Source organism: Streptomyces beigongshangae (assembly GCF_019710745.1).
Lineage (GTDB): Bacteria > Actinomycetota > Actinomycetes > Streptomycetales > Streptomycetaceae > Streptomyces > Streptomyces beigongshangae.
Genome location: NZ_JAHKJW010000022.1, coordinates 1 through 115,343, shown reverse-complemented (window position 1 = coordinate 115,343; position 115,343 = coordinate 1). Strand labels below are relative to the sequence as shown.

Here is a 115,343-nt window from a genome sequence, read left to right as displayed (position 1 = left end):
GCCCGCTATCCCGCTGGTGAGGTTGGCGGAGAAGGACAGCTCGTCGCGGTCCTGCGGGCCCGGGTGGACGTAGTGGTCGTTGGAGACGAAGTCGATCTCGCCCGCCCAGTCCGGGTAGTTCATGCCCCTGGTGCCGCCCATCACCATGAAGTTGGTGGTGACCGGCACGTCGGGGGTGATCTCCCGCAGCACCTCCCGCTCCGCGACCAGGTACTCCTTCAGCGCGTCGGAGGAGAAGCGCTTGAAGTCCAACTGCTGTGTCGGGTTCGGGTGGGAGGCGGCCAGCCGGGGCGGCAGGATCTGGTCCCAGTCGCTGTAGCGCTGCGACCAGAAGGCCGTGCCCCAGGCGTGGTTGAGGGCGTCGAGGGTGGTGTAGCGGGCGCGCAGCCAGTCGCGGAAGGCACGGGCCGCGTCGTCCGAGTAGTCGTAGACGTTGTGGCAGCCCAGCTCGTTGGAGACGTGCCAGGCCACCAGCGCGGGATGGCCCGCGTACCGCTCGGCCATCGTGCGCACCAGGCGCAGCGCGTGCTCGCGGAAGACGGGCGAGGTGGGCCGCCAGTGCTGCCGCGCCCCCGGCCACACCGTCTCGCCCGAGGCGGTGACCGGAAGGATCTCCGGGTGCGCCGTGGTGAGCCAGGGCGGCGGGGACGCGGTGGCGGTGGCCAGGTCGACCCCGACGCCGTTCCTGTGCAGCAGGTCCATGACCTCGTCGAGCCAGGCGAAGTCCCACTCGTCCCGGGCCGGCTGGATGCGGGCCCAGGAGAAGATCCCCACGGAGACCAGGTTGACGCCGGCCTCGCGCATCAGCCGGACGTCCTCCTCCCACACCTCACGAGGCCACTGCTCGGGGTTGTAGTCGGCGCCGTAGGCGAGGCGCGGGGTGCGGTCACCGTCCGGCCCGTCCAGCGAGGACAGGAGGGTGGAGATCATCGTGGTCCTTCCGGGGTTGTGCACGGGGAGCGGCGTCGGGGAGGGCGTGCGTCGGCTATTCGACGGTGAAGCCCTGCTCCTTGCCGTACTTGACGGAGGCGTCCTGCCAGGACTTCAGACCGTCGATGAGCTTGGTGTTGCCGACGTACGCCTTGCCGACGGTGTCGTTGAAGATCGAGTTGGCGTACTGCTGGAAGGGCAGGTACGACCAGTCGTCGGAGACGTTGGCGGCGGACTCCGCGAAGATCTCGTTGGCCTTCTGGCCGCCGAAGTACTCGAACTCGGTGTTCAGGAACGTGTCGGTCTTCAGGTCGGCGGTGGTCGCCGGGAAGGCGCCCTCCTTCACGCGGCTCTGCACACCGGCACCGGAGTTGGCGTACTCGACGAAGGCGTAGGCCAGCTCCTTGTTCTTGCCCAGCGCGGGCACGGTCAGCGAGCTGCCGCCGTTCTCCGCGCTCGCCTTGTCGCCCTTGGTCCAGGCCGGCATGGGGGCCGCTCGCCAGTCACCGGAGGCGTTCGGGACACCGGTGACGAAGTTGGCGGGCATCCAGGCGCCGCTGGCGAGGGTGGCGATGGTGCCGTCGCCCAGGCCCTTGTACCAGTCGTCGGTCCAGCCGTTGATCGGCGCGAGGAGCTTCTCGTCGATCAGCTTCTGCCAGGTGTCGGTGTACTTCTTGGCCCCGGCGTCGGAGAAGTCGACCTTCACCTTCGTGCCGTCGACCTTGTAGGGGCGCGAGCCGGCCTGCCACAGCATGCTGGTGGTGAAGCCCGCGTCGCCGGCGTCGTTGGCGATGTAGACCTTCGGGTCGGCCTTGTGCAGCTTGCGGGCCGCCTCGACGTACTCGTCCCAGGTGGTCGGCACGGCGATCTTGTGCTTGTCGAAGATCTTCTTGTTGTAGTACAGCGCCATGGGGCCGGAGTCCATCGGCAGGCCGTAGACCTTGTCGCCCTCGCTCACGGCGTTCCACGGGCCGGGGGTGTACTTGTCCTTGAGCTTGTCCGCGCCGAAGGGGGCCAGGTCGCTCAGGCCCTCGGTGAGGGAGTACTGGCCCAGCGCGAAGTACTCGACCTGCGAGACGTCGGGGACGCCCTTCTCGGCCGAGATGGCGTTCGACAGGGCGGTGTAGTGCTTGTCGCCCGAACGCTCGCCGACGAGGTTGATCTTGACCTTGGGGTACTTCTTCTGGAAGTCGGCGGCGACCGTCTTCAGCGTGGGCTCCCAGGCCCAGACCGTGACCGAGCCGCCCTTCTCCAGGGCTGCCTGGACGTCGTCGGCGGAGACCGCCTTCTGGCCGGAGTCGTCGTCCGAGCCGCCGCAGGCGGTCGCGCCCAGGGTGAGGACGGAGAGGACGGCGAGGCCGCGCATCAGGCGGCCGGTCGTTCTGCGCATGGAGATGCTTCCACTTCTTCGTGGGCGGGACGGGGTGAGGGTGGAGGAGGTGGGACCGAGGGGGGCGGTGGCCCGGGGACGGGTCACTCCTTGACGCTTCCCGCGGCGAGGCCCGACTGCCAGTACTTCTGGAGCAGCAGGAACGCGGCGATCAGCGGCACGATGGTGAGCAGCGAACCCGTGATCACCAGATTGAAGATCACGTCACCGCCGATGGTCTCGGCCTGGGAGTTCCAGGCGCTCAGACCGAGGGTGAGGGGATACCAGTCGGGATCCTTGAGCATGATCAGCGGCAGGAAGTAGTTGTTCCAGGTCGCGACCGTGGTGAACAGCAGGACGGTCACGATGCCCGGGGCGAGCAGCGGCAGGGCGACCTGGAAGAAGGTGCGCGCCTCGCCCGCTCCGTCGATGCGGGCCGCCTCCAGCAGTTCGAAGGGGATGGCCTCGGTGGCGAACACCCACATCAGATACAGGCCGAAGGGCGAGATCAGCGAGGGGATGATCACCGCCCAGGGGGTGTCGGTCAGCCCCATCTTGCTGAACATCAGGAAGGTCGGCACCGCCAGGGCGGTGCCGGGGACGGCGACGGCACCGATGACCACGGCGAACACACCGCGCTTGCCGGGGAAGTCGAACTTGGCCAGCGCGTAGCCGCCCAGGATCGCCAGGAAGGTGGCACCGCCGGCGCCGAGCACGACGTACAGCAGGGTGTTCAGGAGCCAGCGCCCGAAGATGCCGTCGTTGTACGTGAACGTGTCGCCGATGTTGTCCCAGAGGGCGAAGTCGTCGGCGAACCACAGTCCGGACGAGTCGGCGAGCCCTTCCTGGGTCTTGGTGGCGCTGATCAGCAGCCACACCAGGGGCACCACGGTGTAGACCAGGACCAGGCCGGTCAGCACCGTCAGCAGGACGCTGCGCCTGGGGCGCCGGGTGTCCTGGTCACCGCGCTTGCGCAGCCGGGGCACCCGCGCGGCCGGGGCGGACGCGGCCGGGGCCGTGGTGGCGGGGCTGCTCGTGCTGCTCGTGCTGCTCGTGCTGCTCATGGGATGGTCACGCTCCCTTGCGCATGCCGCGCAGCTGTACGACATAGGCGATGACCATGGTGATCAGGCCCATGATGATGGCGACCGCCGCGGAGTAGTTGTGCTGCTGGCCGTTGAAGGACAGCGAGTACGTGTAGAAGTTCGGCGTGTAGTCCGTCGTGATCGCGTTGCGCGCCAGCGGCCGCAGGATGTTCGGCTCGTTGAAGAGCTGGAAGCTGCCGATGATCGAGAAGATCGTCGCGATGACGAGGGCGCCGCGGATCGCGGGGAGCTTGATGGCGGTGATGACCCGGACCTGCCCGGCGCCGTCGATCTCCGCGGCCTCGTAGAGCGAGTTCGGGATGACCTTCAGCGCGGAGTAGAAGATCAGCATGTTGTAGCCGACGAACTCCCAGGTGACGATGTTGCCGATCGACGCCAGCACCAGATCGCTGGAGAGCGGGTCGGGCAGGGTGACGCCGAACGCGTCGTTGATGTCACCCACCAGCCCGTACTTGGTGCCGTACATGAAGCCCCACATCAGGGTGGCGACCACGGCGGGCACGGCGTACGGCAGGAAGATCGCGATACGGAAGAAGTCCGTGCCGTAGAGACGGCCGCTGTCCAGCGCCAGGGCGATCAGCAGGCCGAGGAAGAGCATGATCGGCACCTGGACGGCCAGGAAGAGCGAGACCCGGCCGAGGGAAGCCCAGAACTGGTCGTCCTGCAGCGCCTGCTGGTAGTTGTCCAGGCCGACGAACTGGGTGCCGCCGATCAGCTGGTCCCGGAACAGGCTGAGATAGATCGAGTACACGATCGGAGCCAGGAACACAAGGGTGAAAACGGCCACGAAGGGGCCGATGAAGCCCCACCCCCTCCAGGAGCGGCGGTCCCCCCTCGCCGGAGGCCGGGCCGTGCGCGCCTTGGCGGCCGGCGGCGGTTGAAGCGTCGTCATGTCGTTCCTCGCTCGTCCCTCTCGCGAAAACCCGGCGTCGTGCGCCGATGATGTTTGCGTAAACACCAGGGCCCTCAGGAGTCCGTGGCCTGTTATGTTTACGTAAACATCTGATGGCGGCATGTCTACACTGCCCCGTTGACGGTGGTCAAGGGTCATTTGAGGAAACCGTGGTTCAAAACGACGAGGGAGACGGGTGGACACGACGGACAACGCCTCGGCGAGCAGACCGCAGGTGGCGGGGGGTGCCAGGAGGCGGGCGCCCCGCCGGACACAGAGCGCGTCCATGGCGGACGTCGCCCGGCTGGCCGGCGTCTCCTCGCAGACCGTCTCGCGTGTCTCCAACGGTTACGCGGGTGTGAACGAGGAGACACGGCAGCAGGTGCTCGCGGCCATGCGCGAGTTGGGCTATCGCCCCAACAGTGCCGCCCGGGCGCTCAAGCGTGGCGAGTTCCGCACCATAGGTGTGATCACTTTCGGACTTTCCACCACGGGCAACGTCCGCACCCTGGAGGCGATCGCGACCTCCGCGGCGCACGAGGGCTACGCCGTGACGCTCCTGCCCGTCGCCGTGCCCACCCAGGACGAGGTGCGGGGTGCGTTCTCCCGGCTGGGGGAGTTGGCCGTCGACGCCGTCATCGTCATCCTGGAGGTGCACCTGCTCGACGCGATGACCCTCTCGCTGCCGCCGCACATCAAGGTGGTGGTCGCCGACTCGGACGCGGGCGACCGCTACACCGTGGTCGACACCGACCAGGCGGGCGGCAGCCGCGACGCCGTGCGGTACCTGCTGGACCTCGGCCACGACACGGTCTGGCACCTGGCGGGCCCCGAGGAGTCCTTCGCGGCGCAGCGCCGCGCCGACGCCTGGCGCGCGGAACTCACCGGGGCGGGCCGCGCGGCGCCCCCGCCGGTACGCGGCGACTGGTCGGCGGAGTCCGGCTACCGGGCCGGCCTCGAACTGGCCGCACGGCCGGACTGCACGGCCGTGTTCGCGGCCAACGACCAGATGGCGCTCGGACTGCTGCGGGCCCTGCACGAGCGGGGCCGGCACGTGCCCGGCGACGTCAGCGTCATCGGCTTCGACGACATACCCGAGGCCGGTTCCTTCCTGCCGCCCCTGACCACCGTCCACCAGGACTTCGCCGAGGTGGGGCGGCGCTGCGTCGAGGGCGTGCTGCGCCAGATGGGCCAGGACGCACCGGAGCACGGGACCACGCTCGTGCCCACGCGCCTCGTGGTGCGCGACAGCACGGCGGGACCGCGACGGCCGTGACCCGTGCCGCCCGGGGACACGACGTGCCTCGTCCCGCATGACATGGGCGCACCGGCGAGGACCCGTGGACGATCGGGACTAGGTTGTGCTGCACAGCCGACGGTTGTGCAGCACAGCCGACGACGGTTCCCCTCACGGAGGTTGCCGGTGACACAGGACTCCTCAGCTCCCGGCGGAGCGGCGTCGACGAAGATCGACTCGACCGTGCCGCACTCGGCCCGGATCTGGAACTACTGGCTCGGCGGCAAGGACAACTACGCCGTCGACCACGAGGCGGGTGACGCCTTCCGCGAGGTCTTTCCCGGGATCACCGAGCTGGCCCGTGACTCGCGGGCGTTCCTCGGCCGGGCCGTGCGCCACCTGGCCGGTGAGGCCGGGATCCGGCAGTTCCTCGACATCGGCACCGGGCTGCCGACGGTCGACAACACCCATGAGATCGCCCAGGGCGTGGCACCCGGGGCCCGTGTCGTCTACGTGGACAACGACCCGCTGGTCCTGGCCCACGCACGGGTGCTGCTGACCAGTACCCCCGAGGGGGCGACGGCGTACGTCGACGCCGATCTGCACGACCCCGGCACCGTCCTGCGCGAAGCGGCGGGAACGCTGGACCTCACGCGTCCCGTCGCGCTCACACTGATGCAGGTCAGCGGACATGTGGCCGACTACGACGAGGCGCGGCGCATCGTCGGTGCGCTGATGGCGGCCCTGCCCTCCGGCAGCTACCTCGCCTTCAACGACAGTGTCGACACCAACGAGGCCAACGTGGCGGCCACCCGCTTCTACAACGAGAGCGGCGCGGCCCCGTACCGGCTGCGCAGTCCCGCGCAGCTGGCCGGTTTCTTCGACGGCCTGGAACTGCTCGACCCGGGGGTCGTCCCGCTGAACGACTGGCGGCCGGACCCCGGGGTGACCCCGCCCTCCGGCGACGTGATCGCCCTGTGCGGGGTGGCACGCAAACCGTGAACCGCGGACGGGGCCGGTGCGGTGCGCGGCTCCGTCCGCTCCGGCCGGGGTGCGGCCCCCGGACCCGACGGGCCCCGCCCACGGTGCCGTTCCCCGGCGCGCCCTTCGCGGGGGCGGTTCCCGGGCCCGTCGATTTCGTGCTCGCGCGCCCTGCCGACAGGATGGGGGCATGAACGACATCCGTACCCCCCGCCTGCTCCTGCGCCGCTGGCGGGACGACGACCTCGTACCGCTCTCCGAGATCCAGGCCGATCCGACCGTGATGCAGTGGATCGGCGACGGGCACCCGCGCTCCTCGGAGGAGACCGCCGAGGACATCGAGGCGTGGGAGGAGGAGTGGGACGAGGAGGGATTCGGGATCTTCGCCGTCGAACTGCTCGGCTCAGGGGAACTCGCCGGAGCGGTCGGCCTGTACGTCGCCGGTTCGCCGCCCGAGCTCGCCGACCGGATCGCGATCGGCTGGCGGCTCGGGCGGGTCCACTGGGGACAGGGGTACGCCTCGGAGGCCGCCCACGCCGCGCTCGAGTTCGCCCTCCAGGACCGCGGCATCGACCGGGTGGTGGCCGCCGCCCGGCCGGGCGACACCGCGTCCGCGAACGTGCTGGACAAGCTCGGCCTGCGGGCGGACGGCACCGCGCAGGACCCGGTGCACGGGCACGAGCTGCGGCTGTACGCCATCGACCTCACGGAGTTCGAGGGCTGACCGCCGCCGGGCGGGGAGGCCGGGCCAGGCCGCGGGCGGCCGGGCCCGCCCGGTGGCGCGAAGTGGTCTGCGAATGGCCGGAGTTCGACCTGGCCGGTCCGTCCCGGGATACGTACGATGCGATCGCTCCCGGCCTCCACAGCTCCTTCACAGCTCTTTCGCAGCGGCCGGGTTCCCGTGCGCGTGTGGTTGATTGATTGACATGTGCATGACTTTCTGTCGCTCCATGCGCACCTTCCACGCACCAGGTCCGCGACGGCTCTCCGCGCGCACCGCGCAGTTCGCGCAGGCCGCACGCGCGAAAGCCGCACCCCCCATTCCGCGGCGGGACACGGTCCCCGCCGGCGGAACACCGACGCAACGGATTGGAACTCCATGACTGGTGGGCTGCTTCTGAGCGGCGCGATCGCCGCTCTGTTCGCCACCGCGCTGCCCGCGCACGACCCGTCCACGGGGATCGTCGACCCGCCCCCGGACAAGATCGTCATCAAGGTCGCCACGGTCAACGGCTCCGGCTGCCCGCAAGGCACCGCCGCCGTCGCCGTCTCCCCGGACAACACCGCCTTCACGGTGACGTACAGCGACTACCTAGCCCAGGTCGGAGGCAACTCCGACCCCACCGCGTTCCGCAGGAACTGCCAGCTCAACCTGACCGTCGCCGTGCCGGGGGGCTTCACGTACGCCATCGCCAGCGCGGACTACCGCGGCTTCGCCTCGCTCCAGTCGGGAGCCAGCAGCACCGAGAAGGCCTCGTACTACTTCCAGGGCTCGTCGAACACGGCCGCCATCACGCACTCCTTCAAGGGCCCCTTCAACGACAACTGGCAGGCCACGGACACGACGGAGTGGGCGCAGCTGGTCTGGGCGCCCTGCGGTGTCCAGCGGAACTTCAACATCAACACCGAACTCCGTGTCAACGCCGGCACCTCGGCTCCCAGCAGCACCAGTTTCATGACCATGGACTCGACGGACGGTGACATCAGCACCATCTACCAGCTGGCCTGGAAGGAGTGCCCCAGCTCCTGACGGGAGCGGGCTCCCCGGCCGGCTCCTCCGCACCGGGAGCCGGCCGGGGACGGCCGCGGGCCCCCTCAGCCGCCCGGGCCGGCGCAGACGTCCTCGGGCGGCCGGAACGAGCGCGTGTCGTCCGACTCCTCGTCGACCTGGACCCGCACGGCCTCCAGCTGCTCCAGCAGCGACGTGAGGTGCCTCCGTGCGGGATCGCGGAAGAACTCCAGCACCGCCCGGTGGAAGGCGTCCCGCAGCTCGGGCGGCATCACGTCCGAGGCGTCGAAGCACAGCGTGCGGGCGGTCGAATGGAGCAGGGCGTCGATCTCCTGCTCGACGGCGCCCGCGGACTCCGTGGGCGGCGCTCCCGTGCTGTTCGGGAACAGCGGACGCACCGCCGGGTCCGCCTCGGCCCGCCAGCGCTCCCGCCCGGCCGGGCCCGACAGCCGTTCGACCAGCTCCTGCGCCGCCGGGTCGTCGCTGAAGACGGCGGCCATGTCACCGGAGACCTCGAACGCGTCCCGGTGCTCGGCCCGCCCGTCCAGGAACCGCGCCGACGGCTCCACCCGGATGTCGTCGCCCGCGTACACGTACCGGATGAAGGCGCTCTGGTGCTCGTGCGTGCAGTCGAAGCCGGGGGAGTTCAGCAGCCCGCGGGGCCCGGCCGGCCCGGACGCCCCCTCGTACGACGTGGTCAGGGACTGCTCGACGGATTTCTCGGAGCGGCCGGCGAGCAGCCGCGCCCAGGTGGTCCAGGCCCGTACGACGTCCGGATCGCGCCAGCTGAGCCGGCTGGTGGCCCACTCCTCGTAACGGGCGGGACCCGCCTGGTGGAGCAGGATGTCCTCGATCCAGTCCGTGCCGGGCCAGCCCGAGGTGGCCTGCGAGGCGAGCCCCACGCACCAGGACGGATCGTCGCTCGACGTGCCCTCCTTGCTCCACACCAGACTCTTCAGGTCGACCTTCAGCGGCACCCAGTAGGTGCGGCGCCTGCCGTCCACCAGCAGGGTCGGCGCCCACGGGAGGAAGGCGCGTTCGGTGGTCCGCTCGGCTATCGGCCTGAGTCTGCCGCGGCGGGCGTACTCGGTGAGTTCGCCGATGCTGTTGAGGACCGCCACGTCCGGCGGGGTGTCCGCCTCCAGCTGCGAGACGAGGGTCTCGCGCAGCGAGCGGGTGCCCTCGTAGGCGTACGTCCGCCCGGTCCCGTCGTCGAGCCGCTGGAGCGCGGCTTCGAACGCCTCGCCCTCCGGGCCGGTCCACGGACCCAGGACGACGAGCGGGTCGGGCTCGTCCGACGCGCAGCCGGGCACCAGGACGAGCAGGCACGCGGCCAGCAGGACCCGCAGGGGACGGGCCGTGCGAAGGGCCGCCCGCCGGACCGGGCGACGGCCCGCCGACGGGGTCATGCGACGGCTCCCGGGCGGGCGACCACGAGGTACTCACGGCGGTACGCGTGCAGCGCGCCCCCGACGAGACCGGCACCGGCCAGTCCCACGGGCAGGACGAAGGGGGCGACCCCGTCCAGGAACGCGAGCCGGCCGTCGGAGAGCGTCCCGTCGATGCGGGACTCCAGCACCCCGACGGCCCGCGGGTCGGGGCCGTCGAAGGGGCGCTCCTCGGCGATCGTCTCCGTCTCCGGCGAGGTCCGCTCGGCGAGCGCGTCGGCCAGCGGCGCGGACCGTGCCTGGGCGCGCTGCGCGAGCAGCGCGTCGGCCGTCAGGAGGGGCACGGCGAGCAGCGGCAGGGCGGCGACCGCCAGCGGAATGCTCAGCCGGATCCGGAAGCGGCGGCGCAGGAACACCACCGTGCGCCAGAGACCGGCGGCGAACAGCACGAGCGCCGGCCCGGCGACCGCCGCGGCGGTGAGCACGCCCCAGCCCCAGGCGGCCCGGGCCGCGAGCCGGTCGCCCAGCCGCCTTTCGAGACCCGCGACCCGGTCCACGATCGACGTCGCACCGGAACCGGTGGCAGCCCGGCACGCCGGGTACCGGTCCTCGTCGGCGATCGGCTCGGAACAGAGCATGCTGCGCGCGTAGGTGAGTTCGGCGTCCCGCAGGACGGCGTCGTCCGCGTGGCCCCGGGCCCGGGCGATCCACCCCGTGTAGTCCACGACCAGCGCGGACACCACGCGCAGCTCCTGCTCCTCGGCCACGGTCAGCGCGCCGCTGCGGGTGACCTGGTTCAGGCTCTGTGTCGCCCGCGCCACCCGTGTGCGGTACCGCTCGCTGAGGCCGCCGAGTCCGGCCGCCCCCGCCGCGTCGAGGTTCTCCTCGGCCTCGCCCTGCGCGATGAACAGCGACGTCCTGGCGTTCGCGAGTCCGACCAGCGCGGGTGCCAGCCGCTCCCGCAGGTGCGCCGAGTCGCCCCGTACGTCCGCGTACGCCCAGCCGAGCGCGCCGAAGGCCAGCACGGCGAGCAGCGGCAGCGCGACGAGCCGGTCCCGCAGGTACACCCGGTTGCGGCGCCCCTTCGCCGACGGCCACGCGTACCGCCGGAGCCGGCGGGCCAGTTCGGCGCCGACGGCCAGCGCTCCCCGCGTCGTCCGGCGCAGGCGCGCGGACGGGGCGAGCGGGGCGGACGGGACGGCGGCATCCGCCCCCCGGTCCGTACGTCCGCGCCCCGCCTCGGCGGTCACTCGCGGACCGTCCGGGCGCTCTTCTCGGGCGACGGCGAGGGTGACGGCGGTGGCGGTGGCGGTGGCGGTGGCGAGGACGGCGGCGACGGCGCATGGGCGATCGTCCGCAGCCAGGCCGTCACCCGCTTCCCCAGCCCCGGGCTGTCCCGGCGGTGCCGGAAGGCCGGCGGACGGACCGCGTAGGCGCGGTCCAGCAGGGTCTCGGCGACAGCCCCGTCGGCGGCGGAGGCGGAGCGGGCGGCCTGGTGCGCGAGGGTGAGGTAGAGCCGGGACAGCTCCTTGCGCAGCCCGGGCTCGGCGGAGGGGAGCCCCAGCCGCGCGTCGGCGCCCGCGGCCAGTGCGGTCAGGCCGCCCGCGCCGATCGCGCCCCGGTCCAGGGCACCCCTTACCGCCTCCCACACCTCCGCCGTCATCCGGACCCGGGCCTGCTCGTCCGTCAGGCCGTGCGCGTGGAACAGCCGGGCCAGGCGCGCCAGCACCTCACGGAGGCGGTCGGCCACCTCGTCCGGGTGCCCGGCGGTGCGCACGTGCTCGACGCCGACGCGTACGGCGGCCGTCCGCGCGGCGGTCCGGTGCCGTGAGTGCTGCGGCACCGCGTCCAGGGCCCGCACGGTGTCGTCCCAGGCCCGCTCCCCGCCCAGCGCGAGACGGGCCCGTGCGGCGCCGAACGCCGCGCTGCCGAGCGAGGGGTTGCGCAGCCGGACGGCCTCGTAGAACGTCAGCGCCTCCTGCCAGCGGCCGAGGCGCTCGGCGCAGTACCCGAGGGCGAGTTTCGGCGCGTACTCGCCCGGGATCGCCGCGAACACCCGGTCGAAGTGGAGCCGTGCCGCCCCGGCCCGGTCCTGGCCGAGCGCGAGCAGCCCACGGTGCCAGCCGAGCCGCCAGTCGTGGGGGGCCTGTCCGGCACCGATCAGGACCTCGGCGAAGCGCAGTTCGCGCTCGGCCGCCCCGGTCCCGCCCCCGGCGCCGCGCAGCCGCAGCCGGCAGCGCAGCAGATGGACCTCGGGCGAGTCGCGCCAGTCGCCGGTGCGCTGCAGCAGCGCCTCGGGAGCGGCATCGGCCAGCCTGCTCAGCTCGGCGTGGTGGAGGTCGTGCGGATCGGGCCGCGGTACGGGCAGCCGACTGGCGACCTCGGCGGGCGCCGGCGGTGCGTACGGGACGGGCGCGTCCGGCGCGGCCCACCGGGTGAGGGGCGGCGCGGAGCCGAGGGCGGCGTCGAGCGCGTACGGCGACTGGAAGAACAGCGGTGACGGCTCGAAGGTCTCGACCCCGGTCCGCAGCGACCGCAACTCCCGGAACACGCCCCGCAGCTGCTCCTCCATCTCCCGCGCGGTGGCGAACCGCTCGGCCCGCTCGGCGCGGGTGGCGCGGTGCAGCACCCGGGCGAGCGACACCAGGCCCAGGCCGCGGGGAGCGGGCGCCGTCATGGGGGGAGGTCCCTCGGTCCCCGCGGCCCGCGTGTTTCCCCCGGCCCGCGTGTTTCCCCCGGTCCGCGCGGTTCCTTCGGTCCGCGCGGTTCCTTCGGTCCGCGCGGTTCCTTCGGTCCGCGCGGTTCCTTCGGTCCGCGCGGTTCCTTCGGTCCGCGCGGTTCCTTCGGTCCGCGCGGTTCCTTCGGTCCGCGCGGTTCCTTCGGTCCGCGCGGTTCCTTCGGTCCGCGCGGTTCCTTCGGTCCGCGCGGTTCCTTCGGTCCGCGCGGTTCCTTCGGTCCGCGCGGTTCCTTCGGTCCGCGCGGTTCCTTCGGTCCGCGCGGTTCCTTCGGTCCGCGCGGTTCCTTCGGTCCGCGCGGTTCCTTCGGTCCGCGCGGTTCCTTCGGTCCGCGCGGTTCCTTCGGTCCGCGCGGTTCCTTCGGTCCGCGCGGTTCCTTCGGTCCGCGCGGTTCCTTCGGTCCGCGCGGTTCCTTCGGTCCGCGCGGTTCCTTCGGTCCGCGCGGTTCCTTCGGTCCGCGTGGTCCGTGTGGTCCCGGGAGCCCGCGGGGTCCCGGGACCACACGGTGGCCCTGGTGGTTCCGGCGGGCCCGGTGGTTCCGGTGGGCCGATCCCGTCCAGGCGGCCCAGCTCCGCCAGGTCGTCCGGCGAGCGCCCCAGCCCGCTCAGCCGCCGCAGGGTCTCGCCCAGGCTGAACAGGTCGTCCTGGCCGGTGGATTCACCGTCCGGGCCGACGGTCGGGGCCCGGAACCCCTCCGTGGTGTGCCCGGGCGCCCCGGCCGCGCGGACGCTGCCGACATCGATGATCTTCGTGGAGGTGCCGTCGTGCATCACGTTGTCCGGTTTGAGGTCGCCGTAGACCTTGGCGGGCCGGTCGGCGTGCAGATGCCCGAGCGCGGACAGGATCCGTATCCCGTAGGCCAGCACGAACTCGTGGAAGCGTCCGCCGCCGAACTCGTCCGGGTTCATCCGGGCCCGGGCCCGCACCTCTTCGAGGGTGAGGCCGTCCACGTACTCCAGGACGAGGAAGTCGCCGACCTCCGGGTGGTGCCCGTAGTTGAAGACACGGATGATGTCGCCGTGGCTGAGGTCGACCAGGGCCCGCCGCTCCTGGGCCAGCGCTCCCGCCGCCTGCTGCGGGTGCAGGATCTTGATGGCGACCTCGCGGTCGTCGACCTTGGTGTCGAGCGCGAGGTGAACCTCCCCCATGCCGCCGTAGCCCAGCGGCCGGATCAGCCGGTACTGCCCCGCGAGCAGTTGTCCCGAGGGCAGGGGCGGCTCCTGCGGGACGCCGCCGTGGGGCGCCGCCCGGTCCAGGAGGGTGATCGACGGCAGCAGCGCCGGGTCGGGGCTCTCCTCCGGCAGGTCGACGTGCGCCGCCCGCAGGATCGGCGCCGAGACGACGAGAGGACCGAACGACGCGCTGGATTCCCGCAGTTCACCGCTCGCCCTGCTGCCCGCTGCCCCCTCCATGCGACCCCAGAATAGACGCGGAGGCCCGGAACGACCCCGTGTCGGGAGAAAAGACCGCGGTGGAGTCGCCCGCCCCGTACACTCGACGGCCGACCAGGGGCGATCCGCCCCCGGATCGCCCCTGTAGCCCTCCATCGCCCCCGCCGCCCCCGCCGCCTCCGGCCGCCCCCGTCGCGCCCCGGCGCGCCGCCTCACGCCTCGTCACGACAGCGGGATGACCACCTCGTCCTCGACGGGCGGGTCGAGTTCCTGCGGCAGGTTCCCCGTCGCCGAGAAGCAGCGCAGCCGGACGGACTCCGGGGAGACGTCCAGGCGCAGGAAGGACTTGAAGAACGGCGGGCTGTACGTCGCCGAGCCGGGCGAGAAGAGCCGCGTGTGGGCCTTGCGCACCGGCAGGCGCAGGCGTGACGTGCGGTCGGGGCGCCCGCCGGCACCCAGCAGGCTCGCCACCACGCGGGTGCGCAGGGTGACGGGGGTGTCCCGCACCCGGGCGCGGGTCGCGGGAACGCCGAGCCGCTTCGAGACGACGGCGGTCGCCTGGTCCTCGGTGAGGGTGAAGAACCGCCGCATCCGCAGCCGGCGCCCGTAGAGCCCGCTGTAGAAGGCCAGTGAGTCGCCGCGCAGCGGGTAGCAGCGGAAGTCCTCCTCGGTGACACCGGCGACGGAGACGCGGGGCATGGTGTGGGTGGCGTGCATGAAGGCTCCGCCGCCGCCGGCCACCACGTACTGGATCGTGCGGCCGTCCACCGCCACCGGGTAGCGCTGGTAGTTGTGGATGTCGCCGCCTATCGCGGCCACGAAGTGGTGGTCCGGATCGCGGACGATCTCGTCCACCGTCCCGCCGCCCTCGATGGCGCAGGGGTGGTGCTCGGCGTCCACGTACAGCGGGGAGCCGGTGACGAGGATCTTGGGGGTGTCCCCCCGGGAGACCTCGCGGAGCCAGCGGCCCTGCTCGGCGTCCACGGTCCCCAGCAGGCCGGTGTCGATGCCTATGATCCGCACCGGGCCCGCGTCGATCGCCCAGTACGGGCCCGGCTGGACGGCCTGCTGGGCCGGGACGGAGCGCAACTTCCGCGCGGCGGCCAGGCGTCGCTCGTCGGTCGGGCCCGGCCGGTGCCACAGCAGCGACCGCCACCAGGCGCGGGACAGCCGCCGGGGCGGGGGCGGCGGGGTGAGGGGCGGGGCGTCGCAGAAGACGCGCATGAACCCGTCGAGGTCCTCGTACCAGTCGTGGTTGCCGGGTATGGCGTATATGGGTGCCTGATAGTCCTGGTACGGGCGGAAGAACTTCGTGTCGTAGTCGTCGGTGCTGCCGACCGGGTAGATCACGTCACTGGCCAGCACGGCGAACGCGGAACCCCGACCGGCCCTCAGGAAGCCGGGCACGACGGCGTACTGGGGGTCGTCGCCCTCGCCGGTGTCGCCGATGACCATGAAGGAGAAGCGGTCCGCGACGGGGTGCCGGACCACCTTGTCGGCCGGCGCGCCGGCCGCGGTCCGCTGCGCCACCCAGCGGCTGCGGGTCCGGCCCGTCGGGTCCCCGAACAGCGACGCCAGTACGCCGTTGCGGGCCGGCCACAGGGTCCTGGGGTCGAGCCACGAGATTTTCCCGGTCCGGTGCGGCATCAGGTGCCGGTAGGCGCCGCGTTCCGTGGTGCCCCAGCCGGCGCCCGCCGCGGTGTCGCGTGAAGAGTCAGACATCGGTGAACGGTAACAACGGCCCCGCGGAGGACGACGGGCGGCCACGGCCGGCGGGCCGCGGCCACGGGTCCGGCGAACGCCCCCCGGGCGTACGCCCGTTGTCCCGGCTGCCAGGTGGCCTCTACCGGCCCGGCCGGACCAGCCGCTCCTCGGGGACGACGGCCACGCCGAGGATCTCGATCATCGCCTCCGGCTGCCACAGGGCGGTGCAGCCGATGCCCGCCATCGCCGGGTAGACGGGTCCGGCGAGCTCGCGCCACACCGCGCCGATCTCCTTGCCGTGCGCCTGGTAGTCGGGGATGTCGGTGAGGTACAGCGTCACGCTGACCAGGTCCCGCGGCTCGCCGCCCACCTCGCGCAGGGTGGTCAGGACGTTGCCGAACGCCTGGCGGAACTGCTCGACGATGCCTCCCGGCACGATCCGCATGCCGGCGTCGAGGGCGGTCTGCCCGCCGAGGTGGAGCGTGTTGCCCACGAGCGTTCCGTGCGAGTAGCCACGGGGCGCCGGCAGGGCGCCCGGGTTCACGGCGAGGGGAGTCACGTGGCCTCCGGATGGTGGGAGCGTGATGTATTGACAATAAATAACGGCCGTGAAAAAAACGATACAAGGTGCACGGGGGCGCAGGCCGCGCGCGGCCGGGCGCGCCCTGCCTCCCGACCGCACGACCGGAACGGAGCCCGCCCCATGGAGCCCGACCTCGGCAAGTACCGCCTGGAGGGCGACGCCTCGGTGTACCGGCTGCCCAGCGGGATCGTCGCCCCGGTGGTGACGCGTGCCGGCTCGGAGAGCGCGGACACCGCGGACTCCGGCGGCGCCGTCCGCGTCTCGGGCGTCAGCATCCAGCACACACCCGCCACGAAGCTCTGGTTCGGCAAGGTCAGCAACGACCCCGGCTACCGCTCGGTCACCCACCACCACGGCGAGGCCGAGACCGGCGGCTACGTCCTGTCGGGGCGGGCGCGCATCTACTTCGGCGAGAGGTTCGAGGACTACGTCGACATGGCGGAGGGCGACTGGGTCTTCGTCCCGCCGTTCATGCCGCACATCGAGTGCAACCTGTCCCGCACCGAGCCGCTGACCTGGATGACCACCCGGACACCGGAGAACATCGTCGTCAACATGGCCGACGTCGCCGACGCCGACCTGCGCGACTGGCCGGACCGGTGACGGCGGGGTCCGGACCGGGGCAGGGGCCGGACCCCGGACCGGTGCCCGGACCCGGGCGCGGGCCGGAGCCCGGCGGAGCACCCCCGACCTCCGCCCTCTTCACCGAGGCGGTCACGCTGACCCCCGTCCCCGCCGAGCACTTCGACCTCGCGTTCACCGCCGTCACCCAGCCCTGCCCCTGGCCCAAGGCGTACGGCGGCGACCTGGTGGCCGCGGCCGCCGCCGCGGCCATGCGGTCGGTGACCGGCGCCAAGACGCTGCACTCGATGCACGGTTACTTCCTGCGCCCCGCCGACATCGGCGCACCGGTGCGCTACGAGGTGGAGGTGATACGCGACGGCCGCGGCTACAGCACCCGGCAGGTACGCGGTCACCAGAACGGCAAGCCGCTCTACGTCTGCCTGGCCAACTTCGCCGCGGGGGAGCCCGGCGGCACCTTCCACGCCGAGTTCACCGAGGTCGTCCCGGACCCCGAGGACCTCCCCGGCTCGCGGGAGTACCTGCGCGGGCGCTCCGGCGGTTCGATGACCGAGGAGTCCAGGGCCTACTGGTCGGCCGGCCGGAGCTTCGACATGCGGCACGTGCCGGGCCCGCTCTACCTCACCGTCGAGGGCAGGCGGCTGCCGCAGCAGGCGGTCTGGGTGCGGCCCTTCGACGCGCTGCGGACCGTCGAAGGGCTGACCGGCCCTCAGCGGGACCTGGCCGCGCTGGCGTACGTCTGCGACTACACGATCCTCGAACCGGTGCTGCGCGTACTGGGCCTGGCCTGGGCCGACCCCGGGCTCGTCACCGCCAGCCTCGACCACGCCATGTGGTTCCACCGCCCGGGACCGGTCGACGACTGGCTGCTCTACGCGCAGGAGGCGGTCGCCGCCGACGCGGGCCGCGGCCTGGGCACCGGCCGCTTCTTCACCCGCGACCACCGGCACCTCGCCACCGTCGTCCAGGAGGGAATGATCCGCCCCGCCTGATCCGCCGCCCGGCACCGGCGGCTCCCGGAAGGACACCTCCGTTGACTCCTCCGCCCCCACCTCCGTCCGCCGCCCCGCCCCCCTCCGCCCCACCCGCCGGCCCGCCCCCCCTGTCGCCCTCGGCGTACGAGGACACCTTCGCGCGCGACCACCTCCCGCCCGCCCGCCTGTGGCCGGTGATCGAGTTCACCACGCCGGACCTGCGCCACCCGGAGCGGCTCAACGCCGCCGGCGCGCTCATCGACGCCTCCGTGACGACGTACGGGGCCGACCGCCCCGCGCTGCGCACGCCGGACGGGGAGACCTGGACGTACGGGGAACTGCGCGGGCGGGCCGACCGGGTGGCCCGGGTGCTGACCGAGGACCTCGGCCTGGTCCCGGGGCAGCGGGTCCTGCTGCGTTCGCCCAACAACCCCTGGACGGTGGCGTGCTGGCTCGGCGTCCTCAAGGCCGGGGGAGTGGTCGTCACCGTCATGGCCGCGCTGCGCGCCCGCGAGATCGCCGCGGTCGCCGGACGGACCCTGCCCGCGCTCGCCCTGGTCGACCACCGGTGCGCCGAGGACGTCCGCGCCGTCCGGGACACCGTGCTGCCCTCGCTGCGGATCGTCGAGTTCGGCGGCGGGGGACCGCACGACCTGGTGGCCCGCGCGTCCGCCAAGTCCGGCGGGTTCACGGCCGTGGACACCGCCGCCGACGACGTGGCCCTGCTCGCCCCGACGTCCGGCAGCACCGGTGAGCCCAAGATCACGATGCACTTCCACCGGGACGTCCTGGCCATCGACGACACCTTCGGCCGCCATGTGCTGCGACTCCTCCCGGACGACCTGGTCGCCTGCAGCGCCCCCTTCGCCTTCACCTTCGGGCTGGGCATGCTGGTGGTCTTCCCGCTGCGGGCCGGCGCCTGCGCACTGCTGACCGAGGCGGCGACCCCGCTCGCCATGGCGGACCTGGTCGCCGGTCAGGGCGTCACCGTGCTGGCGACGGCGCCCACCGCGTACCGGGCCGTCCTGCGTGCGGGGCGCGAGGAGCGGCTCGCGGGGCTGCGCGTCGGCGTCTCGGCCGGCGAGCACCTGCCCCTCGGCACCTGGGAGCGGCTGCGCGACCGGATCGGGCTGGAGGTCGTCGACGGGATCGGCGCGACCGAACTGCTGCACATCTTCATCTCCGCGGCCGGCTCCGACATCCGCCCCGGCGCCACCGGGAGACCGGTGCCGGGCTTCCGCGCCGCGGTCCTCGGCCCGGACGGCACGGAACTGGGCCCCGGCGAGCCGGGCAGGCTGGGCGTCATCGGCCCGGTCGGCTGCCGCTACCTCGACGACGAGCGGCAGAAGGACTACGTCGTGGACGGCTGGAACGTCACCGGCGACGTCTTCCACCGTGACGAGGACGGCTACTTCCACTACCACGCCCGCGGCGACAACATGATCGTCTCCGCGGGCTACAACATAGGCGGACCCGAGGTCGAGGCCGCCCTGGACACCCACCCCGACGTGGTGGAGTGCGCGGTCGTGGGCCGGAGCGACGCCGAACGCGGCGAGGTGGTCTGCGCCTTCGTCGTCCTGCGGGACGGCGTCCCCGGTGACGCGGCCAAGGCCGGGGAACTCCAGGACCACGTCAAGCAGACCATCGCGCCCTACAAGTACCCGCGCGACGTGCGCTTTTGCGACACGCTGCCGCGCAACGCCAGCGGCAAGCTCCAGCGCTTCGCGCTCCGGACCGCCGCCGAGGACGGGCGGGCCGCCCCGCCCGCCGCCGAGCGCTGAGAGGACCCCCTTGAAGATCGCGATCGTGGGCGGCGGCCCCGGCGGCCTCTACTTCGCCGCTCTCATGAAACAGCTCGACCCGGCCCACGAGATCACCGTCTGGGAGCGCAACGCCCCCGACGACACCTTCGGGTTCGGGGTGGTGTTCTCCGACGAGACGCTCGGCGGCATCGAGAACGCGGACCGCGAGTTCGCGCGGGCCATGGCGCGCCGGTTCGCCCGCTGGAGCGACATCGACGTCCACTACCGCGGCCGGACCCACACGGTGGGCGGCCAGGGCTTCGCCGCGATGGGCCGCCGGGAGCTGCTCGGGCTGCTGCAGCGCCGCTGCCACGACCTCGGGGTGCCCGTCCGCTTCTCCACGCCCGCCCCCGGTGCCGGCGACCTGCGCGCCGCACACGACCTCGTGGTCGGCGCGGACGGCGTCCACTCGCAGGTCCGGGCCGCGTACCCGGAGGTCTTCCGGCCCACGGAGGACCGACGGCACAACAAGTACATGTGGCTGGGCACGGACCGGGTCTTCGAGGCGTTCCAGTTCTTCGTCAGGCAGACGCGGTGGGGGATCGTGCAGGTGCACGGCTACCCCTACTCCGACACCGGCTCCACCTTCATCGTCGAGATGCACGAGGACGTCTGGCGCCGGGCCGGCTTCGACGCCACCGAGCGGACCCGCTTCCCGCCGGGCGCCTCCGACGAGCGGGCCGTCGAGCGGATCCGCGCCCTGTTCGCCGAGGAGCTCGCGGGCCACCGGCTGTTCGCGAACAACTCGAAGTGGCTCGCCTTCACGACCGTGCGCAACGAGCGCTGGCACCACGGCAACCTCGTCCTCGTCGGCGACGCCGCGCACACCGCGCACTTCTCGATCGGCTCGGGCACCAAGCTGGCGATGGAGGACTCGCTCGCCCTCGCCGCCTGCCTGCACGAGCACCCGGACACCGGGAGCGCGCTGCGGGCGTACGAGGCGGAGCGGCGCCCCGTCGTCGAGTCCGCGCAGCGGGCCGCCCAGGCATCCCTGGAGTGGTTCGAGAACATCGGCATGTACACCCGCCAGGAGCCGGTCCAGTTCTGCTTCAACCTGCTCACCCGGTCCCGCCGCATCACGTACGACGGCCTCCGCACCCGCGACCGGGAGTTCGCCGACCGGGTCGACGCGGCCTTCGCGGCCTCCCAGGGGCTGCCCGGGACCGCGCCGGCGATGTTCCAGCCGTTCCGGCTGGGGGAGCTGGAGCTGAAGAACCGGGTGATCGTGTCCCCGATGGACATGTACTCGGCCGTCGACGGTGTGCCCGGCGACTTCCACCTCGTCCACCTCGGCTCGAAGGCGATGGGCGGCGCCGGACTGGTGATGACGGAGATGGTCTGCGTCTCGCCCGAGGGCCGCATCACGCCCGGCTGCACCGGCCTGTGGACCGACGGGCAGCGCGATTCCTGGGCGCGGATCGTGTCCTTCGTCCACGGGTGCAGCACCGCCCGCATCGGACTCCAGCTCGGCCACTCCGGCCGCAAGGGCTCCACCCGGCTCATGTGGGAGGGCATGGACGAGCCGCTGCCCGACGGCAACTGGGGGACCGTCGGCCCCTCGCCCCTGCCCTACGGTCCCGGGTCGGCCGTCCCCCGCGAGCTCGACCGCGCCGCCATGGACGGGCTGGTCGCCGACTTCACCGCCGCCGCCCGCCGTGGTGCCGAGGCGGGCTTCGACCTGCTCGAACTCCACTGCGCGCACGGCTACCTGCTGTCCTCGTTCCTCTCGCCGGTGGCGAACCGGCGCACCGACGAGTACGGCGGACCGCTGCGCGGCCGGCTCCGCTTCCCCCTGGAGGTCTTCGACGCCGTCCGTGCCGTCTGGCCCGCCGGACGGCCGGTGATCGTGCGGATCTCCGCGACCGACTGGGTCCCGGACGGCACCACCGGACACGACGCCGTGGAGATCGCCCGTGCCTTCATCGCCCACGGGGCGGACGCGATCGACGTCTCCTCGGGTCAGGTCACCCGGGACGAGCGGCCCGCGTACGGCCGTTCGTACCAGACACCGTTCGCGGACCGGATCCGTCACGAGGCCGCTGCGGCCACCGGCACGGCCGTCATCGCGGTCGGCGCCATCGCGTCGTACGACGACGTGAACTCGATCCTGCTGGCGGGCCGCGCCGACCTGTGCGCCCTCGGCCGCACCCACCTCTACGATCCGCACTGGACCCTGCACGCGGCGGCCGAGCAGGAGTACCGGGACGCCGCGGCCCAGTGGCCGCTCCCGTACCGGGCCGGTGCCCGCAGGCCGCCGGGCGCCCGGACCGACGCCGTCCGCCCGCGGCTCTCCCTGCTGCGGGCCGAGGATCCCGGGCGGACCGTCCACCTGCGCTGGATCCCGCCCCGGCGGCCGGCGGCCGTCCCCTGAGCGCGGCGCCGGTCCGGGCCGGGGCGCGTACGCGGACACCGCGCCCCGGACCGGCACCCGGCCGTACGTGTGCGCCCGGGACGGGGGGTCCCTGGGCGCCCGGTGTCAGCCGGGCTGGCTGTTGTCCTTGAGCGAGCCCCAGCCGTGCCACCGGTCGATGTCGATCCAGGCGCTGACCCGGGGCCGGACGCGGTCCGGGTAGGGCTCGCCGGTGTAGTGCCGGGAGATGCGGTCGATGTCGGCCAGGCCGTCGTCGTCCTTCATGTCGTCGACCCGGCCCATGAGGGTGACGTGGGTGTACCAGTCCTTCCCGTCGAGGACGGTGAGGGTCACCCGCGGGTCGCGGCGCAGGTGCTTCAGGCGCACCCGGCCCACGTCCATGCTGATGAGCACCCGGCCGTCCTCCCACAGGTACCAGGTGGGCGTGGACACGGGCGCTCCGTCGGAGCGCACGGTGGCGATGACGGCCGCGTTCGGGCGGCTCAGCAGTTCGACGGCCTCGGGCGGAAGCGGCGGCTTGGACATGGGGGCTCCTCGATGGCGTGCGGGACCGGCTCGGTGCCGGGGGCCCAGGCCCCCGGCACCGTCGGCGGGTGTCCGGAACACGACGACGTATGCGTCCGGCACGGACCGTGGTCGTCGGGTCTTCGCGCCTGCATCCTCGCCCCCTCCGGCGGCCCCCGCCACTCGGCGGCGCTTCCGGCGCCGGACGCGGGCGGCCCCGCGGGGCCGCTCCCGGCGGACCGGGCCGTCAGGGCTTCAGGGCCACCGCGCCGAACTGCGGGACCACGGCCTGGGAGACGGTGCCGGGATGCCACCGCGTGCAGGAGACGAGTCCCGGCTCCAGGAGCTCCAGACCGTCGAAGAAGGCGGCGACCTCCGCCCGGGTGCGGGCGGTGATCGGCGGCGTGGCGTTCTCGTTCCAGAACTTCATCGCCCCGACGTTGCCCTCGCCGCCGAGGTCGGTGTCGGTGGTGGGGTGCGTGAGGACCAGGTAGCTGCCGGACGGGACCGCCGACAGGACCTTGCGCACGATGTCCCGGGCCCGGTCGGTGTCGAGGACGAAGTTGAGGATGCCCAGCATCATCACCGCGACGGGCCGGTCGAGGTCCAGGGTCGCCGAAGCGCGCTCGACGATCGTCCCGGGGTGGTGCACGTCGGCGTCTATGTAGTCGGTGGCGCCCTCGGGCGTACTGGTCAGCAGGGTCCGCGCGTGGGCGAGCACGATCGGGTCGTTGTCGACGTACACGATGCGCGACTCGGGCGCGGACCGCTGGGCTATCTCGTGCGTGTTGTCCAGCGTCGGCAGACCGGTGCCGATGTCCAGGAACTGCCGCACCCCGCGGTCCTCGACCAGATGGCGCACCGCGCGTCCGAGGAACTCCCGGTCCGCGCGGGCCACGTCGCGGATCACGGGGAACATCCCGGCGACCTGGTCGCCGACGGCCTGGTCGACCTCGTAGTTGTCCTTCCCGCCGATCCAGTAGTTCCAGACCCGGGCGTTGTGCGCCACCCCGGTGTTGAGCCTCCCGGAACCGCTGGACGGGGCCTGGTTCTCACTCATGTCGTTCCTCTCCCGGACCCGGGCACGCCACACGTGTCCCCGGGCGCCTGCGGCCGCCGTGGCGGCATCAACCGTCGTCGCCGCCATTGTGCCGTCTGCCGATCACGCCGTCCCACGCACCCGGCCCGCTTTTCCCCGACCGGCCTTGGGCACCGGGCGCGGGCGGCACGCCGCCGCTCCGGCGCACCGACGTTCCTGATCATTTTGAACGTTTCAAATTTCCTCTCTGCGTGACCTCTTGACGCTTGTGATGTACACGCTTACCGTCTCGGGCGGACGATGTAAAACGATTCAAGTTCCCCCACTGCGCCACCTCTGGCCCGGAGTTACTCCCCCTTGCCCGGAAGGAGCACGGCGCCTTGCCAGCACCGCGCGACATCCCCCGCCCTCCCCGCCCGTCCCGCCGTCAGGTCCTGGCCACCGCGCCGACCGGGCCGCGGCCGTCCGGACCGCGGGCGGCCCTCACCGCCTTCCGGCTCGCCGACGTCCGGCTGCTGGAGAGCCCGTTCCTCGCCAACATGCGGCGCACCTGCGCGTATCCGCTCTTCGTCGACACCGACAGGCTGCTGCACACCTTCCGGCTGAACGCCGGGCTGCCCTCCTCCGCCGAACCCTGCGGCGGCTGGGAGGCACCGGACGTCCAGCTGCGCGGCCACACCACGGGACACCTGCTCAGCGCGCCGGCCCAGGCGTACGCCGGCACCGGCGACGAGGCGTACGCCGCCAAGTCCCGTTCCCCGGTGTCCGCGCTGGCCGAGTGCCAGCGGGCGGCCCCGGCGGCCGGCCACCGCCAGGGATACCTGTCCGCGTTCCCCGAGTCCGTCTTCGACCGGCCGGAGGCGGGCGGCAAGCCGTGGGCCCCGTACTACACCCTCCACAAGATCATGGCGGGGCTGCTCGACCAGTACGAACTCGCGGGCGACCGGCAGGCGCTGACCGTACTGCTGGACATGGCCGCCTGGGCCGACGCCCGCACCGCGCCGCTCTCCCGCGAACGGATGCAGACGGTGCTGAAGGGGGGGTTCGGCGGCATGAACGACGTGCTCGCCCGGCTGTACCTGGTGACGGGCGACGCGGCGCACCTGCGGACCGCCCGGCGCTTCGACCACGAGGAGCTGTACGCCCCGCTGGCCGCGGGCCGGGACGAACTCGCAACCACCTGGGCCGCTCGCAGAACAGCACCCACCCGTACCTGCACGGCGCGGTCCGTGACTTCCGCCTGCACAACCGGGCCCTGAGCGCGGCCGAGGCGGCACGCCTGGCCACCGGCTGACCCGCCCCGCCCCCGGCGCCCGCCGGGCCCCGTCCCCGTCCCGCACCACTTCGTACACCGTTCCGTCCACGCAGGAGTTCAGCCATGTCCCACGACGACCTGTCCAGACGCCGCCTCATCGCCGCGGCCGGTGCCACGGGCACCGTGCTCGCGGCCGGTCTGCCCGCCGCCCACGCCGCCCCAGACACGGCCGCGAGCGGCGAGGACACCTTCTCGGCACGCCACTTCACCGACCCCCGACGTGACAGCAGGCCGACCGTCTACTGGTACTGGAACGGGCCCGTCACCCCCGAACTCGTGGACCGGCAACTGGCCGACCTGCGGGACAAGGGCATGTACGAGGTCGTCCTCTTCCCGTTCGACAACGCCGAGATGCAGCCGGTGTTCTTCACCGAGGAGTGGTTCGGCATCGTCGGACACGTCCTGCGCACCGCGGAACGCACCGGCATGCGGGTGTGGCTGTTCAACGACGACCACTTCCCCAGCGGCCGTGCGGGCGAGTACATCGTCAAGGGCGGCACGGTCGGCTCCCGAACCTACGAGCCGCGGCCCGACCTGCGCCTGAAGGCGCTGTGGCGCTCGACCACCGTCGTCGAGGGCCCCGCCACCGCCGACCTGCGCCGCAGCAGCGCGGTGGGCGTGACGGCCGGACAGCTGGTCGCCGACGCGGCGGTGCTCGACGGCGCGGCCGTGCTGCGCGGCGGCGACGGCTGGACCGACTGCACGGTCACCGGCAGCGCCAAGGCCGAGCACACCGCGGCGGGTCTCGTCGTGCGGGCCTCCTCCGACGGCCTCGACGGGTACGCCGTCACCTTCGACCAGAGCGGGGTCGTCACCGTCCTGCGCCTGGCGCGCGGTGCGGACCCCGTCGAACTGCTGCGCAGCACCCGCACCGACGGATTCAACAAGACCAGGTTCCACACGGTGGCCGTCACCGTCCGCGGGGCCACGCTGTCCGTCACCCTCGACGGCAAGGACAAGGGCACCGTCACCGACGACCGGTACGCGACCGGCGGAGCGGGCGTACGGGCCGTGGCCGACCAGCGTTCGCTCTGGGACAGCCTCGCCGTCACGGCGGCCGACGGCACCCCGCTGTACACCACGGCGTTCGACGACCCGGCCGCCGCGGGCGACTTCCCCGGGCGCGACCGCCTCGCCGCGGGCGCCACCCCCGTCGCCGCCGCGGCCCGTCCGGCGGGCTCCGCCGACGCCACCGAGGTCGTCGATCTCACCGGCCGGCTGAGCGGCGGGCACACCTGGCAGGTCCCGGCGGGCCGCTGGCAGATCGACCTGTTCGGCGGATCCCCGCTCGTCGACGACAGCCAGGGCTACAGCCGCAGCTACGTCGACCTGCTCGACGACGAGCCTGTCGAGCTGTTCCTCGACATGGTCCCCGGCGAGTACCACCGCCGCTTCCGCCGCTGGTTCGGCACGGTGATCCCCGGCTTCTGGGACGACGAGCCCTTCTTCGCCTCCGCCGAGGCGCACTTCAAGCGCCTGCCCTGGTCGCCCGCGCTCGACGGGGCACTGCGCGCGGTGGGCGTCGAGCCCGGCGTCGCCTACGCCTCGGCCTTCGACGACCTGGGACGCGACGGCCGGATCGCCCGCGGTCGCTACTGGCAGGCCGTCTCCAACCGCTTCGCCCAGGCCTTCCGGAAGCAGGCCCGCTGGTACGAGCGGCGCGACGTCGCCCTGATCACCAACCCGCTCTACGACGAGACGTCCCCGGCCAAGCGCATCCCGTCCACCGGCGACCTGCACAAGGTCAACCAGTGGGCGCACGTGCCCGGCGGCGACATCATCACCGCCGAGTACGCGGCCGGCGAGCAGACCATGATCCCCCGCAACCCCGTGTCCGTGGCGCACCAGATGGGCCGCGAGCGGGCCCTGCTGGAGATGTTCGGAAACATGGGCTGGCAGGTCACGCCCGCCTTCGTGCACACCACCGTCGGCGCGCAGGCCGCCAGGGGCGTCAACCTGACGGTCCTGCACGCCCTGTGGACCGACGAGACCCGTGTCTACTTCCCGCCGCCGTTCGGGCCGCGCGCCCCCTGGTGGTGGGCCATGCGGCCGCTCGCCGAGTGGATCGGCCGGGTCATGGAGGCCGGGCGGGGCACGTCAGGGGCCCGTACCGCGGTCCTGCAGCCGCAGCGCGCCGCCGAGCAGTGGACCGGCACCGCCCGGCAGGGCGAGGTCGACGGCGCGCTCGCCGACGCCGCCTACGCGCTGGAGCGCGCCCAGGTCGATTTCGACCTCGTCCACGAGGGCGCCCTCGGCGGCGACCCCGAGCTGCTGGCCCGCGCCGCCGTCCGCGGCGGCCGGCTGGGGGTGGGCGCGGCCCGCTACGACCTGGTGGTCGTCCCCGTGACACCCGCCCTGGACGTGGCCGCCGTGCGCACCCTCGCGGAGTTCGCGCGTGCCGGCGGCACCGTCGTGGCCGTCGGCGCCCTCCCGGCGGAGGAGGCGGACCACCGGGACCGCTCCCTCGCGCGCGCCCTGACGGACCTGTTCGGCGAGCGGGTGCCGGGCCGCCGGCCCGTCGGCCGGGGGCACGCCGTGCGCGTCGCCGACCCGGCGGGGCTGCGCGGGGCGGCCCACGAGGCCGGGGTGGCCGCCGCCGTGCTGGAGCCGCCCCAGGACGCGGTACGGGTCCTGCGCGTCCACCGCGGCGAGGACACCGCCTTCCTCGTCAACAACGAGGGCGGCGAGCGCGTCGGGACCACGGTGACCCTCCCGGCCACCGGCGTCCCCGAGCTCTGGGACCCCGCCACGGGCGCCACCGGCACGGCTCCCGTGCACCGCGGCGACAGGAACGGCGTCCGGCTGCCCCTGGTCCTGGAGCCGTACCAGACCCGGATCGTCGTCGTGCGCCACGACGGCCGGGCCGTCCCGCACCTCACGTCCTCGCCGCTGCCCGTCGTGGGCGCGGTCGAGCGGCGCGGCCGGTACCTGCGGGCGACGGTGGAGGCCGCCGCGCCCGGCAGCCACCGGTTCACCGGCACCGACGGCACCCACACCTACCGCGGCACCGTCCGCACCGGCGACCCGCTCGAACCCCTCACCGTGACCGGCGACTGGACCCTCACCCTGGACCGCGACGGGGCCATCCCGGTCACCGGGCCCCTGGGCAGCTGGACCGACCACGACCGGCTCTTCTCCGGCAGCGGCACCTACACCACCGACATCGACGTCGAGCGCGCCCTGCTGGAGGGACGCCGTGTGTTCCTCGACCTGGAGGACGTCCGCGAGGTGGCCGCCGTGACCGTCAACGGCACCGAGCTGCCGCCGCTGCTGTGGGCGCCGTGGACCGTCGACATCACCCGACTGGTCGGGGCGGGCCGCAACTCCCTCGCCGTCCGCGTCGCCAACACGCTCTCCAACGAGCGCAACAAACCGCTGCCGTCCGGACTGCTCGGGCCGGTGACCCTGCGCTTCCGCCGGCATCTCACCGTCGACCTCGCACGCGACTGACCCCGGCCCCGTCGACCTCGCGCACGACCGGCCCCGGCCCCGTCGACCTCGCGCGTGACCGGCCCGGAACCCCTTCCGCTTCCGCCCGCCCGCACTCCCTGGAGCACCCATGACCGCATACCGTCCGCGTTCCCGCGGCGGACACCGGCGGCCCGTACCCGTCCTCCTCGCCGGACTGACCGCGCTCGCCACCGTGCTGGCCGGCGCGGTCACCGCCGGCGCCACCACCGCCACCATCACCCCCGACCGGCTGCGCACCCAGCACCTGACCGAGGCCCTCGGCATCGACGACACCACGCCCGACCTCAGCTGGGAGACCGCGGCCCGCACCGCGAACACCCGTCAGAGCGCCTACCGCGTCCAGGCCGCCAGTTCGCCGGACCTGCTGCGGCGCGGCCGGCCCGACCTGTGGGACTCGGGCAGGGTCCGCTCGACGGTGCCGCGGACCACGTACGCGGGAAAGGAGCGGGGCTCCCGCGACCGCGTGTACTGGCGGGTGATGCTCTGGTCCTCGCACGGCCCGCGCGACTCGGGCTGGAGCGACACCGCCGTCTTCGAGACCGGCCTGACCCGGCAGTCGGACTGGGACGCCGACTGGATCACCCACCCCGACTGGCGGCTGAGCGAGCGCGAGATCGAGCCCGTCGTGGTCGAGGTCCCGCGCACGACGGCCCGTCACGTACGGCTGGACGTCACGAAGCTCGGGCTGCCCCTGGAGGAGGACTTCCCCGGTCGCACCCGGCGCGTCCAGCTCGGCGAGATCGACGTCCGCGACTCCGCCACCTCCACCGGAGGACTCGCCCGCGGCGCCGCGGTGACGGCCTCCGAGACCAACACCCTGCGCAAGACCTGGGAACCGGCCCTGGCCGTCGACGGCCTGCCCAACAGCGCCCTGCAGACCGCCGCCGGGTACGCGAGCGCCGCCCACACCGGCGCCGACGTCTCGGACACCCCCGTCGTCCTCACCCTCGACCTGAAGACGGCGAAGACCTTCGACCAGGTGGCGCTGTACCCGCGCGCCGACGTCCTCACCGCGGACGGCCGCGTCCCGAACTTCCCGGTGGACTACGGCGTGTCGAGCGCCGACGACGCCACCGGCCCGTTCACCGCGCTCGCCCGCGTCGACGGGCAGCAGGCCCCCGAGCCGTACCTGCCGGCCGGACTGCCCCTGCTCGCGAACGACTTCAAGCTCCCCGGGAAGGTGCGCGGCGCCCGCCTCCACATCGCGGGACTGGGCATCTACGACGCCACCCTCAACGGCGAACCGGTGGGCGACGCCGTCCTGGAACCCGCCAACACCGACTACGCGGAACGCGTCCAGTACGCCACCTACGACGTCACCGACCGCCTGCGCGCCGGCGCCAACACCCTCGGTGTCGCCCTCGGCAACGGCATGTCCAACGTCGTCAGCACCGCCGACCGCTACCGCAAGCTGTACGGCAACCTGAGCGACCCCAAGCTGATCGCCCGGCTCGACGTGACCCTGGCCGACGGCGGCGTCCGTACCGTCACGAGCGGCGACGGCTGGCGCACCGCCCTCGGACCCACCACGTCCTCCAACTGGTACGGCGGCGAGGACTACGACGCCCGCCGCGAGATCGCCCGCTGGGACGAGCCGGGCGGCGACCGCCGCGCCTGGGACCGGGCCGTCGCGGTGGCCGGCCCCGGCACCGCGGAGAAGCCGGCCGAACTCAGCGCCCGCGAGACCGAACCCATCAGGGTCGTCGAGACGCTCCGGGGCGAGGAGGTCGAAGGGGCCGCGGACAGCCGGGTGTTCGACCTGGGCCGCAACATCGCCGGCTGGCCGGAGATCACCGTCAGCGCGCCCGCGGGCACACCCGTCCGCGTCTACCCCGCCGAGAGCCTCAAGGACGGCCGCGCCTTCCAGTCCATCAGCAACGTCGGCGCACCCCTGTGGGACAGCTACACCACCCGCGGCACCCGCACCGAGACCTGGCACCCCCGCTTCAGCTACCACGGCTTCCGCTACCTGGAACTCAGGGGCGTGCCCGAGGGCGCGAAGGTGACCGTACGCGGCAAGGTGCTGCGCACCGACAACACCTCGGCCGGTGACTTCAGGAGCTCCGACCCGCTCGTCAACGACATCCACGGGCTGATCAGGCGGGCCGTCGAGGGCAACATGATGAGCGTCCTCACCGACTGCCCCAGCCGGGAGAAGCTGGGCTGGCTGGAGCAGAACCAGCTCGTGTTCCCGGCGCTCGCGGGCAACTACGACATGCGGTCCTACCTGCGCAAGATCGTGCGCGACATGGCCGACGCGCAGACCGCGGACGGGCTGGTCCCCAGCACCGTGCCCGAGTACACCAGCCTGCCCGGCGCCTACCGCAACGACTCCAACTGGGGCGGCGCGTTCGTCCTCGTCCCCTGGCAGCTGTACACGACCTACGGGGACCGGGACACGATGGCCGCGTACTACCCGCGCATGCGGCAGTACGCGGACTTCCTCGAACGGCAGGTCTCCGGCGGCATCCTCGACTACGGGCTCGGCGACTGGTTCACCCCGGACCGCACCTTCCCGCGGGCCGTCGCGGGCACCTACGGCTACTGGCGCGTCCTCGACGCCCTGAGCAGGACCGCCGCCGTCCTCGGGGACCGGGACGCGGCAGACACCTACCGTGCGAAGGCCGACGCGAGCGCGAAGGCACTGGCCGCGAAGTACTACGACCCCACCGCCGGCACCTTCGGTGGTGGAGGCCAGGGCGCCGAGGCCCTCGCCCTCGACATGGGCGCGTACCCGGCGGGGGAGAAGGACCGGCTGCTGGGCCACTTCACCACCGCCGTCGAGAACGCCGGGTACCATCTGACGCTCGGTGAGATCTCGCTGCCGGCCGCCTTCCGCGTCCTGTCCGCCAACGGCCGCGACGACATCGTCCACGCGATCGCCACCCGGACGACCAGCCCCAGCTACGGCTACCAGGTGCGCGCCGGCAACACCACGCTCGGCGAGTCCTGGGACGGCGGTCCCGGCCAGTCGCAGAACCACTTCATGCTCGGCGCTATCGACTCCTGGTTCACCACCCGGGTCGCGGGCATCGGGCAGACCGCCGACTCGGTCGGCTACGCCGAACTGCTCGTCGACCCCGCCGTCGAGGGCGACATGACCTCGGCGTCCGGCTCGTACCGCACCCCGTACGGGGTCGCACGGACCGGGTGGAGGCGGGACGGCGGCCGGTTCCGCCTCACCGTGGACGTGCCCGCGGGCAGCACGGCCGAGGTGCACGTGCCCCTGTTCGGCGGGAGGGCCGCGGCGCCCGCCGGGGCGCGCCCGGTACGCACCGGCGGGGACGAGGCGGTGTACGAGGTCGGCTCGGGCCGGTGGAGCTTCCGCTCGACCGCCTCCTAGTCCTCCCTGGCCCGGGCACCGTCCCCGGGACCGCGGCGGACGCGCCCCCCGGCCACCGGGGCGCGCGTCCGCCGCGGCGCGCCTTCGCCACGGCGCCGCCCGGGTCAGGCGGCGGACACCGGGTACGTCGGATACTCGACGCCCGTCACGTGCCGGACGACCCGGACGACCTGGCAGGAGTAGCCGAACTCGTTGCCGTACCAGAGGTAGAGGATCGCGTTGTCACCGTCGACCTCGGCGGCCCCGGCGTCGACGATCGAGGCGTGGCGCGAACCGATGAAGTCGCTGGAGACCGCGTCGGGCGCGGTGGTGAAGTCGATCTGCCGCTTCAGCGGGGACGTCAGCGACACCTCGCGCAGGTGGTCCAGGACCTCCTCGCGGGTGGTCTCGCGCCCGAGCCGCAGGCTGAGGATCGCGATCGACACGTCCGGCACCGGCACCCGGATCGAGCTGCCGGTGACGGGCGCGCCGAGGCCGGGCAGCGCCTTGGCCACGGCGGAGGCCGCGCCCGTCTCGGTGATCACCATGTTGAGCGGCGCCGAGCGGCCGCGACGGTCGGCCCTGTGATAGTTGTCCAGCAGGTTCTGGTCGTTGGTGAACGAGTGGACGGTCTCCACGTGCCCGCGCAGGACGCCGTACTCGTCCGCCATCGCCTTCAGCGCCGGGACGATCGCGTTCGTGGTGCAGGACGCGCAGGAGAGGATCCGCTCGTCCGGCTCGACCGTGTCGTGGGTGACGCCGTGCACGATGTTGGGCACGTCGCCCTTGCCCGGAGCGGTGAGCACGACCTCAGGGAGCGCAGGAAGCGAGCCGGTGTCTCCCCGGGGTGCTCCGGTCCGCCGGGCGACCGGGCCCCGAGGTCGGCGTGGAGCTGACCGCCCGGGAACCGCGGACGCAGTGCGTGCAGCCACTTCAGCGCGACCGCGGTCTTGCCGACTCCGCCCAGGCCGCTCACCACGGCCAGGGCCGGTCGCCCCTCCCTGACGGCGCGGGCGCTGTGCCGCCGCAGCACTGTCGGTTCCGCGGACCGGCCGATCACCCGTACGGGCGGCGGGGGAAGCTGCCACGGCGTCCGTCCTGCGGACTCTCCCCCCGGACCGATGTGGACGCCTCCGTGGACCACTCCCACCTGGACGACGTCGCCCCGCACGACACCGTGCAACTCGTTCCGGGACGGACGACCCTCCGTCGGCGCAGGCCCCCTTTGCCCCCGGTCGTGAGTACGAGCGCCGATTCCCGAACGCATTTTTCCGCACGGTGCGTTTTTCCGTACAGATGATCGATATCCGCGAATCCGGCCGGTCCCGCCCACCGTCCTGGACACCGGGGCTCTCCGCAAGGGCACCCCCGGCACCGCGAACCGGGTACACCTGGGCGACGCCGGGCCCTGGCGCCGGAAACGGCCTATTCCCCGACGCGCCGCTGCTCCTGCTCGTTCCAGGCGCGGGTGTCCCGCGGCGGGACGTACGGCTCCTCGGTCTCCGGCAGACCGCCTGCGATGGCGCGCTGGCGGGCCAGCTCGGAGTCGAACTCCAGGCCCAGCAGGATCGCGATGTTGCTGATCCACAGCCAGATCAGGAAGATGATGACACCGGCGAGGGTGCCGTAGGTCTTGTTGTACGAGCCGAAGTTCGCCACGTAGAACGCGAACCCGGCCGAGGCGACCAGCCAGATCAGCAGGGCCAGCACACTGCCGGGCGTGACCCACTTGAAGCCGCGGCCCTTCACGTTCGGTGTCGCCCAGTAGAGCAGGGCGATCATGATCGTGACCAGGACGACCAGCACCGGCCACTTCGCGATCGACCACACCGTCAGCGCCGAGTCGCCGATCCCCAGCGCCCCGCCGACCTGCCGGGCCAGACCGCCGGTGAACACCACGATCAGCGAGCTGACGACCGCCAGGACGAGAAGGACGACGGTCACGCCGATGCGGATGGGCAGCACCTTCCAGACGGGGCGCCCCTCGGGTATGTCGTAGACGGCGTTGGCGGAGCGGATGAAGGCCGCCACGTAGCCGGACGCCGACCACAGGGCGAGGACGATACTGACCACGGCCATGATCGAGCCGATACCGCCCCGGCCCTGCAACTGCGTCACCGCGTCGCTGATGATGTCCCGGGCGGAACCGGGCGTCAGCTTCTTGAGGTTGTCCAGGACCTCCTGGGTCGCGGACTTCCCGGCGATGCCCAGGAGGGACACCAGGAGCAGCAGTGCCGGGAACAGCGAAAGGACCCCGTAGTACGTGAGAGCCGCGGCCCTGTCGGCGAGTTCGTCGTCCTTGAACTCCTTGACCGTGCCTTTCAGCACGGCCAGCCATGACCGCTTCGGCAGCTGGGCGGGCGTGTCCGGTGCCCGCTCCTCGATCTGCTCTGCCGGGCCCGGAGTCTGCTGCTGCCCGGACCCCGACGCCGCGGCGTCGCCCTGATCGGATTTCGATGTCCTTGCCATGGCGGTCGGGTATCCCGAGGTGTCCCGACCATGCCAGGCCGGTTTTCCCGGCCGGGGCGCCCGGGGAGTTGTAGGCGGGCGCCGATCGGGTACTCGCGGCGGGGACAAGATCCACGGGGTGGGAGCACATGCCCCGTGGCCACTCGGTAGAGAGGAGCAACTCCGATGAGCACGGTCAAGGAAGCGGTCGAGGTCGACGTCCCCGTCAGTGTCGCCTACAACCAGTGGACCCAGTTCGAGGAGTTCCCGAACTTCATGGAGGGGGTCGAGGAGATCAGGCAGGTCGACGACCGCCACAACCACTGGACCACCAAGATCGCCGGGGTGAAGCGGGAGTTCGACACCGAGATCGTCGACCAGCTCCCCGACGAGCGGATCACCTGGCGCACCACCGGCGGCGACACCCGGCAGAAGGGCACGGTCAGCTTCCAGCGCCTGGACGAGTCGCACACGCGCGTCCAGCTCGTGATGGACGTCGAGCCGACCGGTATGGCCGAGAAGGCGGCCGACCTGACCGGCACGATCGACCGCCGGGTCAAGGGCGACATGCGGCGCTTCAAGGAGTACATCGAGCAGCAGGGCGGCGCGTCCGGCGCGTGGCGCGGCCGCATCACGCCCGGCTGACCGGGCCGTACCCCGTCCGCGCGAGGCATGCCCTGGCCACCGGGCCGCCTCGGAGGCCGGCACCCTCGCGGAGCGCCACGCCGCCTTCGCGGAGGAGCCCGGCGGACGCGCCCGGCCGGGGAACCCGCACGGCCGTGGAGTCCCCCGGCCGAGGAACCCGTACGGCCGGGGAATCCGCACGGCCGGTGCGGCAGGGAGGTTCCGGGAGGATGAAGCGGTGTTCGAGGGTTTCGTGTCCGAGACGGTCCGGCTCCGGGAGTCGTCCGTATTCGTCCGCCACGGCGGTGAGGGCCCGCCGGTCGTGCTGCTGCACGGCCACCCCAGGACCTCCGCCACCTGGCACCGTGTCGCTCCCCGGCTCGTCGCGGAGGGCTTCACCGTGGTCTGCCCCGATCTGCGGGGATACGGCCGCTCCCGCGGTCCGGCGCCGGCCGCCGACCACACGGCCCACTCCAAGCGGGTGGTGGCGCGGGACGTGGTGGAGACGATGAGCGCCCTCGGCCACGACCGGTTCATGCTCGCCGGGCACGACCGCGGGGGCGCTGTCGCGCTGCGTCTGGTCCTCGACCACCCCGGGCGGGTGCCGCGCGTGGCGCTGATCGACTGCCTGCCGATCAGCGAGCACCTGTCCCGCATCACCGCGACGTTCGCCACCCAGTGGTGGCACTGGTTCTTCTTCGCCCAGCCGGACGTTCCGGAGCGGGTCATCAACGCCGATCCGGACAGCTGGTACCGGGGCGACCCGCACGTCATGGGGCAGGAGAACCACGACGAGTGGCGCGAGGCCGTGCGGAACCCCGACGTCGTGCGGGCGATGCTGGAGGACTACCGGGCGGGCCTGACCGTCGACAGGCGCCACGAGGAGGCCGACCGGGCCGCCGGGAGGCGGATCGAGTGCCCCGCGCTGGTGCTGTGGTCGCTCCGGGACGACCTGGAGGACCTCTACGGCGACCCGCTGAGGATCTGGGCCGACTGGGCGCCCGGCGTACGGGGCCATGGCGTGGACTCCGGCCACCATGTGGCGGAAGAGGCCCCGGAGGAGCTGGCGGCGTCCCTGTCCGACTTCTTCCACGGCTGACCGGCCGGTTCGACGGCCGGCCGGAACAGCCTGCGGCCCCATCGGGGCCGCGTCCCGGCCGGTCCGCTCAGACGTCCACGTAACAGCGGACGACCGTACCGTCGGGTCCCGTGTGGATGCGTACCAGATCGGTGAGGAAGTTCACCAGCAGCAGTCCCCGGCCGCCCAGTTGCGCGGGCGGGGAGGGCCGCCGCCCGGCGAGCGGATCCTTCAGGTATCCCCGGTCGCGGACCTCGCACACCACCTGGCCGCCTTCGCCCCACACCCGTACCGTGCCCGAACCGCCGCCGTGCACGACGCTGTTGGTGGTCAGCTCGGCCGCGACCAGGGCCAGGTCCTCCAGCCGCAGCCCGCTCAGACCGAGCCGCTCGGCCCGCTCGACCACGAAGTACCGGGCCGTGGGCAGCTCGTCCGCGCCGAAGACGTAACCCTCCGCCGCCTCCATGATCTCCAAGGGCTCGTTGTACCGCTCGACCACCAGCTCGGGCGCGTAGGACGGGCTGCGCTGCTGCCGGCCGCCGGAGATCACGACGGGATGTGTCGCGTACGCGTCGGTCAGCGTCTGCTCGTCGAGTCCCTCGGCGTCGTACGGACACAGGATCGTCACGTCCCGGCCCTCGAACGCCGAATTGATCAGAGCCTCGTGCTGGGCACAGGCCGGGTACTCCACACCGGTCCGGTCGGGCCAGATCGGCTCGCCGATGATCCGTACCCGCTTCTCCGGATGGGCGTCGGCGAACCCCCGCAGCACCCTGGGGATGATCCGCCCGGGGTTGCGTCCCGCCTGTGTCATGTCGATGAGGCGCACCTCCGCCGCGGCCGCGCCGAGGGCCTTCCGGAGGACGCCGAGCTTCGGGCCGGGCACGGCGACCGCCACCGGTTCACCGGCTTCCAGACCCTCGCGGACGAACGGCACCGTGCCGTCGACGTACTCCTCCTCGCCCCGGTAGAACAGCGCCGGGTGGACGAAGGACTCCGTGGCCGGGGCGGTCATCGGGACACCACCTCGACGCTCCGCAGGTCGGGCCAGAACATGTCCAGCACACGTCCCAGGGAGGCAGGAGGCTGTTCGAGCATGATGCGACGTCCTTCGGGAAGACCTTGGGCCGCCACCGCGAGGGCGGACGCGCCGGCGACGTCGACGAAGGTGACCGCTGAGAGTTCCAAGTGGCACACCTCCGCATCCTGCTGGGCCAGACAGCCCAGCGCCCGTTCCCAGGCGGGTCGTGTGCTCAGGCTGATCTCGCCCGCGGCCTGCCAGCCCGTACGGTCCGCCAAGGGGCGCACCTGAAGGGTGCCCGCAGACCGTGCCGACCACACGTCCGGAGGTTCGGCCTCCCCCGCACTGCCCACGCTGACCACCCCTGGAGTGTCGCCGGTTCGGGCCCATTATTGCCCCTCCGGGAACTTCGCGGGGACACGGGGGCGCGGAACACGGCCGGCGGCCGGGCCCGGGAGTTCGTGTCCGGCCGCCGTGCTCCCCGCGGCGCGGGTCGGATCAGCCCTGGTAGGGCTGCTGCTGGGGCTGTCCCTGCCCCTGTGCCGGGCCGTGCGCCGCCTGCACCTGCAGCTGCTCCGCCTGTTCCTTCGTGATCTTCTGCTGCGCGCCGCAGAACGTGCACTGCGTCGTGTGCTTCGTCGAGACCGGGAACAGCGGGACGAAGAAGAGGGTGAACTTCGTGACGCGCTTGCTGAGCGTGTGGGCTGCGGGGTTGCCGCACTGTCCGCACAGCAGGGTCAGTATCGCGAGTTGGTGGAGGTAGCCCTTGGTGCCGAAGATGATCATGCGCTCGGTTCCTTTCGGGGCGGACGGGGTCCGCCGACGGGTGCCGGTGGGCGGGGGAGTGCGCCCGCACGTCACAGTCTCGTGCACGGCGGTCCGCCGGGTGTGAGGTACCCGTGTACCCACTGCCGGTCGTTTCCGTCAGGCGGCCTCGCCGCTGCCCGAACGGCACCGGGAGGCCGGGTGATCCGGCCCGGGCGGGCCGGATCACCCGGTCGTCGAGCGGATCAGATGCCGATGGAGGCCATCTCGATCGCCGAGCGGTAGTTCGCCGCCGCGGTCACCACGCAGGCCCGGTACGTGCGGTTGTCCTTCACCGCGAGGAAGTAGTCCTTGAGGTTCTTCCAGTAGTTGAGCAGGTAACCGACGCCCGGGACGAAGCCGGCCGGCCGGGGCACCAGGGCGAATGCCTCGGAACAGCGGAGGATCTCCCCGGTCGCGGTGGAGAGGACGTCGGCGACCTCGGGGTTCATGTTCCAGCCGGCGGCCAGGTCGGCGTTCCAGATGGCGGCGGCCACCTCCCGCAGGTGTGCCTCCTCCTCGGGGGTGAAGCTGCTCGGGCCGAACGCCGGTGCGGCGGCGGCCGAGGACGCCGGAGCCGCGGCCGGTCCGGTGGCCGCCGTGGCCGCCGTGCCGCAGACGCCGAGGAAGAGCGCGGCTGCCGTGACTGCCGCCGCGTACGTGACCCGTCTGTCACCCATGGTGATCGATCCCCTCTGTGGACGTGAACGAGGACGTGGACGTGAACGTGGACGTGAGCATGGACGTGGACGTGAGCATGGACGTGCCCGGGGCCGCTGCCCCGGGGCGGATCGACGCTGTCATGTGCCGCACAAAGCGGTCAACGGCGGCAACCTGCCAGTCGCGGCCGGCGGGCGGTGCTTGACGCCGCCGCGCACGAGTGACCTTCAGCCGCGCCGGGACGTGGACGTGAGGGGCAGCAGGGGGCGGGCCGGGTGGCCGGGGAGGGTGTGCGGAACGCGTTCCAGGACGCCGCCCGCGAACACGTCGTACAGCGGCAGGGTCTCCAGGTGGACGTATCCGATGTGGCAGTCGCACAGTTCCCTGGGGCAGGTGCGGGGGCCGAGCGCGGCGCGGTAGGAGCCGTCGTAGAGGTTGCCCAGCGGGGCGGGGACGAAGTGGCAGCGGCGGACCGTGCCCTCCCCGTCGACCGACAGGACCGACTCGCCGGTGCGGCACGGCATCCCGGCCGAGCGGTGCGGATGCCGGCTGAACGGGAAGAGCGGGTCGAGCCCGGTCCACCCGGCCGCCTGTTCGTCCGTGTAGGTGTGTCCCTCGGCGGCGTTCACCCACAGGTAGACATGGTCCGGCAGTTCGGCGCGCAGCCGCCGCGCGTGCTCCAGGTGCTCCGGTACGCCGACGATCCCGACGCTGAAGCGGACGCCGAGACCCGACAGGGCGTGCGTCTTCGCCAGGAAGCGCTCGTACGGCGTCTGCCCGGGGTGGTAGGTGCACCACAGGGCGACGGTGTCGAGGTCCGCGTCCTCCAGCCAGTCGGTGCGGCAGCTCAGGTTGGTCTGGACGGCGACCCGCCGTATGTGCGGCCGGTGCGAGAGCTCCACCAGGGCGCGCCGGTACCAGGAGCGCACCAGCCCCTCTCCCCAGGGGGTGAAGAGCACCGAGAGGCGGTCGTCCCGCTGCTCGTGCGCCCAGGCGGTGAACCGCTCCAGAGCCGTGCGGTCGGCGCGCAGCTGCGCCGTGCTGTCCCGTCGCTTCGCGAACGGGCAGTAGGGGCAGTCGTAGTCGCAGGAGGCGAGCGGGCCGCGGTACAGCAGTGTCAGGTCCACCGGCCCTCACTTCGTCTCGTAGGCGGCCATGGCGTCGCGCACGGCCGGCGAGAAGAACTCGGGACCGATCGCGTCCGAGTGGGCGAGCCCTTCGGCGGAGAGGCGGAGCAGCCCGGGCCCGGTGTCGTCGAGCCAGCCGCGCGCGGTGAGGGTGCCGAGCTCCGCGGGGAAGTCCTCGTACGGGTCCGTGCCGAACCGAGCCCGGTAGTCGGCGGCGGGCAGGCCCTTCGCCTGGAGCACCGACTGCAGCAGGTGCCGGCGCCGTGCCTCGTCCTCGTCGACCCACCTCCCGTGCAGGGCGCGGGAGAAGTCCGCGGTGGCGGTGTAGTCGTCGATGATGCCGCGGATCTCCCGCATCGACACGGCGTAGTCGAAGGAGTAGTGCAGCCGGGAGGTGTACGAGCGCGCGCCGCAGCCCAGGCCGATCATGCCGTCGGTCTGGCACGCGTAGTCGTCCGGTCCCTGCGGCGGCGCGTCCGTCCGCCGGAACATGCGCATCGACACCTGCTCGTAGCCCTGGGCGAGGAGGTGGTCGCGGCCCTCCCGGTAGCGGCGCAGCCGCCGCTCGTCCCACTCCCGGTCGGCCGCGCGCGGATCGGCGTGGCGGCCGAGTCCGGTGAGGGGGCGTATGTAGAGGGGGTAGAGGTAGATCTCCTCGGGGCGCCAGGCCAGGGCCGCGTCGAGGGAGTACCGCCAACTGGCCGCCGTCTGCCCGTCGATGCCGTAGATCAGGTCGATGTTCAGGACCGGGATCGCGGCCTCGCGGACCCGCGCCAGTGCCGCCTCGACGTCGTCCCTGCGCTGCGGGCGTACGGCGGCACGGGACTCCTCCTCGACGAAGCTCTGCACGCCGAGGCTGAGGCGCGTGGTGCCCCGCCCGGCCAGCACGGCCAGCCGGTCGGCCGTGGCCGTGGACGGCGACGCCTCCACGGACAGCGGGACGGTCCGCAGGTCCACGCCCGTCTCCCGCTCGGCGATGTCGCACAGCCGCTCCAGCTCGGCGGCCTCCAGGAAGGTGGGGGTGCCGCCGCCGAACGCGGCATTGGCGAAACGCGGCGGCTCCCCGTCGCCGAGGGCCTCGCGGACGGCGGCGGCCTGGCGCCGTACGGCGTCCAGGTAGCGGCCCGTCAGGCCGTCCGGCGCGCCGATGCGGGTGAAGAGGTTGCAGAAGCCGCAGCGGATCTCGCAGAACGGGATGTGCAGGTACAGCGAGAGCGCCTGCCGGGACTCGCCGGCCCACAGGTCCGCGAGCCGGGGCGCGGGGACGAGTGGCCGGTAGGCGGTCTTGTGCGGGTACGCGTACGTGTAGCTCTGGTAGGGGCGCGGCGGTGCGGCGGAGGCGCCCGCGGCGGTGCCGGCCGAAGTGCCCGCGGTGGGCGCGGTGGGGGTGACGGTCATGCGGGCGGCTCCAGGAAGAAGTGGCCGTAGGGCACGGTCCACACGGAATCGTGGCCCAGGCGGTGGCCGGTGTAGCCGTCGTCCCCGTAGGCGGTGCCGTGGTCGGAGCAGACGATCGCGAAGCAGCGGCGGCGCGAACTCATCGCGGCGAACAGCCGCCCGACGTGCCGGTCGACGTACTCCAGTGCCGCGGCGTGGGTGCGGCGGTCGTCCCCCGCCCCACGGGTCGCGCCGGGCAGGTGGAACCAGTTCGGCTGGTGCAGGGCGGAGGCGTTCAGGAACAGGAAGAGCCGCTGCTCCGTGGGCAGTTCGGCGACGGTCTGCTCGGCCCGTGCCACCTGTGCCTCGAAGGAGGTCGGTGAGGCCACGGAGAACTCCGGCTCCCAGTGGCTCTCCTGGAAGTAGCCGGGCAGGACGCCGCCCAGCGCGCCCTGCTTGTTGAAGAAGCCGACGCCGCCGATGCACACCGTGCGGTAGCCGCGCGCGGCGAGGGCGGACACGAGGTCCGGCGTCTCGAAGACGAACGTGCCGTCGGCGGTCGTCTCGCTGCCCGCGAACCGGGCCGCGAACAGGCGGGGGTGCGGTCCGGGGGCGGCGGGCGTGGGCAGGAAGCCGGCGAACATCGCCTGGTGGGAGGCGTAGGTGAAGTTCCCGGGGGCGTGCCGCTTCTCCCAGGTGCCGCCCGGCAGGTGGGCGGTGAGGTGGGGCAGCCGGCCCGCCGCGGCGAGCTCGGCCGCCACGTCGTACCGGAGGGTGTCCAGGGTGAGGAGCAGGAGGTCGTCCCGGCCGACCACCTCGTTCATGTCCACCTCGTTCATGTCCATCTCGTTCATGTCCGGGGCGTGGGCGGCGCCGTGCGCCACGGGCGCGCCGGCCGCGCCGGGCGGGGGAGCGGCCCGGGGCGGTACGGGGCCGGGGTCAGGCTGTGGCATGGGCTGTCCTTGGCAGGTCGTGCGGTGACGCGGATGCGCCGGAGGTGCGGGGCGGGCCGGGTGCGGCGGGCGGCGGGGCGGCGGGCGTGTCCCGGTCCGGGCGCCGGCCGCGGCTGAAGGAGCCGGCCGCGGCGATCTGCGTCGCGTACGTGTCCCGGCCCTCCGCCCCGCCTCCCGGCAGGCCGGTCAGCCGGGGGAGCAGGTCGCCGAACGCGTTGACCTCGCCGACGGCGAAGCGGCGCCAGCCGAGGGCGGGCAGCAGGTCGACACCGACACACAGCGTGCCGGGGAAGCAGGCGGCGGCCCGCTCGGCGGTTTTGACGGCCGCGGCCCACCGGTCGCCCGCCAGCGCCCGTACGGCCGCCAGGTCACCGCGTGTGCCGCCGAGATGGAGGTTGGTCAGCGGGGAGCGGCTGGTGCGGACCACGGCGTGCGTGGCCCTGCCGGCCACGACGACGATCCGCAGGTCGGCGGAGCGGCCGCCGAGCGAGGCCTTCGGCAGCCACCGTTCGACATGCAGCCCGTCGGGGGCCAGGGTGTCGACGATCGCGGCGATCTCCGCCTCCCGTGTGTAGCGGCGCACCCGCAGCGAGTTGTGGAGACGGCCGTCCTCGGTGCGCTCCACCGACGTCGTCGCGCGGATCCGGTCCGCGCCGCCGGTCTCGACGGCCAGGACACCCGAGGCGGACGAACCGTGGGCGAGTTTGACGAAGACGCGCCGCATGCCGGCCGCCGCCATGACCTCCCGCACGTCCGCCCACCCCCGGACCGGTGTGCGGGTGCCGGACGTGGGGGACGGCGGCACCGGCACGTCCGCGCGCGCGAGCCGTGCGTGGCACAGCCGCTTGTCGAACATCACGGCCAGGTCGGCCGGGTCGTCGAGCCGCCGCCCGCCGCGCAGCGACGCCACGGCCTCCAGGAACCGCGCGTACCAGCGCGCGGAACCCTCCACCCGTGTCGGCTCGTCCACACCGCGCAGCAGGGCGTCCACGGCCGGGTCCTCACCGGGGGAGTCGAGACGGACCAGCTCGTCGTCGGCGAAGTCGTGTCCGCCGTCGCGCAGTACGTCGAGCCACTCGACGACCCGGGGCGTGCCGTGGCCGGCGGCCTCGGCGGCCGCCGTGAACAGGCTCACCCTGCGGTTGTCCCCGTTGGCGACGACCACCCACTTCGGCGGTGCGTCCGCCGGTCCGGTACGGCGCATGCCCCTGCCCTCCCTGGTCCGGTCCGCGCGGCGCGCTACTCGCCCACCGCGACGAACCGCCAGACCTCGCCGTCGCCGTCCTCGTCGTCCTCGGCGTCGTCCCGGTCCGTGTCGACCTCCACACCGGCGGGCTCCAGCGTCTCCAGCAGCCGGGTGCGCAGGGCCTCGCTGAGGTAGTTGTGGTGCAGGTCGAGCTTCCTGAGGTGGGTCAGCGGCTGACCGGTCAGCAGCGCCGTCGCACCGTCGTCGGTGAGCACCCCCATGGAGACGTCGAGCTCCTCCAGGCGCGCCACCACGGGGGCGGACGCGAGGGCCGCGCAGATCGCGTCCTGGATCTCGCTGTTGCGCAGGGCCAGCCGCTTGAGGGAGGGCAGCCTGGTGCCGGCGAAGAAGGGTTCGAGGTCGGCGATGCCGGCGTCGCCCCCGTACTCGGACGTGCCCAGCCACAGGTCGAGGTCGACGAGGGCGGGCAGGTCGCTGGCGGCGATGGAGCGCACCACCTCGGCGGGCATGCCGCCGGTCTCGACCCTGAGCCTGCGCAGCCGTTCGTGGCGGAACGCGGGAACGACGAGCTGGTTGCCGCCGCGGACGCCGAACTCCTCAAGGCCGGGGAAGGCGCCGAGGAGCGGAGCCATGTCGCCCTGGGTGATCCAGGAGATCTCGGCCTCCTCCATCACGATGTCGCCGACGAACAGCGCGCGCAGGGCGGGCAGCCGGTCGCGGGCCGCCACCAGCGCCCCGACCACCTCGTCCGGGGCGTTCTCGTACACATCGCTCCACGCCCCGACGATCAGGGCCCGCACCCGGGTGGTGTCGACGGCCGCCAGGAAACGGGCGAAGGCATCCTCCCACTGCTCCGGGGCGTCGTAGGAGTCCACCGCGACGCGCCAGGCCACCGACTCGGGTGACGGGAGCGAGGACGGGTCGGGCACCGGGTCGTCGACGCCCGGGAAGCCGAAGGCCGGCAGACCGTGGAATTCCTTGAGGTGGCCACCGATGGTCATGGGCGCCCGCTCCTTCGTACTGAGGCCGGTGAATCGGCGGTCGTGGGTCCTGAGCCCGGCGCGCGCCGATCGCGTCCGGACAACGGAGTTCTACCAAGCCGCACTGACAGCGCCGCGGACAGGGGGCCTCCCGCGCCCGCCGCCGGGGCGCCGGCACCGGACCGGAGCGGGCGGCCCGCACCCGTCACGGGCCGTGTGACCTGCGGACGAGCGGGATTGTCAGTGCCCGCCCCTACGGTCCTTCCCATGGCACACCGGGTGCCGCACCGGGAGGGGGCCCATGGACCGGCAAGGAGACGTCCTGATCGTGGGACCGGCCGAGGGCGCGGTGCCGGAGCACGCGGCCGGCGCCGCGTCCGAACCGGACGACGGCCGCGGCAGGCTCGCCCTGGCGCCAGGCGAAGTCACCGCCCACGCCCATGCGGTGGTCGGTCCGGGACGGCTGATCCGCGAGGATGTCAGCCGGGTGGCGGCCTGCGGACGCGGCGGTGTCACGTGTCGGCTGCGGCGTCCCGGAGGCTCAGGGCGAGGTCGTTCGTCACCGTGAAGAAGGGTTTGGTGCGGGTGAGACCGCGGGTGGGGTGGGGCAGCCGGCTCGCGGGGACGGTGTCGGTCGTCTTGCGGTCGACGATGTCGCCGCCGATGCGACCGATGGGGATGGCGACGCCGGTCGCGGTGAGGCGCAGGCGCAGATCCCACAGGTCGTGGTCGGTGGTGCGTTCGGCGAGGGCGGAATCGTAGGGGAGGGAGAAGGTGAAGTGCCCGGTTCCGGGGTCGAGCCGGGTGACGGGGAGGACGAGGTCGTGGGCTTCGCTGTGGCGTGAGACAGCGACGACGGCGGCGGTGTCGGACAGGGTGGCGGAGCCGGGTGCCAGGACCTGGGCGGTGACGACGGCGTGGTCGGGGCCGACCACGAGGGTGGTGACCTCGGCGTGGGCGGGGCGGCACCAGCTGCGCAGTGCGAGGTACCCGTCGCTGGTGGTGTAGGGCAGCCGGGAGATGACCATGTTTCCGACGACGGCGGGCAGCCGCCCGACGCTTCGGGCTTGTTCGGCCAGTCGGCAGGTCAGGCGTATTCGGTTGTTGTCCGGGGCGCCGCGGGGAACGACATAGCAGTCCCAGCGGCCTTCCGGCAGATCGTGGCCGGCGGCGTCGAGAGTGACCGTGACGTCGTTCAGGTCGGAGGCGGTGGTCCCCTCGGGAAGGGGGAGCCGGATCTTGCGTCCCTTGGGGTCGCGGCGCAGCCGGACCAGGAAGTCGAGGGGTCCCGGTGGCAGTGTCGCGGCGTCCAGGCGAACGCTGATGGACCCGTCGGCGCGGGTGCGGGCTGCGGCGACCGGGCGGAACACGGGCGTTTCCCGGGCCGCCGGAGTCTTCGCGGGCGGCTGGGTGCGCGGCGCGGGTATCGCGGAGCGCACCCGCGACCACAGCGAACCGAGATTGCCCCGGCCCCGGCCGGCGGGCAGTCGTGCGGCCTGGAGCTGGTCGATGAGCGTCTCGTAGCGGCGGGCGATCGCCGGTGGAGCGAAGACGGCGGCCCGCTCACGGGCCGCGGGCCCCAGGCGGCGGCGCAACTCGGTATCGCTCATGAGGCGTTCGAGTGCGCCGGCGTAGCCGCTGACACCGTCCTCCAGAGGTACGAGGATGCCGTTGGCGTCGTGCTGGATGATCTCGGCGGGACCGTGCGGGCAATCCGTGGCGATCACCGGGACGCCGCAGTGCATGGCCTCGACGATGGTCATGCCGAACGATTCCATGTCGGAGGAGACAGCGGCGATGGCGCCTTTGGCCCACTCGGTCTCGAGGGGGGAGACCGGGCCCATGAGGAACACGCGGTCGTACAGGCCCAGTTCGTCGATCCGGGCGCGCAGTGCCTTCTTCTCGGCGCCACGGCCGTAGATGCGTAGCGTCCACTCGGGGTGGGCGGCGGCGACCTCGGCGAAGGCGTTGATGAGACGGTCGTAACGCTTGACGGACACCAAACGGCCGGCGGCGACGATCACGTTCGAGTCGAGCGAGGAGACTTCCACGTCAGGGGTGGGCACCGCGTTGGGGATGCACAAGATGTGGGTTCCCACATCCGTCAGCGTGCTCCGGTACTGGGCCGCGTCGGCCTCGGAGACGGTCACGAAGGCGTCGAGTCCGGCGACGGCCCGGTTCTGGTGTCCACGCAGAGTGGGATTGTGGGCGTCCAGGCTCAGGTGTTCCTGGCCGATGCGCACATAGCGGGCCTGGCCGTCGCGGGCAAGGTAGCCGTTGAGGTCGGGGCGGGTGGCTATGACGACATCGGCGTCCGTCTCGCGCAGCCAGGCGCCGATGCGCTCGTCCTGGAGGGCCGAGTAGGGCAGACGGGCGGAGTTCGCGGCGGCGCCGGTGTCGGGGAACATCGTGCACGGCTGCTGGGTGAGCGGATGCCTGCCCTCGTAGGAGGGAGAGTCCTCCCGCATGTCGATCAGCGAGGTCAGCGTGACCCGCGGGTCCAGCGGGATCGCGACCTCGTCCTGCACCCGGTGCACACTGACGACTTCCACCTGGTGACGGGCGGTCAGCGCACGGGAGAGATTGGCGGTGGCCCGAATCGTGCCGCCGATGCCGTAGGCGTTGTTGATCAGTAGCGCGATCTTCACGACTCTCTCTTTCTGACCACGCCGAATCGGCAGGCAGGTACGCCGTCCGTAGCCGGGTGGGCTGCGCGGCGACACGGGAAACTGGCCTGGACCGGAAAAGATCTTACATCCGGTACATAGTATCCGCACAGGTCACCCATGTTCGAACAGGCCCGATCCCTGGCGGACATGTTGTGGTGGGGTACGGGCCGGGTGCGATCCGCGTCGGCGGCGTGGTGGCCGGTCGCCGTGGTGCCGGACTCCCGGCGGCAGGAACTTGGAGTGGGTGAGCCGGCGGCTGTTGGCCGGATCGAGGTGTGGGACTTCACGCCCCCGGTCGGGGGGATCCTGCGCGGTACGGACGACCCGGTGCGCCAGGGCGGGGTCCCGGACGTGGCGATCTCCAACGCCCCGTCCGGCAGGTGTCACGCATGCAGGCCATCGCCGCCCTGCGCGGCCGGCCGCCGCTGGTCGTGGTCCCGTCCCACCGCCGGCGGGGCCGCCCGCACACCGAAGGGCCCCCGGAGCGGGAGCTCCGGGGGCCCTTCGGCAGGTGCCTCGCGGCGTTCTGTCTCAGAGACGGCCGCCGCTGAGACGGGAGAGCGGCCCGCGCTGACGCAGACCGGCACGGCGGCCCACCGCGTAGGAGCAGAGGACCACGGTCGCGGTCCCCGCACCGGCGGCGGCTGCCAGAACCTTCCTGGCCTTGAAGAGGGTCCAGACCAGACCGGCCTTTCCGGCCGTCTGCTGGGCGGCCGTCGAAACGGTGCCCTGCACCGTCCTGGCCGTCTCCTTGGCCTTCTGCGACGCGGTTCCGCCGAGGTTCACCAGGGCTTCCCTGCTGCCGCGGCCGACGGCCCCGGCGGCGTCCCCGGCGTTCTTCACGGCCTCGGTGGCGGCCTTCTGTGACTCCTTGGCCGGCGTTGCGGCACCTTCGGTCACGGTGGTCTTCGCCGCCCGCGCATGCGCGGTGGGCGACTGTCCGTTCGTGGTTTTGTTGTTCGCTCCAGCCATGAACTCCGTATTACCGGCTCGGCGTTCGGCAAACAGGGGTTGTGTCCCACGACTTCGCACCGACCCCGTGTCGGGCTCCCGCCGACGTGTCATTCGCGGGTCCGAAAAGCTGATAAGCTCGATCTTGAGAGCGCGGCCGAAGGGCCGGTTCCTCCCGCGTCGGTGGTCCAAGGAAAGACGCCCCGCTTCCTGCGGGGAAATGCAGGTGCAAGGCCTGCCCGGCGCTCCATGAAGACCCCGTCCGCATCATGCGGACGGGGTCTTCGCGTTGCGCTGCGGAAGCGGGGCGTCATGTGTTCGCGGGAGGCCGGCGGAAACTGGAACCGCGAAAGGACGCCGCTCGGCCGGTTCAGCGCTTGCGCAGCTTGCCCAGCAGCCGTTGTGCCTGGGCCCGGCGGCGCGGATCGGCGGAAGCGCGGCGCGCCTGCTCGATGCTGCGCCGGCCCTGAGGGCTGGAGGCGAACTGCTTGATCTTGTTCATGATGCCTGCCATGACTCTTCTCCTGTGACGAGGACGGTCGTGCGGTCCGTGCACGACTTCGTGTACCCCGCTACGGCAGGACGACAACGGCATACCGGTCCCGTCGTGACCGGGCCGCGTGTCGTGCCCGCGTACGGGAAAGCCCCGACTGGACGGGGGAGACCAGCCGGGGCGGTACGGGGTGGGCTGCGGAGGGCGGTCGCCTCTCGGCGGAGGGCTCCATGGGGCTTCAGCCGAACGATCTTCCCCATGGGCTATGGGTGAGGCCCGGGGACACTGTCCCCTCCGCAGCCACGTAGGGATCAACGGCCGGCCACCGGGTCTTGTTCCGCAGCCGGCCCCGTACGGGGTGTGAACTGGAGCACTCTCCTCCGAGGGCCGGGCGCCGGTACTGCTCAGCCGGTACCGCTCAGCGGACTCAGCGGACGACGTCGAAGACGTTCTTCTGCAGACCGTTGGCGTACGCCTCGTGCTCGACGAGCCGCAGCTTCTGGGTGTCCTTGTCCGTGTCGCTGAAGAGGCGCTTGCCCGCGCCCAGCAGGAGCGGGAAGACCAGCAGGTGGTAGCGGTCGATCAGGCCGGCGTCCGACAGGCTCCGGTTGAGGGCGGCGCTGCCGTGGACGATGATCGGGCCGCCCTCGGTCCCCTTCAACGCGGCGACCTCGTCGAGCGACCGCAGGACCGTGGTCGGTCCCCAGTCCGACACCAGGGCGTCCTCGGTGAGGGTGGTGGAGACGACGTACTTCGGCATCACCTTGTAGCCGGAGAACTCCTCCATGCCGGGCCAGACCGCACTGAACGCCTGGTAGCTGGACCGGCCCAGCAGCATCGCGGCGGCTTCCCGCTGCTCCCGGTCCTTGATCTCGTAGGCATCCGGGAGGAACTCCACGTCCTTGAAGGTCCAGCCGGAGTTCCGGTAGCCGGGCTCACCCCCCGGTGCCTCCACGACACCGTCGAGCGAGACGAAGGCGGTGCTGATCAGAGTGCGCATCGAAGGTCTCCCCATTGTTCTGTGCGTCGTCCTGTGCGTCGACTCGGGCGGTACGCCCGTTCCCACTGTTCGACTGCCGGTCCCGGCGGAACTCATCGGCCGGAGGGATTCAGGAAACGGGCTGTCCGAGGTGATCGGCGACGAGGGCGGCGAACTCGTCCGGGGTGGCCAGACGGACGCCGAGGCTCTCGGCCCTGGCGCGCTTGGATCCGGCGCCTTCCCCCGCCACCACCAGGGCGGTCTTCTTGGAGACACTGGAGGAGGAGCGGCCTCCCGCGCGCTCGATCAGTTCGTTCATCTCGTTGCGGCCGAGTCTTTCCAGCGCACCGGTCATCGCCCCGGTCACGACCACGGTCATCCCGGCCAGCGGCCCGCCCGCCGGTTCCTGCCCCTCCGCGCTCCCCGCGCTCTGCGTGCCCTTCGCGCCCTGCATGTCCTGCGAGCCTTCCGAGGCGCCGGTGGGGCCGTCGGCGGCTGCCGGGTCCGGCGGAGTGGCGCCGGGTTCCGTCATGTTCACCCCGGCGGCGACGAGCCTGTCGATGAGCGGGGCCAGTTCGGCGAGTTCGGCGACGATGGACGGGGCCTTCTCGGTTCCGATGCCGTCCACCTGCTGCATCGCCGTGCTGTCGGCCGCACGGACGTGATCCATGGTGGCGAAGTGACGGGCGATGCGGCGGGACATCGACCGGCCCGTGCCCCGGACACCCAGTGCGCACAGGACCCGCGACAACGGCCGCCCCTTGGCCGTGCCGAGCGCCGCCAGGAGGTTGTCGGTGCTCGTCCCGCCCATCCGGTCCAGGGACAGGAGCTGGTCGCGGGTGAGCGTGAACAGGTCCGCGAGGTCGGTGACGAGGCCCGCCTCCACGAGCTGGACGACACGGGTGCGGCCGAGGCCCTCGACGTCGAGCTGGTCGCGGCCGGCGGCGTAGGAGAGGGAGGCGACCAGATGGCAGTTGCGGCCGTTCCCGCAGCGCCAGCGCTGCTCGCCGGTGTCGATGGCGCTCCCGCACCGCGGACACACCTCGGGGAAGACGATCCGCCGCTCGGCGCCGGTGCGCAGATGGGCGACGGGCGCTTCGACACGGGGGATGACGTCGCCGGCGCGGTGCACCATGACGTGGTCGCCCAGGCGCAGGTCGCGCCGGGTGATGTCGGCCGGGTTGTGGAGGGTGGCGTACGTGATGGTGGCCCCGTCGATGACGACCGGTTCCAGTACGGCGCGCGGGGCGATGACGCCGGTACGGCCCACGTTCCACTCCACCTCAAGGAGCCGGGTGATCTTCTCCACCGCGGGCAGTTTGTAGGCGACGGCCCAGCGCGGCGCGCGCGACCCGGACCCGGCGGCCCGCTGGTCGGCGGCCAGGTCGGCCTTGACCACGATCCCGTCGATGCCGAAGGGCAGTGCGGCGCGCAGCGCGGCGATCTCCCGCACCCGGGCCAGGACCTGTTCCGCCGTCCCGGCGGTGGTGCCGGGCACGGCGGTGCCGGCGGTGGTGTTCACCCCGAGCTCGGCGGTCCGGACCATCGACGCGCTGTGGGGCAGTTCGCGCAGCCGCCCGGCGAGCTCGGGGTCCGTGTCCGGCAGGGGCAGCAGTCCGTACCCGAAGAACGTCATCGGCACCGTGTAGGCGCGCTCCCTCGCCCGCAGGGTGCCCGCGGAGGCGCCGCGCGGATTCGCGAACGGCTGGCCGCCGTGCGCGGTGCGGACCTCGTTGGCGTGCTCGAACTGGGCGGTGGTCATCAGTACTTCACCGCGCACCTCCACCGTGACGGGCTCCGTCAGGACCTCCGGCAGACCCTCGACCGTGCCGATCGCGTGCGAGACGTCCTCCCCGGCCGTCCCGTCCCCGCGGGTGATCAGACGCTCCAGCCGGCCACGGGTGTAGCGGGCGGCGACCGCCAGTCCGTCGAGCTTCGGCTCGACGCTGAAACGCTCCACCTCGTGGCCGACGCGCCGGGCCAGCGACGCGGTCCAGGCGGTGAACCCGTCGGGGGAGAACACGTTGTCCAGGCTGAGCATGGCCACCGTGTGCGGCACGTCGCCCTCCACGGCACCGCCCGCCACCTTCCCGGTCGGCGAGTCGGGCAGCACCTGGTCGGGATGCCCGTCCTCCCACGCGGTGATGGCGCGCACCAGCCGGTCGTAGGTGTCGTCGTCCATCGGCGAGGTACCGCCCGTGTAGTAGGCGGCCGACGCCTTCACGGCGTCCTCGACCGCTTGCGCGTAGGCGGGAGCGTCCACGATCGCTGCAACTGGTGTGGTCATGCGGTCATCCTGCCTGCCACCACTGACAACGGCCCCTGGCCCGGCGGCCGGCCGCGCCCGGCGCGGGTGGTCAGGCGGTCGTCGCCGCGGCGGGCTCGGCGGCCGGCCCGGTGGCGGCCGTGTAGAAGACCGACGTGCCCTGCTTGTTGCGGTGGGCGCTGCTCCGGGCGACCAGGTTCTCGAGGCTGGTGCGCACGACCGTGGTCCTGATGGTGCGGTCGGGGTGGGCGGCGGTGAGCGCCGTGGCGATCTCGGCGGCGGAGCGCGGTTCCTTCTGCTCTTCGAGGTGGGTGCGGATCAGGTCCACGAGGCTGGGCCGGGCGGGGATCCCTGGTGTCTTCGCCGCGGGCTTCCCACCGGTGTCCTTCCCACCGGTGTCCTTGCCGCCGGCGGACTTCTTGCCGGCCGTCCCCTTGTCGGAGGTCCCCTTGCCGGCAGCCTCCTTGGCGGCGCTGGTCTTCCTGGCGGCGGTGGTCTTCCTGGAGGTGGTGGTCTTCTTGGCGGGGGTCTTCTTCGCGGTCGCGGCGGGTGCCTTCTTCTGCTTCGGGACCGACGGCACGGCCGTGGCCGTCTCCGCGGCTGCGGGCCGCCCGCCACCGAGCGCCTCCCGCATGGTCACCAGGACCTTCCGGTCGTGCTGCAGGGCGAGCAACCGCTCCTGCAGGGACGCGATGTCCGCGGCGATACGCTCCTGCTCCTTGACGTTGCGTTCGAGGTCGCCCGTCACCTGCGCGACGTACTGCGAGGTGAGTTCGGTGGTGGAGGTCTGGTTCTCAGGCATGACTGGAGCCTTTCTCGATCCGACGGCACAGGTGCGGGAAGGAGGGACACGTCCCTGCACGCGTGGTGAGCGGAGTGCTGTCTGTCGGGGCTGATCCGTCCGAAGGACACAACTGCGCGCTTTGCGCCAGTGTAGAGATAGTACGCACGAGAGGAGCGGGATGTTCCCGGTGCGCGCCCAGTCGACTGTGACCGCTGCGTCGTCGCGGTCCGGACCGGCCGTCGAACTCCTGTTGCCCCTGCAACCCTTCCTTTGCGCTCATGGACGACATGAGTCACCCGTCACGGGCCGGGCGCTCCAGGTGCACCCGGGTGGACGGACAGCGGAAGTGGGTGAGTGCGCTGACGTACAAGGGAGTTGCGGCCGACGGCTCACCGGGTCCGCCGGTCCCCGGGGCCCGGCGCGCCGAACTCGGCCCACAGGTCGGCGTGCCACTCCAGGTGCCGGACGAGTTCGCCGTCGCCGAGGCGGGCGGCCGGCGCGGCGGATCCCCGGGCAGGAGGGGACGGCGGCCGGTGCGTGCCGCGGGAGATGCCGCCGCTGACGGTGACGTTCTCCTCCACGCGCGGCCGGCGCAGTGACTCGTACAGGGAGAGCGCGCTGTCGGTGCCGGGCGCGTCGCGCAATGCCTTCGCGAGGACGACGGCGTCCTCCAGCGCCATCGACGCCCCCTGCCCGGTCGCGGGGGAGGCGGCGTGGGCGGCGTCACCGATGGTCAGGGTGCGGCCGGAGCGCCAGGGTGTGCCCGTCGGCACCTCGGTGGCGTTGGTGACCATGACACGGTCGGTGGTGGCCGTGACGATGTCCGCGGCGGGTGTGGTGTCCGCGCGCAGCAGCGGCAGGAGCAGCCCGCGCCAGTGGGCGGGCGTGCCGTGGCCGATCTCGTCGGCGGTCAGGGGCTCACCGGCGACCCGGGCGAACCAGTACGTCCCCCCGTCCGGCGACACCGCGTAGCCGAAGGCGGCCGCGCTGCCCCGCACCATGGTGATGCACTCGCTGTCGCCGGCGTCCGTCCCGGCCGGGACCGGGGCGTCGGTGAAGCCGTAGAAGACGCGCTGCCCCGCGTACCGGGGCTCCACGCCGGGGGCGGTCCCCCGCCGTACGACGGAGTTCAGGCCGTCGGCGCCGACGAGGAGGTCACCCGTCGCGGTACTGCCGTCGGTGAAGTGCACGGTGACCCCGTCGGGGGTGTCCCGGACGGACGCGAGGCGGGCTCCGTGCCGGATGCCGATGCCCCGGCGGGCGGCCTCCGCCTGGAGGGCGGCGGCCAGGTCGCCGCGGGGCAGGCAGCGGTAGCGCAGGAGCGGGTCGGCGGCCTCGCCGAGCGGTACGCGGGCCACCTCCGCACCCGAGCCGTCGAGGACGCGCATCGAACGCAGCGGGAAGCCGACCGCCGTGACCGCGGCGGACGCGTCGAGCTGGGCGAGGGCCCGCATGCCGTTGCTCGCGAGGGTGAGGAACGCGCCGATGTCCCCGGCCGACTCGGGGTGCGCCTCGTGCACGGTGACGTCCGACCCCGCCCGGTGCAGGGCCAGCGCGGCGGCCGTACCGGCGATGCCGCCGCCGATGACCAGGATGTGCGCCATGTCGTGTCCCCACTCGCAGACGTACGGCCCGTCGCTCGCACGGGCACCGGACACCGGAAGAACGCCGGACCGCACGTCCGGGTTCCGCGCGGGTCCGTAAAACGCCGCGGGTCCGTAAAACGCTTGGACTCCCCGGTCCGCGGCGCGGGACCATGGACGTTCCGGCCCGCTCGTACGCACCCGGGGCAGCGGTGTGCGCCGCGTGGAGGGCTCCGCCACCGTGCCCGCTCCGGCAGGCACATGAGGATGACGGCCGCCGTACGACGACACGGGGTGGGAATGGGATCACCGCAGACACGCAGGGTCCAGCCGCGCAAGGGCGCGGTACTGCTCGCCCTCCGCCACTACGTACGGCAGCTGGTCCGGTTCCGGCTGTTCTCCGTCCCCGCGATGCTGCTGCCCGCGCTGGGCAACATCGGCGTCAACTACGTCGCGCCGCTGATCGTCGCGAAACTCGTCGGCAGGATCGCCGGCGACGGCGGCATCACCGTCGCCGGGGCCCTGCCCTACGTCCTCGGCTTCGCCGGCGTCCTGCTGCTCGCGGAGACGCTGTGGCGCCTGGGCCTGCACTGCCTGAACCGTCTGGGTGCCCGTGGCATCGAGAGCCTGTACCTGATCGGCATGGACGAGCTGTTCGCCAAGGACGCCGCCTTCTTCCACGACAACTTCGCCGGGTCGCTGACCAAGCGCGTACTGAGCTTCGCCTCCCGGTTCGAGGCGTTCGTCGACACTCTGGCGTTCCAGATCGTGGGCAGTCTCGTACCGCTGGTCTTCGGATCGGTGGTGCTCTGGCGCTACGAACCGCTGCTCGTCGTCGGACTGCTGACGATGATCGCGCTGACCGCGCTGTGCGTGGTGCCCCTCATCCGCCGCCGTCAGGCACTGGTCGACAAGCGTGAGGAGGCGATCGCGCGGGTGTCGGGCCACGTCGCCGACAGCCTGACGAACATGGACACGGTGCGGGCGTTCGCGGCCGAGGAGCGGGAGGCCGCCGAGCACCGCACCCGGGTCGCGGAGTCACGGCGGCTGATGCTGCTGTCCTGGGACTACGGCAACCTGCGCATCGACACCCTCATCGCACCCATGTCCGTCCTCACCAACGTGCTCGGCCTGCTGCTGGCGGTCGCGCTGGCCGGTGGCGGGCACGGGGTGGAGGCGGTGGTGGTCGCCTTCACGTACTACACGAACGCCACGCGGATCATGTTCGAGTTCAACCAGATCTACCGCCGTCTGGAGAGCTCGATGACGGAGGCCGCGCAGTTCACCGAACTGCTGCTGACGTCCCCGACCGTGCTGGACCCGGTACCGCCGGAACCCCTGCGCCCCCGGGCCGCCGACGTCCGCTTCGAGGGCGTGACCTTCGCCCACCAGGGAGCCGGTCCCCTCTTCCGGGGACTCGACCTGGAGGTGCCCAGCGGGACGAGGATCGGTCTCGTCGGCCGGTCCGGCGGCGGCAAGACGACCCTCGGCCGGCTGCTGCTGCGGATGACGGACCTGGACGCCGGGCGGATCCTGATCGGGGGACAGGACATCAGCAGGCTGCGCCAGAGCGACCTGCGCGGCCTCATCGCGTACGTGCCGCAGGACCCGGCGATGTTCCACCGCACGCTGCGGGACAACATCGCCTTCGCCCGGCCGGGCGCCACCGACGCGGAGATCCGCCGCGCGGCCGGCGTCGCGCACGTCACGGAGTTCGCCGACGCGTTGCCGGACGGCTTCGACACCATGGTGGGCGAGCGCGGTGTGAAGCTGTCCGGCGGACAGCGCCAGCGGGTCGCGCTCGCCAGGGCGGTCCTGCGCGACGCGCCGATCCTGCTGCTCGACGAGGCCACCAGCGCCCTGGACTCCGAGAGCGAACTCCTCGTCCAGGAGGCGCTGTGGAAGCTCATGGAGGGGCGGACGGCGCTCGTGGTGGCGCACCGGCTGAGTACGGTGGCCACCATGGACCGGCTCGTCGTCCTCGACCGCGGACGGATCGTCGAGCAGGGCACCCACCAGGAGCTGCTCGCCTCGGACGGTGCCTACGCGAAACTGTGGCAGCACCAGTCCGGAGGCTTTCTGGACGAGGGCCCCGCACCGGCCGGAGCGCGCTGAACCCGGCGCCTCAGCTCTGGGTGCGCCGCACACACTCCGTGACCACGTCACCCAGGCTGCCGGTACGCTCCAGGATCTCGCGCTGGACACGGGCGCCGTTGCCGTGGCGCAGCAGTTCCGCGGCGGCCTTGTGCACGCGGTCGGTGTCCCCGCTGTCGTCCAGCGCCGGGCCGACGTGCTCCAGGAGGGCCTGTACCACGTCCCCGGCCGGCGCCGGGGTCATGGACAGGGGGTGCAGGAGGTCGTCCTCCAGTCCCGACCGGGCGGCCCGCCAGGAGGCCAGGCGCAGCAGGTCCACGGTGTGTCCCGCCGGGGCGACCCCCTCGCGCCACTCGCGCGCCGCCGTCTCGACGAGACCACGGGTGAGGGTGGCGAGCAGGGTGGCGGTGCTCGCCTCCAGGCAGACGTCCGAGACGCGGATCTCGACCGTGGGGTACCGCTCGGCGATCCGCGCGTCGAAGTACACCATGCCCCTGTCCCGCAGCACGCCGGTGGCCACCATGTCGTCGACCCGCCGGTGGTAGGCGTCGGCCGAACCGAAGAGCTCGGTGGGGCCGGCCATCGGCCAGCGCACCCACACCCGGCTGCGGTAACTGCTGTAGAGGCTGTCCTTGCCCTGCCAGAAGGGTGAGTTGGCGCTGAGGGCCGTCAGCACGGACAGCCAGGGGCGGATCCGGTCGAGCACCGCGGCGCCCTCGTCGTCGGACTCGACCGACACGTGGATGTGGCAGCCGCAGACGAGCTGCTCCAGGGTCGGCAGACCGAACTCCTGGGCCATCCACTGGTACCGGGAGTTCATGCTGACCGACGGCCTGACCGGCAGCGGTGACGTGGCGAGCGCCACGACGGTGGTCCCGATCTCCCCCGCGACGCGCGCGGCCTCCTTGCGGCAGCGGACGATCTCCGCGCCGAGCTCGGTCATGTCCGCCTGCGGATGGGTGGCGAACTCCAGCTGCTGGTTGTGCAGCTCCTTCTCGAACGTCTCCTCCGACGGGTCGTCCCTGGCGGCACGGGCGAGTACCGCGGCGGACAGGGCCTGGGGCTCTCCGGTCTCGGGATCGACCAGGAGGAGTTCTTCTTCCACACCCACGGTACGCACGTGACAAAGCCTCTCGTACAGGTCGTTGCGGGCAACGACAGGAAGATACCGGGGAGGCGGAGGCCGACCGCTCCTCCGGGGACCGCGTCCGTGCTGCGGCCGTCCGGCCCCGTCGGCCTTCGCGGCCTGCGGTCCGTCCTCCCGGAATGCACATGCCCTGGAACGGGGGGTGGACACCCGGTGGGTTTTTCACCACCGGCAGGTGTCCGCTCAGCCCCAGGTGAGAGGGTCGAGGTGCAGATAGAACCGCAGGCGCTCGTGGTCGAGGACGGTGCCGTACCGGCGGGCGAACGCCTCGTCCGCGGCACTCGCCCGCCGTTCGTCGGCCCAGGTCTCCCTGGCGTTGGCGAGCAGGAGGGAGATGTCGGCACAGGGATCGGCCCGTCCCAGGCGCCCGAGGTCGACGAAGCCCGCGACGGTCAGGGTGTCCGGATCGAGGACGATGTTGGGCAGGCACAGGTCCCCGTGGCAGACGACCGTCTCCGCGGCCTCCTGCGCCAGCCGGTGCCCGAGCTGCGGTACGAGACGCCCGAGCAGCTCGTCGGGAGGTGTCCGCCGCTGGTCGTCGGGGAGGAAGTCGGGGTTCACCGCACCGCGTGCGACGACCTCGCGGGCCGTGGCGAACATCGTGGTGAGGTCTCGGGTGAAGGGGCACCGCCGCGGTGGCAGGTCGTGCAGCCGGCGCACGGCGTCCGCGATCGGCTCCCAGGCCGCCGCGAGGTCCGGTGCCGGGACACGGTCGGCGGGGACCCCGCGGACCGCGTCGGTCACCAGTACGGCACCGTCGGCGCCGGCGTGCCAGTCGAGGACCCGTGGACCGGGTACGTCCTGTGCGGCGAGCCAGTCGACGCGGTCCCGCTCCGCCTCCAGCGCGGCGACGTGTCCGGCGGGGACGCACTTGGCGTACCGCGACCCGTCACCGGAACGCAGGACGACGGCACCGGACTCCCCGTCCGTGACGGGTTCCCAGACGCCGTCGTCCAGGTGTGCGTGCAGCAACATGCGGTGGACGGCCGATAATTCGCTCACGGCCGCCAACCTATCGAATCGGTGACCCACCGGATGGGTGACCCACCGGATCGGTGACCCACCAGGCCGGGAACCTGTCCGCTCGGGAACCTGTTCCGCCCGGGCGCGCGGGGATGTGCCGGTCGCCGGTCCCGTCGTCCGCGGCCTGCCGCCCCGTGGGAGCGGCGCCCGGGCGGCGTCCGCGCGCCGCCCGGGCAGAACCCTCACAGCACCCGTCGCCGGCGCCCCAGCCAGGTCTGCGCCACCACCACGACCGCCAGGAAGGCGCCGCTGACGACCTGCTGGTAGGCGGAGTCGAGCGAGCCGATCTGGTTGATGACGTTCTGGATCACCTTCAGCAGGAGCACGCCGACCAGAGCGCCGCTGACGAAGCCGAAGCCGCCGGAGAGCAGGGTGCCGCCGATGACGACCGCCGAGATGGCCTCCAGTTCCATGCCCGTCCCGAGGATCGTCACGCCCGACACCAGCCAGGCCGCGTTGAGCGCGCCCGCCAGACCGGCGCACAGGCCCGACAGGGCGTACACGGCGATCTTCGTACGGGCCACGGGGGCACCCATCAGGGCCGCCGCGTCCTCGTTGCCGCCGACCGCGTACACGTACTGCCCGAACCGGGTGCGCCGCAGCACGACGGCGCCCAGCACGAACAGCACCACCGTGATCCAGATCGGCACCCCGATGCCGAGCAGCGAGCCCTGCCCGAGCGTCGCGAAGAACGAGTCCTTGTCCACGAGGTACGTCCGCGACCCCTCGTCCGTGACCGCCAGCAGGATGCCGCGTGCCCCGAGCATGGCGGCGAGGGTGACGATGAAGGGGGCCAGCCCCGACCGGGCGATGAGCAGCCCGTTGACCACGCCGATCAGCCCGCACACCGCGAGCGGGAGCAGCAGGGCCACCACCGTGCCGTACTGGGAGCCCCAGGCCGCCAGCACTCCGCCGAGGGCGAAGAGCGAACCGACCGACAGGTCGATCCCGCCGGTGACGATGACGAACGTCATGCCGAGCGCCACCACGGCGAGGAACGCCGAGGACAGCGCCATGTTCTCCAGGTTGTCGCCGGTCAGGAAGGTGTCGAAGCTCAGCGACGCCGCCACCATCGCCACCACGAGGGTGACCAGGGCGCCGTGCTGCTGGGCCAGGGCACTGAAGCGCTCGCCGCGGCCCGGCCCGCCGTCCTGCTCGACGTCCTCGGGGACGACGGCCGGCTCCGTCCCGGCCTCCTTGGTTCCGGTGGTCATCGCTTCCCCCGTTCACGGGCCGCGTAGACGGCGGCGACGATCACCACGGCCTGGGCCATCTGCGTCCACGACGGCGGCAGGTCGTGTTTGATGAGCGTGGTGGTCAGCAGCTGGATCAGCACGGCCCCGGCGACGGTGCCGCCGATGCGGATGCGGCCCCCGGACAGGGGCGTGCCGCCGACGACCACGGCCGTGATCGCCGACAGTTCCATCAGGGTGCCCAGTGAGGTGGGGTCGCTGGCCGTCAGCCGGGCGGTGGCCAGGACGCCCGCGATCGCGGCCAGGGCGCCGGAGCACGCGTACACCACGACGAGGACCCGGCGGACCGGCAGGCCGGCCAGCCGGGCCGCGGGCCTGCTGTCGCCGATCGCGAGCAGCTGCCGCCCGAAGGTGGTGCGGCGCACCACGAAGGCCACGAGGAGCGCCAGGGCCGCGGCGATCAGGACGAGGTACGGCACGCCCAGCACGTCGCCGGAGCCGAGCGAGGCCATGCCCGGGTCGCGGACGTCCTCCAGTTGGGGGAGCAGCACGAGGGCCAGACCCCGTGCGGCGACCATGAGGGCGAGCGTGGCGACGATGGGCTGGACGCCCAGGAAGGCGATCAGCGACCCGTTCGCCAGCCCCACCGCGATGCCGCCCGCCACCGCCATGAGGGTGGCCGTCCACGGGCCGTAGCCGAGGTAGAGGGAGAGCAGCGAGGTGGACAGGGCCATCACCGAGCCCACCGCCAGGTCGACGCCCTCGGTGCCGATCGCCAGCGCCATGCCGAGCGCGACGACGAGCACCGGCGCGACCTGGACGGCCTGGGTGCGGAAGTTCTCCGTCGAGACGAAGTTCGAGGTGAAGACGAAGTTGAAGACGAGCAGGACGACCACGCCCGCGTAGACGCCGTACTCCTGGAGCAGGCGCAGCAGTCGTTCCCGGTCCACCTGGCCGCGGGTCAGCGTCAGGCTAGTCATGGGTGCTCCCGACGGATTCTGCGGATTGCGGGGATGCTGAAGGTGTCGAGGACGTCGAGGACGTCGAGGACGTCGAGGGCTCGGTGGCGATGGCCCGCATCAGCGCGTCCTCGGTGACGGCGTCGCCGGTCAGCTCGTCGACGACCGCGCCGTCCTTGAGGACGACGATCCGGTCGCTGCCCTCGATCAGTTCCTCGGTGTCGGAGGAGATCAGCAGCACGGCGAGTCCGTCGTCGGCGAGTTCGTCGATGAGTGCCTGCACCTCCGCCTTGGCGCCCACGTCGATGCCCCGGGTGGGCTCGTCGAGGAGCAGCACCTTCGGGTGCAGGGCGAGCCAGCGGGCCAGCAGCACCTTCTGCTGGTTGCCGCCGGAGAGTTCGCCGACCTTCTGGTGCGGGCCCGCGGACTTGATGCGCAGCCGCTTCACGAAGGTGTCGACGATCCGGTCGACGCGGGCGTTGTCCACCAGCCCGAACCGGGACAACCGGGGGAGCGCGGCGAGCGCGATGTTCTCCCGCACCGAGAGACCGGGCGAGATGCCCTCGGCCTTGCGGTCCTCCGGCAGCAGGCTGATGCCGGCGCGGATCGCGGCCGGGGTGGATCCGGCGCGCACGGGCACGCCGCCGACCGAGACCCGGCCCGCGTCCGTCGGCAGCGCTCCGGCGATCGCCTTGGCGGTCTCGCTGCGGCCCGAGCCGAGCAGCCCGCCGAGGCCCACGACCTCGCCCGGGCGGATGGTGAGAGACACGTCCCTCAGCTGATGGCGGATCGTCAGCCCCTCCGCCTGCAGTACCGGTTCGGCCGCCGCCCGGTGCGAGCCGCTGAACTTGGTCAGGCCCTCGCTGCGGACCTCGCCGATCTCGCGGCCCAGCATGAGCGAGACCAGCCGCAGGCGTTCGAGGTCGGCGAGCCGGCCGGTGTGCACCACACGGCCGTCGCGCAGCACCGTGACGGCGTCGCAGATCTCGTACAGCTCGTCCATGCGGTGGCTCACGTAGACCACGGCGATACCGCGCTCGCGCAGCATCCCGATCACGTCGAACAGGGTGCGCACCTCGCGCGGTTCGAGCGAGGAGGTGGGCTCATCCATGATCACGACACGCGCGTCGATGGCGACGGCACGCGCCAGGGCCACCATCTGCTGGGCGCCGACGCCGAGTTCGCGCAGCGGACGGCTCACGTCGACCCGGATGCCGAGCCCGTGCAGGGCCTCCTGCGCCTGCCGGTTCATGCGGCGGAAGTCGATCAGGCCCAGCCGGTTGCGGGGCTCGCGGCCGAGGAGGAGGTTGCGGGCCACGCTCATCAGCGGGACGAGGTTGACCTCCTGGTAGATGGTGGAGATACCCGCCTGCTGGGCCTGCAGGGGTGTGGTGAAGCGGACGGGCGTGCCGTCGTGGACGATCTCGCCCGCGTCCGGCTGGTAGACGCCGGTGAGCACCTTGATCAGGGTCGACTTGCCCGCGCCGTTCTCGCCGACGAGGGCGTGCACCTCCCCGGCGCGGGCGGTGAAGTCCACACCGGACAGCGCCTTCACGCCAGGGAAGAGCTTGGAGACGCCGGTGACGGAGAGCATCTCAGTAGGCCTTGCCGAGGTCCGACTCGGCGTTCGCCCCGGTGTACGCGCTGTCCTTGATGACGATGTCCTGCGCGACCTCCTCGCCCTTGGTGAAGGCGTCGAGCGTCTGGAAGGCGAGCGGCCCGAAGCGCGGGTTGGACTCGATGACACCGCTGATCCAGCCGTCCACGATGCCCTGGACGGCGTTGCGCGTGCCGTCGATGGTCACGATCTTCACGTCGCCCGGCTTCTTGCCCGCGCCCTTGAGGGCGTTGACGGCGCCGAGGCCCATCTCGTCGTTCTCGGCGTAGATGCCCTTGATGCCGGGCTTGGACTGGATGAGGTTCTCGGTGACCGACTGGCCCTTCTCGCGGGCGAACTCACCGGTCTGCTGGAACACCACCTCGAGCCCGGGTGCCTCCGCCTTGATCTGGTCCACGAAGCCCTTGGTGCGCTCGGTGGTGACGTTGTTGCCCGCCGCGCCGAGCAGGATGGCGATCTCGCCCTTGCCGCCCGTCGCCTCGATCATCTGGTCGGCGGCCCGCTTGCCCTGCTCCACGAAGTCGGAGCCGATGAAGCTCACGTAGTCCTTGCACGGCTCGGCGTTGATCTTGCGGTCCACCGTGACGATCGGGATGTGCTTGGCCGCCGCCGTCCGCAGGACCGGCTCCCAGCCGTCCGAGTTGAGCGGTGCGACGACCAGCACGTCGGCGCCCTTGGCGATGAGGTCCTGGACGTCGCTGATCTGCTTGGAGAACTGCGACTGGGCGTTGGCGGTGAGGAGCTTGATCCCGCGCTTCTTCGCCTCCGCCCTGATCGAGGCGGTCTCGGCGATCCGGAAGGGGTTGGCCTCCTTCTCGGACTGGGAGAACCCGACGGTGGCGTTCTTCAGGTCGAGCTTCTCGCCCCCGTACGTCTCCAGGGTGCAGGCGGGTCCGGCGTCGGCGCCCGGGGAGGAGACCTCCTGGCCGGCGTCGGCCTGCTGCCCGGTTGCCTTGTCGTCGGAGGAGTCCTCGGACTTGGTGCACCCGGTCAGCGCCAGGCCGGTGAGGAGGCCGGTGGCGAGGAGGGCGCGTACGGTGGTGCGGCGAGGAGATGCGATCGGCTTCATGGAAATCCCCAGACGGCGCGGCCCCGGAGCTGAGAACGCTCCCGGGTGGTTCGGCACTTTTTGTTCGGCACTTTGACGGTCTACGCGGCGTGCAACGTCTTTCAGGGCAGGTTTTTACATCGTTGGAGAGACGCTGTAAACCCCTCCGTCCGAAATCTCGACCGATTCCCCGGGTCCGTCTCGGGCCCGTCTCGGGTTCCTCCCGGGCCCGTCGTCAGCGGCGTCCCAGGGTGCTCTCCCGCTCCACCAGCCGGAACTCCGCCGTGAGCTCACGTCCGCCCGGGTCCTGCCGGCCCGACAGGCTGCGCAGCAGCGAGGCCACCGCGAGCCGGGCGATCGCCTGTTTGTCCGGCGCGATGGTGGTCAGCGAGACGGCTCCGAACCGGCTCTCGGCGATGTCGTCGAAGCCCACCACGGCGATGTCCCACGGCACCCTGAGCCCGCGCTCGTGCAGCACCCGCATGGCGCCGATGGCGATGAGGTCGTTGAAGGCGAAGACCGCGTCGGGACGCAGGCCGGCGTCCAGCAGCCGCGCCATGGCGCGGGCGCCGTCGTCCCTGTCCCAGCCGCCGACGGGCACGATCAGGTCCTCGTCCACCGGCAGGCCCGCGGCCGTCAGCTCCGCGCGCCAGCCGTCGAGACGCAGATGGGCGGGGCGGTTGGCGGAGTCGGTGCGGGTGCCGAGGTAGGCGATCCGGGTCCGGCCCCGGTCGAGCAGATGGCGCACCGCGGCCCGCGCGGCCGACACGTTGTCGATCGCGATGTGGTCGAACGGCAGACCGTACTCGCGCTCGCCGAGCAGCACCAGGGGCACGTCGCCGGCCCGGCCCTGCAGGTCCTCGGCCTCCAGCTCCAGCGGGCTGAGGATCAGTCCGTCGATCACCCGGGCCCGGAAGCCCTGGCTGACCAGCAGTTCCTGCTCGCGCTCCCCCCGCGTGTGATCGAGCAGGACCGTGAACTCGTGCTCGGCGGCGGCGTCGATCACCGCTCCCGCGAGCTCGGCGAAATAAGGATTGCCGAGCTCGGGGACGGCGAGCGCGATGATGCCCGTACGGCCCTTGCGCAGATGGCGCGCGGTGAGGTTCGGCCGGTAGCCGAGTTCGTCGATGGCCTCCTGGACCCGGGCCCGCATCGCCGGTGTGATGTGGGGGTAGTTGTTCACGACGTTGGAAACGGTCTTGATCGAGACGCCGGCCCGTTCGGCCACGTCCTTCAGGCTGACCCGCAAGGGATCTCCTCGGCATCGACGGGAACTCCGCGACCGGAGCTCGTTTTTCCCATGATTCCAGCACGGTGACGGGCGGCGCCCGCCCTGTCGCGGTGCGCAGCGTGTCCGCCCGGGGCCGCGGCTCCTTCCCGCTCCCGGCTCCGTCCCCGCTCCGTTCCTGCTCCGCCCCCGCTCCTCGCACGAGCCGGCGCCCGGACAGTCCGTGACCAGGGCTTTCGCCCGGCCTTCCGGCTCCGGCCGACGCTCCCGGCCCCCGGCGCGGGGGACTCCCGAAAGTCCGTACCGGACACCGCCGCCCGACGGGCGGGCCGGGTCCGGCACAGCACTGGACAGCCGGCGCGAGCCCGTGCTCTCATGCCAACTGCCTTTGCTTCCAACGTTGTACAGACTGAAGCTCCGAGCCGCCACCCTTCCTCACCCCAGGAGGATTCGTGTGCATCAGACCCCTCAGAGACCGGCTCGCGCTGTTCGTCGCAGCGGCACTGGGCGCCGCGGGACTGGCCGCCGCGCCGGTCGCGACAGCCGTGGAGGACACCCCCGGAATCCATGGCCTCAAGGGCGAGTACTACACCCAGTCCGCCCCCGGCGCCTTCGACTTCCACGAACTCAAGGCCACCGCCTTCGACCCACAGGTCGACTTCGACGACCTGGAGTCCCGCCTGCGCTCCGCGACCGGCCGGTCGGACGACGTCAGCGTCCGCTGGACCGGCCGGATCGTGCCGGAGAGGACCGGCCCCACCACCTTCTCGGTCGTCGGGGACAACGGCTTCCGTCTCCGGGCGGACGGGAAGCTCGTCATCGACCACTGGGTCGACGACTGGGACCGCGAACAGAGTGCCGAACCGGTCGAGCTGACCGCGGGCAAGGCGTACGGCATCAGGATCGAGTACTTCGAGCACTACGGGGGCTCCGACCTCCATGTGCGCTGGACGCCGCCCGGCGGCACCAGGACCGCCGTACCGCAGTCAACGTTCCTGCTCCCCGCCGGCTACGACTACGACGGTGCCGTCGCCACCACGGTGCTCAAGGACGGCCGTACGCTCCGGCTCGACTTCGCCCAGGAGCTCAAGGCGCCCCCGGCCGGACCCACCGACCACCTGCGGACCGTGATGGGCGGAGCCGCCTGGCCGCTCGGGAGGGCACGGCTGGACCCGGCCGGCCCCGCCTCGCTGCTGGTCGCGCTCAAGGAGCCCGTGGTCGACAACAAGGACGGCACCGCGCGCGGCTCCGCCGATGTGCGCTACGACGGGGCAGGGGGCCTCTCCGGCAGGGACGGCGACGTCGTCAGGTCCTTCTGGAGCAGCGGCGCCAACAAGTCCACCCACCGGCTGGGCACCCGCTGGGGCGAGGACGTCACACCGGCCGGCGCCCACCGCGAGTACCCGAGGCCCCAGCTCACCCGCGACGAGTGGAAGAACGGTCCTCAACGGCGAGCCGGTCTTCATGATGGCCACCCTCGACCAGGGCTTCTGGCCCGACGGCCTGCACACCGCCCCGAGTGACGAGGCCCTCGCGCACGACCTCAGGATGCACAAGGCGATGGGCTTCAACTCGGTGCGCGAGCACATCAAGGTCGAACCCGACCGGTGGTTCCACCGGGCCGACAGGCTCGGCCTGCTGGTGTGGCAGGACATGCCGGCCATGACCGCGGGCGTGAACCCGTCCGCCACCGCCCGCGCCGCCTACGAGCGCGACCAAGCTGGACGAGGTGCGCGCGCTGGCCTGCCGGGGCGGCAACGGCGCGGTGTACACCCGGATCGCGGACGTCGAGGGCGAGCTGAACGGGCTGCTCACGTACGACCGCGCGGTCGTCAAGCCCGATGTGCGGCGGCTCGCGGCGGCCCACGAGTCCCTGATCGAGGACGTGTCCCGGCCGACGCCCGCGGGCTGCGTCTGACACCCGGGTGACATCCGGGCCGCCCGGCGGGACGCCTCCCCGCCGCCCGCCGGGCGGCCCCGGCCTGTCTGCCGTCCGCCGTGTCCGCGGCCCGGGCGGTCAGATGCGCCAGGCGCGGATCCGGTCGGCCGCCTGGTAGACGGTGGCCTTGCGGGCCTGGATGTCGCGCACCAGCTCGACCAGCGCCCCGTAGGGCGGATCGATGCCCTCGCCGGAGGTGTGCATGTAGGCGACGGCGACCTGACAGGCGTACAGGGAGTTACGGTACGGCAGGGGCTCCAGCCGGACGATCGTGTGGAGGAGGGCCGCCGCCCGCCAGGCCGCGTCCGGCGCGGCTATGCCGGGACGCGGGATACGGGTCTTGTGGCGGGCGACCGCCGCCACCAGGGCGGAGTAGTCCCCGACCGTCACGTCCTCGGGGACGGCCTGCTCCTGGATGTCGAGCAGCCATGCGATGTCGACGTGCAGCATCAGGCGGCTTCGGCTCCCTGTCGGCGGCCGGCCGGCGGGACCTCGTCCGGGAATGCCTCGTCGAACTCGTCGCGGTGCAGCTCTCCCCAGGAGATGGCGTAGCGCAGGAACTGCAGGCGCTGGCGCTCGCGCAGTGACAGGTCGTGCACGTACTGCTTGAGGGAGGTGCCCGCGGCGGCCGCGGCGGCTCGCAGCTCCTCCATCTCCTCGTCACTGTAGGTGATGTTCAAGGACGGCATGCGGGGATGGTACCTAGTAGGTACCGGGTGGGCAAGTCGCCTCCGCCCTTCCGGGGAGGAGGGCCGCGCCCCTGCTTGAGGGCTGTGCGGGTTTCGCTGCGCCCCGGGTGCCCGAACGGGGCGAAAGGGGCACGCTGGAGGTCCTGGAGGTCCTGGAGGTCCCGGAGGTCCCGGAGGTGTCGGGGCCTGTTTCCCGCGCCGCTCCCGGCCGCCGGACCGCCGTCGCGCTGAGCGGGCCGTGACGGGCAGACCGTGAGGAGGGATCGTGGACCATGCCGCGTCCGACCGGTTCGTGCATGTCAGAGGCGCCAGTGAGCACAATCTGAAGAACGTCGACGTGGACGTGCCCCGCGACGCCCTCGTCGCCTTCACCGGGATCTCCGGCTCGGGCAAGTCCTCGCTGGCCTTCGGCACGCTCTACGCCGAGGCCCAGCGCCGGTACTTCGAGTCCGTCGCGCCGTACGCCCGCCGGCTGCTCCAGCAGGTCGGCGCGCCGCACGTCCAGGAGATCTCCGGACTGCCGCCCGCCGTGGCCCTGCAGCAGCGCCACGGCGCCCCCGGCTCACGATCGACGGTCGGTACCCTCACCACCCTGTCCAACCTGCTGCGCATCCTGTACTCGCGTGCCGGTACCCACCCGCCCGGGGCGGCCCGGCTCGCCGCGGAGGCGTTCTCGCCCAACACCGCGGCCGGAGCCTGCCCGCGCTGCCACGGGCTGGGCGTCACCGTCGACGTGGCCGAGGACCTGCTCGTACCGGACCCCTCGCTCTCCGTCCGCGACGGCGCCATCGCGGCCTGGCCGGGGGCCTGGCAGGGCGCCAACCTGCGCAGTGTCGTCAGCGGCCTGGGCATCGACATCGACAGGCCGTGGCACAGGCTCCGCAAGAGGGACCGCGACTGGTTGCTCCACACGGACGAACAGCCGTCCGTCCTGATCGAGCCGGAGCCCGGCCGCGTCGACCACGGCTACCACGGGAAGTTCTGGAGTGCCCGCGCCCATGTGATGCACGTCCTCGCCGAATCGAGGAGCGAGCGGATGCGCGCCCGGGCGCTGCGCTTCGTCCGGAGCGTGTCCTGCCCGGTGTGCGGAGGCAGCGGCCTGCGCCCGGAGGCGCTCGCGGTGACCTTCGGCGGTCTTTCCCTCGCCGAGGTCAACGCGCTCCCCCTCACCGAGGTCGCCGCGTTCCTGCGGCCGGTCGCGGAGATGCCCGGGGCCGGAGCGGCCACCACGACGGACCGGGCGGGGGAGGCGGACGAGGCCGCGGTACGGATCTGCGCGGACCTGGTCGCCCGTATCGAGGTGCTGCTCGGCCTGGGACTCGGCTACCTCGGGCTGGGCCGCCGCTCGACGACCCTGTCGCCCGGCGAGGCGCAGCGGTTGCGCATCGCCACCCAGCTCCGCTCGGGCCTGTTCGGGGTCGTCTACGTCCTCGACGAACCCTCCGCCGGACTGCACCCCGCCGACGCGGAGCCCCTGCTGGACGTGCTGGACCGGCTCAAGGCGGCGGGCAACTCGCTCTTCGTCGTGGAGCACGACATGGAGGTCGTGCGGCGGGCGGACTGGGTGGTGGACATCGGCCCCGGGGCGGGGGAGGGCGGTGGCCGCGTCCTGTACAGCGGTCCGGTGTCCGGACTCGGCCGGGTCGGGGAGTCGGCCACCGGGCGCCGGCTGTCCGGGCGCGCCGGGCCGGTCGGGCACCGGCTCCGCGAGCCGCGGGGCTGGCTGCGCCTGAGCGGCGTCTCCCGCCACAACCTGCGGGACGTCTCGGTCGCCGTGCCGCTGCGGGTGCTGACCGTGGTGACCGGCGTGTCCGGCTCCGGGAAGTCGACACTGGTGACGCAGGTGCTCGCCGAGGCCGTACGCGGCCACCTCGGGCAGGAGGCGGACGGTACGGAGAACGCCGGTGCCGCCGGGGACGCCCCGGGGGCGGAGCCGGTGATCGACTTCCAGGACGTGTCGGGGTCCGGGTCCTTCGACCGCCTGGTACGGGTCGACCAGCGGCCGATCGGCCGGACACCCCGGTCCAACCTGGCCACCTACACGGGCATGTTCGACGCGGTCCGCAAGCTGTACGCGGCGACGGACGAGGCACGCTCCCGCGGGTACACGCCGGGGCGGTTCTCCTTCAACGTCGCGGAGGGACGGTGCGGAACATGCCAGGGTGAGGGGTTCGTCGAGGTCGAGCTGCTGTTCCTGCCCGGGACGTACGCCCCGTGCCCGGTCTGCCACGGGGCGCGGTACAACGCGGAGACGCTCGAAGTGACGTACCGCGGGAAGAGCGTCGCGGACGTGCTGGCCATGCCCGTGGACGAGGCCGCCGGGTTCCTCGCCGACGTCCCGGCCGCCGCCGGGAGCCTGCAGACGCTGCGGGAGGTGGGACTCGGCTACCTGGGACTGGGGCAGCCGGCGACGGAGCTCAGCGGCGGCGAGGCCCAGCGCATCAAGCTGGCCGCGGAGTTGCAGCGGGCCCGCCGCGGACACGCGCTCTACCTCCTCGACGAGCCGACGACCGGGCTCCATCCCGCCGATGTCGACCTGCTGCTGCGGCAGTTGCACCGGCTCGTCGACGCGGGCAGCACCGTCGTCCTGGTCGAGCACGACCTCGACACGATCGCCACCGCCGACTGGATCATCGACCTGGGGCCGGGCGGCGGGGACGCCGGCGGCCGGGTGATGGCCGAGGGTCCTCCCGCCGAGGTGGCGAGATCCCGGCGCAGCGCCACGGCGCCCTACCTGGCGCGCCACCTGGCGGGTTCCTGACGGGACCGGATGACGGGACCGGGCGGCGGGACCGGGTGACGGGGCCGGGCGGCAGGGCGGTGCGCCCTCGACGAGACAGCGCGTCCGCGACGGGGACGGCCGCGGAAGGGCCGTCCCCACCGCCCTCCCCGTCAGCCCGCCGCCCACCCCGCGTAGAACAGACCGACCCCGACGATCACGCAGATCCCCTGGATCGTCCAGAAGCGGACCACCACCAGGACCTCGGACCAGCCCTTGAGCTCGAAGTGGTGCTGCAGCGGGGCCATCTTGAAGACCCGCTTGCCGGTCAGCCTGAACGAGCCGACCTGGATGACCACGGACAGGGTGATCAGGACGAAGAGCCCGCCCAGCAGGACGAGCAGCAGCTGGGTGCGCGAGCAGATGGCCAGGCCCGCCAGCGCACCGCCGAGGGCGAGCGATCCGGTGTCACCCATGAAGATCTTGGCGGGCGAGGTGTTCCACCAGAGGAACCCGATGCAGGACCCCATCAGCGCGGAGGCGACGACGGCGAGGTCGAGCGGATCGCGTACCTCGATGCAGGAACCGGGGTCGGTGAGGTTCATCGCGTTGGCGCACGAGTTCTGGAACTGCCACAGGCCGATGAAGGTGTACCCGCCGAGCACCATGGCCGACGCGCCGGTCGCCAGGCCGTCCAGACCGTCCGTCAGGTTCACGCCGTTGGACATCGCCAGGATCATGAACAGGGCCCATACGACGAAGAGCACCGGCCCGATGGTCCAGCCGAAGTCGCTGAGGAAGGACAGTTTGAGGGAGGCCGGTGTCTGACCGCGGTCGTCCGCGAACCGGATGGCCAGGACGGCGAACAGACTGCCCACGACCAGCTGGCCGGCCATCTTCGCCCCGGCCCGCAGCCCCAGTGAACGCCGCTTGACGATCTTGATGTAGTCGTCGAGGAACCCGACCACCCCCATGCCCGCCATCAGGAACAGCACCAGCACACCGGGGAACGTCGGACCCTCACCGGTGATCACCTTGGTCAGGACGTACGCGGCGAGCGTGGCCAGGATGAAGGCGATGCCACCCATGGTGGGGGTACCGCGCTTGCCGTGGTGGCCGCGGGGGCCGTCGTCGCGGATGAACTGACCGTAGCCCTTGCGGGCCAGCAGCTTGATCAGCAGTGGTGTCCCGCCGAGTGTCAGGAACAGGCCTATGGCCCCGGCAAACAGGATCTGGTTCATCGGACGGCGGTTTTCCCCTCGGCTGCGTTCCCGTGCGGGACCGCCTCCCGACCGGGCGGCCGTCCCGACCCACACCCTATGCACAAGCGCGATCACCGTGCTCCGGTGGGTAGTTGACGCCGTACCAGGTGGGGGACGGGGCGACCCGCCGCGTCGAGCCCAGGGGGCGGCCCCCGGGGTGTCAGTCGCGCAGGACCGTCACCTCCAGGTCCGGGTCGCCCGCGATCTCCGCCGCGGTGAAGCGTTCGGTGACCCACCGCCCGCGGGAGAAGAGACGGGTCTGGTCCGTGCGGTGGGGCGAGGACGGGTCGGTCGACTGACCGTACGTGAGGAGTGTGCTGGCGCGCGGCCCCCCGGGAGTCAGCTCGACGGCCATCAGGAAACTGCTGCCGAACGCCCCCGCGGCCGGTGTGCCGGTGCCCGAGTCCGGGCCCGCCTCCAGGACGTTGAAACAGCCCTTCTCACCACCGCAGCCGGGCAGCGGGACACCGGCCCACTTCTGTACGGCACCGAGCTCGGTGTCGACCGGGAGGTCCTCGGCGTCGAAGTGCTGCACGGCGTCGGCCAGGGCCCGCCGGACGCGCACGTCGTCGCCGTCGACACCGCGTGGTGTGGTGAGGGGGTGCGCCGGGTCGTAGGGGACGCGGTGCCAGGTGTCCGGCGGCCCGGCTTCGAGGAGAGTGCCGAGGAAGGCGTTCCAGAGCGCGGCGCCCCGGCTGCCGGTGCCGGCGCGGGTGTCCCAGCGGGCGAGGGTCGCGCAGGCATCCCGTACGTCGACCTCCTCGCCGTCCGTGGCCGTCGGGCGCGGGTGGGCACGGCACATGCCGACCACGTCGTCGCGGCCCGTCTCGGCCGACAGGACGCGGTTGCCGGACATCGAGGCGCGCAGGGTGCGCAGGGTGAAGCCCGGGCCGCCGAGCCCGTCCGTACCCGCCAGGCGTTCCGCGATCATGCGGAGGCCGAGCTGGGCACGCTGGTCGAGGCGCGGTTCGGCGTCGTAGGTGCCCGGGACATCGGTGAGGGGGGCTTCGGGGTTGGTGTACCGGGGCCCGTTGTTGGAGTTGGCGACGTAGTCCGTGCGGGTCAGCTCCGGCCGGTCCGACGGGCCGTGGACGCCCGGCACGAGCGCGTCGGGGGCACTGCTCCAGGCGCAGGCCGACGTCGAACCGTCCAGCGCGGACGGTCCCTCCTTGCCGCCCGGGCGGACACAGCGCGCGAGCTGCTCGTCGGTCAGGCGCGGGACCAGGGAGGAGTCGGTGAAGTACGTGGTGCCACCGGTGTCGGCCGCCAGGGTGTACGTCCAGGGGATGCCCTGGTACGTGTCCTGGGCGGCACGTACCTGAGCGAGGTTCTCGGCCTTGCCCATGGCCAGCCACGTGTTCATGGAACGCAGGTTGTCGGCGTTGGCGTCCCGTACGGCGTAGGCGGTCCCCGCGCTCCAGCCGAAGGACAGGACGGGTCCGAAGCGTGAGGAGTACAGGGTCCGCTCGACGGTCGACAGGCCGCCGTCGCCGTCGCGCACGGTGACCGGGACCGTGCGGCGTTCCATCCGCTCGGTCCTGCCGTCGACCACATAGCCGGTCGGGTCACCGGGCACGAGCTTCAGCGCGTAGAACGTGGCGTGCTGCGCGTCGCTCGCGGTGTGCGTCCAGGCGACGTCCCGGTTGTGGCCGATCAGGACCAGGGGGGTGCCGTACAGGCCGGCGCCGGCCACGTCCAGGGTGCCGGGGATCGTCAGGTGCACCTGGTAGAAGTGGAAGGTGCCGCCGGTCCAGGGGAGGTGCGGGTTGGCGAGGACCATCGTGTTGCCGCTGCGGGTGGCGTCCCGCCCGAGCGCCCAGCCGTTGCTCGCGGGAGCGGCCGCGGCGGGACCCTGCCCGCCCCGGGAGCCGCGGGAGCCCTGGACGACGGCCGCCACGGCCGCCGAGGCGGGGCTTCCGGCGGTCGTGGTCGCTGTCGCCGTGCCGCTGCCGTCCGCCGCCGGGGGCTTCGCGTCGCCGATCGCCGGCACCAGGGGCAGCGTTCCGCTCGCCGCGTTCAGGTCGTACACGAGGCCCCACAGGTCGAGCGGGGTGATCGGCCGTACCCATGCCCCGCCCTTGCAGCGCGGGTCCGGCAGCCGGTCGGCGCCCGTCTCCCGCAGATGGCGGTTGTACCCGGCCGCGTACCCCTCGACCATGCGGCGCAGTTCCGCCGTCGGCCCGAGCGGCGCCTTGCGGGCGAGCAGCCGCCGGACGGTGCCCTCATGCAGCCGCCCCCGGTAGTAGGTGTCGCTCGCCAGGTTGGAGCCCTCGCCGTCCTCCCCGTCGGCACCGAAGAACCGGGACCTCTCGCCCCGCACCGTGACGACCTGGTCGGCGAGCTCGCACACGTTGTCCTGCGCGAACGCGTAGCCGTAGCCGTAGCCGAGCCCGTCGAAGTCCTGCGCCCTGATGTGCGGGACGCCGTACCCGGTCCGGCTGATGTGGGCCGCGCGCCCGCCCCCGGCCACCCGTTCGCCCCCGGCCACCCGCTCGCCGTCGGCTCCGGCCGCGGCGGAGGGGGCGGCGGGCTGCAGGGCCACGGTGGCCGAGGCGAGGCAGAGAGAGACCACGACCGCGGTCAACCGGCCCTTCACGGAGCGTCTTCGGCGTAACGCCGGAATTCTGGATCCACTCATGCCCCCACTCTTGAGGGGCACCCGGCGGTCGTCATCGGACCCGTGGTGGAAATCCGGGCGGCACGTAGTCCCCGGGACGTACCTCCGAGGTCCACGGGCCACCGGTCCGCCGCGCCCCGTCCGCGGCACCCGGGGGCGCCGCGGACGGGGTTCACCGCACGGAGCCGGTCAGCTGCCCGGGACGGTGTCCTGGAACGTGGTGCCCGCGCTGCGGAACGCGTTGAGCCTGGTGGTGACCTGTGCCGGGGTCAGCACCTGGTCCTTGACGTGCAGGACGTAGTCGACCTGCTGGTCGTACGCCCGCGGGGTGGTGCTGGTCTGGCCCGCGAGGTCGATCATCCACTGGTTGAAGTTGATCGACATCGGCCGCTCCGGGAGGTACGCGGCGCCGTGCGTGCCGAAGAGCTGCCCGTCGACGTAGTACTTGATGCTGCTGTCGTCGATGGTCAGCACCAGGTCGTGCCAGCCGCTGTAGCTCTGGCGGACCTCGCTGTGCTGGTTGACCGCCACCCACGGGTCGGCCTGGTAGGTCTCCCAGGACGTCGTGTAGAGGATGTTGGCCGGCTCGCCCCAGCCGCCGTTGGGCAGGTACTCGAAGTCGTACTCGGCGTAGTCGTCCGCCATCGGCGCCTTGAGGTCGTTGATGGTGAAGAACGTCTGGACGAGGCGGTCGCCGTCCGGGCCGTACTTGGGCGCGTCGCTGAACCTGACCCGGGCGGCGTAGGTGCCGTTCTTGAACTTCGTCGCCCTGGTGAGGATCTCGGTCTGCTCGGTGCTCGCCGCGGTGCCGGCGGTGGAGGTCTCCAGGGTCATGAGGGAGTTGCCGCCCGTGGTGGCGAAGGTGACGTTCTCGGGCGCCCAGGTGGCGCCGGGCACGCCGGGGCCGCCGGGGTTGGAGCGCACGCTCCAGCCGTTCGCCGGGATCCTCGGGTCGGTGTGACCGCTGTAGTTGAAGTCGTCGAACAGCGTGGCGGCGTCGGCCGGCGGGTCGGTGGGCGGGTCCGTCGGCCCGTTGCCCCCGGGGGCCTGACCCCACAGGGTGGCGCCGGACAGGTGCGCCGTGACCTTGGACCAGTCGCCGTAGGACGTCTGGGAGCCGCCGAAGGAGTAGTCGTCGCCCTGGTTCAGCGACGCCCAGTTCGACTGGTGGAAGCGCAGCTGGAGGTCGCCGGTGTCGGCGCCCGGGGCGAGCGAGCCGGCGCCGGGGGTGAAGCCGATCTCCAGGTAGCGGTCGGCCGTGGCGGTGGGGTTGGCCGGTGTGCCGAAGGTGCCCGTGACGTTGGCGCAGCCCTTGACGGCCCAGGAGCAGGCGAAGCGGTAGTCCGCGCCCGCCGAGTCGGCCTTGAAGTAGTAGCGCACCTTGACGCCGCTGAGCTGCACGCTCGCCGTGCCGGTGTTCTTCACCCTGAACCAGGGCTCGGCCTGGTCGGCGCGGGCTCCGGTGGCGCTCGTACGGTACTGGACGCTCAGTCCGTCGGCGGCGGCGCTCGCGGTGACGGGGAGTGCCGTGAGCGCGGCGGCGCCCATGGCCAGCGCGACGGCGGTGCGGGCGGTGGCGCGCAGCCGGTTCCTGGTGAGTCTCATGGTGTTCCTTCCAGAAAGGTGGGGTGGTTCCCGGAATCGGACGGGTGGGGGGAGAAAGAGAGGAGGGAGCAGGGGAGGAGGGGGTCAGGGGCGGCGGGGGACGCCGAGCGCGTCGAGCCGGACCGTGTGCCCGTCGAGCCGGGTCCGGAAGTCGGCCCAGTCGCCCGCGCCGCTCCAGCCGCGGTCGGCGAGGGCGCAGAGCCGCGGATAGGTGAGGTACTCGATGTGGGCGGGCGTGGTGACGAACTCGGTCCACAGCTGGGCCTGGGTGCCCAGCACCCGCCCGGCCGCCTCGTCGTCCGCCCCCTCGGGCACGGGGTCGTGGGCGTGGACGGCGCGCAGACCGACGACGGCCCCGGGCTGGGCGGGCGGCTCGTGCGGGGCTTCGCTCCGGGCGTAGTCGAGGTAGGTGGCCCGGTGGTGGGCGTTGACCACGGGGTGCCCGCGGCGGGCCGCCGTCAGGGTGTGGGCCGGATCGCGCCACGTCATCACCGTGAAGTCGCGGGGCAGTTCGGTCCCGGTCTCGGCCCAGCCGACCGGTCGCCGGCCGTGCCGCACGAGGTGCTCGCCGATCCTCCCCAGGAACCAGCCGTGCAGCGCCCCGGGGTCCGGCAGGCCCTCCGCCGCCGCCCGCTCCCGGGCGAGGGCGCTGTGCGTCCACTCGGTGGTGGGGCACTCCTCGCCGCCGATGTGGACGTACGGCGAGGGGAAGACGTCCATGACCTCGTCGAGGACGGTGCGGCAGAAGTCGAGCGCCTCGTCGTGGACGCCGAGCACGGTGTCGCACACGCCCCAGCGTGTCCAGACGTCGAGGGTGCGCTCCGGGTGGTTGCCCAGGTGCGGGTAGGCGGCGAGGGCGGCGCGTACGTGCCCGGGCATCTCGATCTCCGGCACGACGGTGACACCGCGGGCGGCGGCGTACTCGACCAGCCCGGTCAGTTCGGCCCGCGTGTACGCCCCGCCGTGCGGGACGCCGTCGTACGCGCCGCTGCCGTCCGGGCCCTTCTGGGACTCGGCGCGCCGGCCGCCGACCTCGGTGAGCCGGGGGAGGGCGGCCACCGGCATGCGCCAGCCCTGGTCGTCCGTTAGGTGCAGGTGGAACACGCTGATCTTGTGCAGGGCGAGCAGGTCTACGTACCGGCGCAGGTAGGAGACGGGCTGGAAGTGGCGGGCCACGTCCAGCATCGCGCCGCGCCAGGGGTGCCGGGGCACGTCGGTGATGTCGGCGCACGGCAGCGACCATCGGGTGCCGCGCCGGGGAGCCGCCGACAGGGCGTGCGGCGGCAGGAGCTGGCGGACCGTCTGGACGCCGCGCAGGAGGCCGGTGGGGTGCGCGGCGCGCAGCAGCACGCCGTGCGGGTCGACGGTGAGCGCGTACCCCTCCTCGCCCAGGCTGCCGGATCCGGTGTCGAGCGCGAGGGCGAACCGCCCGTCCGGGGACGGTGGCAGGGGCAGCCCGGTGGCGGGCGCCAGCAGGGTGCGCAGCAGGTCCGCGGCCGGTCCGGCGCCTTCGCCGATACGCAGTGCGGTGCCGGCGTCGAGCGTGAAGTGCCCCGGCCGGAACACGGCCTCGGCGGGACGGGGGACGAGGGTCGGTACGGATGCCTGTGCGGGCACGGATCGCCTCCGGAACTGCGGTCGCGGGGGAAGTGCACGGGGGAGGTGCGGACGGTGCGCGAAGGGTTCAGCCCTTGACCGCGCCGGCGGCGAAGCCCGCGCTGACATGGCGCTGGAGCAGCAGGAACACCACGAGCGCCGGGGCGGCGAAGAGGGCGGAGGCGGCCATGGTGGCGCCCCAGTCGGTGCCGAAGACGTTCTGGAAGGAGGACAGCCACACGGGCAGCGTGCGGCTGTCCTGCTGTTTGATGATGAGGAAGTTGGCGTAGGCGAACTCGTTCCAGGCGGTGATGTAGCCGAACAGCGAGGTGGCCATGAGCCCCGGCGCCAGCAGCGGGAACGCGATGTGCCGGAACGCGCCGAGCCGGGTGCAGCCGTCGACCTGGGCGGACTCCTCCAGCTCCGGGGGGATCGTGCCGATGAAGCCGCGCAGGACGATGACGGTGAAGGGCAGCGTCATCATGAAGTAGACGAGGGTCAGGGTCGGCAGCCGGTCGAGCATGCCGGTGTCCCGGGAGATGATGTAGACCGGGATGATCAGTGATTCCCAGGGCGCCATCTGGGCGATGAAGACCATCAGCATGAACTGCCGGCGGCCCCTCCACCGCATCCGGGCCACCGCGTAGGCGGCGCCGAGCGCGATGAGCAGGGAGAGCAGGACGGCGCCCAGGGTGACGAGGACGCTGTTGCGCCAGAACAGGCCGAAGCCGTCGGCGCCCACGGCGGTGCGGAAGTGGTCGAGCGTCCAGGCGCGCGGGAACAGGCCGGGATCGGCGGACTGGATGTCGCGGTTCGGTGTGAACGCGGTGGCGACCATCCAGTAGACCGGGAACAGGCACAGCACGACCGTGACGGCGGCGGCGGCGTTCAGCGGCAGGCGGCGGATGCGGGGCCGTACGGTGCTCATGCGCGCTCGTCCTCCTGGCGGAACATCTGGCGGAAGTAGAGGACGAGCACGCCCGACATCAGGACGACGGTGACCATGGAGGCCGCCGACCCGAGGTCGTAGCGCTGGCTCGACAGGGCGGTCTGCACCGCGTACACGGGCAGGATCGTGGTCGCGTCACCGGGCCCGCCGTTGGTCATCACCCAGATCTGGACGAACGCCTTGAACGTCCAGATCACTTCGAGGGAGAACACCAGCAGGAACATCGGCCGCACGACCGGGAAGGTGACGGACCGGAAGATCCGCGGCCCCGAGGCCCCGTCGAGCCGCGCCGACTCGTACAGCTCGACCGGGACGGTGGTGAGGGCCGAGTAGAGGGTGATCGCCGCGAACGGCACGGACTGCCACACGACGAGGGCGATCAGGATGGCGAAGGCGGCCGGTCCGTGCGCGAACCAGGCGTAGCGCTCGAACGACGTGAACCCCAGGTCGGTCAGGACCGCGTTGACGATGCCGAACTCCGAGTGGAACAGCCACCGGAAGACCGTGGTCGCCGCGATCACGGGCATCGCCCAGGTCAGTACGAGTGCGCTGAGGACCGCGGTCCGGCCGAACCGGCCCAGGCGCTCGATCATCAGCGCGACCAGGGTGGACAGCACCATGATCAGGACGACGTCGACCGCCATGAAGAGGAAGGTGCGGCGCACCACCTCCCAGAAGCGGCTGTCGCCCAGCAGCGTCCGGTAGTTGTCGAACCCGACGAACCGCGCGTCGCCCAGGACGAGCTGGCGCAGGCCGAAGTCCTGCAGTGAGATCACCACGGCCCGGCCCAGGGGGTAGACCAGCAGGTAGAGCGTGCCGAGGACGGCGGGCGCGATCAGGACGTACGGCCAGATCCCGTGGCCGCGGTCCTGCGGCGCGGGCCGCGGTCCCGGGCCGGCCGGGCGCCGGGTCCGCCGGATCCGCCGGGTGTTCGGTACGGGCTGGGACACGGTCTGCTCTCGGACGGCCGTCACGGCACTCCTCCTGGCGGTGTGCGGACGGTTCAGGAACCGGAGTTCATCGCCGTGGTGATGGCCTCGGACGCCGCCGCGGCCTCCTTGCGCACATCGCCTCCGGTGAGTACGGCGGTCAGGTAGTCCTTGATCGGGTTCTTGGCCTCGACGGCGGCCCAGCCCGGGGTGTTGGGCGTCGCGTGCCCTTCCGCGGCGCCGGCCGCCATGGCCGAGGCGCCCGGGTCCGAGGCGACCGCGCCGGCCAGGGTGGTCTTGTTCGGCACGTAGCTCATGGCGACGGCCAGCTTCTTCTGCCAGGCGTCGCCGGTGAGTTCCTTGACGAAGGTGTAGGCCGCGTCCTGTTCGGCGGAGGCCGTGGGGATGACGAGGTCGGAGCCGCCGGTGAAGACCGCGCCGGGTGCGTCGGCGGTCTTGCCGGGGATCGGGAAGAAGCCGAGCTTGCCCTTCAACGCGGGGTTGTTCCCGACGACCGTGGTGGCGCCGCCCGGCGCCGAGACGATCTGCGCGACCTTTCCCCTGGCCATGACGTCCGCCTGCGGGGGGTTGGCCTCGTCGGAGTCCTTCGGGCCCCGGCCGAGGGCCTGGAGCTTCCGGTAGAACTCCATGCCGCGGATGGCCTCGGGGGTGTCCAGGGCGCCCTTCCACCTCCCCCCGGACTCGACGGCGAGGTCGCCGCCCTCGTCCCAGACGAAGCCCGCGAGGGTGTACCAGTTCTGGCCGGGCAGGTAGATGCCCTGCGTGCCGTCGGTGTCGAGCTTCCTCGTCGCGGCGATCCACTGGTCGCGGGTCCTGATGCCGGCCGCGTCCACGCCGGCCTTCTCGAAGAGGTCGGTGCGGTAGACGACGACGCGGTTCGCCGCGTAGAAAGGGATGCCGTACTGCTTGCCCTCGTAGGCGCCCGGCTCGGCGAGTCCCTCGAGCCAGTCCTCGCCCCCGAGTTCGCCGACCTTGTCGCTGAGGTCGAGCAGGCCCCCGCTCTGCGCGTACTGGGCGACCTGGGTGTTGCCGGTCTCGATGACGTCCGGTGCGTCGCTGCCGGCGAGGGCCGCGGTCACCTTCTCGCCGATGCCGTCCCACTCCTGGATCTGCACCTTGACGTCGATGTCGGGGTGCGCGGCCTCGAACCCCTCGACGAAGTCCTTCCGGAAGCGGTCCGAGACGCTGTCGCGCATCAGCCAGACGTCGATCGTGGTGTTCCCGTCGGAGGCGCCGGAAGAACCGCCGCAGGCACTCAGCCCAGCGGTCATGACGAGCGCGGACACACCGGCAAACAAGCGGAACTTCACGGTTCACCTCTGGAGGACATGAGCCAACCACCTGACCAGTGAAGTCCACTGGACAGCTCACCTCTCGATGCGGGGATGAAACTGGCATAGACCAATCAGGGGCGTCAACCCCCCTTGCAGCACCGTTTTTTGGCGTCCAATCCGGTCGGGACCCGGACGATCACCGCGGGACAGCGGTTACACTTCGCGCGACCAGGAACGCGCCCGGGGGCGGCCACTGGTCAACTGGTAAAGGGGATGTCGTGTACGAGGGGGCGCACCATGCGCGTACGAGGGGGCACAGGGTGAAGGGCGACGCGCCGGGGGCGGTGCTCAAGCGGGAGCGGGTGCGCGACTTCATCCTCGATCTCGTCGAGTCGCGGCGTCCGGGGGACGCGATCCCCTCCGAACGCTCCCTGTGCGCCCGCCTGGAGGTGTCCCGCCCGACCCTGCGGGCGGCGGTCGACGAACTCGTCGCCGCGGGCCTCCTGGTGCGGGAGCACGGCCGCGGCATGTTCGTGGCGCCCGAGAAGATCACCCAGGAGCTCGTCTCCGGACGGCAGGCCATGACGGCGCCCCGGGCCTCCGGAACCTGGTCGAGCCGCCTGCTGGAGTTCACCACCTTCCCGGCCGGCGCGCGCGTGGGCCGCAAGCTGCGCATGTCGCCCGCCGCCGAGATCGTGTACGTGGCGCGGCTGCGCCTGGTCGACGGCGTCCCGATGGCCATCGAGCACCTGCACATCAGGGCCGACCTGGTCCCGGCCCTGTCCGCGCGGGAGCTGGAGGCCGGCGATCTGTACGAGCACCTGCGCGAACAGCACGGCGTGCACGTCCAGGAGGCCGTGCAGGCGATCGAGCCGACCGTCGTCACCCGCGCGGAGGCCGACCTCCTCGACGTCCCCGAGCTGTCCCCGGCGCTGCTCTTCGAGCGGCTCACCTCGGACACCGGGGGGCGGCCCGTCGAGTACGTCCACTCGGTCTACCGGGGCGACCGCTACCGCATCGTCTCCCGGCTCACCCTCGACCCCTCGGCCACCGCCCCGCCGGCCGGTCCCGGGCACCACCCCGGCATCCCCCCGGGCGACTTCGCCCACCGCGAGACCATCGCGTCCTCCACGCGGGGGGACATCCAGGCGGCGCCGTGAGCGCTCCCGCGTCGGCAGATGGGACGAGTGTGCCCGGAGTGAGGCGGGGTTCTGGTGATTCGTACGGGTCCCGGGCTGTGTGGTGGGGCATGGGCCAGGCACACTGCATACAGGCAATTCCACGATCAAGAGGAAAAAGCATGATCACGCTTACGAAGGAAGACGGCCCGGCGGATCTCGACGGAGTGACCCACCTGTCGATCGGGGTGTCCTGGGACCCGACCGTCGGTGCCAGCGGGGGACTGATCGGCAAGCTGCGCCAGAAGACGGGCACGGACCTCGACCTGATCGCCATCGCGATGCAGGGTGCCGACCCGGTGCGCCTGGCGGGCCTGGACTCGCTGGACCCGCTGGGCAACGGCTCGCTGGTGCACAGCGGCGACAACCAGACCGGCAAGGGCGCCGGTGACGACGAGACGGTGACCGTCGAGTTCGCCCGCGTCCCGCAGAACATCACCTCGATCGTCTTCGTCGCCGCGGCCTACAAGAAGGGCAGCTCCTTCCAGAAGGCGCGCAACATCAGCTTCAAGGTGTACGACGCGAGCGGCGGCTCCACGCAGCAGGTCGCGGACGTCTGGCCGAGCCTGCTCAGCAACGACAACGGCTGTGCCGTGGCCAAGGCGATCCGGGTCGGCGGCGTCTGGAAGCTCCAGGTGATCAATGAGACCGGCAAGGTCAAGCAGGGCGACGAGCAGGCCCTGATGCGCTTCGCCGCGAGCAAGTAGGGCACGCGGCGGGGAGCCGGGACGGGCCGGGCGGTGCCGACACGTGTCAGCGCCGTCCGCTTCCCGTTCCGGAAGCGCGGCACCCGCGCGTCCCGCGCGGGTCCCGGTGTGCGGAGGACGCCGGTGACCAGGAGTGTACGTTCGTACGCTCTATCTGTAGGGTCGGGCGCATGAGTGTCGATGTACTGCGCCGACCCGCGCCCGCCGAGCGGCGGGCCCGTGCGGCCGTGGCCGTGCTGTTCTTCACCAACGGGGCCCTGTTCGCGAACCTCCTGCCCAGGTATCCGCAGATCAAGGCGGACCTCGGCATCGGCAACGCGGCCTACGGCCTGGCCGTCGCGGCCTTCCCGGCGGGCGCCATCGCGGCCGGTCTCGCGGCGGGCGTGGCCATCCGCCGGCTCGGTTCGGCGCGGGCGGCGGTGGCCGGCACCCTGCTGACCGGCGGGGGGATCCTGGTCGCGGGCCTCGCCGACTCGGTGCTGCTCTTCGCGGCGGCCCTGTTCGTGGCCGGGGCGATGGACGCGATCACCGATGTCGCGCAGAACGCCCACGGACTGCGCGTGCAGCGCCGCTACGGGCGCTCGATCATCAACTCCTTCCACGCCGTCTGGTCCATCGGCGCCGTCGTCGGCGGGTCCATGGCCGCCGCGGCCATAGCGCTCGGCCTCTCCCGGGGGCAGCACCTGGCGATCTCGGGGATCGTCTTCGCGGTCGCGGCCTGCGTCGCCCTGCGGTTCTGCCTGACCGGCCCCGAGGTCGAGCCGACGGCGGAGAGCGACTCCGCGCGGACCGGGCCGGGTGCGGAGCCCGGGTCCGACCGCGACGGCGCGGGGCGGAACGGACTCCCGGCGGCGGGCCGGCGCACCGCGTACGTGCTGGCCGCGCTCGTGCTCATCGCCACGGCCGGCACGCTCGTCGAGGACGCGGGCAGTTCCTGGGCCGCCCTCTACCTCTCCGACGTGCTGTCCGCGTCGGTGACCCTCGCCGCCTCCGGCTACATCGCCCTGGTGGGCGCCCAGTTCGTCGGCCGCACCATCGGTGACCGGCTCGTCGACCGGTTCGGCCAGCGCACGGTGGCCAGAGCCGGCGGTCTCGTCGTCGTGGCCGGAATGGGCCTGGCGCTGGCCGTGCCCACGGTGCCCGGGACGATCCTCGGCTTCGCCGCCGCCGGGTTCGGGGTGGCGACGCTGGTCCCCGCGGCGATGCACGAGGCCGACGAACTGCCCGGTCTCAAGCCCGGTTCGGGGCTGGCCATCGTCTCCTGGCTGATGCGCCTGGGCTTCCTGCTCTCCCCGCCGGTCGTCGGACTGGTCGCGGACGCGGCGAGCCTGCGGGCCGGCCTCCTGGTCGTCCCCCTCGCCGGACTGCTCGTGCTCCTGCTGGCCGGGGTGCTGCAACCCAAGCGCCGGTAGGCGAAAGGCCCTTGGCGGACATCCCGCTCCACCGGCCGCGGACCGACGTCGAGTGTACGATCGTACGCATGCCGACCGACCACTTCGCGCAGGATCCCCGTACGAACCTCGAACGCATGGCGGCGGGCGACCTCTACATCGCCGACGACCCCGAGATCGCCCGCCGGCAGCAGCACGCCGTGCGCCTGGCCGCCCGCTACCAGGCCGCCTACGCGCAGGACGCGGAAGCGGCCCGGCCGCTCCTCGCCGAACTGCTGGGCGCCCTGGGCGAGGAGGCACAGGTGCGGCCGCCGCTGTACGTCGACTACGGCAGCAACATCACGATCGGCGCGCGCACCTTCGTCAACTACAACCTGACCGCGCTGGACGTGGCCCCGATCGTCATCGGCGAGGACTGCCAGATCGGGCCGAACGTCCAGCTGCTCACCCCCACGCACCCCCTGGAACCCGGGCCCCGGCGCGACAAACTGGAGGCCGCCCGCCCGATCACCGTCGGCGACAACGTGTGGCTCGGGGGAGGCGCCGTCATCCTGCCCGGTGTGACCGTCGGGGACGACTCCGTCATCGGCGCGGGTGCGGTGGTGACGAAGGACGTGCCCGCCGGTGTCGTGGCCGTCGGCAACCCCGCCCGTCCGGTCCGCACCCTCTGAGGGCGCACGCCATGGCCACCGGACACACCGACCCGCAGCGCCGCGAACGCATCCTCGCCGCGACCCTCGACCTCATCGCCGAGGAGGGGACCGCCCAGGTGTCCCACCGGAAGATCGCCGCGCGTGCCGGCGTTCCGCTGGGATCGATGACCTACCACTTCGACGGCATCGACCAGCTGCTCCGCGAGGCGTTCACCCGCTTCGCCGACCACATCGTCGCCGTGTTCGACGCCCACCTCGCCGCCCCGGCCGACCGCGACCAGGCCCGTGAGGCGGTGACGGACCTGGTGCACACCCTGTCCGAGGGGAGCCCGCGCGACCTCGTCCTCACCCAGGAGCTCTACACCCTCGCCGCGCGCCGGCCCGCCTACCGGGAACTCACCCACGAGTGGATGGCCCGCAGCCGCGTCCACCTGGAGAAGCACTTCGACCCGGACACCGCCCGCCAGCTCGACGCCCTGATCGAAGGGCTGACCCTCCACCGGGCCCTGGACAACGAACCCCACGACCGCGCCCTGACCCGCGAGGCCGTCAGGCGCATCACCACGACGAGCGGGTAGCCGAGCCCGCACGGGGACCGATCGGGGACCGGTCAGGAATCGAGAAGCGCACGGCCCCGTGGCCCCCCTAGCGTGGTCGCCATGGACGCCACCCCTCACGCGAGCCGCCTCCCGCACGACGATCCCGGCGCGGCGGACCCGACAGGCGTGACAGACCCGACAGGCGCAACAGAGCCGACGCGCACAGCAGTTCGCACAAAAGAGGCATCAGCACCGGACGGACCGCCCGGAACTGGTTGGATCGGGCCGGAGATGCCGACGGGGGCGCGACGGCAACCCCGCGCGACGGATGGAGACTCGATGAGCATGACCCCGGGGACGGACGCACGGCCGTCCGCGCCGCACGCCGCCGACAGCCACGATCTGATCCGCGTGCACGGGGCGCGCGAGAACAACCTCAAGGACGTGAGCATCGAGATCCCGAAACGGCGGCTGACGGTGTTCACCGGTGTCTCCGGCTCGGGCAAGAGCTCACTGGTGTTCAACACGATCGCCGCGGAGTCCCAGCGGATGATCAACGAGACCTACAGCGCCTTCGTGCAGGGCTTCATGCCGACGCAGGCGCGGCCCGACGTCGACGTGCTCGACGGGCTGACGACCGCGATCATCGTCGACCAGCAGCGCCTGGGTGCCGACCCCCGCTCCACGGTCGGCACCGTCACGGACGCCAACGCGATGCTGCGCATCCTCTTCAGCCGGCTCGCGCAGCCGCACGTCGGCCCGCCCGGCGCGTACTCCTTCAACGTGGCCTCGGTGTCGGCGAGCGGCGGGTTCAGGGTCGAGCGCGGTGCCGAGAGGACCAGGACCGAGAAGGTGGCCTTCAGCCGCACCGGCGGTATGTGCACGCGCTGCGAGGGGCGGGGCACGGTCTCCGACATCGACCTCACCCAGCTCTACGACGACACCAAGTCGATCGCCGAGGGCGCGTTCACGATCCCCGGCTGGAAGTCGGACAACGTCTGGACCGTGGGCATCTACGCCGAGTCCGGCCACTTCGACCCCCACAAGCCGATCCGCGACTTCACCGAGCAGGAACTGCGGGACTTCCTCCACGGCGAGCCGGTCAAGGTGAAGGTCAACGGCGTCAACCTCACCTACGAAGGACTGATCCCCAAGATCCAGAAGTCGTTCCTGTCCAAGGACAAGGAGGCGCTGCAGCCGCACATCCGGGCCTTCGTGGAGCGGGCGGTCACCTTCACCGCCTGCCCGGAGTGCGACGGCACCCGGCTCAGCGCCGCGGTCCGCGAGTCGCGGATCGGGAAGCTCAGCATCGCCGACGCCTGCGCGACGGAGATCCGGGATCTCGCCGCCTGGGTGCGCGGACTCGACGAACCGTCGGTGGCGCCGCTGCTCACCGCGTTGCGGGAGACCCTCGACTCCTTCGTGGAGATAGGTCTCGGCTACCTCTCGCTGGAGCGGCCCTCGGGCACCCTGTCGGGCGGTGAGGCACAGCGCGTCAAGATGATCCGCCACCTCGGTTCCTCGCTCACCGACGTCACCTACGTCTTCGACGAGCCCACCGTCGGTCTGCACCCGCACGACATCCAGCGCATGAACGACCTGCTGCTCCGCCTGCGGGACAAGGGCAACACGGTGCTCGTCGTCGAGCACAAGCCGGAGGCCGTCGCGATCGCCGACCACGTCGTCGACCTCGGTCCCGGCGCCGGCACGGCGGGCGGCACCGTCTGCTTCGAGGGCACGGTCGAGGGGCTGCGGGCCAGCGGTACGCTCACCGGCCGCCACCTGGACGACCGGGCCGCCGTGAAGGAGACGGTGCGCAGCTCCACCGGCGCGCTGGAGATCCGCGGCGCGAACACCCACAACCTGCGGGACGTCGACGTCGACGTCCCGCTCGGCGTGCTCTGCGTGGTCACCGGGGTCGCCGGCTCGGGCAAGAGCTCGCTGCTGCACGGCTCGCTCCGGCGCGAGGAGGGGGTGGTCTCCATCGACCAGGGAGCGATCCGGGGCTCGCGCCGCAGCAACCCGGCGACGTACACCGGCCTGCTCGACCCGATCCGCAAGGCCTTCGCGAAGGCCAACGGCGTCAAGCCGGCGCTGTTCAGCGCCAACTCCGAGGGGGCCTGCCCGAACTGCAACGGCGCCGGGGTCGTCTACACCGACCTGGGGATGATGGCCGGTACCTCCACCACCTGTGAGGAGTGCGAGGGGAAGCGGTACGACGCGTCGGTCCTCGGACACCACCTCGGGGGCCGCGACATCAGCGAGGTGCTCGCGATGCCGGTGGCCGAGGCGCGGGAGTTCTTCGGCGAGGGCGACGCGCGGACGCCGGCCGCCCACCGGATCCTGACCCGGCTCGCCGACGTCGGGCTCGGCTACCTCACCCTCGGCCAGCCCCTCACCACACTGTCCGGCGGAGAACGGCAGCGCCTCAAGCTGGCCACCCACATGGCGGAGCAGGGCGGTGTCTACCTCCTCGACGAGCCGACCACCGGCCTCCACCTCGCCGACGTCGAGCAGCTGCTCGGTCTGCTCGACCGGCTGGTCGACTCGGGCAAGTCGGTCGTCGTCATCGAGCACCACCAGGCGGTCATGGCGCACGCAGACTGGATCATCGACCTCGGTCCGGGCGCCGGCCACGACGGCGGCCGGATCGTCTTCGAGGGCACACCGGCCGACCTGGTCGCCGCACGGTCCACCGTCACGGGGGAGCATCTGGCGGCCTACGTCGGCGCGTGAGCGACGGTGCCGGGGGCCGGGCGGCCCCCGGCACCCGGCTCTAGACCACGGCTCCCTTCCGCCCCGCCGTCCGCCGCGCCGCGGGCGGCGGGGCGCTGCGGGCGTGCAGCTCGACGGCCAGGGGCGCGGCGGTGAACACCGAGGAGCAGGTGCCGACGACGATGCCGACGAGCAGGGCGAGGGCGAAGTCGGCCAGGGAGTCGCCGCCGAGGAGGGCGAGGGCGCTGAGGATGAACACGGCTCCCATGCCGGTGTTGACGGTGCGGGGCAGGGTCTGCAGGACCGCCGCGTCGGTGAGATCCGCGAAAGGGGTCTTCCGGTCGCCGGCGGACAGTTCCCTGATCCGGTCGAAGACCACCACGGAGTCGTTGACGGAGTAGCCGATCACGGTCAGCAGCGCCGCGAGGAAGACCCCGTCGACCGGCTTGCCGAGCCAGGCGAAGACCCCGACGAGGATCAGGGTGTCGTGGGCCATCGCCACGACCGCGGACACGCCGAAGGTCCAGCGGAAGCGCACCGCGAGGTACAGCAGCTGCGCGGCCAGCGCCGTGGCGAGGGCGATGAGGGCCCCCCGGCGCAGTTCGTCGCCGAGGCTGGGGCCGATGAACTCGTCACGGACCTTCTCGGCACGGCCCGTGAGGTCGCCGACCGCCCTGTCCACCTCCGCCGCCTCGGCGTCGGACAGCCGGCCGGTGCGTACGGTGAGGCCGCTGTCGCCGGAGGTCTGGACGACCGCCCGGGGCATGCCCGCGTCGGCCAGGGTGTCCCGGGCCCGGTCGGCGTCGACCGGGGCGGAGGTGGAGTACTCCATGAGCCGTCCGCCGGTGAACTCGACGCCGAGGTCCAGCCCCCGGACCGCGATCCCGGAGGTGGCCAGGACGAGGCCGGCGGCGGACACCGCCAGCCAGGTGCGCCCGCGCCGCATCAGGCCGGGGTCGCGGCGGCCGAGCCAGTCGCGGACCCTGCCGGTGTCCGCGATGCCGGTGAGCCGCGGGCGGCGCCGCACGGCCCGCCGGGCGACCGCGTGCTCGGCGAGGACACGGGTGACGACCAGGGCGCTCACCATGGAGGCGAGGACGCCGATGCCCAGGGTGACGCCGAAGCCGCGGACGGGTCCGGAGGCGAGGAGGAAGAGCAGGCCCGCGGCGATCAGGGTGGTGATGTTGGAGTCGGCGATGGCACTGAAGGCGTTGCGGAAGCCGGCGGCGAGGGCCGGGCGCAGGCCCTTCCGGCGCGCCGCGTACTCCTCGCGGGCCCGTTCGAAGACGAGCACGTTGGCGTCGACGGCCATGCCGACGGCCAGGACGAGGCCCGCCAGCCCGGGGAGGGTGAGGGTGGCGCCGAGCGCGGCCAGGGCCGCGTAGGAGATGACTCCGTGACAGACCAGGGCCACGGTGGCCAAGGCGCCGAGCAGCCGGTAGACGCCGATGATGAACAGGGAGGTCAGCACGGTGCCGATGACGGCGGCCCGGGCGCTTGCCTCGACGGCCGCGGCGCCCAGGGTCGCCCCGACGGTGCGCTGTTCCACGGTCTCGACCGGCACCGGCAGGGCTCCGCCGTTGATGAGCAGGCCCAGTTCGCGTGCTTCCTCCCGGCTGAAGGAGCCGGTGATCCGGGTGGCGCCGCCGGTGATGCCCGTACGGCAGGCGACGGACGGGTCGACCGCGGGGGAGGAGACGACCTGGTCGTCCAGGACGATGGCGACACGGCGGGCCGGATCACCGGCCGGACGGCACGCGGCCTCACCGGTCAGCCGGGCCCAGGCGTCGCCGGCCCCCTCGAACTCGACGCCGACGTACCAGCCGGCACCGCTCTGCCGGTCGACGCGTGCCTCGGCACCGTCGACGTCCGCGCCGGTGAGCGCCGGCGGGCCCAGGCGCACGGGGCGCCCGGATTCGTCGGGCAGGACGCGTCCGCCCGGCCGGGCCGCGGCCTCACCGGTGTCGGCGGTGTCGGAGGTGTCAGATGTGTCGGCGGTGCCGAGGACGGGGTGGAAGGTGAGCTGGGCGGTGCGGCCGAGGACGTCCGCCGCTTCGCGCGGGTCCTGGACGCCGGGCAGTTCGACGATGATCCGGTGGTCCCCGGAACGGGTGATGCCGGGCTCGGTGACGCCGAGCGCGTCGATGCGGTGGCGCAGCACCTCCACCGTGCGCCCGGTGGCCTCGGGACCGGCCTCGATGGTGGGGGAGTCGCGGGTCTCCAGGACGATCCGGGTACCGCCGCGCAGGTCGAGCCCGAGGCGGACCGGCACGGTCAGGGTGATGTAGAGGGACAGGGCGAGTACGGACAGGGCGAAGAACGCCCGCACGCGGACGGCGCGTGTCAAGGATGCCTCCAGCAGGCATGCCGCGCCCGCGGACCGGGGCGCGGCAGGGATGGACCGGTTGACGTCAGCTACCGGTCGGAGGCGGCGGGCCGCGCCCGCTGTGGTGCGCGCAGTGCTGGGGAGGGGTGAAGGCGCCGGGTGCGGCGGGCAGCGGCGGCCCGGGCTCCGGCAGCGGAAGGAGGAGGCCGGGCGGGACGCACACGCCGCCCGGGGGCGGGACGTGCCACTCGGCGGGAGCGGCCCGCCCCGCGCGGGGCGGCCGGCCGCAGGGGGCGGTGCAGGTGTCGTCGGCGCTGCGGGTACTGCCGGTGGCGGTGGGCGCGGTGGGCGCGGTGGCTGTGTGAGCGGCCGGGGAGCCGTACGCGGCCGGGGCGGGGCCCTGGTGCGCGGCGACGGCGACCGGCGCCGGTGCGCCGGGGAGGGCCCCGGCGGGACCGCCCTGCAGACCGAGCACGCCGAGGACGGTGAACAGCGTCGCCAGCAGCATGCGGGTGACGGGCCCCCGGTCGGCGGGGGCCCGGTTCCGGGCGGGGGAGACCGGGACCGCACGGGCCGGCTGTGCCATGTGCTGCTCCCCCCTTGCCCGCACTCGACCGCGTTCCTCGGTGCACTGGTCACCGGTCGGTGTGCCGGTCCGTGAGGACAACGCACGGGCGCCGCCGAAGGTTCACCGGAACCGGTCCGCGCCCGTCCCGCCGACGGCCGGCGCACGGGCCGACACGCCGGGTGCCGGGTGCGCCTCTTGTGGCGGAAGAGGTGAACGATCACGATGCAGGGGCAACCGGCTCCATGAGCGGGGCCGCACGCACAGCTCGGCCGGCTGCTCCGGCAGGCACTTCACAGGAGTTCTCTTGACGTACGACATCGACGCCCTCCGTGCCCGGTTCCCGGCGCTGTCCACAGGAGTCGCGCACTTCGACGGTCCCGGCGGCACCCAGACCCCGCAGCCCGTCATCCAGGCCATCGCCGACGCCCTGGCACGGCCCCTGTCCATCCGGGGGCCGCTGACGCCGGGGGAGAGGAACGCCGAGGCCATCGTCACCGGGGCGCGCCGGGCCATGGCCGACCTCCTGGCGGCGGACCCGGCGGGGATCGTCTTCGGCCGCAGCGCCACCCAGCTCACCTACGATTTCTCCCGCACCCTCTCCCGGGACTGGGCACCGGGTGACGAGGTGGTCGTCACCCGGCTCGACCACGACGCCAACATCCGCCCCTGGGTCCAGGCCGCCGCCCGGGCCGGTGCCACCGTGCGCTGGGCCGACTTCGACCCCGCCACCGGAGAACTGACCGCCGACGACATCCGCGCCGTGCTGTCCCCGCGCACCCGGCTCGTGGCCGTGACCGCCGCCTCCAACCTGATCGGCACGATCCCCCCGGTCGCCGAGATCTCCCGCCTGGCGCACGAGGCCGGCGCGCTCGTCCATGTCGACGGCGTCCACTACGCCGCCCACGGGCCGGTCGACCTGGAGCACCTCGGCGCGGACTTCTTCGTCTGCTCCCCGTACAAGTTCTTCGGCCCGCACCACGGGGTGCTCGCCGCCCGGCCGGAACTGCTGGAGACACTGCGGCCGGACAAACTCCTCCCTTCCACCGACGTGGTCCCGGAACGCTTCGAACTGGGCACCCTGCCCTACGAGTTCCTCGCCGGCACGGAAGCGGCGGTCGACTTCCTCGCCGGTCTCGACACGGACGCGGCGGGGACGCGCCGGGAGCGCCTGGCCTCGTCGTTCACCGCACTCGAAGCACATGAGAGGACCCTGCGCGAACCGATCGACGCGGGCCTGTCCGCCCTCCAGGGGGTCCAGGTCCACTCCAGGGCGGCCCACCGCACCCCCACCCTGCTGGTCACGTTCGAGGACCGCCCGGCGGCGGACGCGTACCGCTTCCTCGCGGAGCGCGGTGTCCACGCACCGGCGGGGTCCTTCTACGCGATCGAGGCATCCCGCCGGATCGGTCTCGGCGACACCGGCGGCCTGCGCATCGGCCTCGCCCCCTACAACGACATCGAGGACGTCGAACGGCTCCTGGCGGGCCTGGGCGAGTTCCTGACCCTCTGAGGTCCGGGGGAGGGCCGTCCTTCCGTCAGGCGGCCGCGCAGGTGGCCGCGGTCGTCCCCAGTTGCTCGCGGTAGGCCCGGGCCGTGGCCACCAGTCCGTCGAGGGCTTCGCGCGTCCGGACGAGTTCCGCGATGTGCGCGTCGAGCCGGTCGCGCTCCTTGGCCATGCGTTCGAGGGCGGCGTCGGAGTTCTCCTCGCTGGGCGAGTCGACGCAGGGGAGCAGTCCGAGCACGGTCCGGCTCGACAGGCCCGCCGCGTAGAGCCGCTGGACGAACCTGACGCGCTCGATCTTGTCCTCGGTGTAGTGCCGCTGTCCGCTGGCACTGCGGGTGCTGTGCAGCAGACCCTGCTCCTCGTAGTAGCGCAGTGATCTGACGCTGACTCCGGCCCGTTCGGCGAGCTCTCCGATACGCATGCCGTTCTCCCCGCTGTCGTTCGTGCTGTTATCCGCGTCACAGGACTTGCCTCTGACATCAGTGTCAGGTTTTAGCGTAACCGCCGTACCCGGAACCCGGGTGACGGATCGCGAAGGAGTCCGAAGTGACCAGCCTGTTCCAGTCCTACCAGCTCGGCGGCCTCACCCTGCCCAACCGGGTCGTGATGGCCCCCATGACCCGCGTACGGGCCGCCGCCGGCGGTCTGGCGACGCCGTCGATGGCGACCTACTACGCCCAGCGCGCGACCGCCGGGCTGATCGTGTCGGAGGGCGTGCAGCCGAGCCTGGCCGGGCAGTCCAACCCGGGCACCCCGGGCCTGCACACCGAGGAACAGCAGGCATCCTGGCGGCCGGTGACGGACGCCGTGCACACCAACGGCGGGCGGATCTTCGCCCAGCTCATGCACGGAGGACGCGTCTCGCACCCCGACACCACGGGCATGCGGCCGGTCGGCCCGTCGGCCGTCGCCGCGGCCGGTGAGGTGTTCACGCCGACCGGGCCCCGGCCCGCCCCGGTGCCGCGCGCCCTGGAGACGGCGGAGGTGCCCGAGCACGCCCGCTCGTACGCCGAGGCCGCGCGCCGGGCAGTGGACGCCGGCTTCGACGGGGTGGAACTCCACGGCGCCAACGGATATCTGATCTCGCAGTTCCTCTCGTCCAACGCCAACCTGCGCACGGACCGCTACGGAGGTTCCGTGGCCCACCGGATCAGGTTCGCCGTCGAGGCGGTGTCCGCGACCGTCGACGCGGTCGGCGCGGCGCGCACCGGCATCCGGCTCTCCCCGGGCGGCACCTTCTGGGGGGTGCGGGAGACGGAGGTCACGGAGCTCTACACCGCCCTGCTGGGCGAGTTGGCGCGGCTGGAGGTGGCGTACGTGCACCTTGAGGCGACCGCCGACGAGGAGGTGCTGGTGGCGCTCCGCCGCGCCTGGCCGGGCACCCTCGTCATGAACCCGGCCCTCCCGATGGGACCCAAGCAGACCGGCAGGTCGGACGCCGACCACTGGCTCGGCCTGGGCGCCGACCTGATCGGCTTCGGCCGCGCCTTCATCGCCAACCCCGACCTGGTGGAACGTCTGCGCACGGGCGTCCCCCTCGCCCCCGTCGACGAGACGACCTACTACCAGGGCGGCGACGAGGGCTACCTGACCTACTCGGCTTACCGGTACGGCGCCTGACACAGTGGCAGGCGTGCCGCGGGTCGCGCGGGGTATCCGGCTCTTCGTTGTTTACCACGCATCTTCCTGGAGGACATCATGGCAGTGACGGACCCATCCGCCCCCGCGGTGGCCTCCCGAAGCGGAAAGACACCGGCGGAGGACTCCGGCCCGCAGGGCGGTTCCGGTGCCGCCCGTCCCCGCGACGAGGACTTCCAGGACGGGTCGGAGACCCCCCAGGAGCGGGTCAACCGGCGCTGGAACGAGATCCTCCAGGAGACCCGGGTCGCGCAGACCGGCGTGCAGATCCTCTTCGGCTTCCTGCTCAGCGTGGCGTTCACCGCCGGCTTCGAGGAACTGGGCACCGTCGACCGGGCGATCTACGTCACCACCGTCGTCCTCGGCGGGGCGGCCACGGGCTCCCTCATCGCCCCGGTCTCCATCCACCGCTTCCTCTCCGGACAGCAGATGAAGGGGGAGCTGGTGGAGATCGCCCACCGGCTGATGATGTTCGGCATGGTCCTGCTCGCCCTGACCATCGGGTCGACCCTGCTGCTGATACTGCGCGTCGTCCTGCCGGGCATCGTCGCGGAGCTCCTGGCGGCCGGGGTGATGCTGCACTTCGCCGTGTGCTGGTACGCGCTGCCGCTCTGGCTGCGGCACCGCTCGGCGCGCGCCGAGGCCGCCTGAGCGCGGGCCGGGGTCAGGGCCGGGCGGGTGTCTCCAGTTCCCGCTTGAGGTTGCGCAGGGTCCTGTCGATGTTGCCGGCCTGGAAGACGGCGAACGTCCTGCCGCCCGTGACCACGCGGTCGAAGGCGTTCGCCACGGGCGCGGGCCAGGAGCGCCGGTCGTCCGTCCAGGTCTCCGTCACCCGTGTGCCGGTGCCCTCGGCCTCGAACCGGTACTCCCAGGTGGCGATCGGGCCCTTCAGGCGCGGCCGCCTGAATCCGATGGCGTGGACGCGGAAGGCGAAGCGCCGGCCGGGATCCGCCGCGGTGACCGTGCAGCGGGTGGTCCAGCGGAAGCGGCCGCGCCTGTTGTGTCCCTCGAAGACCAGGCCCACGCGGGCCGGCCCGTCGTCCCCGCCGGGGAGGGTCGCGCCGAGGTTCTCCGGGCTCCAGCGGCCCATCCGGGCGGGCCGGGCGACCTGCTCGTACACCGACGACGGTGACGCCTCGACCAGGATGCTGCGGGTGACGGTGAACGTACGGGGCATGGCCGCTCCCTCCCCGGTCACCGGACCCGCCGACGACCTACTGGAAAGTAACAAGCCTACTCCGTGCCGATCGGGACCCGCACGCCGGCGGGGATGCGGAACTCCAGCTCGGGCCGGTCCCACACCACCGCGGGCGGGGTGGCGGGCGCGGTCCCGGTCGGCACCGCGCCCACGCTGCGGTAGAACCCCTCGGCGGGCGGGTGCGACACCACCCGGACCCGGTCGAGCCCGGCGGCACGCGCCTGGGATCGCATGTGGGCGACGAGCAGCCGTCCGATCCCCCGTCCCTGCGCCCGGTCGGCGACGAACATCAGGTCGAGCTCCGGCGGGGTGAGGACGAGCGAGTAGAAGCCGATGACGGGTCCGTCGTGCCCTTCGGTGGCCGCGAAGACCCGGTGGGCCTCGATGTAGTCGGGGCCCACCCGGTACCCCCCGACCATGGCCGCGTACTGCCCCTCGTAGGCGCGCGAGCCGCGCACGAGCCGCGTGAGCCGCTTGGCGTCCCGCGCGACGGCCCGCCGGACCGGGACCGCTCCGCTCCCGCCCGTAATGCTCCTGTTCATTACGCGAGTATCACGCACGCCGTTCCCGGTGGCCCCGCCGGCCCCGGTGGCGTACGTGTCGCAGCCGGCCACGGGCCGGGTCGCCGCCGTCGGCCCGGAGCGGTTCGCCGTCGTGGGCGGCTTCGCCACCGGGCCGGAACCGCACGCGTCGGTGCTGCCGCCCGGCGGCGGCCCGTAGGACGCGGAGGTCCTCCCGGGCCCGGCGCATGCGGACGCGCTCAGACGGACGCGCTCAGACGGACGCGCTCTGCCCGGTGACCGCCTTGCCGACGATGAGCGTGTTCATCTCCCGCGTTCCCTCGAAGGAGTAGATGGCCTCCGCGTCCGCGAAGAAGCGGGCCACGTCGTAGTCCAGCACGATCCCGTTGCCGCCGAAGATCTCCCGGGCCCAGCCGACCACCTCGCGCATGCGTGCCGTGACGTACGCCTTGGCCAGCGACGAGTGCTCGTCCTTGAACACCCCCGAGTCCTGCAGCCGGGCGAGCTGCAGCAGCATGCCCCAGCAGGCGGTGATGTTGCCGAGGCTCCTGACCAGGAGGTCCTGGACGAGCTGGAAGCCCGCGAGCGGCCGGCCGAACTGCTCGCGCTCGGTGGCGTACCCGAGCGCGAGTTCGTACGCGCCGATCATCACGCCCAGCGCCTGCCAGGCGACCCCGCTGCGGGTGGCGCGCAGGATCTCCGCGACATCGCGGAACGACGCGATGTTCTGCAGCCGGTCGGCCTCCGGCACCCTGACACCGGTCAGTGTGATGTCCGCGTTCTCGACGATGCGCAGGGAGATCTTGTTCTCGATCTTCTCGGCGACGAAACCCGGTGTGCCCTTGTCGACGACGAAGCCCTTGACCTGGTCGTCCGCAAGGTCCCGGGCCCAGACCACCACGAGGTCGGCGAAGGTGGCGTTGCCGATCCAGCGCTTGGCGCCGTCGAGGACCCAGGTGTCGCCGCGGCGCTCGGCGGTGGTGCGCATACCGGCCGCCACGTCGGACCCGTCGAGCGGCTCCGTCAGGGCGAAGGCCCCGATCCTCGCCATGGAGGCCATGTCCGGCAGCCAGCGGTCCCGCTGCTCCTGGCTGCCGCCGGCCTGGACGGAGTACATGGCCAGTCCGTTGTGCACACCGAAGAACGTGGCGACCGAGGCGTCCACCCGGCTCATCTCCATCGCCATCATCCCCGTCAGCAGGTGGCTCACGGCGGGGCGGTGCTCGCCGTACCCCTCGTACGACAGCCCGACCAGGCCGCTCTCGCGGAACCGCTCGATCAGCTCCCTGGGAAAGGTGCCCCCGGCCCAGTTCTCGTTCACCAGCGGCTTCACCGCGTCGTGCATGAACGAACGCGTCCTGAGCAGGATCTTGCGTTCGTCGTCCGGCAGCGCGGCCTCGAAGTCGTAGAAGTCGGCCACGAGCCCGTCATCCATGGAAGATCTCATAGCCGCCTTCTTCCACGATCTGCTTGCAGGATGCACGGAAACGTCGATGGCGGGCCGGTGGGCCGACAACCCGAAGCGGGCTCCGGACATGTCCGGAGCCCGCTTCGGGTTCTTCTGAACGCGTGACCGCTCAGATCGTTCGAGCGGTTCGGGCCGTTCGGGCCGCTCAGCCCTGTCCGGCCTGCCGCCGGGTCTCGTCGGCCACCTGCCTGCCCGAGTCGCGGGCCTGCTCGGTGACGTGACCCGCCTGGGTCCGCGCCTCGTCCTGGGTGGTCCGGGCCGCGTCCGCCGCGGTGCCCTTCACTTCCTGGACCGCGCTCTGCGCCGCCTCCATGGCACCTTCCTTGAGGTGCTGCGTGGATTCGAGCGCCGCCTGCTTCACCGGCTCCAGGGCCTCACCACCGCGCTCCATGAGGTCGGCGGCCTTCCGCTGCTCGGTCTGGGAGGCGGGCAGCAGCGAGGACGCCAGCACACCGACGCCGAACGCGATCAGACCCGCGGCCAGAGGATTTCCCTGCGTCTTCTGCATGGTCCGGTCCGGCACCTCCCTGATCGCCTGCCCTGCCTGGCCGACCGCCTCCTGCGCGGTGCCGGCCGCCTGTCCGGTGCCGTCCTGCAGCGAACCCGCCACGGACTGCGCGGTCTGCCTGGTCCCATGGACGCCCTGCTGGGCGGATCCCATGATCCGCTCCCGGACGCCGGTGACGGCACCACGCATCCGGTCGGTGCGGCGGCGCACGATGCGTCGGGGGCTGGCCTGGTCGGCGAGCTCGTCGACGTCCGCGGACAACCGCTCCCGAGTGGCGTCGATCTCGGCCCTCATTTGGTCGGGTGACGTGCCCATTCCGCGTTCTCCTTCATGCTTTCGACGGTGTGCTCGGGCTTCGGCGACACGGTGCGCATCTGCGTGCGGCCCCGCTGGTACAGCACGGCCGCGACGACGGCCCATACGACGGTGACGATCAGGGCCGACCAGCCCGCGTCCATGACGTTCGCGAGTCCCAGCACGGCGGCCAGGGACAGGAACAGCAGCGTCATGTAGCCGGCGAATCCCGCGCCGCCGTACATGCCCGCGGCCTTGCCCGCCTTGGTCGCCTCCTCGCGGATCTCGGTCTTGGCCAGTTCCACTTCCTGGCGGAAGAGGGTCTGCACGTCGGAGGTCACGGCGGACAGCAGTTCGCCGACGGACCTGTCCTGGCCCTGCGACCCCACGGGTCCGGGGGACACCGAGGACATCTCACACCTCCGGGTACGGGCGGCCGGGCACCGTGCCCGGAGGCGTGCCGACGGCCGGCGGGGCGGCCGGCGGCGCGGGCGGCACAGGGGGTATCACCGGAGCGGGATCCTGGCCGGTCACCGGCACGGGTTCCTGCGGGGCGGTCACCGGCGGCGCCGGCGGGAGCGTCCCGGGCGTCGGCTCGGGAAGTCCCGGCTGCCGTTCCACGGCCACGTCGGACCCGTGCTGTCCGCTGCCGGACGTCTGGCTCGCCTTGCTCGCCACCTTGGCCAGCCGGCCCACGGCCAGCCCGGCCAGGAGCGCGCCGCCGAGGAAGGCCCCGGGACGCCTGCGGGCGAAACTCTGCAGGTCGGAGACCACGCCTTCGGCTCCCTGCTTCTGCAGGTAGTCGGCCGCGCGGTGTCCGCTGTCGGCGGCATGGGCCGCCAGGCCGCGGGCGGGGGAGTCGTTCTGGGCGTTCTCCGCCAGCCCCGCCAGGTCGTCCGCCCACTGGTGCAGGACGTCGGCGGCCCGCGCGGTCTGTCCCTCGACCTCGTTCAGGGCGCGCTCCCGCAGGTCGCGTACGACCGTTCCCGCCTGCTGCCGTGCCTCGCCCGCCACGGCCCTGGCCTGGTCCGCGGCGGTGCCGGCCACCTCGCCCGCCGCCTGCTTGGCCTTCTCGGCCGTCGCCGAGGCCTCTGCCTTGGCCGTCTCACCGGTTTGCTGCACCTTTCCGGTGCCGCCCTGCACGGACTCGCTCATCAGCCCCTCCTCCACTCGCGCTCGTCGGTCCCTTCGCCCACGTGGCACGGAAGCCGCCCGCCGATGTCTCCGGCGTCCCGCACCGTGCCCCGTGAGGACGGGGGTCTCCGCACGAGTGGCTGCTCAGCGGACTTTCACACGTGTACGGGGCGGATGAATTCGGTCATCCGCAGCCGGAGGAGGAGATCCGGGCACGGAGGGGCCGCGGGAAGACCGCCGGTCCCCCGGCGCGGCCGGGCCGGTTCAGCTCGCGGTGGACCGCCACGCCGCTTCGGCGGCCCGGGCCGTCGGGTGGGCCGGGAAGACCTGGTCCAGGCCGACGACGCGGAAGATCCGGCTGACGTGCTCGGGGACCGCCGCCAGGGCGATGCCGGCGCCGGCCGCCAGGGCGTGGTTGCGGGCGGCGATCAGCACGGTGATGCCGCTGGAGTCGCAGAACTCGACGCCTCCGAGGTCCAGGACGAGCTGCTGCCCGGGGAGCAGCTCCAGCCCGGGCAGCGCGGCGCGGACCCCGGGGGCGGTCTGATGGTCCAGCTCCCCGGCGAGTTCGACGACCGCGCCGGCGGGAGCGGTGCGGATACGGAGGGTCAGGGGCGGCTGGGTCACTGCTGCTCTCCACTCGGAGGTCGGGGCACATGGATGGCGAGGACGGCGGTGTCGTCGTCCACGCCGCTGCCGAGGGTGTCGAGCAGGTCGCGGATCGCGCCGACGGTGTCCGACGCGGTGGTCGGCGCGAGAGCACGGGCGAAGTCCAGGAGGGCGTCGTCACCGTAGCGGGCGTCGCCACCGCCGGTGACACCGCCGTGACCGTCGCTTCCGGTGCCGGCGGTGGAGTTGACGTGGGCCTCGGTGAGCCCGTCGGTGTGCAGCAGCAGGGTGTCGCCGGGGGCCAGCCGGACGGTGGTGGCGGCTATGTGGGCGTCCGGCAGCACGCCGATGAGCTGCCCGCCGGGGGTGGGGAGGAGGTCGGTGGTGCCGTCGGCGCGCATCAGCAGGGCGGGTGGATGCCCGCCGCTGGCCAGGGTGATGTGGAAGCCGCCCCGGTCGTGGTCGGGGGTGAGCAGGCCGAAGACGACGGTGCAGAACCTGGGGTCGTCGCCGTTGTACTCGTGGTTCAGGACCGTGTTGAGGTTGCGCAGGACGGCGACGGGACCGGGGTCGTACACGGCGGCGGCCCGCAGGGTGTAGCGGGTCAGGGAGGTGACGGCCGCGGCGGCGGCGCCCTTGCCGCACACGTCGCCGAGGAACAGTCCCCAGGCGCCGTCGGCCAGCGGGAACAGGTCGTAGAAGTCGCCGCCGACCTCGTCGACGGAGGCGATGTGGTAGTACGCGGAGACGTCCAGGCCGGGCACGTTGGCCAGGGCCGGCGGCAGCAGTGTCCGCTGCAGGGTGGTGGCCAGGCGCTGCAGGCGCTCGCGCTCCCGGTCCGCCTCCTTGCGGGCGCGCAGCAACTCGGTCTCGTAGGCGCGGCGGTCCCGGGCGTCGAAGACGGTGGTGCGGATCAGCAGCGGCTGTCCGTCGCCGCCGGTCCGCACCTCCGAGGTGACCAGGACCGGCAGCCGGGTGCCGTCGGCGGCCCTGAGCTCCAGCGCGATACCGCGCACCTCGCCCTGCATCCTCAGCAGGGGGACGTAGTGGGTCTCGTGGTACAGCCGGCCGCCGGCGGTCAGCAGGTCGGAGAAGGAGATGCGGCCCAGGACGTCGTCGCGCTCGTAGCCGAGCCAGTTCAGCAGGGTGGTGTTGATCTTCGCTATCCGGCCGTCGAGCAGGCTGGAGAGGTAACCGCAGGGCGCGTGCTCGTACAGGTCCTCGGCACTGTCCTCCAGCAGCGCGGAGAACTGGGCCTGCTCGTCGGCCGGCCCGCCGTCCCCGGGGTGCTCCCCGCCGTCCCCGGGGTGCTCGGAGGGTCCGCCCTCCTCGTCCCCGCTCGTCCGGCCCGTCATGCGGGTGCTTCCGCGAACGGGGCGATCGCGGCCGCGGCCCCCTCCGGCGCCGGTACCGCCACGCGCCCCCCGTGCTGGTCGCACCCGGACCCGTGCACCGGCGGCACGGGCGGCCCGCCGGGCCGCCCGGTGACCGTCACCTGGTCCCTGTGTCGTACGTCCATACGAAACATCCTCGCAGACGGCGGACTGTCCCCGCAGACCGGACGACGGTGCGGTGAGCTGCCCGGCGAGGACGGGGACGGCACCCCGAAGCCCCCGGAAAACCCCTGCGCCGGGCGTCACCGTCCGTCATACGCTGACGCCCGTTGTCCGACGAGGGAGGACGTGAGGACGTATGGGGATCCGGAGCCTGACCCGCACCGAGGCCGAGCGCCGGGGCGCGCTGCTGACCGTCGAGCGGTACGACGTGGACATCGACCTGACCGCCCTGCCCGACGGACCGGAGGTGCGGTGCGTCTCCACCGTGACCTTCACCTGTCACGAGCCGGGCGCGGAGAGCTTCGTCGACTGCGCGGCACGGGTGCTGGGCGCGACGCTGAACGGCGACCCGCTCCCGCCCGGCCGGGACGGCCGGATACCCCTGCCCGCGCTCGCCGCGCACAACGTGCTGCGCGTGGAGAGCGTCCAGGCGGACACCGACACGGGCGAGGGCGTGCACCGGGCGACCGATCCCGCGGACGGCGAGGTCTATGTCTGGATGAGCTTCGAACCGGACGAGGCCCGGTTCGTCTGGGCGTGCTTCGACCAGCCCGATCTCAAGGCCCCGCACGCCTTCACGGTCACGGCCCCGCCCGGCTGGACCGTCACCGGCAACTCCGGCGGCCCGGTCGTCGAGGAACTGGACTCGGCCCGCCGGTGGACCTTCCCGGACACCCCGCCCCTGTCCGTGTACAACACCGTCGTCAACGCGGGCCCCTTCCACGAGATCCGCCGCGAGGCCGACGGCCACGACCTGGGCCTCTACAGCCGCCGCTCCCTCGCCGCGGTCCTCGAACGCGACGCCGACGAACTGTTCACCCTCACCCGCCAGGGCCTCGCGTTCTTCGGGGAAACCTTCGCGATGCCGTTCCCGCAGCGCACGTACGACCAGGTGTTCGTGCCGGAGTTCGGCGGGGCGATGGAGAACTACGGCTGTGTGACCTGGTCGGACACCTTCCTGCGGCGGGCCGTGCCGACGCCCGCCGAGCGCGAGCTGCTCGCGAAGGTGCTGCTGCACGAGATGGCGCACATGTGGTTCGGCAACATCGTCACCATGCGCTGGTGGGACGACCTCTGGCTGAACGAGGCGTTCGCGGAGTTCGCCTGCCACTGGGCGGCCGAGCGCGCCACCCGCTACACCGACGCCTGGGCGGGGCACCTGGCGAGCGACAAACTGGAGGCGTACCTGTCCGACCAGGGTCCCGCCTCGCACCCCATCCACCAGCCCATCCACGATGTCGCGCAGGCCGCGTCGATCTTCGACAACATCACCTACCCCAAGGGCGCGTCCGTCCTCCAGCAGCTCATGACGTACGTCGGGGAAGAGCGTTTCCGGGCCGGCATGACCGCCTACTTCGCCCGCCACGCGTGGGGCAGCGCCACGCTCCAGGACCTGATCGACACCCTCTCCGAGGCCGCCGGGCGGGACCTGGACGCCTGGCGCGAGGCATGGCTCGCGACGGCGGGCACCGACCGGTTCTCCCTGGAACGGGACGGAGACACCGTCACGCTGGTGGCCGCGGGGCCTCCGCGTCCGCAGGTGCTGGCGGTGGGCGCGTACGGCAGGAAGGGCGAGGCGCTGGAGCGCACGGCGCTGGTACGCGTCGAGGTGACGGGGACCCGCACACCGGTCACCGGCCTGCCGTCCGCGGCGGACACCGACGTCCTGCTGATCAACGACGAGGACCTGACCTTCGCCACGGCCCGGCCCGACCCCGCGGCCAGGGACGCGTTCCTGCGCTCGGCGGCACGGCTGCCCACGCCCATCTCCCGGGGTGTGGCCACGGCGACCGCGTGGGACATGCTGGTCACCGGCGAGGCCACGGCCGCGGAGGCCGGCCGGTGCGTCACCGCCGTCCTGACGGCCGAGACGTCCGACGCGGTGATCGAACCCTGGCTGACGCTCGCCGCGGACATCGCCGACCTGTGGGCGCCGGACGGCGACCGCGCCGCCCTCACCGCCGCGGTCGCGGCGGCCTGCCGGCAGCTGGCCGCGGACCCGGGCCGCCGCCAGGTCGCCCTGCGCGGCCTGGCCCGCACGGCCACGGACCCGGACGACCTGGCCTGGCTGCGCGCGCAGGCGGCCGGCGACGTGGACCTGCTCTGGCGCACCCTGGTCCGCGAGGCCGAACTGGGCGGGGACGTCTCGTCGGAGGCCGGCCGCCTGCTGCGCCGCGACCCGGACCCCGACGCCTGGGTGCGGGCCCTCGCCGTACGGGCCGCGCTGCCGGACCCCGCCGCGAAGGCGGAGACGTACCGGAAGCTGGCGGTGGACCGGGCGGTCCCCGTCAGTTCGGTCCGCCAGGTGGCGACGGCGTTCTGGCGGCCCGCCCAGGAGACCCTCCTGGCGCCGTACGCCGAGCGCTACCTGGAGCTGGTACCCGGGCTGCACCGGGGCGGAATGATCCCGGCGATGGCCTTCGCGGGCCACCTCTTCCCGCCGTACGCCGTCGACGCCGCGTACCTCGACGAGGCCCGGCGGGCGGTCCGCGGGGCACCCCCGGTGGTCCGCAACACGGTCCTGGAACGCTCGGACGAGGTACGCCGGATGCTCCGCTCCCGCGCCGGGACCCCCTGACCCGCCGGCCTCCCGGAGACCGCCCCGCCACGGCGTCCTCGACGCACCGCCGTGCTTCGGCGACCCCGCCCTAGCGGCCGGTGCCCGCGCCGGGGAGGGCACCGTCCTCGTGGCCGCCGGGGCGGCCGGGCCACCAGACGGCCGGGCCGATGTCCCGCACCAGGGCCGGGACCAGGAGCGAGCGCACGACGACGGTGTCGAGCAGGACGCCGAAGGCGACGATGAAGGCGATCTGCGCGAGGAACGCGAGGGGGATGACGATCAGGGCCGCGAAGGTGGCGGCCAGCACCACTCCCGCGGAGGTGATCACACCGCCGGTGGCGACCAGGCCGCGCAGCACGCCCTGCCGGGTGCCCAGGCGCGCCGTCTCCTCGCGTACGCGTGACATGAGGAAGATGTTGTAGTCGACACCGAGGGCCACGAGGAACACGAACCCGTACAGCGGCACCGAGGCGTCGGTCCCGGAGAAGCCGAAGCCGTGCTGGAACACCAGGCCCGCGACACCGAGCGTCGCCAGGTAGTTCAGCGCCACGGTGGCGACCAGGAGCACGGGCAGCAGGAGGCTGCGCAGCAGGGCGACCAGGATGAGCAGGATGATCGCGAGGACGACGGGGATGATCAGCGTCCGGTCGTGCGCCGCGGTGCGCTGGGTGTCGTACTGCTGGGCGGAGTAGCCGCCGACCAGCGCGTCCGCGTCGGTGGCGTGCAGCCGGTCGCGCAGCCGCTGCACCGTGTCCTTGGCCGCGTCGCTGTCCGGCGCGGCGGCGAGGACGGCGTCGACGCGCACCCGGCCGTCCACCACCAGCGGCTCTCCGTCCGGCCGGCCCGAGGCGGTCGCGGCCCGCGCCCCGGCGACGCCCCGCGTCGCGGCGGCGGTGCGGGTGACCTCCGTACGCCGGTCCGCGTCGGCGATGACGACGACCGGCTGGCCCGAGCCGCCCGGGAAGTGCCTGCCGAGGGTCTCCTGTGCCGCGACGGACGGCGCGTCGTCGACGAAGAGCTCGTCCAGCGGCACCCCCTTCGACTGCAGGGCGGGGAAGAACGCCGCTCCCGCCACGAGCAGGACGGCCGTGGCGATCCAGAGCTGCCGGGGGCGCGTGTCCACCCGGTGGGCGACGCGCCGCCAGATGCCGTGCCCGCCCGTCTCCGCGTCGGCGGAACGGGGCTTGGCGGGCCAGAAGGCCGCCCTGCCCGTCAGGGCGAGCACGGCGGGCAGGAACGTCAGTGTCGTCAGGACCGCGCACACGATGCCGATCGCCCCGACGGGTCCCAGGGCCCGGTTGTTGGTCAGGTCGCTGAGCAGCAGCGCGAGAAGTCCCAGGGCGACGGTCGCGGCGCTGGCGGTGATCGCGCCGAAGGACTCGCGCAGCGCCGTCCGGGCGGCCAGGACACGGTCGCCGCTGTGGGCGAGTTCCTCGCGGAAGCGCGCGGTCAGCAGCAGCGCGTAGTCGGTGGCGGCGCCGATCACGAGGATGGACAGGATGCCCTGCACCTGGCCGTCCACGCGCACGATGTCGTGGTCGGCCAGTACGTAGACGACGGCGCAGGCGACACCGAGGGCGAACACGGCGCTGATGATGATCGTGAAGGGCAGCAGGACACTGCGGTAGACCAGCAGCAGGATGAGCAGGACGGCCGCCAGCGCCACCCCGAGCAGGATGCCGTCGATGCCCGCGAACGCCTCGCCGAGGTCGCCCTGGGTGGCGGCGGGGCCCGCGATCCGGGCGCGGGTGCCGGGTACCGTGCCGGCGGACCTCTCCAGCTCGTCGAGCACCTCGCCGAGCCGGTCGCCCAGCTCCGGGCTCAGGGGGACCACGCCCTGCAGCGCCTTCGCGTCCTCCGACCGCAGGGCGGGGGAGGGCCTGCCCTCCACCCCCTCGACGGCGGCGAGCGAGTCCAGGACCCGGGTGGCGGACTCCTGCTGGGCGGCGGAGACCTCGCCGCCGCCGTCGGCGGTCCAGACGACGATCGCCGGCAGGGTCTCCTGCCGGTCGAAGGCCTTCTGCTGCTCGATGACCTTGGTGGACTCGGCGTTCCGCGGCAGGAAGGCCGCCTGGTCGTTGGTGGAGACCTCCCCGAGCTTGCCTGCGTAGGAGCCGAACGCGCCGCCGAGGCCGAGCCACACGACGACGAGAACCAGGGGGACCAGCCAGCGGGCCGGTCGGCGCACGGTGTTCATGGAGTACCTAACGGACGTAGGGGGACACCGCAAAGGTATCTCAAAGAGAAAGTATCTCAACCATCGAGAGATATTATTCTTGTCCCATGCAGCCCAACCGTTCGGAGAGCCGTGAAGGCCCCGCAAGCGACCTTCAGGCATACGCCGTCCTGCTGCGTACGCTGAACAGCGAGTTCAACCGGATCGCCCACTCGTTCGCCCAGGCGCACGAACTGCACACCACCGACGTCAACGCGCTGGCCGCGATCCTGGACGCGTCGGCGACCGACGGCGAACCCATGACACCCTCGCGCCTGCGGGAACGCCTGAACCTCACCTCCGGGGCCGTCACCGCCTGCCTGGACAGGCTGGAGCGCGCCGGCCACATCAGCCGCACGCGCGAGAGCGCCGACCGCAGGGTGGTGCACCTCTCCTACAACGAGGGCGCCCGCGCCCTGGCCCGCCAGTACTTCAGCCCGCTGGCGCGCAGCACGGAGGCCGCCCGGCAGCAGTTCACCCCGGAGCAGCGCGAGACGATCGCGGACTTCCTGCGTGCCCTGAACCGCGAACTGGCCGGCGAACACTGAGGGGACCGGGGTCACAGGACCGTCGGTGCCGTGCCCGGCACGGCGCTGATCCGCGCGCGCCGGCCGTGACCGCAGTGCACGAGACGATCGCCCAGCCCGAGGGCCTCGGCCTCGGCGAGGAAGGCCGACACGGGCGAGCGCATCACGGTGTAGTCGCCGTAGTGGACGGGCAGGATCAGGCGCGGGTCGAGGCGCCGGGACAGTTCCGCGCCCTGCGCGCCGTCCATGGTCACCACGAAGCCGCCGGGAAGGCGCGTCCCGCCCAGGTGCAGGACGGCCAGGTCCGCACGCGGGAAGCGCCGGGTGATCTCGTCGAGGCCGTCGTACAGAAGAGTGTCGCCCGAGACGTACAGCCGCAGCCGGACCGGTCCGCCCGCCGGACCGAACTCCAGCATGCTGCCCATCACCGGCGGCAGCATCCCGCGCAGCAGGCGGTGACCGGCGTGCCGGCCCGGCAGGGCCGTGACCCGGACCCCGGCGCCGCCGTGCCGGAGCGTGGATCCGCGCCAGGTGCGCAGTCCCTCCGCGCGCCGGAAACCGTGCACCGCTCGCAGCCGGCGGGCCGCGTGCGGTGTGGTCAGCACCGGCACCCCGCGGTCGAGGTGCCGGCGGGCCCGGCGGTCCCAGTGGTCGCCGTGCAGGTGGGACAGGACGATCGCGTCCGGACGGGGGAGGTCGCGGACGTCGACGGCCGGTTCCGTCAGCCGGCGGCTCAGCAGTCCGTATCCCAGGTAGGCGTACTGGCCGCGGTGGAGGAAGTTGGGATCGGTGAGCAGGGTCAGGCCGCCGTAGCGCAGCAGTACGGTCGCGTTCCCGATGAAGTGGAGTTCGACCTCGCCGTCGGTGGCGTCGTCCCTCGTCCGCGGCATGACCGTCCCGTCCGGCGGGGCCGGAGGGCGCCCCGCCTGCCACTGGCGTGCCCGATGTCCTCCGGCTGCCCTGAGTACCCCCGGCCCGCATGATCACTACAGTCGTGCGGGCCGGGGGCCCGCGGTGTCAGCCCACCGGATCCGTGACCGTCGTGAGCAGGCCGTTCCCGACCGCCGAGGCCAGGGACAGAGTGCGGTACCCCATGGAGTCGAACAGGACGGTGATCCGGTCGCCGTCCTCGCTCATCACCGTGCCATCGCCCCAGGAACTGTGGCGCACCGGGGTGCCCGGCGGGTAGGAGGCGGCCGCCGGATGGGCCGGCCGCTCCTCACCCGTGTCCCCCGCTCCTCCGACGACCGTCTCGCCGCCCCCGGGCGGCGAGCACACGTCGCAGGTGCCGCACGGGCCGTCGTACGGCTCACCGAAGTAGCCGAGCAGGAAACGGCGGCGGCACCCCGTGGTCTCGGCGTACCCCTGCATCATCTCCAGCCTGGACCGCTCCAGCCGCCGCCGGGACTCCGCCTCCCGCGCGGCCCGCTCGGTGGCCTCCTCCGCCGTGACACCCGGTTCGGGACGCACCCGGCCGTCGGGTTCGGTCCGTACGGCGCCCGCCTGTTCCAGGAGGTTGCTCGCCGCCGTGACGCGACGGCGCGTCAGGTCCGCCCGCTCGCTCACGTCGTCCAGGGCGACGGGGCCGCCGTGCTCGTGGATCAGCTCCGCGACCTCGCCGAGGGTCTCCTCGTCGGGCGCGCGGGCGGCGAAGAAGTTCTGCAGGCCGCTGTCCTCGGACCGGTAGTGCAGGACGGCGACCGCCGGGGCGCCGTCGCGGCCCGCCCGGCCGATCTCCTGGTAGTAGGCGTCGAGGGAGCCGGGCACGGAGGCGTGCAGCACGAACCGTACGTCCTCCTTGTCGATGCCCATGCCGAAGGCGGAGGTGGCGACCACCACGTCGGTCTCGCCCGCCAGGAAGGCGTCGTGCGTCCGGGAGCGCTCGTCGGCGGTCAGCCCGGCGTGGTACGCGGCGGCGTGCAGGCCCAGTTCGCTGAGCTCGGCCGCGTACTCCTCGGCGTTCCTGCGGGTCGCGGCGTAGACGATGCCCGGCTTGGCCTCCGCCGCCGCGCGCTCCACCACCGCCCGGCGCTTGTCCGCGTCGTCCAGGAAGCGCCGGACCTCCAGGGTGATGTTCGGCCGGTCGAAACCGGCCACGACCAGCGCGGGGTCCGCCATGGCCAGCCGCTGCACGATCTCCTCGCGCACGGGCGGAGCGGCCGTCGCCGTCAGGGCGAGGACCGTGGGCCCGCCGACCCTCCGCACCACCTGGGGCAGGCGCAGATAGTCGGGGCGGAAGTCGTGGCCCCAGCCCGTCACGCACTGCGCCTCGTCGACGACGAACAACGAGGGCGCCGCCTCGGCCAGGCGCTCGACCACCTCGTCCTTGGCCAGCTGCTCGGGGGAGAGGAACAGGAAGCCGGCGTCGCCCTGCCGCACCGCGGTCCAGGCGGCCTCCGTCTCCGCGGCCGACTGGGCGGAGTTGACCGCGACGGCCTCCGCCGCCCCGCGGCGCAGCAGACCCGCTATCTGGTCCCGCTGCAGGGCGATGAGCGGGGACACCACGACGGTGGGACCGGGCAGCAGGGAACCGGTCACCTGGTACACCGCCGACTTCCCCGCGCCGGTCGGCATGACCGCCAGGGTGTCGCGCCCCGCCATGACCGACTCCATCGCCTCCAGCTGCCCGGTACGCAGCTCCTGCCAGCCGAACACGTCGGCGGCGGCGCGCTTCAGCCGGTCCGCGGTGCCGAGTTCGCTTTCATCCGGCATGTACACATCTCTTTCTCGAGGGCTCTGCCCGTTCACGGGGCGCGCGGAACGTCCCGGCCCATTTGCCGGGGTCGGTCGTGGGTCGCTCACGGCCGGGGGTCGGTGCGGTGCCACCGGGGGCGCGCGTCACCGCCGCGGCGACCGGCGACGGAGGCGCAGCGCGGACACCGGCGCCGCACCCGGTCGGCCGCGCCGCCGGACTCCGGAAAGGTGTCCAGCCAGGTGACGTGCGGGAAGCGGGCCAGCTGGGAGCGGGAGAGGGACAGACCGCAGACGGTCTGGTTCATGCCCGGTTCCCAGGCGTGGACCTCGCCCGCGGGCAGCCGCCGACGGCCTTCGTCGTCGTCGGACGTCCACTGTCCGGAAGCGGCGACTGCGTACCGTCTGACGCGTGCCACGGCGTGCTCAGACCGCGGGCGGGACGACCGCGGCACGGTGCGGCCCGTGCCAGGCCCCGGTCCCGGTTCCGGCCCCGGACCGCGCCGACCCGGGGTGCGAACGTTCGTGCTCGGTCATCGCGGTGCCGTCCTTGGGTTCGAGGGCCGGGGGCCGGGGGCGTACAGGCCACCGAGTGCCCGGCCCGCTCGAACGTAAGCGCGTCGCCGGGTGCTCCACCCGGCCGTGTGCGGACCTCCCGCCGGACGCGGCGTACCCGGCGGGGCGTGGGGGACGGAGCGTCCGACCCGGGCCGGGGCCCGCACCGAAAGGGATGGCCCGGCCGGACGTCCTGCCGCCGCAGCGACTCCGGCCGGGCCTCCTGACCGTGCGTCGGGCCGGCGCGCTCCCCAGGGCGTGCCGGTACCCACGGCCAGGCTTCACTTCACACCGGGGCGCTAGCCGATGTCGAAGTCGAGGTTCGTCACGTACCAGAGGTCCTCGATCCTGCTGGACTCCACCTTGATGTCCAGCAGGCCCTCCTCCACCCCGGTGGAGTGGGACAGGACGATCTTGTCGAGCGGCTGGCCGTCGACGGTGATCCTGTCGGCGGGGATCTTCACCTCGTCGCCGGTGGCAGGGGTCTTCGCGACCTCCACCTTCGGGTCGTCCGTGGGCGGTTCGGGCGTGAACGACTCCCGGAACTGCCCGATGCTCTTCTCCATCTGCTTCCGCTCGGGCGCGCCGTCACCGCACGTCTCGGCACTGCCGACCCGGGCGGGCCCGGAGCCGGCGGCCGGCTCCGCCATCACGAGACAGGCATCCTCGGCCTCGCCCTTGACGACCGCGGTGACCCATGCGGCGACAGCGGCCTCGGCAGTGGAGCGGTCCACCTGCGAGGCCCCCGCCGGCGCCGGGGACTCCTCCGCCGGCCTCTCCGCCCCGGCCGCCGACGAGCCGCTCACGGACGGGTTCTTGTCCGCGGCGGGCTCCGCGTCGTCCGAACAGCCCGCGAGGGCCACGACGGCCGCCATCGCGATTCCCGCGACCGGGCCGATCCGTCCCGCCCTCTGCTCCACTGACACCACTCCGACAGCCTTCCTGTGAACGTTCATGCGCCTCGGCGGCACCACGAGTCGTCTCTCGTCGCAGTTCCGCCTCAACCATCAAGACGGAGCGGAGAACGCAAAGGTTCATCACTGAACCGGTCATTGCCGGAAGACCCGCCGCGGCGCCCGCCGCGCACGGGGAGAGCGGGCCGGGGGTGTTCCCGTACCGGCCGATGTGCACCATCCTCGTCATGCGGCTGTCGGGAACGGGGTGGCGGGGCGTGAGGGCGATCGTCATGGGGGCGGGGATCGGCGGCCTGGCGGCGGCACTGAGTCTGCGCCGGGCGGGCCACGAGGTGACGCTGGTCGAGCGGGCACCGCGGTTCACCGAGGTCGGCGCCGGTGTCCAGCTAGCGCCCAACGCCACGCGGGTGCTGCGCGGACTGGGCCTGCTGGACGAGGTCGCGGCCCGGGCCGTACGCCCCTCCCACATGTCCTTCCGCACCTGGTCCGACGGGTCCGAGGTCTGCCGCTACCTGCTGGGGCGTGCGGCGGAGGAGGAGTTCGGGGCGCCCTACCTGCTCCTCCACCGGGCCGACCTGCACGGGGTGCTGGCGGCCTCGGTACCGGCCGGCTCGGTCCGCCTGGACACCACCGTCGTGGGCATGGGCCAGGACGACAGGACCGCCTGGGTGACCACGGCGGGCGGGGAACGGCTGACCGCGGACCTGGTGGTGGTGGCCGACGGGATACGGTCCGCGGCCCGCCGGTGGCTCTTCGGCGCGGACGAGGCGCTCTTCTCGGGGACGGCCGCCTACCGGGCGCTGCTGCCCGCCGGCGAGGTGGCCGATCTGGAACTGCCGGAGCTCGCCGTCTGGATGGGACCCGGCCGGCACTTCGTCCATTACCGGGTGCGCCGCGGGGAACTGCTCAACACGGTGGCCGTGTTCACGGCCGGGGCGGCACCGGAGTCGTGGACCGCCCGGGCCGAACCGGGGGCGCAGCTGCGGGAGTTCGCGGGGTGGGACCCCCGGGTGCTCCGCGTCCTGGAACGCGCGGGACAGGTGTTCCGCCACGGCATCCACGCGCGTGCCCCGCTCGCGCGGTGGAACGTCGGACGCGTGACCCTGCTGGGCGACAGCGCCCATGCGATGGTGCCGTTCCTGGCACAGGGCGCGGCACAGGCTCTCATGGACGCGGCCGTGCTCGGCGACGTCCTCGGGGACGCGACGCCGGCCGAGGTTCCGGGAGCCCTCGACCGGTACGTGCGCCGGCGGCTGGCGACCGCCACGGACGTGCAGGCCGGCGCCGCGCGGGCGGGCGAGGACTTCCACCTCCCGGACGGCCCCGGGGCCCGGGCCCGCAACGCCCGCATGGCGGCGTACGCGGCCGAGCACGGGTTCATGCCGCAGGCCGCCGCGTGGGCGCCCGACACCGGCGACCGCGCCGCCGGTCCCGGCCCGCCTTCCGGCGGGTCGCACCCGCGGCCGCCCGCGCCCGACTAGCCGCGGGCGCGGACGGAGCCCCGCGGCGCGGTTTGTCGGTACGGAGGTTCTCCGAGGCCGACCGCGTCGCGAGGAGTCCGCGCCGCGAGGAGTCCGCGCCGCGAGGAGTCCGCGCCGCGGTCACCGCACAGGGGTGCCGGTGCACGGCCGGGAGCAGTCGATTTCCGGAAGCGACCGCGGCGGGGAGAAGGGGAAGGGCAGGTCCGGCTCGGTACGGCCAGGTGTTCAACTTCGGCCAGGACTAAGCTGTTTGCGCCATCGAAAGATCATTAACCTGGCTTCCGACGGCACGCATCTACCAGAGGAGTTCCGTGTCAACTGCCCAGCAGGCGCCCGACATCCTCTCGCCCGAATTCGCCGCGGATCCCTATCCCGCGTACGCGGCGATGCGCGAGAAAAACCCCCTGATCTGGCACGAGGCCACTCAGAGCTACATCATCTCCCGCTACGACGACGTCGAACGCGTCTTCAAGGACAAGAAGTCCGAATTCACCACCGAGAACTACGACTGGCAGCTGGAACCGGTCCACGGCAAGACGATCCTCCAGCTCAGCGGCCGCGAGCACGCGGTGCGGCGCGCACTCGTCGCCCCCGCCTTCCGCGGCAGCGACCTGCAGGACAAGTTCCTCCCGGTCATCGAGCGCAACTCGCGCGAACTCATCGACGGCTTCCGGCACTCCGGCTCCGCCGACATAGTCGGTGACTACGCGACCCGCTTCCCGGTCAACGTCATCGCGGACATGCTGGGCCTGGACAAGGCCGACCACGCCCGCTTCCACGGCTGGTACACGGCCGTCATCGCCTTTCTCGGCAACCTCTCCGGTGACCCCGGAGTGACCGCCGACGGCGAGCGCACCCGCAGGGAGTTCGCCGAGTACATGATCCCGGTCATCCGCGACCGGCGTGACAACCTGGGCGACGACCTGCTGTCCACGCTCTGCGCCGCCGAGGTCGACGGCGTCCGGATGACCGACGAGGACATCAAGGCGTTCTGCAGCCTGCTGCTCGCCGCCGGCGGGGAGACCACCGACAAGGCGATCGCCGGCATCCTCGCCAACCTGCTGCTGCACCCCGAGCAGCTGGCCGCGGTCCGCGAGGACCGGAGCCTGATCGCCGCGGCCTTCGCCGAGACCCTGCGGTACACCCCGCCGGTCCACATGATCATGCGGCAGGCGGCCACCGAGGTCGAGGTCTCCGGCGGCACCATCCCGCGGGGCGCCACCGTGACGTGCCTCATCGGGGCCGCCAACCGGGACGAGCGCCGCTACCGCGAGCCCGACCGCTTCGACATCTTCCGGGACGACCTCAGCACGGCCTCCGCGTTCTCGGCCGCCGCCGACCACCTGGCCTTCGCGCTGGGACGGCACTTCTGCGTCGGCGCGCTGCTCGCCAAGGCGGAGGTGGAGACCGGTCTGAACCAGCTGCTCGACGCCATGCCCGACCTGCGTCTCGCCGACGGCTACGACCCCGTCGAGCAGGGCGTCTTCACCCGCGGCCCGCAGTCGCTGCCGGTGCGCTTCACCCCGGTCACCGCCTGAGCGCGGCCCGGCGCCGACCTCCGTCCCGCGCGTACCGGGAAGCCCCTCCTCGGCACGCGCGGAACGAGGTCGGGGCTCCCCGGCCCCGCCGGAAAGCCCCGGCCCACCGGCCGCCGACCGTCAGTGCACCGCCGGGGTGAACTGCACCGGCAGGGACTCCAGTCCGCGCATCCAGATGGACGGGCGCCAGGTCAGCTCCGCCGGGTCGACGCCCAGCACCAGGTCGGGCAGGCGCTCCATGAGGGTCTCCACCGCCGTACGCGCCATCACGTCGGCCAGGAGCGGCGCCGGATAGGGGCAGCGGTGCTCGCCGTTGCTGAAGGACAGGTGGGCGGAGTTCTCGGCGCCGACGTGCGACTCGGGCCAGATCTGCGGGTCCGTGTTGGCCGCCGCGAGGCCGAGGACCAGGCAGTCGCCCTCCCGGATGAGCCGTCCGCCGAGCTGTGTGTCGCGCACCGCCCAGCGGCCGATGAAGTTCTGCGTCGGCGTGTCCAGCCAGAGCACCTCGTTCAGCGCGTCGCCGACGCTGACCCGGCCGCCGGAGACGTTGACCGCGAACCGCTCGTCGGTCAGCAGCAGCCGCAGCGTGTTGCAGATCCAGTTGGCGGTCGGCTGCTGCGCCGCGGCGATGACGGAGATCAGGTCCTGCACGATCTCCTCGTCGCCGAGACCCGCCGGGTCCTGCAGCATCCGGGAGGTGACGTCGGGGCCGGGACGGTCCCGCTTCTCCTTCACCAGCTGCATGATGCGCTCCCCGACGCGCGTGTACGCCGCCACCGGGTCGTCGCCCTCACCGGCGTCGAGCGAGATCCGCAGGTCGTCGACGAGCCGGTCGGTGTCCGCGCTGTCCTGCGGCATACCGCACATCCACAGCACCGAACGGGCCGGCAGGGCGTGCGCGTACGCACTCATCAGCTCGGCCTGACCGCTGCCGGCGAACGAGTCGATCAGCTGCTCGGCGATCGACTGGCACTCGCGGGCCAGCTCGAACTGGTCCACCCCCTCCAGCGCCTGGGTGATGACACCGGCCCGGCGCTGGTGCTCCTGGCCCTCGGTGAACAGCACGGAGGGCTGGTAGCCGACGAACGGCAGCAGCGGCCAGTCCGCCGGGATGTCCGGCCACCGGTTCCACCGCCGGGAGTCCCGTGCGAACAGCTCGTCGTGACCGGTCACGTAGCTGACCTCGGGGTAGCCGAGCACGAGCCAGGCCGGGATGCCGCCGTCCAGCAGCACCGGCGCCACCGCCCCGTGCTCCCGGCGCATGGCGCGGTACAGCTGCGAGGGTGTCTGCTGGTACTCCAGACCGCCCAGGTGCACGGCGTTCGCGTGCGCGGGGCAGCCCGGTGGGGGCGTGCCCGGGGACGGCGAACCGGTGGTGTCACTCACGATGTCCCCTCCTGGGACAGTGCCATGGCGTAGAGATGGTCCACGAGAGTGATCAGGACGTCCTTGCCCGACGACCTGACCCGGGCGTCGCAGTCGACCATGGGCACGTGGTCGCCCAGGGCGAGGGCCTGGCGTATCTCGTCCAGCGAGTGCGGGCGCTCGTCGTCGTCGAAGCGGTTGACGGCCACGACGAACGGCGTCCTGTGGTGTTCGAGCCGGTCGATCGCGTACCAGGAGTCCTCCATGCGACGGGTGTCGACGAGGACGATCGCGCCCAGGGTGCCGGAGAACAGCCGGTCCCACAGGAACCAGAAGCGTTCCTGTCCCGGTGCGCCGAACAGGTAGAGCACCATCCGCTGGTTGAGGCTGATGCGCCCGAAGTCGAACGCGACGGTCGTGGTGGTCTTGCGCTCCACGCCCACCGTCTCGTCGACGCCCTGTCCGGCCTGCGTCATCACCTCTTCGGTGTTCAGCGGCCGGATCTCGCTGACCGAGCGGACCAGGGTGGTCTTGCCGACGCCGAAGCCGCCCACGACGACGATCTTCAGGCCGGTCTCGGCGGCATCGCCCAGCGGCGTGCGCTGGACGGGGAGCTCAGAGGTTGCGGAGCCCATGGAGGACCTCCTGGAGCAGGGCGGTTTCGGGGAGGGACGCGACGGACTCCGCCGCGCGGGGGTGGCGGGCGCTCACCTTGCCCATGGCATGGAGGTCGCCCAGGAGGATCCGCACGACGGTGATGGGCAGTCCCAGCTCGGCCGAGATCTCCACGAGCGCCGTCGGGTGCCGGCACATCGTGAGGATCCGGGTGTGCTCGGACTGCATCCCGGCGGTGGGCTCGCACTCACTGACGATGAGCGTGACCAGGTCGAACGCGTCGTCGGCCGTACTGCGTCCCCCCGTGACCGTGTAGAGCCGGTCGGGGTCGCCGATGTCCACGGGTTTGCGGCTCACGCCGAGGCACCCCTGGCGACCGGGGTGCGGGGCTCGGCCCGCAGGTGTTCACCGATCTGCTCCACCAGCTCGGTCATCTGGTGCCCGACGACACCCGGGTCGGCGCTCTCCTCGGCGACGACCGCCAGATGCGCGCCCTGGCCGGCCTCCACGATGAAGAGGAGACCTCCGTGGAACTCGGTCATGGAGTGCCGGACACCGCCGGTTCCGTCACCGAACTCCACGGACGCGCCCTGCGCCAGGGCCTGGATGCCGGAGCAGATCGCCGCCAGCTGGTCGGCCTGGTCGAGGGTCAGGTGCTCCGTCCAGCACAGCTTCAGGCCGTCCCGTGACAGGACGAGTGCGTGGCGGGTGCCCGGCGTGCGCTCCAAGAGGTTCATCAAGAGCCAGGTGAGGCTGTTGTCAGTGGTCTCCATGACGGGCGGGACGGGTCACGACCAGTGGTGGTCACCCGGCCCGTTCCTCCAATCCAACGGGGTGCGGCGAATCAGTGCGGGTGGGCTTGCAGCGCCCTGGGCTGTACGGGGCCGGTCTCTAGTCGTCCGCCCGGTGGCCGGCCCCCGGCCCGGCGTCGCCGCCGGGCGCGGTGGGGGGGTCGGCGGGGCCCGCGGCGTGGCGGCCCCGGTGGAAGGCGCCGAACCGGCTGCCGGCGTCACGCGCCGGACCCGTCCCGCCGGGC

Annotated in this window: 92 protein-coding genes and 4 pseudogenes (1 of these 96 running past the window's edge); 31 read left to right on the top strand and 65 right to left on the bottom strand. The window is 72.6% G+C overall.

Features of this window, described 5'->3' with window-relative positions:
• From KM933_RS19110 to KM933_RS19095, 4 genes are all read right to left on the bottom strand, one after another.
• Positions 1-930, bottom strand: partial view of a beta-galactosidase gene (locus KM933_RS19110; protein WP_221353768.1) — the 5' end (the start) only. 1,131 nt of this gene lie to the left of the window's left edge; 930 of the gene's 2,061 nt are visible here — the first part of the coding sequence; it begins with the start codon at positions 928-930; the stop codon falls past the left edge of the window.
• Between the two features lie 55 nt (positions 931-985).
• Positions 986-2,320, bottom strand: a complete 1,335-nt coding sequence (locus tag KM933_RS19105) for an ABC transporter substrate-binding protein (protein WP_221353766.1) — start codon at positions 2,318-2,320, stop codon at positions 986-988.
• 83 nt (positions 2,321-2,403) lie between these two features.
• Positions 2,404-3,363, bottom strand: a complete 960-nt coding sequence (locus tag KM933_RS19100; protein ID WP_221353764.1) for a carbohydrate ABC transporter permease — start codon at positions 3,361-3,363, stop codon at positions 2,404-2,406.
• 7 nt (positions 3,364-3,370) lie between these two features.
• Complete coding sequence (locus tag KM933_RS19095) at positions 3,371-4,297, bottom strand: carbohydrate ABC transporter permease (RefSeq protein WP_221353762.1); 927 nt, start codon at positions 4,295-4,297, stop codon at positions 3,371-3,373.
• A gap of 286 nt (positions 4,298-4,583) precedes the next feature.
• On the opposite strand from KM933_RS19095, the gene KM933_RS19090 reads away from it, so the two are divergent.
• From KM933_RS19090 to KM933_RS19075, 4 genes are all read left to right on the top strand, one after another.
• Complete coding sequence (locus KM933_RS19090) at positions 4,584-5,573, top strand: LacI family DNA-binding transcriptional regulator (RefSeq protein ID WP_221353830.1); 990 nt, start codon at positions 4,584-4,586, stop codon at positions 5,571-5,573.
• A gap of 147 nt (positions 5,574-5,720) precedes the next feature.
• On the top strand, positions 5,721-6,536 hold the full coding sequence (locus KM933_RS19085) for an SAM-dependent methyltransferase (protein WP_308013454.1): 816 nt from the start codon (positions 5,721-5,723) through the stop codon (positions 6,534-6,536).
• A gap of 169 nt (positions 6,537-6,705) precedes the next feature.
• Positions 6,706-7,239 (top strand): GNAT family N-acetyltransferase, encoded by a 534-nt coding sequence (locus KM933_RS19080; RefSeq protein WP_221353758.1) that lies wholly within the window; start codon positions 6,706-6,708, stop codon positions 7,237-7,239.
• 375 nt (positions 7,240-7,614) lie between these two features.
• On the top strand, positions 7,615-8,265 hold the full coding sequence (locus KM933_RS19075; RefSeq protein ID WP_221353756.1) for a DUF4360 domain-containing protein: 651 nt from the start codon (positions 7,615-7,617) through the stop codon (positions 8,263-8,265).
• A gap of 65 nt (positions 8,266-8,330) precedes the next feature.
• Here the strand turns inward: KM933_RS19075 and KM933_RS19070 are convergent, their stop codons facing one another.
• From KM933_RS19070 to KM933_RS19050, 5 genes are all read right to left on the bottom strand, one after another.
• On the bottom strand, positions 8,331-9,653 hold the full coding sequence (locus KM933_RS19070; RefSeq protein WP_260333775.1) for an alpha-glucoside ABC transporter substrate-binding protein: 1,323 nt from the start codon (positions 9,651-9,653) through the stop codon (positions 8,331-8,333).
• On the bottom strand, positions 9,650-10,882 hold the full coding sequence (locus KM933_RS19065; protein WP_308013453.1) for a hypothetical protein: 1,233 nt from the start codon (positions 10,880-10,882) through the stop codon (positions 9,650-9,652). Before KM933_RS19065 ends, KM933_RS19070 begins: the two co-directional genes overlap by 4 nt.
• A complete protein-coding gene (locus KM933_RS40295; protein ID WP_221353754.1) occupies positions 10,879-13,779 on the bottom strand; it encodes a tetratricopeptide repeat protein in 2,901 nt (966 codons plus the stop codon). The genes KM933_RS19065 and KM933_RS40295 overlap by 4 nt, the downstream gene beginning before the upstream one ends.
• 201 nt (positions 13,780-13,980) lie before the next feature.
• On the bottom strand, positions 13,981-15,480 hold the full coding sequence (locus KM933_RS19055) for a metallophosphoesterase family protein (RefSeq protein WP_221353752.1): 1,500 nt from the start codon (positions 15,478-15,480) through the stop codon (positions 13,981-13,983).
• A gap of 121 nt (positions 15,481-15,601) precedes the next feature.
• Positions 15,602-16,021, bottom strand: coding sequence for a RidA family protein (locus KM933_RS19050; protein WP_221353750.1), 420 nt, complete (start codon positions 16,019-16,021; stop codon positions 15,602-15,604).
• Positions 16,022-16,165: 144 nt separating this feature from the next.
• On the opposite strand from KM933_RS19050, the gene KM933_RS19045 reads away from it, so the two are divergent.
• The 4 genes from KM933_RS19045 to KM933_RS19030 all read left to right on the top strand — a co-directional run bounded on the left by KM933_RS19045 (position 16,166) and on the right by KM933_RS19030 (position 21,774).
• A complete protein-coding gene (locus KM933_RS19045) occupies positions 16,166-16,648 on the top strand; it encodes a cupin domain-containing protein (protein ID WP_221353748.1) in 483 nt (160 codons plus the stop codon).
• A gap of 41 nt (positions 16,649-16,689) precedes the next feature.
• On the top strand, positions 16,690-17,619 hold the full coding sequence (locus KM933_RS19040; protein ID WP_221353746.1) for an acyl-CoA thioesterase: 930 nt from the start codon (positions 16,690-16,692) through the stop codon (positions 17,617-17,619).
• A gap of 110 nt (positions 17,620-17,729) precedes the next feature.
• Positions 17,730-19,382: an AMP-binding protein gene (locus KM933_RS19035; protein ID WP_260333787.1), complete on the top strand. Its 1,653-nt coding sequence runs from the start codon at positions 17,730-17,732 to the stop codon at positions 19,380-19,382.
• 10 nt (positions 19,383-19,392) lie between these two features.
• Complete coding sequence (locus KM933_RS19030; RefSeq protein WP_221353744.1) at positions 19,393-21,774, top strand: bifunctional salicylyl-CoA 5-hydroxylase/oxidoreductase; 2,382 nt, start codon at positions 19,393-19,395, stop codon at positions 21,772-21,774.
• Between the two features lie 105 nt (positions 21,775-21,879).
• On the opposite strand, the gene KM933_RS19025 is transcribed toward KM933_RS19030, so the two are convergent.
• Together KM933_RS19025 and KM933_RS19020 are read right to left on the bottom strand one after the other, a co-directional pair.
• The gene (locus tag KM933_RS19025) at positions 21,880-22,299 is read right to left on the bottom strand and encodes a PPOX class F420-dependent oxidoreductase (protein WP_221353742.1); all 420 of its coding nucleotides are present in this window, start codon (positions 22,297-22,299) and stop codon (positions 21,880-21,882) included.
• A gap of 226 nt (positions 22,300-22,525) precedes the next feature.
• Positions 22,526-23,338 (bottom strand): SAM-dependent methyltransferase, encoded by an 813-nt coding sequence (locus tag KM933_RS19020; protein WP_221353740.1) that lies wholly within the window; start codon positions 23,336-23,338, stop codon positions 22,526-22,528.
• A 359-nt stretch (positions 23,339-23,697) separates the two neighbouring features.
• Here KM933_RS19020 and KM933_RS19015 point away from each other — a divergent pair.
• The 3 genes and pseudogenes from KM933_RS19015 to KM933_RS19005 form a co-directional block, all read left to right on the top strand.
• Positions 23,698-24,492 (top strand): annotated as a pseudogene (locus KM933_RS19015) (beta-L-arabinofuranosidase domain-containing protein); the annotation flags it as partial.
• Positions 24,493-24,695: 203 nt separating this feature from the next.
• A complete protein-coding gene (locus KM933_RS19010) occupies positions 24,696-28,082 on the top strand; it encodes a glycosylhydrolase-like jelly roll fold domain-containing protein (RefSeq protein ID WP_221353738.1) in 3,387 nt (1,128 codons plus the stop codon).
• 109 nt (positions 28,083-28,191) lie between these two features.
• Complete coding sequence (locus KM933_RS19005; RefSeq protein WP_221353736.1) at positions 28,192-31,446, top strand: family 78 glycoside hydrolase catalytic domain; 3,255 nt, start codon at positions 28,192-28,194, stop codon at positions 31,444-31,446.
• Between the two features lie 104 nt (positions 31,447-31,550).
• Here the strand turns inward: KM933_RS19005 and KM933_RS19000 are convergent.
• Both KM933_RS19000 and KM933_RS18995 read right to left on the bottom strand, forming a co-directional pair.
• Positions 31,551-32,249 (bottom strand): annotated as a pseudogene (locus KM933_RS19000) (glyceraldehyde-3-phosphate dehydrogenase); the annotation flags it as partial.
• Positions 32,250-32,850: 601 nt separating this feature from the next.
• On the bottom strand, positions 32,851-33,894 hold the full coding sequence (locus KM933_RS18995) for a YihY/virulence factor BrkB family protein (RefSeq protein ID WP_221353734.1): 1,044 nt from the start codon (positions 33,892-33,894) through the stop codon (positions 32,851-32,853).
• A gap of 165 nt (positions 33,895-34,059) precedes the next feature.
• Between KM933_RS18995 and KM933_RS18990 the strand changes: the two genes are divergently transcribed.
• The gene (locus KM933_RS18990) at positions 34,060-34,518 is read left to right on the top strand and encodes an SRPBCC family protein (RefSeq protein ID WP_221353732.1); all 459 of its coding nucleotides are present in this window, start codon (positions 34,060-34,062) and stop codon (positions 34,516-34,518) included.
• Positions 34,519-34,735: 217 nt separating this feature from the next.
• Positions 34,736-35,596: an alpha/beta fold hydrolase gene (locus KM933_RS18985; protein ID WP_221353730.1), complete on the top strand. Its 861-nt coding sequence runs from the start codon at positions 34,736-34,738 to the stop codon at positions 35,594-35,596.
• A gap of 67 nt (positions 35,597-35,663) precedes the next feature.
• On the opposite strand, the gene KM933_RS18980 is transcribed toward KM933_RS18985, so the two are convergent.
• The 9 genes from KM933_RS18980 to KM933_RS18940 all read right to left on the bottom strand — a co-directional run bounded on the left by KM933_RS18980 (position 35,664) and on the right by KM933_RS18940 (position 43,725).
• Positions 35,664-36,590, bottom strand: a complete 927-nt coding sequence (locus tag KM933_RS18980; RefSeq protein ID WP_221353727.1) for an anti-sigma factor RsbA family regulatory protein — start codon at positions 36,588-36,590, stop codon at positions 35,664-35,666.
• Positions 36,587-36,883, bottom strand: a complete 297-nt coding sequence (locus KM933_RS18975) for an STAS domain-containing protein (protein ID WP_221353726.1) — start codon at positions 36,881-36,883, stop codon at positions 36,587-36,589. Before KM933_RS18975 ends, KM933_RS18980 begins: the two co-directional genes overlap by 4 nt.
• Before the next feature lie 211 nt (positions 36,884-37,094).
• Positions 37,095-37,382, bottom strand: a complete 288-nt coding sequence (locus KM933_RS18970) for a zinc ribbon domain-containing protein (protein WP_221353723.1) — start codon at positions 37,380-37,382, stop codon at positions 37,095-37,097.
• Positions 37,383-37,606: 224 nt separating this feature from the next.
• Positions 37,607-38,080 (bottom strand): hypothetical protein, encoded by a 474-nt coding sequence (locus tag KM933_RS18965; RefSeq protein WP_260333773.1) that lies wholly within the window; start codon positions 38,078-38,080, stop codon positions 37,607-37,609.
• Positions 38,081-38,287: 207 nt separating this feature from the next.
• The gene (locus KM933_RS18960) at positions 38,288-39,187 is read right to left on the bottom strand and encodes an STM4011 family radical SAM protein (protein ID WP_221353721.1); all 900 of its coding nucleotides are present in this window, start codon (positions 39,185-39,187) and stop codon (positions 38,288-38,290) included.
• A gap of 6 nt (positions 39,188-39,193) precedes the next feature.
• Positions 39,194-40,585: an STM4012 family radical SAM protein gene (locus KM933_RS18955; RefSeq protein ID WP_221353719.1), complete on the bottom strand. Its 1,392-nt coding sequence runs from the start codon at positions 40,583-40,585 to the stop codon at positions 39,194-39,196.
• Complete coding sequence (locus tag KM933_RS18950; protein ID WP_221353822.1) at positions 40,582-41,388, bottom strand: STM4013/SEN3800 family hydrolase; 807 nt, start codon at positions 41,386-41,388, stop codon at positions 40,582-40,584. The genes KM933_RS18955 and KM933_RS18950 overlap by 4 nt, the downstream gene beginning before the upstream one ends.
• 115 nt (positions 41,389-41,503) lie before the next feature.
• The gene (locus KM933_RS18945; protein WP_221353717.1) at positions 41,504-42,721 is read right to left on the bottom strand and encodes an STM4014 family protein; all 1,218 of its coding nucleotides are present in this window, start codon (positions 42,719-42,721) and stop codon (positions 41,504-41,506) included.
• Between the two features lie 35 nt (positions 42,722-42,756).
• On the bottom strand, positions 42,757-43,725 hold the full coding sequence (locus KM933_RS18940) for an STM4015 family protein (RefSeq protein ID WP_221353715.1): 969 nt from the start codon (positions 43,723-43,725) through the stop codon (positions 42,757-42,759).
• A 280-nt stretch (positions 43,726-44,005) separates the two neighbouring features.
• Between KM933_RS18940 and KM933_RS40825 the strand changes: the two are divergent.
• Positions 44,006-44,179, top strand: a pseudogene (locus KM933_RS40825) (hypothetical protein); the annotation flags it as partial.
• 37 nt (positions 44,180-44,216) lie between these two features.
• Here the strand turns inward: KM933_RS40825 and KM933_RS18935 are convergent.
• The 7 genes from KM933_RS18935 to KM933_RS18905 form a co-directional block, all read right to left on the bottom strand.
• Positions 44,217-46,352: a glycosyltransferase family 4 protein gene (locus tag KM933_RS18935; RefSeq protein ID WP_221353713.1), complete on the bottom strand. Its 2,136-nt coding sequence runs from the start codon at positions 46,350-46,352 to the stop codon at positions 44,217-44,219.
• A 552-nt stretch (positions 46,353-46,904) separates the two neighbouring features.
• Positions 46,905-47,345 (bottom strand): hypothetical protein, encoded by a 441-nt coding sequence (locus tag KM933_RS18930; RefSeq protein WP_221353711.1) that lies wholly within the window; start codon positions 47,343-47,345, stop codon positions 46,905-46,907.
• Positions 47,346-47,694: 349 nt separating this feature from the next.
• Complete coding sequence (locus KM933_RS18925; protein WP_221353709.1) at positions 47,695-47,838, bottom strand: hypothetical protein; 144 nt, start codon at positions 47,836-47,838, stop codon at positions 47,695-47,697.
• Between the two features lie 406 nt (positions 47,839-48,244).
• Positions 48,245-48,817, bottom strand: coding sequence for a dihydrofolate reductase family protein (locus KM933_RS18920; RefSeq protein ID WP_221353708.1), 573 nt, complete (start codon positions 48,815-48,817; stop codon positions 48,245-48,247).
• A gap of 109 nt (positions 48,818-48,926) precedes the next feature.
• The gene (ligA, locus tag KM933_RS18915) at positions 48,927-51,083 is read right to left on the bottom strand and encodes an NAD-dependent DNA ligase LigA (RefSeq protein WP_221353706.1); all 2,157 of its coding nucleotides are present in this window, start codon (positions 51,081-51,083) and stop codon (positions 48,927-48,929) included.
• 70 nt (positions 51,084-51,153) lie between these two features.
• Positions 51,154-51,864 (bottom strand): hypothetical protein, encoded by a 711-nt coding sequence (locus tag KM933_RS18910; RefSeq protein WP_221353704.1) that lies wholly within the window; start codon positions 51,862-51,864, stop codon positions 51,154-51,156.
• Between the two features lie 371 nt (positions 51,865-52,235).
• A complete protein-coding gene (locus KM933_RS18905) occupies positions 52,236-53,450 on the bottom strand; it encodes an FAD-dependent oxidoreductase (protein WP_221353702.1) in 1,215 nt (404 codons plus the stop codon).
• A gap of 279 nt (positions 53,451-53,729) precedes the next feature.
• On the opposite strand from KM933_RS18905, the gene KM933_RS18900 reads away from it, so the two are divergent.
• Positions 53,730-55,544 (top strand): ABC transporter ATP-binding protein, encoded by a 1,815-nt coding sequence (locus KM933_RS18900; protein ID WP_221353700.1) that lies wholly within the window; start codon positions 53,730-53,732, stop codon positions 55,542-55,544.
• Positions 55,545-55,554: 10 nt separating this feature from the next.
• Here KM933_RS18900 and KM933_RS18895 read toward each other — a convergent pair whose 3' ends face one another.
• The 7 genes from KM933_RS18895 to KM933_RS18865 form a co-directional block, all read right to left on the bottom strand.
• Positions 55,555-56,643 carry a glutamate--cysteine ligase 2 gene (locus tag KM933_RS18895; RefSeq protein ID WP_221353698.1) on the bottom strand — a complete coding sequence of 363 codons (1,089 nt, stop codon included), beginning with the start codon at positions 56,641-56,643 and terminating at the stop codon, positions 55,555-55,557.
• 210 nt (positions 56,644-56,853) lie between these two features.
• Complete coding sequence (locus tag KM933_RS18890; RefSeq protein WP_221353820.1) at positions 56,854-57,645, bottom strand: APH(3'') family aminoglycoside O-phosphotransferase; 792 nt, start codon at positions 57,643-57,645, stop codon at positions 56,854-56,856.
• 230 nt (positions 57,646-57,875) lie between these two features.
• Positions 57,876-58,907 (bottom strand): ABC transporter permease, encoded by a 1,032-nt coding sequence (locus KM933_RS18885; RefSeq protein ID WP_221353696.1) that lies wholly within the window; start codon positions 58,905-58,907, stop codon positions 57,876-57,878.
• The gene (locus tag KM933_RS18880; protein ID WP_221353694.1) at positions 58,904-59,866 is read right to left on the bottom strand and encodes an ABC transporter permease; all 963 of its coding nucleotides are present in this window, start codon (positions 59,864-59,866) and stop codon (positions 58,904-58,906) included. The genes KM933_RS18885 and KM933_RS18880 overlap by 4 nt, the downstream gene beginning before the upstream one ends.
• On the bottom strand, positions 59,859-61,439 hold the full coding sequence (locus tag KM933_RS18875) for a sugar ABC transporter ATP-binding protein (protein WP_221353692.1): 1,581 nt from the start codon (positions 61,437-61,439) through the stop codon (positions 59,859-59,861). Before KM933_RS18875 ends, KM933_RS18880 begins: the two co-directional genes overlap by 8 nt.
• 1 nt (position 61,440) lies before the next feature.
• Positions 61,441-62,532 (bottom strand): ABC transporter substrate-binding protein, encoded by a 1,092-nt coding sequence (locus KM933_RS18870; RefSeq protein WP_221353690.1) that lies wholly within the window; start codon positions 62,530-62,532, stop codon positions 61,441-61,443.
• Between the two features lie 214 nt (positions 62,533-62,746).
• Positions 62,747-63,760: a LacI family DNA-binding transcriptional regulator gene (locus KM933_RS18865; RefSeq protein ID WP_221353688.1), complete on the bottom strand. Its 1,014-nt coding sequence runs from the start codon at positions 63,758-63,760 to the stop codon at positions 62,747-62,749.
• A 431-nt stretch (positions 63,761-64,191) separates the two neighbouring features.
• Between KM933_RS18865 and KM933_RS18860 the strand changes: the two are divergent.
• Positions 64,192-65,657: pseudogene (locus KM933_RS18860) on the top strand (PA14 domain-containing protein).
• Positions 65,658-65,756: 99 nt separating this feature from the next.
• Here KM933_RS18860 and KM933_RS18855 read toward each other — a convergent pair.
• Together KM933_RS18855 and KM933_RS18850 are read right to left on the bottom strand one after the other, a co-directional pair.
• Positions 65,757-66,131 carry a toxin Doc gene (locus tag KM933_RS18855; protein WP_221353818.1) on the bottom strand — a complete coding sequence of 125 codons (375 nt, stop codon included), beginning with the start codon at positions 66,129-66,131 and terminating at the stop codon, positions 65,757-65,759.
• On the bottom strand, positions 66,128-66,367 hold the full coding sequence (locus KM933_RS18850) for a hypothetical protein (RefSeq protein ID WP_221353686.1): 240 nt from the start codon (positions 66,365-66,367) through the stop codon (positions 66,128-66,130). Before KM933_RS18850 ends, KM933_RS18855 begins: the two co-directional genes overlap by 4 nt.
• Positions 66,368-66,632: 265 nt before the next feature.
• Between KM933_RS18850 and KM933_RS18845 the strand changes: the two genes are divergently transcribed.
• Entirely contained in the window at positions 66,633-69,128 is a 2,496-nt protein-coding gene (locus KM933_RS18845) for an excinuclease ABC subunit UvrA (RefSeq protein ID WP_221353684.1), read from the top strand.
• A gap of 131 nt (positions 69,129-69,259) precedes the next feature.
• On the opposite strand, the gene mraY is transcribed toward KM933_RS18845, so the two are convergent.
• From mraY to KM933_RS18810, 7 genes are all read right to left on the bottom strand, one after another.
• Positions 69,260-70,327, bottom strand: coding sequence for a phospho-N-acetylmuramoyl-pentapeptide-transferase (gene mraY, locus KM933_RS18840; protein WP_221353682.1), 1,068 nt, complete (start codon positions 70,325-70,327; stop codon positions 69,260-69,262).
• A gap of 181 nt (positions 70,328-70,508) precedes the next feature.
• Positions 70,509-72,944, bottom strand: a complete 2,436-nt coding sequence (locus tag KM933_RS18835) for a penicillin acylase family protein (RefSeq protein ID WP_308013452.1) — start codon at positions 72,942-72,944, stop codon at positions 70,509-70,511.
• A 210-nt stretch (positions 72,945-73,154) separates the two neighbouring features.
• Entirely contained in the window at positions 73,155-74,570 is a 1,416-nt protein-coding gene (locus KM933_RS18830; protein ID WP_221353677.1) for a cellulose binding domain-containing protein, read from the bottom strand.
• Between the two features lie 84 nt (positions 74,571-74,654).
• The gene (locus KM933_RS18825; protein ID WP_308013451.1) at positions 74,655-76,187 is read right to left on the bottom strand and encodes a beta-N-acetylhexosaminidase; all 1,533 of its coding nucleotides are present in this window, start codon (positions 76,185-76,187) and stop codon (positions 74,655-74,657) included.
• Positions 76,188-76,254: 67 nt separating this feature from the next.
• Entirely contained in the window at positions 76,255-77,094 is an 840-nt protein-coding gene (locus KM933_RS18820) for a carbohydrate ABC transporter permease (protein WP_221353673.1), read from the bottom strand.
• Positions 77,091-78,089, bottom strand: coding sequence for a carbohydrate ABC transporter permease (locus KM933_RS18815; protein ID WP_221353671.1), 999 nt, complete (start codon positions 78,087-78,089; stop codon positions 77,091-77,093). The genes KM933_RS18820 and KM933_RS18815 overlap by 4 nt, the downstream gene beginning before the upstream one ends.
• 29 nt (positions 78,090-78,118) lie before the next feature.
• Positions 78,119-79,375 carry an extracellular solute-binding protein gene (locus tag KM933_RS18810; protein ID WP_221353669.1) on the bottom strand — a complete coding sequence of 419 codons (1,257 nt, stop codon included), beginning with the start codon at positions 79,373-79,375 and terminating at the stop codon, positions 78,119-78,121.
• A gap of 284 nt (positions 79,376-79,659) precedes the next feature.
• Between KM933_RS18810 and KM933_RS18805 the strand changes: the two genes are divergently transcribed.
• From KM933_RS18805 to KM933_RS18780, 6 genes are all read left to right on the top strand, one after another.
• A complete protein-coding gene (locus tag KM933_RS18805; RefSeq protein WP_221353667.1) occupies positions 79,660-80,499 on the top strand; it encodes a GntR family transcriptional regulator in 840 nt (279 codons plus the stop codon).
• A 140-nt stretch (positions 80,500-80,639) separates the two neighbouring features.
• On the top strand, positions 80,640-81,224 hold the full coding sequence (locus KM933_RS18800; protein ID WP_221353665.1) for a TerD family protein: 585 nt from the start codon (positions 80,640-80,642) through the stop codon (positions 81,222-81,224).
• 170 nt (positions 81,225-81,394) lie between these two features.
• Positions 81,395-82,636, top strand: a complete 1,242-nt coding sequence (locus KM933_RS18795; protein WP_221353663.1) for an MFS transporter — start codon at positions 81,395-81,397, stop codon at positions 82,634-82,636.
• Positions 82,637-82,704: 68 nt separating this feature from the next.
• Positions 82,705-83,286, top strand: coding sequence for a sugar O-acetyltransferase (locus tag KM933_RS18790; protein WP_221353661.1), 582 nt, complete (start codon positions 82,705-82,707; stop codon positions 83,284-83,286).
• 11 nt (positions 83,287-83,297) lie between these two features.
• Positions 83,298-83,846 (top strand): TetR/AcrR family transcriptional regulator, encoded by a 549-nt coding sequence (locus tag KM933_RS18785; protein ID WP_221353659.1) that lies wholly within the window; start codon positions 83,298-83,300, stop codon positions 83,844-83,846.
• Positions 83,847-84,146: 300 nt separating this feature from the next.
• A complete protein-coding gene (locus KM933_RS18780; protein ID WP_221353657.1) occupies positions 84,147-86,543 on the top strand; it encodes an ATP-binding cassette domain-containing protein in 2,397 nt (798 codons plus the stop codon).
• A gap of 40 nt (positions 86,544-86,583) precedes the next feature.
• On the opposite strand, the gene secD is transcribed toward KM933_RS18780, so the two are convergent.
• Together secD and KM933_RS18770 are read right to left on the bottom strand one after the other, a co-directional pair.
• On the bottom strand, positions 86,584-88,869 hold the full coding sequence (gene secD / locus KM933_RS18775) for a protein translocase subunit SecD (RefSeq protein ID WP_221353655.1): 2,286 nt from the start codon (positions 88,867-88,869) through the stop codon (positions 86,584-86,586).
• Positions 88,870-88,933: 64 nt separating this feature from the next.
• Entirely contained in the window at positions 88,934-89,434 is a 501-nt protein-coding gene (locus tag KM933_RS18770) for a hypothetical protein (RefSeq protein ID WP_221353652.1), read from the bottom strand.
• Positions 89,435-89,720: 286 nt separating this feature from the next.
• Here KM933_RS18770 and KM933_RS18765 point away from each other — a divergent pair, with 286 nt between their 5' ends.
• Entirely contained in the window at positions 89,721-90,926 is a 1,206-nt protein-coding gene (locus KM933_RS18765; RefSeq protein ID WP_221353651.1) for a cysteine desulfurase-like protein, read from the top strand.
• Between the two features lie 25 nt (positions 90,927-90,951).
• Here KM933_RS18765 and KM933_RS18760 read toward each other — a convergent pair whose 3' ends face one another.
• The gene (locus KM933_RS18760; protein WP_221353649.1) at positions 90,952-91,341 is read right to left on the bottom strand and encodes a MerR family transcriptional regulator; all 390 of its coding nucleotides are present in this window, start codon (positions 91,339-91,341) and stop codon (positions 90,952-90,954) included.
• Positions 91,342-91,466: 125 nt separating this feature from the next.
• On the opposite strand from KM933_RS18760, the gene KM933_RS18755 reads away from it, so the two are divergent.
• Together KM933_RS18755 and KM933_RS18750 are read left to right on the top strand one after the other, a co-directional pair.
• Positions 91,467-92,540 carry an alkene reductase gene (locus KM933_RS18755; protein ID WP_221353647.1) on the top strand — a complete coding sequence of 358 codons (1,074 nt, stop codon included), beginning with the start codon at positions 91,467-91,469 and terminating at the stop codon, positions 92,538-92,540.
• Positions 92,541-92,618: 78 nt separating this feature from the next.
• A complete protein-coding gene (locus KM933_RS18750; RefSeq protein WP_221353645.1) occupies positions 92,619-93,209 on the top strand; it encodes a DUF6328 family protein in 591 nt (196 codons plus the stop codon).
• 13 nt (positions 93,210-93,222) lie between these two features.
• On the opposite strand, the gene KM933_RS18745 is transcribed toward KM933_RS18750, so the two are convergent.
• Together KM933_RS18745 and KM933_RS18740 are read right to left on the bottom strand one after the other, a co-directional pair.
• The gene (locus KM933_RS18745; RefSeq protein ID WP_221353643.1) at positions 93,223-93,735 is read right to left on the bottom strand and encodes an SRPBCC family protein; all 513 of its coding nucleotides are present in this window, start codon (positions 93,733-93,735) and stop codon (positions 93,223-93,225) included.
• Positions 93,736-93,791: 56 nt separating this feature from the next.
• Positions 93,792-94,298, bottom strand: coding sequence for a GNAT family N-acetyltransferase (locus KM933_RS18740; RefSeq protein WP_221353640.1), 507 nt, complete (start codon positions 94,296-94,298; stop codon positions 93,792-93,794).
• 28 nt (positions 94,299-94,326) lie between these two features.
• Between KM933_RS18740 and KM933_RS18735 the strand changes: the two genes are divergently transcribed.
• Positions 94,327-94,476 (top strand): hypothetical protein, encoded by a 150-nt coding sequence (locus KM933_RS18735; protein WP_221353638.1) that lies wholly within the window; start codon positions 94,327-94,329, stop codon positions 94,474-94,476.
• A gap of 54 nt (positions 94,477-94,530) precedes the next feature.
• Here KM933_RS18735 and KM933_RS18730 read toward each other — a convergent pair whose 3' ends face one another.
• The 6 genes from KM933_RS18730 to KM933_RS18705 form a co-directional block, all read right to left on the bottom strand.
• Positions 94,531-95,724, bottom strand: coding sequence for an acyl-CoA dehydrogenase family protein (locus KM933_RS18730; RefSeq protein ID WP_221353637.1), 1,194 nt, complete (start codon positions 95,722-95,724; stop codon positions 94,531-94,533).
• A gap of 166 nt (positions 95,725-95,890) precedes the next feature.
• The gene (locus tag KM933_RS18725; RefSeq protein WP_221353635.1) at positions 95,891-96,568 is read right to left on the bottom strand and encodes a DUF3618 domain-containing protein; all 678 of its coding nucleotides are present in this window, start codon (positions 96,566-96,568) and stop codon (positions 95,891-95,893) included.
• On the bottom strand, positions 96,544-96,960 hold the full coding sequence (locus KM933_RS18720; RefSeq protein ID WP_221353633.1) for a phage holin family protein: 417 nt from the start codon (positions 96,958-96,960) through the stop codon (positions 96,544-96,546). The genes KM933_RS18725 and KM933_RS18720 overlap by 25 nt, the downstream gene beginning before the upstream one ends.
• Position 96,961: 1 nt before the next feature.
• On the bottom strand, positions 96,962-97,702 hold the full coding sequence (locus tag KM933_RS18715; protein ID WP_221353632.1) for a hypothetical protein: 741 nt from the start codon (positions 97,700-97,702) through the stop codon (positions 96,962-96,964).
• Between the two features lie 243 nt (positions 97,703-97,945).
• Positions 97,946-98,308 (bottom strand): STAS domain-containing protein, encoded by a 363-nt coding sequence (locus KM933_RS18710; RefSeq protein ID WP_221353630.1) that lies wholly within the window; start codon positions 98,306-98,308, stop codon positions 97,946-97,948.
• A complete protein-coding gene (locus KM933_RS18705; RefSeq protein WP_221353629.1) occupies positions 98,305-99,645 on the bottom strand; it encodes a PP2C family protein-serine/threonine phosphatase in 1,341 nt (446 codons plus the stop codon). The genes KM933_RS18710 and KM933_RS18705 overlap by 4 nt, the downstream gene beginning before the upstream one ends.
• 337 nt (positions 99,646-99,982) lie before the next feature.
• Here KM933_RS18705 and pepN point away from each other — a divergent pair, with 337 nt between their 5' ends.
• Positions 99,983-102,424 carry an aminopeptidase N gene (gene pepN, locus KM933_RS18700; protein WP_221353626.1) on the top strand — a complete coding sequence of 814 codons (2,442 nt, stop codon included), beginning with the start codon at positions 99,983-99,985 and terminating at the stop codon, positions 102,422-102,424.
• Positions 102,425-102,494: 70 nt separating this feature from the next.
• Here pepN and KM933_RS18695 read toward each other — a convergent pair whose 3' ends face one another.
• Positions 102,495-104,603: an MMPL family transporter gene (locus KM933_RS18695; protein ID WP_221353624.1), complete on the bottom strand. Its 2,109-nt coding sequence runs from the start codon at positions 104,601-104,603 to the stop codon at positions 102,495-102,497.
• An 86-nt stretch (positions 104,604-104,689) separates the two neighbouring features.
• Between KM933_RS18695 and KM933_RS18690 the strand changes: the two genes are divergently transcribed.
• Positions 104,690-105,169: a MarR family winged helix-turn-helix transcriptional regulator gene (locus KM933_RS18690; RefSeq protein WP_221353622.1), complete on the top strand. Its 480-nt coding sequence runs from the start codon at positions 104,690-104,692 to the stop codon at positions 105,167-105,169.
• Positions 105,170-105,180: 11 nt separating this feature from the next.
• On the opposite strand, the gene KM933_RS18685 is transcribed toward KM933_RS18690, so the two are convergent.
• The 4 genes from KM933_RS18685 to KM933_RS18670 all read right to left on the bottom strand — a co-directional run bounded on the left by KM933_RS18685 (position 105,181) and on the right by KM933_RS18670 (position 109,320).
• A complete protein-coding gene (locus tag KM933_RS18685) occupies positions 105,181-106,038 on the bottom strand; it encodes an MBL fold metallo-hydrolase (protein ID WP_221353620.1) in 858 nt (285 codons plus the stop codon).
• A gap of 127 nt (positions 106,039-106,165) precedes the next feature.
• Positions 106,166-107,860 (bottom strand): RecQ family ATP-dependent DNA helicase, encoded by a 1,695-nt coding sequence (locus KM933_RS18680; RefSeq protein WP_221353618.1) that lies wholly within the window; start codon positions 107,858-107,860, stop codon positions 106,166-106,168.
• An 86-nt stretch (positions 107,861-107,946) separates the two neighbouring features.
• Positions 107,947-108,258, bottom strand: a complete 312-nt coding sequence (locus tag KM933_RS18675; RefSeq protein WP_221353616.1) for a hypothetical protein — start codon at positions 108,256-108,258, stop codon at positions 107,947-107,949.
• 435 nt (positions 108,259-108,693) lie between these two features.
• On the bottom strand, positions 108,694-109,320 hold the full coding sequence (locus tag KM933_RS18670; RefSeq protein WP_221353614.1) for a hypothetical protein: 627 nt from the start codon (positions 109,318-109,320) through the stop codon (positions 108,694-108,696).
• A gap of 245 nt (positions 109,321-109,565) precedes the next feature.
• On the opposite strand from KM933_RS18670, the gene KM933_RS18665 reads away from it, so the two are divergent.
• Entirely contained in the window at positions 109,566-110,789 is a 1,224-nt protein-coding gene (locus KM933_RS18665) for an FAD-dependent monooxygenase (protein WP_221353816.1), read from the top strand.
• A gap of 311 nt (positions 110,790-111,100) precedes the next feature.
• On the top strand, positions 111,101-112,327 hold the full coding sequence (locus KM933_RS18660) for a cytochrome P450 (RefSeq protein WP_221353612.1): 1,227 nt from the start codon (positions 111,101-111,103) through the stop codon (positions 112,325-112,327).
• A gap of 120 nt (positions 112,328-112,447) precedes the next feature.
• Here KM933_RS18660 and KM933_RS18655 read toward each other — a convergent pair whose 3' ends face one another.
• From KM933_RS18655 to KM933_RS18640, 4 genes are read right to left on the bottom strand one after another with little or no spacing between them, the layout of a single operon-like run.
• Complete coding sequence (locus tag KM933_RS18655) at positions 112,448-113,713, bottom strand: cytochrome P450 (RefSeq protein WP_221353610.1); 1,266 nt, start codon at positions 113,711-113,713, stop codon at positions 112,448-112,450.
• Positions 113,710-114,327 carry a GTP-binding protein gene (locus tag KM933_RS18650; RefSeq protein ID WP_221353608.1) on the bottom strand — a complete coding sequence of 206 codons (618 nt, stop codon included), beginning with the start codon at positions 114,325-114,327 and terminating at the stop codon, positions 113,710-113,712. Before KM933_RS18650 ends, KM933_RS18655 begins: the two co-directional genes overlap by 4 nt.
• On the bottom strand, positions 114,308-114,664 hold the full coding sequence (locus KM933_RS18645) for a DUF742 domain-containing protein (protein ID WP_221353606.1): 357 nt from the start codon (positions 114,662-114,664) through the stop codon (positions 114,308-114,310). The genes KM933_RS18650 and KM933_RS18645 overlap by 20 nt, the downstream gene beginning before the upstream one ends.
• Positions 114,661-115,080 (bottom strand): roadblock/LC7 domain-containing protein, encoded by a 420-nt coding sequence (locus KM933_RS18640; protein ID WP_221353605.1) that lies wholly within the window; start codon positions 115,078-115,080, stop codon positions 114,661-114,663. The genes KM933_RS18645 and KM933_RS18640 overlap by 4 nt, the downstream gene beginning before the upstream one ends.
• Positions 115,081-115,343: the final 263 nt, after the last annotated feature.

What these genes read in the sequence shown, in the direction of transcription:
- KM933_RS19100 (WP_221353764.1), bottom strand. Translation starts at nt 3,363, where the DNA reads ATGAGCAGCACGAGCAGCACGAGCAGCACGAGCAGCCCCGCCACCACG.
- KM933_RS18920 (WP_221353708.1), bottom strand. Translation starts at nt 48,817, where the DNA reads ATGCGCACTCTGATCAGCACCGCCTTCGTCTCGCTCGACGGTGTCGTG.
- KM933_RS18715 (WP_221353632.1), bottom strand. Translation starts at nt 97,702, where the DNA reads ATGAGCGAGTCCGTGCAGGGCGGCACCGGAAAGGTGCAGCAAACCGGT.
- KM933_RS18785 (WP_221353659.1), top strand. Translation starts at nt 83,298, where the DNA reads ATGGCCACCGGACACACCGACCCGCAGCGCCGCGAACGCATCCTCGCC.
- KM933_RS18885 (WP_221353696.1), bottom strand. Translation starts at nt 58,907, where the DNA reads ATGACCACCGGAACCAAGGAGGCCGGGACGGAGCCGGCCGTCGTCCCC.
- KM933_RS18850 (WP_221353686.1), bottom strand. Translation starts at nt 66,367, where the DNA reads ATGCCGTCCTTGAACATCACCTACAGTGACGAGGAGATGGAGGAGCTG.
- KM933_RS18970 (WP_221353723.1), bottom strand. Translation starts at nt 37,382, where the DNA reads ATGATCATCTTCGGCACCAAGGGCTACCTCCACCAACTCGCGATACTG.
- KM933_RS19005 (WP_221353736.1), top strand. Translation starts at nt 28,192, where the DNA reads ATGACCGCATACCGTCCGCGTTCCCGCGGCGGACACCGGCGGCCCGTA.
- KM933_RS19025 (WP_221353742.1), bottom strand. Translation starts at nt 22,299, where the DNA reads ATGTCCAAGCCGCCGCTTCCGCCCGAGGCCGTCGAACTGCTGAGCCGC.
- ligA (WP_221353706.1), bottom strand. Translation starts at nt 51,083, where the DNA reads ATGACCACACCAGTTGCAGCGATCGTGGACGCTCCCGCCTACGCGCAA.
- KM933_RS18795 (WP_221353663.1), top strand. Translation starts at nt 81,395, where the DNA reads ATGAGTGTCGATGTACTGCGCCGACCCGCGCCCGCCGAGCGGCGGGCC.
- mraY (WP_221353682.1), bottom strand. Translation starts at nt 70,327, where the DNA reads ATGAACCAGATCCTGTTTGCCGGGGCCATAGGCCTGTTCCTGACACTC.
- KM933_RS18990 (WP_221353732.1), top strand. Translation starts at nt 34,060, where the DNA reads ATGAGCACGGTCAAGGAAGCGGTCGAGGTCGACGTCCCCGTCAGTGTC.
- KM933_RS19090 (WP_221353830.1), top strand. Translation starts at nt 4,584, where the DNA reads ATGGCGGACGTCGCCCGGCTGGCCGGCGTCTCCTCGCAGACCGTCTCG.
- KM933_RS18900 (WP_221353700.1), top strand. Translation starts at nt 53,730, where the DNA reads ATGGGATCACCGCAGACACGCAGGGTCCAGCCGCGCAAGGGCGCGGTA.
- KM933_RS19095 (WP_221353762.1), bottom strand. Translation starts at nt 4,297, where the DNA reads ATGACGACGCTTCAACCGCCGCCGGCCGCCAAGGCGCGCACGGCCCGG.
- KM933_RS18690 (WP_221353622.1), top strand. Translation starts at nt 104,690, where the DNA reads ATGCAGCCCAACCGTTCGGAGAGCCGTGAAGGCCCCGCAAGCGACCTT.
- KM933_RS19020 (WP_221353740.1), bottom strand. Translation starts at nt 23,338, where the DNA reads ATGAGTGAGAACCAGGCCCCGTCCAGCGGTTCCGGGAGGCTCAACACC.
- KM933_RS18980 (WP_221353727.1), bottom strand. Translation starts at nt 36,590, where the DNA reads ATGACCGCCCCGGCCACGGAGTCCTTCGTCCACCCGGCGCTGTTCTAC.
- KM933_RS18925 (WP_221353709.1), bottom strand. Translation starts at nt 47,838, where the DNA reads ATGGCAGGCATCATGAACAAGATCAAGCAGTTCGCCTCCAGCCCTCAG.
- KM933_RS40295 (WP_221353754.1), bottom strand. Translation starts at nt 13,779, where the DNA reads ATGGAGGGGGCAGCGGGCAGCAGGGCGAGCGGTGAACTGCGGGAATCC.
- KM933_RS18955 (WP_221353719.1), bottom strand. Translation starts at nt 40,585, where the DNA reads ATGACCGTCACCCCCACCGCGCCCACCGCGGGCACTTCGGCCGGCACC.
- KM933_RS19080 (WP_221353758.1), top strand. Translation starts at nt 6,706, where the DNA reads ATGAACGACATCCGTACCCCCCGCCTGCTCCTGCGCCGCTGGCGGGAC.
- pepN (WP_221353626.1), top strand. Translation starts at nt 99,983, where the DNA reads ATGGGGATCCGGAGCCTGACCCGCACCGAGGCCGAGCGCCGGGGCGCG.
- KM933_RS18905 (WP_221353702.1), bottom strand. Translation starts at nt 53,450, where the DNA reads ATGGCGCACATCCTGGTCATCGGCGGCGGCATCGCCGGTACGGCCGCC.
- KM933_RS18640 (WP_221353605.1), bottom strand. Translation starts at nt 115,080, where the DNA reads ATGGAGACCACTGACAACAGCCTCACCTGGCTCTTGATGAACCTCTTG.
- KM933_RS18940 (WP_221353715.1), bottom strand. Translation starts at nt 43,725, where the DNA reads ATGACCATCGGTGGCCACCTCAAGGAATTCCACGGTCTGCCGGCCTTC.
- KM933_RS18720 (WP_221353633.1), bottom strand. Translation starts at nt 96,960, where the DNA reads ATGTCCTCGGTGTCCCCCGGACCCGTGGGGTCGCAGGGCCAGGACAGG.
- KM933_RS18695 (WP_221353624.1), bottom strand. Translation starts at nt 104,603, where the DNA reads ATGAACACCGTGCGCCGACCGGCCCGCTGGCTGGTCCCCCTGGTTCTC.
- KM933_RS18790 (WP_221353661.1), top strand. Translation starts at nt 82,705, where the DNA reads ATGCCGACCGACCACTTCGCGCAGGATCCCCGTACGAACCTCGAACGC.
- KM933_RS18880 (WP_221353694.1), bottom strand. Translation starts at nt 59,866, where the DNA reads ATGACTAGCCTGACGCTGACCCGCGGCCAGGTGGACCGGGAACGACTG.
- KM933_RS19010 (WP_221353738.1), top strand. Translation starts at nt 24,696, where the DNA reads ATGTCCCACGACGACCTGTCCAGACGCCGCCTCATCGCCGCGGCCGGT.
- KM933_RS19070 (WP_260333775.1), bottom strand. Translation starts at nt 9,653, where the DNA reads ATGACCCCGTCGGCGGGCCGTCGCCCGGTCCGGCGGGCGGCCCTTCGC.
- KM933_RS18965 (WP_260333773.1), bottom strand. Translation starts at nt 38,080, where the DNA reads ATGGGTGACAGACGGGTCACGTACGCGGCGGCAGTCACGGCAGCCGCG.
- KM933_RS18770 (WP_221353652.1), bottom strand. Translation starts at nt 89,434, where the DNA reads ATGGCACAGCCGGCCCGTGCGGTCCCGGTCTCCCCCGCCCGGAACCGG.
- KM933_RS18760 (WP_221353649.1), bottom strand. Translation starts at nt 91,341, where the DNA reads ATGCGTATCGGAGAGCTCGCCGAACGGGCCGGAGTCAGCGTCAGATCA.
- KM933_RS18910 (WP_221353704.1), bottom strand. Translation starts at nt 51,864, where the DNA reads ATGCCTGAGAACCAGACCTCCACCACCGAACTCACCTCGCAGTACGTC.
- KM933_RS18750 (WP_221353645.1), top strand. Translation starts at nt 92,619, where the DNA reads ATGGCAGTGACGGACCCATCCGCCCCCGCGGTGGCCTCCCGAAGCGGA.
- KM933_RS19045 (WP_221353748.1), top strand. Translation starts at nt 16,166, where the DNA reads ATGGAGCCCGACCTCGGCAAGTACCGCCTGGAGGGCGACGCCTCGGTG.
- KM933_RS18725 (WP_221353635.1), bottom strand. Translation starts at nt 96,568, where the DNA reads ATGGGCACGTCACCCGACCAAATGAGGGCCGAGATCGACGCCACTCGG.
- KM933_RS18930 (WP_221353711.1), bottom strand. Translation starts at nt 47,345, where the DNA reads ATGGCTGGAGCGAACAACAAAACCACGAACGGACAGTCGCCCACCGCG.
- KM933_RS19055 (WP_221353752.1), bottom strand. Translation starts at nt 15,480, where the DNA reads ATGTCTGACTCTTCACGCGACACCGCGGCGGGCGCCGGCTGGGGCACC.
- KM933_RS18685 (WP_221353620.1), bottom strand. Translation starts at nt 106,038, where the DNA reads ATGCCGCGGACGAGGGACGACGCCACCGACGGCGAGGTCGAACTCCAC.
- KM933_RS18995 (WP_221353734.1), bottom strand. Translation starts at nt 33,894, where the DNA reads ATGGCAAGGACATCGAAATCCGATCAGGGCGACGCCGCGGCGTCGGGG.
- KM933_RS18745 (WP_221353643.1), bottom strand. Translation starts at nt 93,735, where the DNA reads ATGCCCCGTACGTTCACCGTCACCCGCAGCATCCTGGTCGAGGCGTCA.
- KM933_RS18945 (WP_221353717.1), bottom strand. Translation starts at nt 42,721, where the DNA reads ATGCGCCGTACCGGACCGGCGGACGCACCGCCGAAGTGGGTGGTCGTC.
- KM933_RS18950 (WP_221353822.1), bottom strand. Translation starts at nt 41,388, where the DNA reads ATGAACGAGGTGGTCGGCCGGGACGACCTCCTGCTCCTCACCCTGGAC.
- KM933_RS19075 (WP_221353756.1), top strand. Translation starts at nt 7,615, where the DNA reads ATGACTGGTGGGCTGCTTCTGAGCGGCGCGATCGCCGCTCTGTTCGCC.
- KM933_RS18680 (WP_221353618.1), bottom strand. Translation starts at nt 107,860, where the DNA reads ATGCCGGATGAAAGCGAACTCGGCACCGCGGACCGGCTGAAGCGCGCC.
- KM933_RS18820 (WP_221353673.1), bottom strand. Translation starts at nt 77,094, where the DNA reads ATGAGCACCGTACGGCCCCGCATCCGCCGCCTGCCGCTGAACGCCGCC.
- KM933_RS18830 (WP_221353677.1), bottom strand. Translation starts at nt 74,570, where the DNA reads ATGAGACTCACCAGGAACCGGCTGCGCGCCACCGCCCGCACCGCCGTC.
- KM933_RS18890 (WP_221353820.1), bottom strand. Translation starts at nt 57,645, where the DNA reads ATGTTGCTGCACGCACACCTGGACGACGGCGTCTGGGAACCCGTCACG.
- KM933_RS18740 (WP_221353640.1), bottom strand. Translation starts at nt 94,298, where the DNA reads ATGAACAGGAGCATTACGGGCGGGAGCGGAGCGGTCCCGGTCCGGCGG.
- KM933_RS18870 (WP_221353690.1), bottom strand. Translation starts at nt 62,532, where the DNA reads ATGAAGCCGATCGCATCTCCTCGCCGCACCACCGTACGCGCCCTCCTC.
- KM933_RS18730 (WP_221353637.1), bottom strand. Translation starts at nt 95,724, where the DNA reads ATGAGATCTTCCATGGATGACGGGCTCGTGGCCGACTTCTACGACTTC.
- KM933_RS18800 (WP_221353665.1), top strand. Translation starts at nt 80,640, where the DNA reads ATGATCACGCTTACGAAGGAAGACGGCCCGGCGGATCTCGACGGAGTG.
- KM933_RS18875 (WP_221353692.1), bottom strand. Translation starts at nt 61,439, where the DNA reads ATGCTCTCCGTCACCGGCGTCTCCAAGCTCTTCCCTGGCGTGAAGGCG.
- KM933_RS18650 (WP_221353608.1), bottom strand. Translation starts at nt 114,327, where the DNA reads ATGGGCTCCGCAACCTCTGAGCTCCCCGTCCAGCGCACGCCGCTGGGC.
- KM933_RS18780 (WP_221353657.1), top strand. Translation starts at nt 84,147, where the DNA reads ATGAGCATGACCCCGGGGACGGACGCACGGCCGTCCGCGCCGCACGCC.
- KM933_RS18705 (WP_221353629.1), bottom strand. Translation starts at nt 99,645, where the DNA reads ATGACGGGCCGGACGAGCGGGGACGAGGAGGGCGGACCCTCCGAGCAC.
- KM933_RS19105 (WP_221353766.1), bottom strand. Translation starts at nt 2,320, where the DNA reads ATGCGCAGAACGACCGGCCGCCTGATGCGCGGCCTCGCCGTCCTCTCC.